This is a genomic window from Williamsia sp. Y712 (genome assembly GCF_059445525.1).
In genome coordinates this window covers 57,333-170,918 of the sequence record NZ_JCAIUN010000003.1, presented here as the reverse complement: position 1 = coordinate 170,918, position 113,586 = coordinate 57,333, and the positions used below count along the sequence as shown (strand labels likewise).

General features: G+C 64.1%; 111 protein-coding genes, 1 pseudogene and 3 riboswitches (2 of these 115 running past the window's edge). Of the genes and pseudogenes, 49 read left to right on the top strand and 63 right to left on the bottom strand.

Translation table 11 applies throughout. The features are described from left to right. From AC1D75_RS20055 to AC1D75_RS20035, 5 genes are all read left to right on the top strand, one after another. Positions 1-162: the 3' end of an NAD(P)-dependent alcohol dehydrogenase gene (locus AC1D75_RS20055; protein ID WP_495517088.1), read on the top strand. 864 nt of this gene lie to the left of the window's left edge; 162 of the gene's 1,026 nt are visible here — the last part of the coding sequence; the start codon falls outside the window, past its left edge; it ends in the stop codon at positions 160-162. Positions 163-216: 54 nt separating this feature from the next. Next, positions 217-1,866, top strand: a complete 1,650-nt coding sequence (gene groL / locus AC1D75_RS20050) for a chaperonin GroEL (RefSeq protein ID WP_495517087.1) — start codon at positions 217-219, stop codon at positions 1,864-1,866. A gap of 10 nt (positions 1,867-1,876) precedes the next feature. After that, the gene (locus tag AC1D75_RS20045; RefSeq protein ID WP_495517086.1) at positions 1,877-2,413 is read left to right on the top strand and encodes a YbhB/YbcL family Raf kinase inhibitor-like protein; all 537 of its coding nucleotides are present in this window, start codon (positions 1,877-1,879) and stop codon (positions 2,411-2,413) included. Positions 2,414-2,498: 85 nt separating this feature from the next. Continuing rightward, positions 2,499-3,308, top strand: coding sequence for an alpha/beta fold hydrolase (locus AC1D75_RS20040; RefSeq protein ID WP_495517658.1), 810 nt, complete (start codon positions 2,499-2,501; stop codon positions 3,306-3,308). Then, complete coding sequence (locus tag AC1D75_RS20035; protein ID WP_495517085.1) at positions 3,305-4,504, top strand: PP2C family protein-serine/threonine phosphatase; 1,200 nt, start codon at positions 3,305-3,307, stop codon at positions 4,502-4,504. Before AC1D75_RS20040 ends, AC1D75_RS20035 begins: the two co-directional genes overlap by 4 nt. Here AC1D75_RS20035 and AC1D75_RS20030 read toward each other — a convergent pair. Continuing rightward, complete coding sequence (locus AC1D75_RS20030) at positions 4,501-5,700, bottom strand: aminotransferase class V-fold PLP-dependent enzyme (RefSeq protein ID WP_495517084.1); 1,200 nt, start codon at positions 5,698-5,700, stop codon at positions 4,501-4,503. The genes AC1D75_RS20035 and AC1D75_RS20030 overlap by 4 nt on opposite strands. 88 nt (positions 5,701-5,788) lie before the next feature. Further along, positions 5,789-5,901, bottom strand: a riboswitch (SAM riboswitch). 191 nt (positions 5,902-6,092) lie between these two features. Further along, positions 6,093-6,210, top strand: a riboswitch (SAM riboswitch). Between the two features lie 246 nt (positions 6,211-6,456). On the opposite strand from AC1D75_RS20030, the gene solA reads away from it, so the two are divergent. From solA to AC1D75_RS20005, 5 genes and pseudogenes are all read left to right on the top strand, one after another. After that, on the top strand, positions 6,457-7,587 hold the full coding sequence (solA, locus tag AC1D75_RS20025) for an N-methyl-L-tryptophan oxidase (RefSeq protein WP_495517083.1): 1,131 nt from the start codon (positions 6,457-6,459) through the stop codon (positions 7,585-7,587). A gap of 2 nt (positions 7,588-7,589) precedes the next feature. Continuing rightward, a complete protein-coding gene (locus AC1D75_RS20020) occupies positions 7,590-8,492 on the top strand; it encodes a glutathione S-transferase C-terminal domain-containing protein (RefSeq protein WP_495517082.1) in 903 nt (300 codons plus the stop codon). Positions 8,493-8,500: 8 nt separating this feature from the next. Next, on the top strand, positions 8,501-9,676 hold the full coding sequence (locus AC1D75_RS20015; protein WP_495517081.1) for an LLM class flavin-dependent oxidoreductase: 1,176 nt from the start codon (positions 8,501-8,503) through the stop codon (positions 9,674-9,676). Continuing rightward, positions 9,661-10,378, top strand: a pseudogene (locus AC1D75_RS20010) (GNAT family N-acetyltransferase). The gene AC1D75_RS20015 and the pseudogene AC1D75_RS20010 overlap by 16 nt, the downstream one beginning before the upstream one ends. A gap of 263 nt (positions 10,379-10,641) precedes the next feature. After that, positions 10,642-11,388: a GAF and ANTAR domain-containing protein gene (locus AC1D75_RS20005; protein WP_495517080.1), complete on the top strand. Its 747-nt coding sequence runs from the start codon at positions 10,642-10,644 to the stop codon at positions 11,386-11,388. Positions 11,389-11,683: 295 nt separating this feature from the next. On the opposite strand, the gene AC1D75_RS20000 is transcribed toward AC1D75_RS20005, so the two are convergent. From AC1D75_RS20000 to groL (AC1D75_RS19980), 5 genes are all read right to left on the bottom strand, one after another. Then, entirely contained in the window at positions 11,684-12,343 is a 660-nt protein-coding gene (locus AC1D75_RS20000; protein WP_495517079.1) for a DsbA family oxidoreductase, read from the bottom strand. Positions 12,344-12,417: 74 nt separating this feature from the next. Beyond that, positions 12,418-13,410, bottom strand: a complete 993-nt coding sequence (locus AC1D75_RS19995) for an alpha/beta hydrolase (protein ID WP_495517078.1) — start codon at positions 13,408-13,410, stop codon at positions 12,418-12,420. A gap of 121 nt (positions 13,411-13,531) precedes the next feature. Continuing rightward, positions 13,532-13,660, bottom strand: a complete 129-nt coding sequence (locus AC1D75_RS19990) for a hypothetical protein (protein ID WP_495517077.1) — start codon at positions 13,658-13,660, stop codon at positions 13,532-13,534. A gap of 502 nt (positions 13,661-14,162) precedes the next feature. Beyond that, the gene (locus tag AC1D75_RS19985) at positions 14,163-15,581 is read right to left on the bottom strand and encodes a wax ester/triacylglycerol synthase domain-containing protein (RefSeq protein ID WP_495517076.1); all 1,419 of its coding nucleotides are present in this window, start codon (positions 15,579-15,581) and stop codon (positions 14,163-14,165) included. Positions 15,582-15,808: 227 nt separating this feature from the next. After that, complete coding sequence (gene groL / locus AC1D75_RS19980) at positions 15,809-17,434, bottom strand: chaperonin GroEL (RefSeq protein ID WP_482141099.1); 1,626 nt, start codon at positions 17,432-17,434, stop codon at positions 15,809-15,811. Positions 17,435-17,737: 303 nt separating this feature from the next. Here groL (AC1D75_RS19980) and AC1D75_RS19975 point away from each other — a divergent pair, with 303 nt between their 5' ends. Then, a complete protein-coding gene (locus tag AC1D75_RS19975; protein ID WP_495517075.1) occupies positions 17,738-19,012 on the top strand; it encodes an MFS transporter in 1,275 nt (424 codons plus the stop codon). Here AC1D75_RS19975 and AC1D75_RS19970 read toward each other — a convergent pair. Then, positions 18,975-19,757 (bottom strand): DNA-formamidopyrimidine glycosylase family protein, encoded by a 783-nt coding sequence (locus tag AC1D75_RS19970; protein ID WP_495517074.1) that lies wholly within the window; start codon positions 19,755-19,757, stop codon positions 18,975-18,977. The two genes, AC1D75_RS19975 and AC1D75_RS19970, sit on opposite strands and share 38 nt — an antisense overlap. 2 nt (positions 19,758-19,759) lie before the next feature. After that, entirely contained in the window at positions 19,760-20,479 is a 720-nt protein-coding gene (locus AC1D75_RS19965) for a GntR family transcriptional regulator (RefSeq protein WP_495517073.1), read from the bottom strand. Positions 20,480-20,489: 10 nt separating this feature from the next. Here AC1D75_RS19965 and AC1D75_RS19960 point away from each other — a divergent pair, with 10 nt between their 5' ends. Then, a complete protein-coding gene (locus tag AC1D75_RS19960; protein ID WP_495517072.1) occupies positions 20,490-21,782 on the top strand; it encodes a benzoate/H(+) symporter BenE family transporter in 1,293 nt (430 codons plus the stop codon). Here the strand turns inward: AC1D75_RS19960 and AC1D75_RS19955 are convergent. Then, the gene (locus AC1D75_RS19955) at positions 21,686-23,287 is read right to left on the bottom strand and encodes an ABC-F family ATP-binding cassette domain-containing protein (protein WP_495517071.1); all 1,602 of its coding nucleotides are present in this window, start codon (positions 23,285-23,287) and stop codon (positions 21,686-21,688) included. The two genes, AC1D75_RS19960 and AC1D75_RS19955, sit on opposite strands and share 97 nt — an antisense overlap. Positions 23,288-23,495: 208 nt before the next feature. Here AC1D75_RS19955 and AC1D75_RS19950 point away from each other — a divergent pair, with 208 nt between their 5' ends. Continuing rightward, positions 23,496-23,942: a GNAT family N-acetyltransferase gene (locus AC1D75_RS19950; protein ID WP_495517070.1), complete on the top strand. Its 447-nt coding sequence runs from the start codon at positions 23,496-23,498 to the stop codon at positions 23,940-23,942. A 54-nt stretch (positions 23,943-23,996) separates the two neighbouring features. Then, entirely contained in the window at positions 23,997-24,326 is a 330-nt protein-coding gene (locus AC1D75_RS19945) for a hypothetical protein (RefSeq protein ID WP_495517069.1), read from the top strand. A gap of 18 nt (positions 24,327-24,344) precedes the next feature. Here AC1D75_RS19945 and AC1D75_RS19940 read toward each other — a convergent pair whose 3' ends face one another. The 17 genes from AC1D75_RS19940 to AC1D75_RS19860 all read right to left on the bottom strand — a co-directional run bounded on the left by AC1D75_RS19940 (position 24,345) and on the right by AC1D75_RS19860 (position 41,338). Next, positions 24,345-25,433 carry an MSMEG_0565 family glycosyltransferase gene (locus tag AC1D75_RS19940; protein WP_495517068.1) on the bottom strand — a complete coding sequence of 363 codons (1,089 nt, stop codon included), beginning with the start codon at positions 25,431-25,433 and terminating at the stop codon, positions 24,345-24,347. After that, positions 25,430-26,266 (bottom strand): carbon-nitrogen hydrolase family protein, encoded by an 837-nt coding sequence (locus tag AC1D75_RS19935; protein WP_495517067.1) that lies wholly within the window; start codon positions 26,264-26,266, stop codon positions 25,430-25,432. Before AC1D75_RS19935 ends, AC1D75_RS19940 begins: the two co-directional genes overlap by 4 nt. Positions 26,267-26,277: 11 nt before the next feature. After that, positions 26,278-27,558, bottom strand: coding sequence for an MSMEG_0569 family flavin-dependent oxidoreductase (locus AC1D75_RS19930; protein WP_495517066.1), 1,281 nt, complete (start codon positions 27,556-27,558; stop codon positions 26,278-26,280). Continuing rightward, on the bottom strand, positions 27,555-27,872 hold the full coding sequence (locus AC1D75_RS19925; protein ID WP_495517065.1) for an MSMEG_0570 family nitrogen starvation response protein: 318 nt from the start codon (positions 27,870-27,872) through the stop codon (positions 27,555-27,557). Before AC1D75_RS19925 ends, AC1D75_RS19930 begins: the two co-directional genes overlap by 4 nt. Continuing rightward, a complete protein-coding gene (locus AC1D75_RS19920) occupies positions 27,865-28,758 on the bottom strand; it encodes a carbon-nitrogen hydrolase family protein (RefSeq protein ID WP_495517064.1) in 894 nt (297 codons plus the stop codon). The genes AC1D75_RS19925 and AC1D75_RS19920 overlap by 8 nt, the downstream gene beginning before the upstream one ends. Then, a complete protein-coding gene (locus tag AC1D75_RS19915) occupies positions 28,755-30,197 on the bottom strand; it encodes an MSMEG_0567/sll0787 family protein (protein ID WP_495517063.1) in 1,443 nt (480 codons plus the stop codon). The genes AC1D75_RS19920 and AC1D75_RS19915 overlap by 4 nt, the downstream gene beginning before the upstream one ends. Then, the gene (locus AC1D75_RS19910) at positions 30,167-31,222 is read right to left on the bottom strand and encodes an MSMEG_0568 family radical SAM protein (protein WP_495517062.1); all 1,056 of its coding nucleotides are present in this window, start codon (positions 31,220-31,222) and stop codon (positions 30,167-30,169) included. The genes AC1D75_RS19915 and AC1D75_RS19910 overlap by 31 nt, the downstream gene beginning before the upstream one ends. Positions 31,223-31,231: 9 nt before the next feature. Further along, a complete protein-coding gene (locus AC1D75_RS19905) occupies positions 31,232-31,756 on the bottom strand; it encodes an MSMEG_0572/Sll0783 family nitrogen starvation response protein (protein ID WP_495517061.1) in 525 nt (174 codons plus the stop codon). Positions 31,757-32,013: 257 nt separating this feature from the next. Further along, the gene (locus AC1D75_RS19900; protein ID WP_495517060.1) at positions 32,014-32,829 is read right to left on the bottom strand and encodes an ABC transporter ATP-binding protein; all 816 of its coding nucleotides are present in this window, start codon (positions 32,827-32,829) and stop codon (positions 32,014-32,016) included. Then, a complete protein-coding gene (locus AC1D75_RS19895; protein WP_495517059.1) occupies positions 32,826-33,869 on the bottom strand; it encodes a FecCD family ABC transporter permease in 1,044 nt (347 codons plus the stop codon). The genes AC1D75_RS19900 and AC1D75_RS19895 overlap by 4 nt, the downstream gene beginning before the upstream one ends. After that, positions 33,866-34,867 (bottom strand): FecCD family ABC transporter permease, encoded by a 1,002-nt coding sequence (locus tag AC1D75_RS19890; protein ID WP_495517657.1) that lies wholly within the window; start codon positions 34,865-34,867, stop codon positions 33,866-33,868. The genes AC1D75_RS19895 and AC1D75_RS19890 overlap by 4 nt, the downstream gene beginning before the upstream one ends. Positions 34,868-34,905: 38 nt before the next feature. After that, the gene (locus AC1D75_RS19885; RefSeq protein ID WP_495517058.1) at positions 34,906-35,922 is read right to left on the bottom strand and encodes an iron-siderophore ABC transporter substrate-binding protein; all 1,017 of its coding nucleotides are present in this window, start codon (positions 35,920-35,922) and stop codon (positions 34,906-34,908) included. A gap of 179 nt (positions 35,923-36,101) precedes the next feature. Next, positions 36,102-36,884, bottom strand: coding sequence for an AraC family transcriptional regulator (locus AC1D75_RS19880; protein WP_495517057.1), 783 nt, complete (start codon positions 36,882-36,884; stop codon positions 36,102-36,104). Positions 36,885-36,898: 14 nt separating this feature from the next. Beyond that, the gene (locus AC1D75_RS19875; RefSeq protein WP_495517056.1) at positions 36,899-37,705 is read right to left on the bottom strand and encodes a N5-glutamine methyltransferase family protein; all 807 of its coding nucleotides are present in this window, start codon (positions 37,703-37,705) and stop codon (positions 36,899-36,901) included. After that, positions 37,702-38,442: a hypothetical protein gene (locus AC1D75_RS19870; RefSeq protein ID WP_495517055.1), complete on the bottom strand. Its 741-nt coding sequence runs from the start codon at positions 38,440-38,442 to the stop codon at positions 37,702-37,704. The genes AC1D75_RS19875 and AC1D75_RS19870 overlap by 4 nt, the downstream gene beginning before the upstream one ends. A 205-nt stretch (positions 38,443-38,647) precedes the next feature. Then, positions 38,648-39,817 carry an iron-containing alcohol dehydrogenase gene (locus tag AC1D75_RS19865; RefSeq protein ID WP_495517054.1) on the bottom strand — a complete coding sequence of 390 codons (1,170 nt, stop codon included), beginning with the start codon at positions 39,815-39,817 and terminating at the stop codon, positions 38,648-38,650. Positions 39,818-39,841: 24 nt separating this feature from the next. Further along, complete coding sequence (locus AC1D75_RS19860; protein WP_495517053.1) at positions 39,842-41,338, bottom strand: CoA-acylating methylmalonate-semialdehyde dehydrogenase; 1,497 nt, start codon at positions 41,336-41,338, stop codon at positions 39,842-39,844. 112 nt (positions 41,339-41,450) lie between these two features. Between AC1D75_RS19860 and AC1D75_RS19855 the strand changes: the two genes are divergently transcribed. From AC1D75_RS19855 to AC1D75_RS19840, 4 genes are all read left to right on the top strand, one after another. Beyond that, positions 41,451-42,335 carry a LysR family transcriptional regulator gene (locus AC1D75_RS19855; protein ID WP_495517052.1) on the top strand — a complete coding sequence of 295 codons (885 nt, stop codon included), beginning with the start codon at positions 41,451-41,453 and terminating at the stop codon, positions 42,333-42,335. A gap of 192 nt (positions 42,336-42,527) precedes the next feature. Then, on the top strand, positions 42,528-43,700 hold the full coding sequence (locus AC1D75_RS19850) for an acyl-CoA dehydrogenase family protein (RefSeq protein ID WP_495517051.1): 1,173 nt from the start codon (positions 42,528-42,530) through the stop codon (positions 43,698-43,700). A gap of 36 nt (positions 43,701-43,736) precedes the next feature. Then, entirely contained in the window at positions 43,737-44,861 is a 1,125-nt protein-coding gene (locus tag AC1D75_RS19845; protein WP_495517050.1) for an acyl-CoA dehydrogenase family protein, read from the top strand. Positions 44,862-44,954: 93 nt separating this feature from the next. After that, positions 44,955-45,410 carry an SRPBCC family protein gene (locus AC1D75_RS19840; RefSeq protein WP_495517049.1) on the top strand — a complete coding sequence of 152 codons (456 nt, stop codon included), beginning with the start codon at positions 44,955-44,957 and terminating at the stop codon, positions 45,408-45,410. Between the two features lie 10 nt (positions 45,411-45,420). On the opposite strand, the gene AC1D75_RS19835 is transcribed toward AC1D75_RS19840, so the two are convergent. Continuing rightward, positions 45,421-46,209 (bottom strand): HAD-IIA family hydrolase, encoded by a 789-nt coding sequence (locus tag AC1D75_RS19835; protein ID WP_495517048.1) that lies wholly within the window; start codon positions 46,207-46,209, stop codon positions 45,421-45,423. A 91-nt stretch (positions 46,210-46,300) separates the two neighbouring features. Here AC1D75_RS19835 and AC1D75_RS19830 point away from each other — a divergent pair, with 91 nt between their 5' ends. The 6 genes from AC1D75_RS19830 (at position 46,301) to AC1D75_RS19805 (ending at position 53,908) form a co-directional block, all read left to right on the top strand. Further along, positions 46,301-47,662 (top strand): dipeptidase, encoded by a 1,362-nt coding sequence (locus AC1D75_RS19830; protein WP_495517047.1) that lies wholly within the window; start codon positions 46,301-46,303, stop codon positions 47,660-47,662. Beyond that, a complete protein-coding gene (gene moeA / locus AC1D75_RS19825) occupies positions 47,662-48,897 on the top strand; it encodes a molybdopterin molybdotransferase MoeA (protein ID WP_495517046.1) in 1,236 nt (411 codons plus the stop codon). The genes AC1D75_RS19830 and moeA overlap by 1 nt, the downstream gene beginning before the upstream one ends. A gap of 93 nt (positions 48,898-48,990) precedes the next feature. Next, on the top strand, positions 48,991-49,704 hold the full coding sequence (locus tag AC1D75_RS19820) for a phosphatidylserine decarboxylase (protein ID WP_495517045.1): 714 nt from the start codon (positions 48,991-48,993) through the stop codon (positions 49,702-49,704). Further along, complete coding sequence (locus AC1D75_RS19815) at positions 49,701-50,630, top strand: CDP-alcohol phosphatidyltransferase family protein (RefSeq protein WP_495517044.1); 930 nt, start codon at positions 49,701-49,703, stop codon at positions 50,628-50,630. The genes AC1D75_RS19820 and AC1D75_RS19815 overlap by 4 nt, the downstream gene beginning before the upstream one ends. A 19-nt stretch (positions 50,631-50,649) precedes the next feature. Next, positions 50,650-52,890: an AAA family ATPase gene (locus AC1D75_RS19810; protein ID WP_495517043.1), complete on the top strand. Its 2,241-nt coding sequence runs from the start codon at positions 50,650-50,652 to the stop codon at positions 52,888-52,890. 175 nt (positions 52,891-53,065) lie between these two features. Continuing rightward, on the top strand, positions 53,066-53,908 hold the full coding sequence (locus AC1D75_RS19805) for a mycofactocin-coupled SDR family oxidoreductase (protein WP_495517042.1): 843 nt from the start codon (positions 53,066-53,068) through the stop codon (positions 53,906-53,908). Here the strand turns inward: AC1D75_RS19805 and AC1D75_RS19800 are convergent. Beyond that, the gene (locus tag AC1D75_RS19800; protein ID WP_495517041.1) at positions 53,901-54,650 is read right to left on the bottom strand and encodes an FAD binding domain-containing protein; all 750 of its coding nucleotides are present in this window, start codon (positions 54,648-54,650) and stop codon (positions 53,901-53,903) included. The genes AC1D75_RS19805 and AC1D75_RS19800 overlap by 8 nt on opposite strands. 11 nt (positions 54,651-54,661) lie before the next feature. Continuing rightward, positions 54,662-56,044 carry an ABC transporter substrate-binding protein gene (locus AC1D75_RS19795; RefSeq protein WP_495517040.1) on the bottom strand — a complete coding sequence of 461 codons (1,383 nt, stop codon included), beginning with the start codon at positions 56,042-56,044 and terminating at the stop codon, positions 54,662-54,664. A gap of 406 nt (positions 56,045-56,450) precedes the next feature. Here AC1D75_RS19795 and AC1D75_RS19790 point away from each other — a divergent pair, with 406 nt between their 5' ends. After that, positions 56,451-57,296, top strand: a complete 846-nt coding sequence (locus AC1D75_RS19790) for a mycofactocin-coupled SDR family oxidoreductase (protein ID WP_495517039.1) — start codon at positions 56,451-56,453, stop codon at positions 57,294-57,296. Between the two features lie 92 nt (positions 57,297-57,388). On the opposite strand, the gene AC1D75_RS19785 is transcribed toward AC1D75_RS19790, so the two are convergent. Further along, positions 57,389-57,991, bottom strand: coding sequence for a TetR/AcrR family transcriptional regulator (locus tag AC1D75_RS19785; protein ID WP_495517038.1), 603 nt, complete (start codon positions 57,989-57,991; stop codon positions 57,389-57,391). 169 nt (positions 57,992-58,160) lie between these two features. Here AC1D75_RS19785 and AC1D75_RS19780 point away from each other — a divergent pair, with 169 nt between their 5' ends. Together AC1D75_RS19780 and AC1D75_RS19775 are read left to right on the top strand one after the other, a co-directional pair. Then, positions 58,161-59,435 carry a cytochrome P450 gene (locus tag AC1D75_RS19780; protein WP_495517037.1) on the top strand — a complete coding sequence of 425 codons (1,275 nt, stop codon included), beginning with the start codon at positions 58,161-58,163 and terminating at the stop codon, positions 59,433-59,435. After that, the gene (locus tag AC1D75_RS19775) at positions 59,435-59,647 is read left to right on the top strand and encodes a ferredoxin (RefSeq protein ID WP_495517036.1); all 213 of its coding nucleotides are present in this window, start codon (positions 59,435-59,437) and stop codon (positions 59,645-59,647) included. The genes AC1D75_RS19780 and AC1D75_RS19775 overlap by 1 nt, the downstream gene beginning before the upstream one ends. A gap of 67 nt (positions 59,648-59,714) precedes the next feature. On the opposite strand, the gene AC1D75_RS19770 is transcribed toward AC1D75_RS19775, so the two are convergent. Genes AC1D75_RS19770 through AC1D75_RS19760 form a run of 3 tightly spaced genes read right to left on the bottom strand, consistent with a single transcriptional unit; the run spans position 59,715 to position 62,834 of the window. Continuing rightward, positions 59,715-61,178 carry an aldehyde dehydrogenase family protein gene (locus AC1D75_RS19770; RefSeq protein ID WP_495517035.1) on the bottom strand — a complete coding sequence of 488 codons (1,464 nt, stop codon included), beginning with the start codon at positions 61,176-61,178 and terminating at the stop codon, positions 59,715-59,717. Between the two features lie 46 nt (positions 61,179-61,224). Beyond that, complete coding sequence (locus AC1D75_RS19765; protein WP_495517034.1) at positions 61,225-62,055, bottom strand: mycofactocin-coupled SDR family oxidoreductase; 831 nt, start codon at positions 62,053-62,055, stop codon at positions 61,225-61,227. A gap of 2 nt (positions 62,056-62,057) precedes the next feature. Beyond that, positions 62,058-62,834, bottom strand: a complete 777-nt coding sequence (locus tag AC1D75_RS19760; RefSeq protein WP_495517033.1) for a carboxymuconolactone decarboxylase family protein — start codon at positions 62,832-62,834, stop codon at positions 62,058-62,060. An 80-nt stretch (positions 62,835-62,914) separates the two neighbouring features. On the opposite strand from AC1D75_RS19760, the gene AC1D75_RS19755 reads away from it, so the two are divergent. Then, complete coding sequence (locus AC1D75_RS19755) at positions 62,915-63,598, top strand: TetR/AcrR family transcriptional regulator (protein ID WP_495517032.1); 684 nt, start codon at positions 62,915-62,917, stop codon at positions 63,596-63,598. Here AC1D75_RS19755 and AC1D75_RS19750 read toward each other — a convergent pair. Continuing rightward, positions 63,573-63,995 carry a hypothetical protein gene (locus AC1D75_RS19750; protein ID WP_495517031.1) on the bottom strand — a complete coding sequence of 141 codons (423 nt, stop codon included), beginning with the start codon at positions 63,993-63,995 and terminating at the stop codon, positions 63,573-63,575. The two genes, AC1D75_RS19755 and AC1D75_RS19750, sit on opposite strands and share 26 nt — an antisense overlap. 255 nt (positions 63,996-64,250) lie before the next feature. Here AC1D75_RS19750 and AC1D75_RS19745 point away from each other — a divergent pair, with 255 nt between their 5' ends. Genes AC1D75_RS19745 through AC1D75_RS19715 form a run of 7 tightly spaced genes read left to right on the top strand, consistent with a single transcriptional unit; the run spans position 64,251 to position 72,080 of the window. Then, on the top strand, positions 64,251-67,139 hold the full coding sequence (locus tag AC1D75_RS19745) for a Na+/H+ antiporter subunit A (RefSeq protein WP_495517030.1): 2,889 nt from the start codon (positions 64,251-64,253) through the stop codon (positions 67,137-67,139). Then, positions 67,136-67,726 carry a Na(+)/H(+) antiporter subunit C gene (locus AC1D75_RS19740; protein WP_495517029.1) on the top strand — a complete coding sequence of 197 codons (591 nt, stop codon included), beginning with the start codon at positions 67,136-67,138 and terminating at the stop codon, positions 67,724-67,726. Before AC1D75_RS19745 ends, AC1D75_RS19740 begins: the two co-directional genes overlap by 4 nt. After that, the gene (locus AC1D75_RS19735; protein ID WP_495517028.1) at positions 67,723-69,336 is read left to right on the top strand and encodes a Na+/H+ antiporter subunit D; all 1,614 of its coding nucleotides are present in this window, start codon (positions 67,723-67,725) and stop codon (positions 69,334-69,336) included. The genes AC1D75_RS19740 and AC1D75_RS19735 overlap by 4 nt, the downstream gene beginning before the upstream one ends. Beyond that, positions 69,333-70,067 carry a Na+/H+ antiporter subunit E gene (locus AC1D75_RS19730; protein ID WP_495517027.1) on the top strand — a complete coding sequence of 245 codons (735 nt, stop codon included), beginning with the start codon at positions 69,333-69,335 and terminating at the stop codon, positions 70,065-70,067. Before AC1D75_RS19735 ends, AC1D75_RS19730 begins: the two co-directional genes overlap by 4 nt. Then, a complete protein-coding gene (locus AC1D75_RS19725; RefSeq protein WP_495517026.1) occupies positions 70,064-70,327 on the top strand; it encodes a monovalent cation/H+ antiporter complex subunit F in 264 nt (87 codons plus the stop codon). The genes AC1D75_RS19730 and AC1D75_RS19725 overlap by 4 nt, the downstream gene beginning before the upstream one ends. 3 nt (positions 70,328-70,330) lie before the next feature. Continuing rightward, positions 70,331-70,663, top strand: coding sequence for a monovalent cation/H(+) antiporter subunit G (mnhG, locus tag AC1D75_RS19720; RefSeq protein ID WP_495517025.1), 333 nt, complete (start codon positions 70,331-70,333; stop codon positions 70,661-70,663). 16 nt (positions 70,664-70,679) lie between these two features. Next, positions 70,680-72,080 carry an ABC1 kinase family protein gene (locus tag AC1D75_RS19715; protein WP_495517024.1) on the top strand — a complete coding sequence of 467 codons (1,401 nt, stop codon included), beginning with the start codon at positions 70,680-70,682 and terminating at the stop codon, positions 72,078-72,080. Here the strand turns inward: AC1D75_RS19715 and AC1D75_RS19710 are convergent. The 4 genes from AC1D75_RS19710 to napA form a co-directional block, all read right to left on the bottom strand. Beyond that, positions 72,070-73,206 carry a glutamate--cysteine ligase gene (locus tag AC1D75_RS19710; protein ID WP_495517656.1) on the bottom strand — a complete coding sequence of 379 codons (1,137 nt, stop codon included), beginning with the start codon at positions 73,204-73,206 and terminating at the stop codon, positions 72,070-72,072. The two genes, AC1D75_RS19715 and AC1D75_RS19710, sit on opposite strands and share 11 nt — an antisense overlap. A 1-nt stretch (position 73,207) precedes the next feature. Continuing rightward, entirely contained in the window at positions 73,208-73,891 is a 684-nt protein-coding gene (gene sodC / locus AC1D75_RS19705) for a superoxide dismutase[Cu-Zn] (protein ID WP_495517023.1), read from the bottom strand. 128 nt (positions 73,892-74,019) lie between these two features. Then, positions 74,020-74,592, bottom strand: coding sequence for a LytR C-terminal domain-containing protein (locus AC1D75_RS19700; RefSeq protein WP_495517022.1), 573 nt, complete (start codon positions 74,590-74,592; stop codon positions 74,020-74,022). Between the two features lie 102 nt (positions 74,593-74,694). After that, positions 74,695-75,045, bottom strand: a complete 351-nt coding sequence (gene napA, locus AC1D75_RS19695) for a nucleoid-associated protein NapA (protein WP_495517021.1) — start codon at positions 75,043-75,045, stop codon at positions 74,695-74,697. Positions 75,046-75,198: 153 nt separating this feature from the next. On the opposite strand from napA, the gene AC1D75_RS19690 reads away from it, so the two are divergent. Continuing rightward, positions 75,199-75,816, top strand: a complete 618-nt coding sequence (locus AC1D75_RS19690) for a peptide deformylase (protein ID WP_495517020.1) — start codon at positions 75,199-75,201, stop codon at positions 75,814-75,816. Next, complete coding sequence (locus tag AC1D75_RS19685) at positions 75,817-76,779, top strand: N-acetylglutamate synthase, CG3035 family (RefSeq protein WP_495517019.1); 963 nt, start codon at positions 75,817-75,819, stop codon at positions 76,777-76,779. 11 nt (positions 76,780-76,790) lie between these two features. Here AC1D75_RS19685 and AC1D75_RS19680 read toward each other — a convergent pair whose 3' ends face one another. From AC1D75_RS19680 to AC1D75_RS19665, 4 genes are read right to left on the bottom strand one after another with little or no spacing between them, the layout of a single operon-like run. Continuing rightward, positions 76,791-77,474, bottom strand: a complete 684-nt coding sequence (locus AC1D75_RS19680; RefSeq protein ID WP_495517018.1) for an SRPBCC family protein — start codon at positions 77,472-77,474, stop codon at positions 76,791-76,793. Next, positions 77,471-77,962, bottom strand: coding sequence for a (2Fe-2S)-binding protein (locus AC1D75_RS19675; RefSeq protein ID WP_495517017.1), 492 nt, complete (start codon positions 77,960-77,962; stop codon positions 77,471-77,473). The genes AC1D75_RS19680 and AC1D75_RS19675 overlap by 4 nt, the downstream gene beginning before the upstream one ends. Further along, the gene (locus AC1D75_RS19670) at positions 77,955-78,830 is read right to left on the bottom strand and encodes an FAD binding domain-containing protein (RefSeq protein WP_495517016.1); all 876 of its coding nucleotides are present in this window, start codon (positions 78,828-78,830) and stop codon (positions 77,955-77,957) included. The genes AC1D75_RS19675 and AC1D75_RS19670 overlap by 8 nt, the downstream gene beginning before the upstream one ends. Beyond that, positions 78,827-81,181 (bottom strand): xanthine dehydrogenase family protein molybdopterin-binding subunit, encoded by a 2,355-nt coding sequence (locus AC1D75_RS19665; RefSeq protein WP_495517015.1) that lies wholly within the window; start codon positions 81,179-81,181, stop codon positions 78,827-78,829. Before AC1D75_RS19665 ends, AC1D75_RS19670 begins: the two co-directional genes overlap by 4 nt. A gap of 148 nt (positions 81,182-81,329) precedes the next feature. Here AC1D75_RS19665 and AC1D75_RS19660 point away from each other — a divergent pair, with 148 nt between their 5' ends. Next, positions 81,330-81,950, top strand: a complete 621-nt coding sequence (locus AC1D75_RS19660) for a TetR/AcrR family transcriptional regulator (protein ID WP_495517014.1) — start codon at positions 81,330-81,332, stop codon at positions 81,948-81,950. 5 nt (positions 81,951-81,955) lie between these two features. On the opposite strand, the gene AC1D75_RS19655 is transcribed toward AC1D75_RS19660, so the two are convergent. Then, on the bottom strand, positions 81,956-82,384 hold the full coding sequence (locus AC1D75_RS19655) for a protein-tyrosine phosphatase family protein (protein ID WP_495517013.1): 429 nt from the start codon (positions 82,382-82,384) through the stop codon (positions 81,956-81,958). 113 nt (positions 82,385-82,497) lie between these two features. On the opposite strand from AC1D75_RS19655, the gene abmR reads away from it, so the two are divergent. Beyond that, positions 82,498-83,082, top strand: a complete 585-nt coding sequence (gene abmR / locus AC1D75_RS19650) for an ATP-binding transcription factor AbmR (RefSeq protein WP_495517012.1) — start codon at positions 82,498-82,500, stop codon at positions 83,080-83,082. A gap of 100 nt (positions 83,083-83,182) precedes the next feature. On the opposite strand, the gene AC1D75_RS19645 is transcribed toward abmR, so the two are convergent. From AC1D75_RS19645 to AC1D75_RS19615, 7 genes are all read right to left on the bottom strand, one after another. After that, complete coding sequence (locus AC1D75_RS19645) at positions 83,183-84,157, bottom strand: alpha/beta hydrolase (protein WP_495517011.1); 975 nt, start codon at positions 84,155-84,157, stop codon at positions 83,183-83,185. A gap of 177 nt (positions 84,158-84,334) precedes the next feature. Further along, the gene (locus AC1D75_RS19640) at positions 84,335-85,576 is read right to left on the bottom strand and encodes a wax ester/triacylglycerol synthase domain-containing protein (protein WP_495517010.1); all 1,242 of its coding nucleotides are present in this window, start codon (positions 85,574-85,576) and stop codon (positions 84,335-84,337) included. A gap of 33 nt (positions 85,577-85,609) precedes the next feature. Further along, positions 85,610-86,338, bottom strand: coding sequence for an ethanolamine ammonia-lyase subunit EutC (gene eutC / locus AC1D75_RS19635; protein WP_495517009.1), 729 nt, complete (start codon positions 86,336-86,338; stop codon positions 85,610-85,612). Further along, positions 86,335-87,759 (bottom strand): ethanolamine ammonia-lyase subunit EutB, encoded by a 1,425-nt coding sequence (locus AC1D75_RS19630; protein WP_495517008.1) that lies wholly within the window; start codon positions 87,757-87,759, stop codon positions 86,335-86,337. The genes eutC and AC1D75_RS19630 overlap by 4 nt, the downstream gene beginning before the upstream one ends. 3 nt (positions 87,760-87,762) lie before the next feature. Next, the gene (eat, locus tag AC1D75_RS19625) at positions 87,763-89,172 is read right to left on the bottom strand and encodes an ethanolamine permease (RefSeq protein WP_495517007.1); all 1,410 of its coding nucleotides are present in this window, start codon (positions 89,170-89,172) and stop codon (positions 87,763-87,765) included. A 68-nt stretch (positions 89,173-89,240) separates the two neighbouring features. Continuing rightward, positions 89,241-90,413, bottom strand: coding sequence for a N(5)-(carboxyethyl)ornithine synthase (locus tag AC1D75_RS19620; RefSeq protein WP_495517006.1), 1,173 nt, complete (start codon positions 90,411-90,413; stop codon positions 89,241-89,243). Between the two features lies 1 nt (position 90,414). Beyond that, a complete protein-coding gene (locus AC1D75_RS19615) occupies positions 90,415-90,549 on the bottom strand; it encodes a hypothetical protein (RefSeq protein ID WP_495517005.1) in 135 nt (44 codons plus the stop codon). 116 nt (positions 90,550-90,665) lie between these two features. Between AC1D75_RS19615 and AC1D75_RS19610 the strand changes: the two genes are divergently transcribed. Then, positions 90,666-91,469 (top strand): exodeoxyribonuclease III, encoded by an 804-nt coding sequence (locus AC1D75_RS19610; RefSeq protein ID WP_495517004.1) that lies wholly within the window; start codon positions 90,666-90,668, stop codon positions 91,467-91,469. A gap of 19 nt (positions 91,470-91,488) precedes the next feature. On the opposite strand, the gene AC1D75_RS19605 is transcribed toward AC1D75_RS19610, so the two are convergent. After that, positions 91,489-91,926 carry a MarR family winged helix-turn-helix transcriptional regulator gene (locus tag AC1D75_RS19605; protein WP_495517003.1) on the bottom strand — a complete coding sequence of 146 codons (438 nt, stop codon included), beginning with the start codon at positions 91,924-91,926 and terminating at the stop codon, positions 91,489-91,491. A 276-nt stretch (positions 91,927-92,202) separates the two neighbouring features. Between AC1D75_RS19605 and thiC the strand changes: the two genes are divergently transcribed. Then, on the top strand, positions 92,203-93,864 hold the full coding sequence (thiC, locus tag AC1D75_RS19600) for a phosphomethylpyrimidine synthase ThiC (RefSeq protein WP_495517002.1): 1,662 nt from the start codon (positions 92,203-92,205) through the stop codon (positions 93,862-93,864). Continuing rightward, entirely contained in the window at positions 93,861-94,712 is an 852-nt protein-coding gene (gene thiD, locus AC1D75_RS19595) for a bifunctional hydroxymethylpyrimidine kinase/phosphomethylpyrimidine kinase (protein ID WP_495517001.1), read from the top strand. Before thiC ends, thiD begins: the two co-directional genes overlap by 4 nt. Before the next feature lie 4 nt (positions 94,713-94,716). Here the strand turns inward: thiD and AC1D75_RS19590 are convergent, their stop codons facing one another. The 5 genes from AC1D75_RS19590 to thiO form a co-directional block, all read right to left on the bottom strand. Further along, the gene (locus AC1D75_RS19590; RefSeq protein ID WP_495517000.1) at positions 94,717-95,466 is read right to left on the bottom strand and encodes an ABC transporter permease; all 750 of its coding nucleotides are present in this window, start codon (positions 95,464-95,466) and stop codon (positions 94,717-94,719) included. Further along, complete coding sequence (locus tag AC1D75_RS19585) at positions 95,466-96,482, bottom strand: ATP-binding cassette domain-containing protein (protein WP_495516999.1); 1,017 nt, start codon at positions 96,480-96,482, stop codon at positions 95,466-95,468. Before AC1D75_RS19585 ends, AC1D75_RS19590 begins: the two co-directional genes overlap by 1 nt. Positions 96,483-96,561: 79 nt before the next feature. After that, positions 96,562-97,323 carry a thiazole synthase gene (locus AC1D75_RS19580; RefSeq protein WP_495516998.1) on the bottom strand — a complete coding sequence of 254 codons (762 nt, stop codon included), beginning with the start codon at positions 97,321-97,323 and terminating at the stop codon, positions 96,562-96,564. Then, positions 97,316-97,519, bottom strand: a complete 204-nt coding sequence (gene thiS / locus AC1D75_RS19575; RefSeq protein WP_495516997.1) for a sulfur carrier protein ThiS — start codon at positions 97,517-97,519, stop codon at positions 97,316-97,318. Before thiS ends, AC1D75_RS19580 begins: the two co-directional genes overlap by 8 nt. Beyond that, positions 97,516-98,556: a glycine oxidase ThiO gene (thiO, locus tag AC1D75_RS19570; RefSeq protein WP_495516996.1), complete on the bottom strand. Its 1,041-nt coding sequence runs from the start codon at positions 98,554-98,556 to the stop codon at positions 97,516-97,518. The genes thiS and thiO overlap by 4 nt, the downstream gene beginning before the upstream one ends. Further along, a riboswitch (TPP riboswitch) is annotated at positions 98,547-98,669 on the bottom strand. (Overlaps the previous gene by 10 nt.) A 32-nt stretch (positions 98,670-98,701) precedes the next feature. Here thiO and thiE point away from each other — a divergent pair. Beyond that, on the top strand, positions 98,702-99,421 hold the full coding sequence (gene thiE / locus AC1D75_RS19565; protein WP_495516995.1) for a thiamine phosphate synthase: 720 nt from the start codon (positions 98,702-98,704) through the stop codon (positions 99,419-99,421). A gap of 135 nt (positions 99,422-99,556) precedes the next feature. After that, complete coding sequence (locus AC1D75_RS19560) at positions 99,557-100,027, top strand: 2-isopropylmalate synthase (protein WP_495516994.1); 471 nt, start codon at positions 99,557-99,559, stop codon at positions 100,025-100,027. On the opposite strand, the gene AC1D75_RS19555 is transcribed toward AC1D75_RS19560, so the two are convergent. Beyond that, the gene (locus AC1D75_RS19555; RefSeq protein ID WP_495516993.1) at positions 100,020-100,520 is read right to left on the bottom strand and encodes an NUDIX hydrolase; all 501 of its coding nucleotides are present in this window, start codon (positions 100,518-100,520) and stop codon (positions 100,020-100,022) included. The two genes, AC1D75_RS19560 and AC1D75_RS19555, sit on opposite strands and share 8 nt — an antisense overlap. A 220-nt stretch (positions 100,521-100,740) precedes the next feature. On the opposite strand from AC1D75_RS19555, the gene AC1D75_RS19550 reads away from it, so the two are divergent. The 4 genes from AC1D75_RS19550 to AC1D75_RS19535 all read left to right on the top strand — a co-directional run bounded on the left by AC1D75_RS19550 (position 100,741) and on the right by AC1D75_RS19535 (position 107,170). Next, a complete protein-coding gene (locus tag AC1D75_RS19550) occupies positions 100,741-102,099 on the top strand; it encodes a GlnX family signal transduction membrane protein (RefSeq protein ID WP_495517655.1) in 1,359 nt (452 codons plus the stop codon). Further along, complete coding sequence (locus tag AC1D75_RS19545) at positions 102,096-103,088, top strand: glutamate ABC transporter substrate-binding protein (RefSeq protein WP_495516992.1); 993 nt, start codon at positions 102,096-102,098, stop codon at positions 103,086-103,088. Before AC1D75_RS19550 ends, AC1D75_RS19545 begins: the two co-directional genes overlap by 4 nt. Positions 103,089-103,100: 12 nt before the next feature. Next, a complete protein-coding gene (locus AC1D75_RS19540; RefSeq protein WP_495516991.1) occupies positions 103,101-105,437 on the top strand; it encodes a serine/threonine-protein kinase in 2,337 nt (778 codons plus the stop codon). Between the two features lie 467 nt (positions 105,438-105,904). Continuing rightward, complete coding sequence (locus AC1D75_RS19535) at positions 105,905-107,170, top strand: HNH endonuclease signature motif containing protein (protein ID WP_495516990.1); 1,266 nt, start codon at positions 105,905-105,907, stop codon at positions 107,168-107,170. Between the two features lie 97 nt (positions 107,171-107,267). Here the strand turns inward: AC1D75_RS19535 and AC1D75_RS19530 are convergent, their stop codons facing one another. Genes AC1D75_RS19530 through AC1D75_RS19505 form a run of 6 tightly spaced genes read right to left on the bottom strand, consistent with a single transcriptional unit; the run spans position 107,268 to position 112,861 of the window. Then, the gene (locus AC1D75_RS19530; protein ID WP_495516989.1) at positions 107,268-107,675 is read right to left on the bottom strand and encodes a MaoC/PaaZ C-terminal domain-containing protein; all 408 of its coding nucleotides are present in this window, start codon (positions 107,673-107,675) and stop codon (positions 107,268-107,270) included. Then, positions 107,672-108,067: an FAS1-like dehydratase domain-containing protein gene (locus tag AC1D75_RS19525; RefSeq protein WP_495516988.1), complete on the bottom strand. Its 396-nt coding sequence runs from the start codon at positions 108,065-108,067 to the stop codon at positions 107,672-107,674. The genes AC1D75_RS19530 and AC1D75_RS19525 overlap by 4 nt, the downstream gene beginning before the upstream one ends. Next, positions 108,064-109,260 (bottom strand): acetate kinase, encoded by a 1,197-nt coding sequence (locus AC1D75_RS19520; RefSeq protein ID WP_495516987.1) that lies wholly within the window; start codon positions 109,258-109,260, stop codon positions 108,064-108,066. The genes AC1D75_RS19525 and AC1D75_RS19520 overlap by 4 nt, the downstream gene beginning before the upstream one ends. After that, positions 109,253-111,340 (bottom strand): phosphate acetyltransferase, encoded by a 2,088-nt coding sequence (gene pta, locus AC1D75_RS19515; RefSeq protein ID WP_495516986.1) that lies wholly within the window; start codon positions 111,338-111,340, stop codon positions 109,253-109,255. The genes AC1D75_RS19520 and pta overlap by 8 nt, the downstream gene beginning before the upstream one ends. A gap of 29 nt (positions 111,341-111,369) precedes the next feature. Beyond that, positions 111,370-111,939 carry a TetR/AcrR family transcriptional regulator gene (locus AC1D75_RS19510; protein WP_495516985.1) on the bottom strand — a complete coding sequence of 190 codons (570 nt, stop codon included), beginning with the start codon at positions 111,937-111,939 and terminating at the stop codon, positions 111,370-111,372. A gap of 10 nt (positions 111,940-111,949) precedes the next feature. Beyond that, complete coding sequence (locus AC1D75_RS19505) at positions 111,950-112,861, bottom strand: DMT family transporter (protein ID WP_495516984.1); 912 nt, start codon at positions 112,859-112,861, stop codon at positions 111,950-111,952. Between the two features lie 99 nt (positions 112,862-112,960). Between AC1D75_RS19505 and AC1D75_RS19500 the strand changes: the two genes are divergently transcribed. Further along, a protein-coding gene (locus AC1D75_RS19500; protein WP_495516983.1) for a LysR family transcriptional regulator crosses the window boundary here: on the top strand, positions 112,961-113,586 show its 5' portion. Its footprint extends 271 nt past the window's final position; the window shows 626 of its 897 coding nt (coding positions 1-626); it begins with the start codon at positions 112,961-112,963; its stop codon lies off the right edge, out of view.

Here is a 113,586-nt window from a genome sequence, read left to right as displayed (position 1 = left end):
AACCTGGTCGGCTCCTACAACGACCTGGTCGAATTGATGGTCCTTGCGGCGCAGGGCAAGGTGTCGCTGCACACCAGCACCTATCCGCTGGCCGACTTCGCCACCGCGCTGTCCGATCTCGACGCCGGGAACGTCCGGGGGCGGGCCATCCTCATTCCTTAGATCTCCTACACCACATAGCTTTTCAATTCGTCTACACATGAAGGTGCGTGCACAATGGCAAAGGATCTGCGCTTCGGTTCGGACGCTCGGGCTCGGTTGGAGATGGGGGTCAATGCGCTTGCCGATGCGGTCAAGGTGACCCTCGGACCCAAGGGCCGCAACGCGGTACTCGAAAAACTCACCGGTCCACCGACCATCACCAATGACGGTGTCACCATCGCCAAGGAGATCCAGCTCCGCGACCCGTACGCCAACATGGGAGCACAGCTGGTCAAAGAGGTTGCCACCAAGACCAACGGGGTGGCAGGCGACGGCACCACCACCGCAACGGTTCTCGCCCAGGCGATGGTGCGCGAAGGTCTCCGGGCCGTCGACAACGGCGCAAACCCGATGCAACTCAAGCGCGGTATCGAAAAGGCGGTGGACGCGGTTGTCGCTCTGCTGCAACAACGTTCCCGTGAGGTGACCGGCGAAGAACAGCTCCGGCATGTGGCGATGCTCTCGGCCAACAACGACCCCGACATCGGCGACGTGATCGCCACGGCCATGACCCACGTGGGTGTGGGCGGTGTGGTCAGCGTCGAGGAATGGCCGCAGTTCGGACTGGGGCTGTCGTTTGTGGACGGTGTCGAGTTCGACCACGGTTACATCTCCCCCTACTTCGTCACCGACAAAGACCGGATGGAGTCACAGCTCGACGACGCCTACGTGTTGCTCACCAATCAGAAGATCACCACGGTGCAGACCCTGATGCCGGTGCTCGAGCAGGTGCAGCGCAGCAAGCGGCCGCTGTTGATCCTCTGCGAGAACATGGACGGCCCCGCGCTGTCGATGCTCATCACCAACAACATGCATGACACGTTCCGTTCGGTGGTGGTGCGGGCTCCCGGCTTCGGTCATCGGCGCGTTGCCGAATTGGAGGACTTCGCAGCAATTTTGGGTGGCCGGGTCGTCAGCGCCGACTCCGGCCTCTCCCTCGCCGACGTACGTCTCGAACACCTCGGCCGGGCAAAGAAGGTCACCGTCACCGAGTTGTCGACAACCATGGTCGACGGCGGTGGTGACGTGGCGGAAGTCCGGGCCCGCATCCATCAACTCGAACAAGAGCTGGCGCGAACCGAGAACGAGCACGACCAGGACAACCTGCAACTGCGCATCGCCAGGCTGTCCGGCCGGGTGGCGATGATCCACGTCGGCGCAGCCACCGGCGTCGAACTCAAAGAGAAGCAGCACCGCGTCGAGGACTCCCTGTCGGCAACCCGGGCCGCAATGGAGGAAGGCATCGTCGCAGGCGGCGGCACCGCGCTGATCCAGGCACAGGCGACGCTCGATCTCCTCGAACTCACCGGCGACGCCGCCGAGGGCCGTGAGATCGTCCGTCGCGCAGTGGAAGAACCGCTGCGCTGGATCTCGATCAACGCCGGTTACGACGGTGACGAGGCCGTGCAACGGGTCGCCGACCTTCCGGAAGGGCACGGGTTCAACGCGGTCACCGACACCTACGGCGACATGTTCACCGCCGGGATCATCGACCCGCTGAAGGTGACCCGCTCGGCGTTGCAGAGTGCCGCCTCGATCGCGGCGCTGCTCCTTACCACCGAGACCCTGGTCGTCGAGGAGGTGATCCAGAATCCCGGCGCCATCATCGCTCCCGGATTCGGTGACCTCGCCGAAGGCATGGTCCGACCGTCGAACATCTACTGAACACCGCACCATGACCACCGACTTTGTCGCACCGTCGCCGACGATGCGAGCCCGGCCACGCCTGGTGTTGCGCTCGCCCGAGGTCACCGACGGCGGACGGTTGCGGACCGCACAACGCAGTGGACTACTCGGCGGCGGCGGGCTCGATGTGTCACCGTCGTTGCAGTGGTCGGGCGCACCGATCGGAACGCTCTCCTACGCGGTGACAGCCACCGACTCGCGCGGCCGGTGCCATTGGGCGGTCGCCGATGTCAGTGGTGGGGTGACCGCACTGGTGGTCGACGCCGGCAATGGAACCGGCGAGCGATTACCCAGTCTGGCAAAGCAATTGCGTAACGATTTCGGGATCGTACGGTATGTCGGTCCGTCGCCGGCCCCGCCCGGCCTGCCGGGACGGTTCACATTCACCGTCCATGCGGTGGACATCGGCCGGCTGCCACTCGGCGTCCTCGCCGGATCTGTTCAGCTGCACGAGGCGCTCCACATTCACAGCCTCGGCCGCGCGACATTGACCGCAGCCCACGGATGGACGCCGCCCGCCCACTGACTGCGACGAACCCTACTGACCGGCCCGAACATGCTTCGGCACGGCCCGCCCGCAGGAACACACATCAGGTGCGAAGATGAAGCACGTGAATGTGCGCGCGAAGAACAACGTCAAGATCCTCGGGCGCGAAGACGGGCCGACGATCATGTTGGCCCACGGATTCGGATGCGACCAGAACCTCTGGCATCGGGTGACCAAGCGGTTGGTCGACGACCATCGGGTGGTGCTGTTCGATCACGTCGGCGCAGGCGCCTCCGATCCGGCCGCGTGGGACGCCGAGCGGTATTCGAACCTCGAGACCTATGCGCAGGATGTGCTCGACATCGTCGTCGAACTCGATCTGCACGACGTGGTGTTCGTTGGTCACTCGGTCGCCTCGATGATCGGCGCCGTCGCCGTGGCCAAAGAACCCGACCGGTTCGCCAAGCTGGTATTGCTGACCCCGTCGCCGCGCTATGTCGACGACGAATCCGATGGATATCGGGGTGGCTTCACGCGTGGTGACATCGACGAACTGCTCGAGTCTCTCGAGAGCAACTACCTCGGTTGGTCGGCGTCGATGGCGCCGAACATCGCGGGTAACCCGGAGCGACCGGCGCTCGGCGACGAGTTGACCGAATCCTTCTGTCGAACCGACCCCGAGAAGGCGCTGGTGTTCGCCCGCGCCACCTTCCTGTCCGACAACCGCACCGATCTCGCGCGTGTCACCGTGCCAACCCTCGTGATCGAGTGTGCGCGAGACTCACTGGCACCCCGCCACGTGGGCGCATATGTGCACAGCCAGATCGGGGGCAGCGAACTCGTCACCCTCGACGCGAGCGGACACTGCCCCCAGCTCAGCGACCCCGTGCCCACCACAGAGGCCATCGTGGCCTTCGTGGGTGGCCGTCGATGAGCAAGGACCACGGCGATATCAGGTCACCGGACGTACTCGATGAGAGTCTGGAAGACCTGTACGAGAACGCACCGTGCGGGTATCTGTCGACGTGGCCGGACGGGCGCATCGCAAAGGTCAACACCACTCTGGCGGTGTGGCTCGGATACGACCGAACGTCATTGCTGGACAGGCCTTTCAGCGATCTGCTCACCGCAGGCGGGCGCATACACTACGAAACCCACTTCGCACCGCTACTGCAGCTGGTAGGGGTGCTGAGCGGAATCACCGTCGACCTCGTCGCGGCCGACGGCCGACGACTGCCCGTATTCGTCACCGCGAACGTCAAGATCGGTACCGATGGCACCGCCGTGCTCATCCGCATCACCGTGCAGGACGCACGTGATCGACGCGCGTACGAGAAACAGTTGCTCGCCGCACGGCGCCATGCCGAAGAAGAACGTGCGCGCGTACAACTGCTCGCCTCGACCCTTCAGCGCTCACTGCTTCCACCGTCGTTGCGACCTCCCGACGGCATGGAGGCAGCAGCCCACTACAACGCTGCATCGATCAACGATGTCGGCGGCGACTTCTACGACCTGTTCGCCCTGTCAGAGCACAAGTGGGGGTTCTTCCTCGGCGACGTGTGCGGAAAAGGGGCCACCGCAGCGGCGGTGACGTCGCTGACCCGTTACACGCTGCGCGCTGCAGCGGTGTACGACGACGATCCGATTGCGGTGTTGCACAACCTCGATGCCGTGCTGCATTCGAACTATCACGGCGACGAACCTCGTTTCTGCACAGTGATCTTCGGCGTCCTCACCCGCGCCGACAACGGATTCGACGTACACCTCGCGAGCGGGGGCCATCCGCCCGCGCTGTTGCTCACCGCCGCAGGCCGAGCGCAGTACGTGAGTACCGAGGGCGGCCAACTCGTCGGCATCCTGCGCGCTCCCAGATTTGTCTCTACCCGGATTCACCTCGACGCCGGCGACACCCTCGTGCTCTACACCGACGGGCTCACCGAGGCGCGGATCGGGCCGGGTCCCGAGCGGTACGACGACAACGGTGCGCTGCTCGAGTTCGCGGCGGCACACACCCCGACGTCCGCAGGCCAGATCATCGAGGACTTGCGAGAGTTGCTCGACGGTTTCGGTGCCGGCCTCGAAGACGACACCGCGCTCATGGCACTGAGCGTCCCCCACCCCGGGGTTTAGAGCGTGCGGAGGGCGGCGAGGAGCAGGTCGACGTCCTCGGAGCTCGAACCGAGGCCGAGGCTGGCGCGCACAGCCCCTGAGCCGTGGCCCAGACGGTCCAGAAGCGGATGGGCGCAGAATCGTCCGTCGCGCACCCCGATGCCGTGTTCGGCCGACAGATGGGCTGCCACCTCGGCGGCCCGATGCCCGTCGACGACAAAGCTGACCACACCAACGGCATCGGTGCTGTCGGTGAAGATCTTCAGGGCATGCACGCCCGGGATCTCGGCCAGACCATCGCGCAACCGGTCGGTCAGTGATGTTTCATGGGAAACAACGGCCTCCCCAAGGGATTCGATTTCGACGCAGGCCGCCGCGAGCGCAGCCGCACCCAAGACGTTGGGCGAACCACCTTCATGACGGGCGGGCGCGGGCGCCCACTTCACGTCCTGCTCGGTGACGTTGAGCACCGCACCACCACCGGCGAGATACGGGTCGGCGGCATCAAGCCAATCCCTCAGTCCAACAAGCACTCCGGCCCCGAAGGGCGCGTAGGTCTTGTGTCCCGAGAATGCCAGGTAGTCGATGCCGCAGGCAGTGATGTCCACCCTGCGGTGCGGAACCAACTGCGCGCCGTCGACAGCGATCCGAGCACCGTTGCGGTGCGCAAGATCTGCCAGTTCACTGACCGGCAAGATCTCACCGGTGACGTTCGACGCACCGGTGACCGCCAGCAACACCGCACCGGTCTCTTTGAGTGCGGTCTCCACACGGACGATCGTCGCGGCCAGCGTATTCGCAGCACGGACGACGTGAACATCACTCCACGGCAACAGATTTGAATGATGTTCCAGATCGAGGACGACGACTTTTCCCGGCACGCAGCGAGCCAGGAGGTTCAGCGAATCGGTGGTGTTCCGCGTGAAGATCAGGCAGTGCTGCTCGCCGGCACCGACAAAGTCAGCGACCTGCGCTCGGGCGGTCTCGTACGCCCGCGTCGTCACCTGCGATGCGTAGCCCGCGCCCCGGTGCACACTCGAGTAGGTCGGTAGTAGTCGCGTTATCGCATCGACCACGCTGCACAATGCCGGCGCACTCGCCGCGTAGTCGAAGTTGACGTACCGCGTGGTCGAGCCATCCCTCAGTGGGGCCTGGGTGTCCGAACCCTCTATCGCTGCAAGAGCATTCAGGTTTCGGTTCAGTGTTGCAGTGCTCATATCTCACACCAGCTTCCGGTGTCAGGGATCCCGCACGCACCAAGTTTCGAACCTGCCGATGGAGCAGTTCGGAACTCGGACGGTGGGAGGTCCGCGCTTGCCTGTTCGGGTTCGAACAGGCCAGGTCTTCACCCGGAGCACCCCGCCGCGATGGAGGGTTGCTGACCAGCAAGCCGGGGCTATGCGCTGGTACTCGTGACCGACGACGACGCTAACAGACTTCTTCGGCGTCGTCCATACCCATGTGCTTTAACTTCTCGGCGATCGAAACTCCGCGCATCCATCGGATTTGGGCAGCAGCGTGCGTATGGTTCTGTCCAACAGTTGAAATCCCCTGGCCCGGACACGCACATACGGTGCCCGGATTCGCCTGGTGGACAACAACTGCCCTGTGTCAACGAGTATCAGCGCCAAGTTCCAGCTTGCTGGTCGGCAACCCTCCACCGCGGCGGGGTGCCCTGGATGAAAGACACGGTCCCAGCCTTCACCGGCATGGGACAAGCGCGGGTTTCACGCAAGCGAGCCCGAAGAGATTCCCGGGAGCTTGATGACCTTGTTCAACGCACCACGCGGTCGAATCCTGAGCATCTGCCGGGCCCATTGCATGTGCAGCAGTTTCAGATGTTTCAGGTCGTCGAAACCGGCACTGCGGAAGTGTTTTTCACCAATCCTCGAAGCGAGGACACCAGGGCCCCTGTTGGCGTCGATACCAACAATCGAGGGGCTCACCGAACACAACAGAATCGAGGTCACGATATGAGTTCCGTCAAGGTCGACACCGTGGTTGTCGGTGGTGGCGCGATAGGTTCGGCCGCCGCCTGGCAACTGGCGCGCCGGGGTGTCGAGACCGTGCTGCTCGAACGATTCACCCCCGGCCACACCAACGGCGCCTCACATGGCGCCTCCCGCATCTTCCGCACCTCCTACGCCGAGCGCACCTACGTCGCGCTCGCGAGGGAAGCGGAAGGACTCTGGGCCGACCTCGAAGCCGAGTCCGGGACGCAACTGCTCACCGTCACCGGCGGCGTCGATCAGGGATGGACTCCGTACCTGTCCCAGATCGCAGATACCCTCGCCGACCTCGGACTCGTCCATCATTGGCTCGAGCCCGACGAGGCCTCGCAGCGCTGGCCCGGAATCAGATTCGACGGCCGCGCGTTGTACTACCCCAACAGCGGGCGACTACATGCAGACAACGCTGTCAGCGCACTACAACGCGGCGCAGCAGCTCTCGGTGCAGAGGTTCGACACGAATCGCAGGTGATCTCGATCGACGTCACAGACGAGAACTCGGTCACCGTGCGCACCGATGACCAGGAGTACGTGGCCCGACGTGTGGTGGTGGCGGCAGGCGCCTGGGCGACGAAGCTGTTGTCGGGCATCGCAGCGCTGCCACAGATCACCGTCACCCAAGAGCAACCCGCACACTTCGTACCGCGTGACCAGGACGCCGAATGGCCCAGCTTCGGGATCTTGCATGACCCGGACGGACCGAACGCGCCCGAATTCGGTGGTGTGTACGGCTTGTCTTCGGGTGCCGAAGGCATCAAGGTCGGCTTCCATGGAACCGGACCCGTCGTCGACCCCGACCACCGCGATTTCACGGCGGAACCACGGCAGCTCAAGGCCCTGCAGGAGTACGTCCGTCATTGGGTGCCCGGCGTCGATGCCGACGAACTGACCCCGATCAGCTGCACGTACGCGACCACGCCCGACTCCAACTTCGTCATCGACCGCCGCGGTCCGGTTGCGGTCGCCGCCGGATTCTCCGGACACGGCTTCAAGTTCGTGCCCGCCATCGGCCGCCTCCTCGCCGACCTCACCGCCGACAAAGATGCCCCCGAGTTGTTCTCATTCCGTTCCCACTCCGCAGAAAAGGTTGTCTAGCCATGTCGAACTTCGCCAGCCCAGCCGATACCGAGACTTACGGCGAGTACACGATCACTCGCGAACCGGACGACACCCGACCGGTGTATCGATTCGCCGGACGTATCAGCGGCGACGGATCCACGCCGTACCCGGCTGTCTCTGATCGCTATCACGTCTATTCCGGCTGGTTCTGCCCGTGGGCTCAGCGGGTCACGCTGGTCATCGAGCTGGCCCGCCTCACCGATGCGATCAGTGTCAGCTACGTCGACGGTGCCCGCGATGCCCGCGGGTGGGCATTCCGCGAAACCCACGGCCCCGACCCGGTGAACGGCTTCACCCTGTTACGCGATGCCTACGACGCCACCGAACCTGGCTTCGATGGCCACGTGTCGGTCCCCACCCTGTGGGATCGCGAGACGAAGCAGGTGGTGAGCAACACGTTCGACACGCTCGACGCCGATCTCGCGACGCAGTATCGCCGTCAGGTCACCGGCGAGTTCGACCTCTACCCAGAGGACCTGCGCCCGCAGATCGACGAGTTGGAAGCCTGGTTGCGAGCTACGGTCAACAGCACCGCACACGTGGCGACCGGAACCGGTTCGGCCGCGCAGGAAGCCGCGACCACTGTGTATCAGGCATATTCAGAACTCGACAGCCGCCTCGCGGGGAGTCGATACCTCTTGGGCGACAACGTGACTCTGGCCGACGTCCGGCTCTGGGTGACGCTTGTTCGGCACGATGCTGCGGCGGCCAGGGCCGGTACCCGGCGTCTTGCCGACTTCCCGAATCTGTGGCGCTATGCCCGAGACCTGTACTCATTGGACGCATTTCGCGCCACCACCGATTTCGCGTCGTTCGGGGGTTCGGACGCCGTAGCCGGTGAATGGCAGTCGCCGATCACGTCGTCCGCAGCAGCTCACTAGGAGTTCCCATGGCCCCGCCCATCCCCCTGTCGGTTCTCGACCTTCTGCCCCGTTCCAGCGGGTCGGACAACACCACCGCAATACGCAACGCCATCGACCTGGTCCAGCGCGCCGAACAATTCGGATACGCCCGCTACTGGTTTGCCGAACACCACACGAATCCGGGGGTCATCGGTTCGTCGCCCGCTATCGAGATCGCACTGATCGCAGGGTCCACCTCGACCATCCGGTTGGGTTCGGCCGGAGTGCAATTCGGCCATCGGACGCCGCTGGCGACGGTCGAGGAGTTCGGTCTGATCAACACCCTGTACCCGGGTCGCCTCGACCTCGGTATCGGACGATCCATATCTCGCCCCGCCCCGGAAACGACAACGGGATCGGAATCGGTGACCGAAGTCGCGGCAAAGAATTATCTGTCGGCTCGCGGCGGCGGCGCCCACACCGAAGACACGTACACACCCAATGGTCTACTCCTGCCGAAGATCTACAACATCGCCGGCGCGTTTGCGAGTAAGTCCATCACCCACCTACTCGATCTGCTCCAGCAACCCGGCGCGTACGCCCCGACCTATGACGAGCAGATCTCTGCTGTCCTCGCCCTTCTCGACGACACATATGTCAGCCCACAAGGTCTTCCCGCGCATGCCACCCCGGGAGATGGTGCTGACGTGCAGGTCTGGATCCTCGGCGCCTCTGGTGGATCCAGCGCCGCCGTCGCAGGGTCGAAGGGCCTGCGCTTTGTTGCCAGTTACCACCACAGCCCGAGTACGGTCATCGACGCCGTCGACGCCTACCTGGCAGCATTCCAACCGTCGGCGGATGTCCCGGAACCGTATATTGCAGTATCGGTGGATGCGGTGATCGCCGAAACCGACGACGAAGCAGCCGAACTGGCCAGTGGATACGCACCTTGGGTCCGCAGCATCCGGCGCGGCGAAGGTGCGATCCCGTTCCCGAGTCCGGCGCAGGCAGCTGCGATGGAATGGACCGACGACGACCGCGAACTGGTCCGCGACCGGGTGCTGACGCAATTTGTCGGATCACCGTCCACCGTTGCCGACAAACTCGAGGTCCTGCGGGACGCCACCGGCGCCGCCGAGCTCTCGATCACTACCATCACACACGACCACGCGGCGCGGGTGCGCTCGTACGAACTCATCGCAAAGGAATGGTTCAGCCGGTGACAGCTCAGACCACACCGGACACCGGCGTACTCGATAATGCCATGTGGGAGAGCCTGATCGGCGCCCATCTGCACCTGAGCGAGGGCACCACCCGCGCTCGCCGCTACCTCCCGACGATCTCCCCGTTTGTCGGGGTCGGCGATCTGAGCGATCCGCAGACGTGGACTGATCTCGCCGAGCTGATCGGCCCCGGACAAGAAGTCGCGCTGCCGGTCGAGGTGACCGACCTACCCGATGGCTGGGAGGTTGCCATGAGCGGCCCGGGCGTCCAGATGGTTGCCACCGACACGCTGAAGCCGAGGCCCGAACCCGAGGCAATCCAGCTCGGCGCCGACGATGTCCCCGACATGCTCGCATTGATCGACCGCACCAAGCCCGGGCCCTTCAGCCCCGAAAACATACCGACTCGGAACATATCTCGGGATCCGGCGCGAGGGCCGGCTCATCGCGATGGCCGGCGAGCGCCTCCATCCACCGGGATGGACAGGGATCAGCGCCGTCTGTACCGACGCCGAGTTCCGCGGCGAAGGTCTGGCCACCCGCTTGGTACTCGCTGTCGCCCACGGCATCTACGCCCGCGGTGAGACTCCGTTCCTCCACGCTGCGGCCGACAACACCAACGCCATCGAGCTCTACAAACACCTGGGCTTCCGCCTGCGAACCAACATCACCTTCACGGTCGTGCGCTCCCCCGGCAACTGATCAAGGCATCGAACACCCGCCGACACAAGCGTCTGGGCTGTCGACGGGGGCCGGCTGTACGATCCTTGTCGGGGTACTGTCCAGCTCCAAGCGGTCACCCTGTGACCGCTGACAAATGATGACGTGGAGGTTCCTCTGGAACGGGGGCTCCCACGTCGTCGGGCTTCACGGTATCCGGCGCCTTGTGGCGGCGGATTTGTTTGGGGCAGGGGCCTACCGACCTGAACTTCACCACCCTGCAAGAGGCGTAATGGAGTGAGCAGATGGACAGTCCACAAGATCATGTCGAGTCCGGCATTCATGACCAGATCGCGCAAATGGCACGCGATCTGCATGGGTCGCGGGATCACCCGATAACCGCAGATCAGGTACTCCAGGAGGTTACCGAGGCATCGGTGGCGCTGCTACCGAGTGTTTCTCATGCCGGGATCACCTTGATCAGGAAGTCCGACCCCGGCAGCGAAGCCGTACTCGAATCAGTTCTGGCCAGTGGTCCGGTTCCCGCGCAGGCCGACGCGTTGCAGCACGAGCATGGTGAAGGCCCCGCGCTCGACGCGATTTGGGAGCAGTACACAGTTCGGATCAACAATGTCGAGACGGAACAGCGATGGCCGAAACTGATGCCGGCTCTGTACCACCAAACTCCGATTCGATCGGTCCTATCACTTCAGCTCTATACCAAGGGACACGAACTCGGAGCTCTCACCCTCTATGCCGAGGTTGCGGATGCGTTCGACGCCGACACCGAAGACCTCGCAGTCGACCTCGCCACGCACGCTGCCATCGCTTTGGCCGCTGCCCGCAAGGGCAAGCAGTTTCGCAGCGCACTCGCCTCGCGGGACATCATCGGCCAGGCCAAGGGCCTGATCATGGAACGCTATGACCTCCATGCGGTGCAGGCCTTCGCGCTCTTACGCAAGCTCTCGCAAGATTCCAACATCCGCGTCGTCGACGTAGCTGCCCGGCTGGTGGAGCAAGACCATCCATTGCCGTTCGGGGTGACCGAGTAGGTCTGCCGTCCTGGTATCTGCCGGGAGAAGCTGCACCATCACTGTCACGGGTTTTGTGCGCGGGGCTAAAGGTTTGCGATTCGGCGCGCTGGGTAGTCAATCGGCAGGTCGGGGTTTTAGCCCCAGGTTCCGATTTAGATATCCTGGTTAAGCAGGAGCCGGGGTGTCGCTTGGGGGCCGAGTGAGCCGAGTTTCAACGACTGCTGAATCAACTTCCGTCGAAACGACGCATACTCCGTCCACACATGCTCCGGCTTCGGGGTCACCCACGAGTTCGAACGGGCTGAGTGAGGGTTCAGACATTGCTGGACTCCTCGGCCTGAACCTTGTCGAGAACACCGGTGAACGTCTCCGCCGACTGCGCGCCGGACACGCCGTACTTGCCGTTGATGACAAAGAACGGGACACCGGTAATGCCGTAGGCCCGGGCCTGATTGATGTCGGCGTCCACAGCCTCGGCGTATTCACCTGATTCCAGGATCGCCAGCACGGCGTCCCGGTCGAGTCCCACGTCGGCGGCGAGGTCGGCGAGTTCCTCACTGCGGCCCACGTGGCGGCCCTGCTCGAAGTACGCCCTGAACAACCTCTCCGCGTACTCCAGTTGCTTGCCCTGAGCCTTGGCGTAGTGCAGCACCTGATGCGCCTTGAGAGTTTTGGTCTGCAGGACGGAGTCGAAGTCGAAGTCCAGGCCCACCTCGGCGGCGATCCCGGTCACATTGCCGAGCATCTGCTTCACCTGATCAGCGGGCATCCCCTTCTTCTCGACCAGGTAATCGACCGAGGACCCGGCAAAGTCTTCCGGGGTATCCGGCGACAACTCATAGCTGTGGTAAGTCACCTCGACGTCGTCGCGACCCGCGAACCCGGCCAGACCGGCCTCGAACTTCCGTTTACCGATGTAGCACCAGGGGCAAGCGATGTCGGACCAGATGTCGACGGTGATAGGGGTAGGCATTCACGTTTCAACAACCGCTGTGTGCAAGCCATTCCCCGCGCACGTGCCGACCAGCCCACCATCCGAGGTGCGCGTCACGCACCCAGCGCCGCTCGCAAAGTCGGCATCGAGTGGATCAATTCGCTTCGCCAGAAGGGCCACAGGTGCATGCCGACCGGTTGCGCACTGCGGGTCACCGGCACGCCCTTGGCGCGCAGCGCATCAGTGAGCTGGTCGGTGCACAGATTCGAGCCGAACTCGAGGGCCATTGCTGTCGGTGGCATCGGAATACCTTCACCCTGACCGGGAAGACCGCTCCCCGAAGACAGATAGACCGATGTGCCTTGCAGTCGAGCCGCATTGGCGAAGATGTCGTGGGCCTTCCATTCCGGGCTGCCCACCGGTCCCCACATGAGCTGCGACGACCCTCCCGAACCGATCACCGTGAGATCGGTGAGCGTTGTACCGGCCAAGCCCTCTGTGAAGTAGCACCCGCTGTAGCCCGCAACCGCTCGATAGAAGCCGGGATTTCGCTGCGCGAGCATCACCGCACCCTGTGCCCCACTGGATATCCCACCGATCGCCCGGTCACCACTCGCGCCCAGGTACGGTTCCAACGCCGCAGGAAGCTCCTTGGTCAGGAACGTTTCCCATTTGACCACACCGAACTCGGGATGGTCTTCGATCCAGTCGGTGTACAGCGTTCCTGTACCCCCGACTGGCAGAACCACATTGACGTTCTCGTTCGCGAAGATCGGCGCGATGTTGCCTTTATCGGCGGCGAGCCAGCTGTTCGATTCCGTCTGTCCCGAGTTGCCATCGAGGAGGTACAGGGTTCCACGGGGCCGACTACGGTCCGCCGCCAACAACACGGTCACCGGGATGTCGCGACCCATCGCCGGACTGTACACAGTTAATTGAAGCGTGCGATCGTTCACCGTACCCCGCTGCACCACAACAGCTTCGGATACGTCAGACGCTCCGACGTTCGCCGGATCAGCGGCCGCCTGCACCGGCAAAGTCATCAAAACCGTTGCAACGGCGATCAACAGCGTCGTCACACCACGACGAAACAACAACCGGCTCACCGCCACCATCCACCCACTTTTCAACGCCCGACCCAGTCTGTCGGTTGAATACTTGAAGAATTGCAAAAACACACGCAGCCGTGGCCCACACCAGTCGGTGCGGGCCACGGCGGGCGTCAATCTACTTGGGAACCTTGACTGTTCCGCCGCTCAGCGCAGCGAGAGCCTCGAGTCCGCGAACCGCCAAATCGGTTACCGGCACAGCGATCGTTCCAACAATTGTTCCGACAACATCACCAACACTGCCCATTTCAATCTCCTTATTCTAGTTTCTGTTGCCATAGAGGGGGATGATCAACTGACGGTCACCGTCAGCCGGCAACCGATCCGACGAAGTTCCCGAGCAGGTTGTCCAACCCCAACATGATGGTGATGATGTTCGGCAGAAGGGTGTCACCGCCGGCCAGGAAAAATGCTTCGATAGATCCCATGTGTTGCGCCTACTTTCTTGCTAGTAACCGAGAAGTCGGCATGGCTCTACACAAGAGGCCAACGACCACTCGACTGGGGAGGTACACCACATTCAGGCTTTGATGTGATGTGTAGAACACGTTATCGTTATATTCCTGTCATGGGACCGAAATGTGAATTCTTCTCGAAAAGTTTTCCGCAGGACCGTTGTCGCACACCAGCTTTGAGATCATGAAGTCGCACAAGAATTCGATGTAACAAAAATTCGGGACAGGGTCGCCTTACCTGGGCGTCAGGCGGAAGAAACGCTTCATCTCAAGCAACGAATGCGATCAATGACGTCAATTCACCCCTACTGTGGCCGCTTGCGACAGGTCCGCAAGACTTGTTCGCAGAAAACGCACATAACTATCGGGATCCGGCAGAGCAGCTGATGAGCTGAAGAAATTGAGGATTAATTTCCCGTCGGCAGCGGCCAGCAGATAGTGCCGAAGGGCGTCACCATCCACTGGTGGCTGCCCGCCGAGAATCGCCACGGCCGGGGCACCGGCGAATGTACAGCCATCCACCGTCACCGGGATATTACTGACCGTCGAGTGCGACTGACGCCCGCGATCGGAATCGTGTGGATAGTGCCGAACGGCAACGCCGGTGAGCCGCAGCAACCATGCCGGTGCTGTCTCGACCCGCTTACCCTTGGCCCGCAACGCGGGATGGTCACTGCGCCGCTTCGCGGCCGAGGCAGCAGACGTGATTTTCGCCAGACGAACCAGTGGGTCCCGTTCGTCGACGTTCAGGTCGACCGTCAGGATCGCCAACTGGTTCGCAGACTCCCACTGCTCGATACGACGCATCGACCGGGGAACCATGGCGCACAGAGGACCCTTGGGCCCTTCCCCACAGCTGTCGAGGTATGCGGCCAGCGCGCCGGCGACGATGGTGAGGTAGACATCGTTCAAACTCGCCCCCGGGACCGCAGCTTGAATCGCCTTGGCCTCATCGATCGTCAAAGTCATGAAATCGACGGAGACCTCGCCCTGCAGAGAGCGATTGAACCGAGTCGCCGCCAGATCGTCTCGGATTGAGACGATCTCGCCGGATTGCTCGGCTTCCTTGACCTCCAGGCCCGCCCGACGGGTCGTCGAGAGTCCCTGAAAGAACCGAAACGACTTGCCGGGAAACGCGACCAGAGCCCGGGATAGCTGTGCGGTCCGGGTCATCGGTGGCATGGACACCCCGCCTGCGGGCGCAATGGTTGTCGAGAACAACGCCTGGGTCAGCTCCCTGGTGGCGAGTCCGTCTGCCGCACTGTGATGGATCTTGAGCGTGACCACGGTGTATCGGCCGGTCAGATCATCGAGGCCGTGTACTCCGCACAACACATGCATTTCCCACGGTGGCCTGGTCATATCCAACTTCCGCGCCAGCAGCACACCCAGATATGAACGCACCGCAGGCCAGCCCCCGGCACTCACGCGCTGCACGGTCACGTGATGATCCATGTCGGGCATGCCTGCCGGTACCCACCGCGGATAGTCCAGGTCGAATGGAGTCCGCTGCAACCGCGTGGTGAACAAGGCGGCATAGCCGAGCCGAGCAGTTATCCATGCGACAGCCTGCTCTTTGGTGACTTCCGCGCAGGATCCTTGATCAGCATCGAAGAAATAGCTGACCATGAGATGCCCACCGTGCGTATCACTTTCGTTGTATACGAACTCGGCATCGCGTGGTGCCAGCTGGGAGATTGGTGTCGGGGGCACCCTGCTGAACATCACGCTCCCTTGGAGAGACTGACTACCGGTGTTGGGCACCATATCTCGCCGAGATGAGGTTCGTTGCCGATTTCACCCAACTCGTAGTGATGTACGAACTCGCAGCCGGCCCTGCGACATCGACTTGTGTGCAAGGCGCGCTGCACAAAGAAACCGGCCCACCCCCGAAGGAGTGGGCCGGTCTCGGTAGAGAACGTAGAGCTGAAAAGCGTGGACTAGAAGCCCATGCCGCCCATCTCGTCGCCGCCCGGCATGGCCGGTGCGTTGTTCTTCTCGGGCTTGTCAGCAACGACGGCCTCGGTGGTGAGGAACAGAGCCGCGATCGAGGCTGCGTTCTGCAGCGCCGAGCGGGTGACCTTCACCGGGTCGTTGATGCCGCGGGCCAGCAGGTCCTCGTACACGCCGGTGGCGGCGTTGAGGCCGGTTCCCAGCGGGCTGTGACGGATCTTGTCGGCAACAACACCGGGCTCGAGGCCGGCGTTGATGGCGATCTGCTTGGCCGGAGCCTCCAGAGCGACACGGACGATGTTGGCGCCAGTGGCCTCATCGCCTTCCAGGGTCAGCGCGTCGATTGCGGACTCCGACTGCAGCAGAGCCACGCCGCCGCCGGCGACGATGCCCTCTTCGACAGCAGCCTTGGCGTTACGCACAGCATCTTCGATGCGGTGCTTGCGCTCCTTGAGCTCGACCTCGGTGGCAGCGCCGGCCTTGATGACTGCAACGCCACCGGCCAGCTTGGCCAGACGTTCCTGCAGCTTCTCACGGTCGTAATCGGAGTCGCTGTTCTCGATCTCGGAACGGATCTGAGACACGCGACCGGCGATGGCCTCGGAATCTCCGGCGCCCTCGACGATGGTGGTCTCGTCCTTGGTGACGACAACCTTGCGTGCGGTGCCCAGCAGCTCGACGCCGGCGCCCTCGAGGGACAGTCCGACCTCTTCGCTGATGACCTCTCCACCGGTGAGGATGGCGATGTCGGCCAGCATGGCCTTGCGACGGTCACCGAAGCCCGGAGCCTTGACGGCAACAGACTTGAAGGTGCCACGGATCTTGTTGACGACCAGGGTCGAGAGGGCTTCGCCTTCGACGTCCTCGGCGATGATCAGCAGCGGCTTGCCGGCCTGGATGACCTTCTCCAGCAGCGGCAGCAGGTCCTTGACCGTCGACACCTTGCCGGAGACCAGCAGGATGTACGGATCTTCGAGGACGGCTTCCTGGCGGTCTGCGTCGGTGACGAAGTAGCCCGAGATGTAGCCCTTGTCGAAGCGCATACCCTCGGTCAGTTCGAGCTGCAGGCCGAAGGTGTTCGACTCCTCGACGGTGATGACGCCTTCTTTGCCGACCTTGTCCATGGCCTCGGCGATGAGGTCACCGATGGCCGGGTCGCCTGCGGAGATACCGGCGGTGGCAGCGATCTGCTCCTTGGTATCGATCTCCTTGGCGGACTTCAGCAGCGACTCGGTGACGGCTTCGACAGCCTTCTCGATGCCGCGCTTCAGGCCGAGCGGGTTCGCGCCGGCAGCGACGTTGCGCAGGCCTTCGCGGACGAGGGCCTGAGCCAGGACGGTGGCGGTGGTGGTGCCGTCGCCAGCGACGTCGTCGGTCTTCTTGGCGACCTCTTTGACCAGCTCAGCGCCGATCTTCTCGTAGGGATCCTCGAGCTCGATCTCCTTGGCGATGGAAACACCATCGTTGGTGATCGTGGGGGCGCCCCACTTCTTTTCGAGCACGACGTTGCGACCCTTGGGTCCCAACGTCACCTTTACGGTGTCAGCGAGGGCATTGAGGCCCCGCTCGAGGCCGCGACGGGCCTCTTCGTCAAACGCGATGATTTTGGCCATTACGAAGTGATCCTCCGATAGGGGGTGACACTGAAGTTCGTGGTTGGTTTCGGTGCCCGCGACGGACGAACGGTCGTGTCATTAGGACCGATCTCACCGTTCCAACCTGGCACTCACGGTTGGCGAGTGCCAGATCCCATTTTTAGCACTCACCGGGGTCGAGTGCAAGGTATGCCGGTCAGAAGGCTCGGCAAACTCGGGCAACTTCCACTCTCGGCGCTTAGACCGCCCACCGACTGCCCCCCAGCCGGCTCTTCGCGGGGCTAAGGAATATTCGTACTCCGCGGTTGATTGACTACGAGAATGCCACGACTACAGCTCGGCCAGGTCTCGGCGTTCACGGTGATCGCGGCTACCACTGTTGCGATGATGTTCTCCTCGTCGGCGCCGTCTCCCCTGTACCCGATCTATCAGGATCTCTGGGGCTTCTCCTCGTTCACCTTGACCGTCATCTTCGCGGCGTACGTGATCGCGTTGCTCGGCGGTCTGCTCACCGTGGGGGCGCTCTCCGACCACGTGGGACGGCGCCCGGTCCTGTTCGGCGGTCTGGCCCTGATCGTCGTCTCCATGGTGATGTTCGCCGTCGCCGACGGAGTTCCGATGCTGCTTGCGGCCCGCGTACTGCAAGGCCTGGCGGCCGGCGCCCTGACCGGCACGCTGAGCGCCGCGCTGGTCGATCTGCAGCCCAGCGCGCGCGTCGGCTCCATCACGAACTCGGCCGCGATGCTGGGCGGGTTGGCATTCGGCGCAATCGCGGCGGGCGGTCTCATCGAATACGCGCCGTTGCCCCGCGAGCTGGTGTTCCTGCTCTTGATCGCCGCGTTTGCCCTGTCCGCGGTGTGCATCGCGTTCATACCCGAGACCTCGGCGCGTATCGGTTTCACCTCACGCAGCCACCTGTGGGAGGTGGTGCGTCCCAGCGCCGGCCTGCCGCGGTCGGTCCGTGGGGTTTTCGTGATGGCCGCCCTCGGGTGCCTGGCCACCTGGTCGCTCGGCGGATTGACGCTCTCACTGGGATCGTCGATCGTGCTGCGCATCTTCGGGGTCGACAACCACATGATCACCGGACTCATCCTCGGAACGTTCTTCACCTTCGGCGCAGTCGGTTCCATGGCCACCTCCGGGTGGACGGCGAATCGGAAGTTCGGGATCGGCCTGACCGCGCTGGGTATCGGGCTGGTCATCAACCTGACCGGAACGATCTCGGCGGTGCTACCGCTCTATCTCGTCGGCTCGGCGATTGCCGGCTTCGGGTTCGGCTCGACGTTCGCCGGCGTGATGGCCACCGTCATCGCCGCCACCGCACCCGAACAGCGGGGTCAGGTCTTCTCCACCCTGTACCTGGTGAGTTACACCGGCTTCAGCATCCCGGCGGTGATCGGCGGAATCTCGGTCGGACACTTCGGATTGCGCCCCACCGCGATCGGCTACAGCCTGTACGTCTTGTGCTTGGTGGCGATCGCTGGAGGTGTGGCCATCCTGCGTGCTCGCACCGAACGTCGGGCGCAGCCCGCGCCGATCGAGACCACGCAAACCCTGATCACGGCGACGGCTGACAGGACGGGCACCAATAGATGACCCGTTCGAGGTCTGGGCCTCCGCCGAGATCCCCTGATCTGATGATGGTCCCGCATCGCCTGCACGGACGTCCGGCCCGGCCGTAGACCCAGGTGCGCTCACCGGCGCGGTCGACGTTGGTGACCCGGATCGTGCGGTTTCGGTTGAACTCCAACACCTTCTTCGCCAGATCCACCCATTCCCGCAGATCACAGGAATCGGCAACCGGCACTGCCGGGTGGGTCCGCCGCAGAAAGCACATCTCACAACGGAAAACGTTGCCGATCCCGGCCAGTACCCGCTGGTCGAGCAGGGCCAGACCGATCGGCCGCGCCGGATCCGACGCGAGGTTGTCGACCGCGACATCGGCGTCCCAGTCGGCTCCGAGTAGGTCGGGACCGAGATGACCGACGGCTGTGTCTTCGTCCGCGCGCCGAAGGATCTCGAGTTTTCCGAGCTCGAATCCCACCGCCTGCACCGGACCGGCTTCCAGGATGATCCGGGCCTTGAACGCCGGCCGCCGCCAGCGGGCGCCCTTTGTGTATATCTCCCAGCGACCCTCCATCTTCAGGTGCGAGTGCACAGTGTGCTCACCGACGCGGATCAGGAGATGCTTACCCCGGGCGACGACCTCATCGACCCGCTCGCCGGACAGATCCACCGTTGCGTACCGCGGTACCCGAACATCGCAGCGGGTCAGTGTTTTTCCGGCCAACGCGCGATGCAGACGCGCCGCGGCCTGGAAAACGGTGTCACCTTCGGGCATGTCTACTTGATACCCGTCTTCCGGCTCGCCGATTGCGATCGGCCGCGAAAGTAGGCCTCGATGGTGTCCGCGGCGGAACCGATGTGTTGCCGCAACACCACCACCGCTTCATCGATCTCACCTCGGGCGGCACGATCGACCAGTTGCCGATGTTCGGTCTGGGCCAACTGGTCCGACCCCAACTCGGCCAGATGAAAACGCAGGTAGCGGTCCTCGTCGGCGAGTTCGGCAGCAATCAGCCTCAGCAACTTGGCATTTGGATGCCGCCGGTAGAGCGCAAGGTGGAAGTCGGAATTGAGTCTGCCGAGGTCTACCAGGTCAGGATCGTTCTCCATGGCCGCGAGGATGCGACGGGCCTCGTCGATGTCAGCGGGCTCGAGCCGCGGAATCGAACCGGCGAGCGCTTCCGGTTCCAGCAGCAGCCTGATCCGGTAGGTGTTGACCACGTCGTCCTGGTCGACGCCCACCACCACCGCACCCTTGTGTGGCACGTGATCGACCAGGCCGCGGGCCTGTAGCGAGAGAAGGGCTTCGCGAACCGGCATTCGGCTGACCCCGAACACGTGCGCGAGTTCGGCCTGACGAAGTGCGGTGCCGCTGGCCAGTGAGCCGTCGAGGATCGCGTCGGCGAGCGTCGATTCGATGACCGTACGGGCGTGCTGCACCGCGGTCGGACGAAGTCCGAGGGTGTCGAGGACCTGCGTGGAACGTGTCGGCGGCATACTTCTTCCTATGATTGGATCCAAGATCCAATCTACTTTACGATGGTCCCTACTACCCCGACCCGCGGAGGTTCGTGTGTCGCTCACCCAGCCGATCACCGCCGGTGTCGTTGCCTCGCTGGTGGGATTCACCAGTTCTTTCGCCGTGGTCCTGACCGGCCTGAGAGCTGTCGGCGCATCGCCAGAACAAGCCGCTTCCGGCCTGTTCGCCCTCTGCGTGGCCATCGCCGTCGGCGTCGGATTCCTGGCGACCAGGTACCGGATGCCGATCACGTTGGCCTGGTCGACGCCGGGCGCGGCACTGCTGGCAGGCACGGCAACACCGGACGGCGGCTTCCCGGTAGCCGTCGGAGCATTCGTCCTCGTCGGCGTGATGGTCGTCGCCACCGGGCTGTGGCCACGCCTGGGCTCACTGGTGCAGGCCATACCGACGCCGATCGCCCAGGCGATGCTGGCCGGAATCGTCCTGCCCCTGTGTCTGGAACCGGTACGTGCGGTCGCCGCCGAACCGCTCGCCATCGCTCCGGTCATCGTCGTCTGGCTGATCCTGATCCGATTCGCCAAGCGGTGGGCGGTGCCCGCCGCATTTGGTACCGCGGCCATTGTCATTGCGGTGGTCCTGTTGACGTCCGATAAGGGCGTGACCGCCGATTCACTGATTCCCCGAATGGATGTGGTTGTCCCGCAATGGTCTTTGCAGGCCTGCGTGGGCATCGCGTTACCCCTCTACATCGTCACCATGGCGTCGCAGAACCTGCCGGGTACCGCAGTCATGGCCAGCTTCGGCTATCGGATCCCTTGGCGCCCCTCGATGTTGGTGACCGGCGCCCTGACCTCGATGGCCGCGCCGGCCGGCGGGCACGCGGTGAACCTGGCCGCGATCAGCGCGGCACTCACCGCCGCCCCCGCCGCCGAACCCGACCCGCGTCGGCGATGGATCGCGGCCGCCACCGTGAGCCCGGTCTATCTCGTCATCGGCATCAGTTCAGCAGCCGTCGCCGCACTGGTGACGATCGCACCGGCCGGACTGGTGGAAACAGTGGCCGGCCTAGCCCTGCTCGATACGCTGGCCGGCGCACTCGCTGCGAGCTTGCGTGATGAAAAGTCCAGAACTGCAGCAGTTCTGACCTTTGTGGTGGCTGCAGCCGGGATCTCCGTGGCCGGGATCGGATCGGCATTCTGGGCGCTGGTCGCCGGACTCGTCGTCTACGCGGTACTGAAGAGTTCGCCGGACTCCACAACACCGTCGACGAGTACCAGCGACCGCGAGATACCCAGCCGGGCCAAGAATCCGTCATCGTGACTGACCACCAGCATCCCACCCCGATACTCCGACAGCGCCTCCACCAACTGGTCGACGCTGTCGAGGTCGAGGTTGTTGGTCGGCTCGTCGAGGACGAGTAACTGCACCGGCGGGGTCGCCAGTAACAATCGGGCAAGTGCCACCCGGAACCGTTCGCCGCCAGAGAGTTCACCAACCAGTCGGTCCACTGCGTCACCGCGTAGCAAGAACTGAGCCAGCCGGGCCCGCACCAGGTTCGGCGCAACATCGGGTACCGCGGACCGAACGTTGTCGAGAACGCTGGCGGCGTCGTCGAGATCATCGAGACGTTGTGCCAGGTAACCGATGCGGTCGGTGTGCGCGACCGCGTACGGACCCTCCTCCGGGGGCTCCGGATCCCACAACGTTCGCAACAGAGTTGTTTTGCCCGATCCGTTTGCACCCGTGAGCGCAACCCGTTCCGGTCCGGCGATCACGATCGTCGAATCGCCGCTGCGTATCTCGGCCAAACGCCGGCCTGCCGGGACCTCCGGGTCGGGCAACTCGATCCGGATGTGTTTGTCGTCGCGGATCAATTCGGCGGCACCCTCGACTGCCCGGCGTGCGTCGTTGATCTTGTTGTCGCCTTCCGTTCGCAGTCGGCCCGCGGTTTCCTGGGCGCTGCGCTTACGCGCGCCAAGCAGAATCTTCGGCAGATTGGTGTTGGCCTTCCCGTAGCGACCGCGCCGGGCAACCTTCGTTTCGGTCTCCACGCGTTGCCGCTGTTGAACTTTCAGATCCTGCTGTGCCGACCGCAGATCCTGTTGCGCGGACTCCTGTTGGGACCGTACATATTCGCGATACTCGCCAAGCGGACCACCGAACACGGTCACGGTGTTGTCGCGCAGCTCGGCTGTCGTGTCCATCGATTCGAGCAGCGCGGTGTCATGGGACACGACCAGCAGGGTGCCCGGCCAGTTCCGGATCAGCGCGGACAGCCGGGACCGGGCGTCCCGGTCGAGGTTGTTGGTCGGTTCGTCGAGCAACGTGATCGGAGCACCACGCAGACGCAGGCCCGCGATCGCCGTCAGGATCACCTCGCCGCCGGAGAGGGTGCCAACGTTGCGGTCCAGGCCCAATTTCTCGATACCGGCCTCGGCGAGAACCTTCCGCGCCCGGGCTTCGACATCCCAGTCGTCGCCGAGGGTTTCGTAGTCCCCCGAGTCCGTTGATCCGGCCTCGATCGCCAGCAACGCATCAACCCGAGCGCGGACACCCAGGAGGTCGGCGACCGTGGTATCGCTGCGCAGGATGAGATCCTGTGGCAGGTAGGAGGTTTCGCCGGCGACCGTCACCGATCCCGAGGTGGGGGCGATGTCCCCGGCAATGACCTTGAGCAGTGTCGATTTTCCCGACCCGTTGGCGCCGATGACACCGATGTGTCCGATGCCGAAGGACACCGTCAGGTGTGAGAGGGCCGAGGATCCGTCCGGCCGAACAAGGCTGACGTCTCGGAGAGAAATTGCAGATTCAGAATGCGCAGGCATACGGACTCCCAGGAAGAATGAAGACGGAAGTACGCCAACAACTCATCCCGCCGCGGCATGCGGCAATCGAACGGTGTCAGCGCGTCAGGACGCGGAGCCGTCGATGATCTTCACTGGAGAAACCTGACTGTCGGGAGCAGAACGTCGTCCAGTGTGCAGAACAATTCGGAGCTTCGCAAGTATTTTGTTCTGCGAGCAGAATGTTGCGATGGTGCTCATCCGATCCGCAGTGTCCGGCGACGTCGCGGCCGTATCAGACCTGATCTCTGCGGCGTTTTCGCACTACACCGAACGTATCGGCACCGAACCCGCGCCCATGCACACCGACTACGTCAGCCTGATCGACACCCGAACCGTGTGGATCGCGGAGGACGACGGCGCGATCGTCGGGACCATCGTGCTCACGCCAGGGGCCGATCACCTGCAACTCGACAACCTCGCGGTGTCGCCTGACGCCCAGGGGCTCGGCATCGGGGCGCAACTTCTTGACTTCGCGGCAGAACAGGCCCGCGCGCTGGGCCTGGGCCGTCTGGAGCTCTACACCAACGAACTCATGACCGAGAACCTCCGCTACTACCCACGGCATGGGTTCACAGAGACGCACCGCGCCGCAGAACACGGGTTCTGCCGGGTCTTCTTCACAAAGTCCTTGTGAGGATCGGACCCGAGACTACAATCGAAGAGCGCTGACACCACCCGGAGAAGGCCGATGTACCTGCAAGAGTTCACTGCCAACGGTTCGTTGAATCACGATGCCGCAGAGCGGATATCGTGGAAGACCGCCGATTACGCGCCGCGGATCCACCTCGTGGTCAACGGGCGTCGGCTGTACGCCCATTGCCTGCCGCTCTGTTGGGACGAATTGGACATTCGCGCCGGAACACCCATTTCGATCACCGTCGACGGTGGTATCGGCGGGGCCGACGAGCGGCGCGCGCTGGTCGAGATCGTCGACTATATCCAGCTCATGACTGCACCCGCCCCTCCGGATCGGAGATCTGGGTCCACTCGACGGCGGTTCTGGCACGCTCGACGGTGATGTCGGCACATCGACGGGTCAGAGGAGCGAACGATAGAACTCGAGATGACGTTCCGCAGCGAGTTCCCAGGTCAAGCTGGTCGCCAAGTCCCGGCCACGTGATTGCATCGCAGGATCGACAGTCATTGCGGCGGTCAGTTGTCCGGCCAGGTCCTCGGGTGTCCGGGCGTAACGCACGGTATCGCCGAAAACCTCCCGCAGCACCGGTAGGTCGCGGGCCACCACCGGTGTGCCTGCGGCCAATGCCTCCATCGCGGCCAGACCGAAGCCCTCTTTGGTCGATGGGAACGCGAGTACCGCAGCTTCGGCCACCAACGCAGGCAAGGTGTTGTCGGAGACCGACCCGAGGACTATCGGCGCGATGCCGAGATCATCGGCCCGGCTGTTGAATTCGGTGCGGTAGTCGCGGTAGTCGAACAGCGTTTCGCCACCGGCGAATACGAGTTGGAGTTCAGGGTCGCCGCGGCGCATATATGCGTAGGCCTGCAGCAGATCGATACTCCCCTTCCGGGGTTCGATCCCTCCCACCGCAAGTATGTACCTCCCGAGTCGACTACCCCACTGTTGCCGCGCCGCCACAGCTTCCGGATCACTGCCCGACGCCGCCGCAAAACGCCGCGCCTGGACACCGTTGGGAATCACGGTCGGCTCGAACCCCCAACCCTGTCGAACCTCCTGCGCCACCGCGGACGACACACAGATCCGGGCGAAGGGCTCAACGATGGCCTTCTCGTGGCACGCGGCGAGCACCGGCGTGGTGAACTGGTCGAGGTGATGAATGGTCCGGATGCACCTGCCAACCGCATTGGCGCTGATGCAGTCCTGGGCATGCACGATATCGGCTGCTGCCGCGTCGAACTCAGCACCCAGCACCTCGATGGACCGGACGATCCGGTCGGTCACCGTATCGCCTTCGCGATCCTTGAATCGGACCAGCCGCACCGTCACGGCAGGATCCACCGGACGGAAGAACCCTGGGTCACCGCCGCGCGCCAAGGACCAGATGGTGACCTCGGCGCCTGCCTTCGCCAAGGCCTCGGCGAGATTGAGCGTATGTACCACGCCGCCACGCGGTTTGGTGGAGTAGGTCAGTAGTGAAACTCTCACAGAGCGTCCTGCCAATACGTGTCGGTGCGCCGCTCCGCGAGGTGGTGCAGCACCGTGCGGGCCCGGTTGATCTCGGCATCGATGTCGATGTCGCACACCGCCATACCACCCTTCGCCCACGTCTTCGCCAGCACTTCTCCGCCGGGCCCGACCACCTTGGCCTGTCCGAGGAATCGCAGTTTGCCCATCACCCCGGTCTGATTGGACGACACCAGCACCACCTGATTCTCCGCGGCGCGGGCCGCGTCGTAGAGATCGAACAGCCGGGACTGCCGATCGTTGGGCAGCCGGGAGGCACGGTCGGTGACGCTCGCCGGCCAGGCCGAGAGTGCGGCAATGATCCTCGCCCCGTCGAGCGCAAGAGTGCGGGCCGATTCCGGGAACGTCTTGTCGTAGTCGATGAGCATTCCGATCCGGCCGACCGGCGTGTCGAAGGCCGCGAAGTCGTCACCGGCCGCATAGGCGAGCGATTCACCGGCCGGCTGATGGACTTTGCGGTGCAGACCCAAGATCCCGTCACCGGACAGGCAGACCGCGGTGTTGTACCGCTTGCCCTGTGCGGCTTCGGTGAATCCCACACACACCGTCATCGAGCCCGCTGCTTCGGCAATCTTCGCCAGTTCGGGTCCGTCGGTGTCCACCGTCGGTGGAAGTTGATCGATGTCCGGCGATCGCAGGTCACCGATGTATCCGCCCAGCGACGCGTCGGGCAATACCAACAGATTGATGCCGTCGCGCGAAGCCGCCTCGATGATCCCGACGATCTTGCTCACCGCACGTTCGACATCCCTGCCGAAATGGGCTGCGAGTGCGGCAACACGAATGGGTGCCATAGCGGATCAGCCTAGTGACTCGATGTGGCCTGCGCGGTCGAAACACGCCCTGCGGTCAATTGATCGGCCAGATACTCGGCGTCACGCGCGATGGCGGCGAATCGTCCGGAGCCCCAGGTGTGCTGCCATGGAAGGCCGAGGAAATAGACGCCGGGTGTCGAGGTGACACCACGATTGTGGGTCGGCATCCCTTCTCCGTCAAAGACTCCGACCTTGAGGAAACGGTAGTCGGTACGGAAGCCGATCGACCACACGATCGCCGACACATCTGAAGTGTCCAGATCCAGTTCGGTCACTTCGGTTTCCGGCGTCCAGACCGGGACGTACCGCGGTTCCGTCGGCGCATCGATGCCGGCTCGCTGGATGTAGGAATCGATGTCGTCCTTGATCGCGTCGCTGACGGCGTCGGCGGCGTCGAGGTTCTTCGCCAGGTTCGGCGCAAAGGTCAGGGTCGTCCCGACCAGCCCGGTGGACCGGCCGTGCAGTTGCATACCGTCGCGGGCGAATGCGCGCAAGTCGATGTCACGTCCACCGTCTCGGCCGGTCACGTAGTGATTTGTCTTCTCGCGCTTGGACAGACCACCGGGATGCTCGTCGATCGAGACGTCGTAGACACCCATGTCGTGCAGCCAGGCGACGCAGTCACGACCCCGGTAGAAACGGGCCACACGTGGGGCACTTCCCGTGGCCAGGTGCACCTTTCGACCGGACAGGTGCAGATCCTCGGCGATCTGCGCCCCGGATTGCCCGGAACCGATCACCAGCACGGCTCCCTCGGGGAGCTGATCGGCGCCGCGGTACTGCGACGAATGTATCTGCGCGATCCGATCCGGCAGCTTCTCTGCGAAACGCGGGATCACCGGAGTGTGATAGCCGCCAACCGCAACCACCACCTGCTGCGCGTGCAAAGGCCCGGCTGTGGTGGCGATGTCGAATCCACCGCCAGCGCGTTGGCTCACGGATACCACCGAAACATGCTCGCGTACCGGAGGATCGAAGGTCTTTGCGTAGTCGCAGACCCAGGCATACACCTCGTCGCGGGTCATGAAGCCGTCCGGATCGTCACCGGAATACTCGTAGCCTGGCAGATTGCACTGCCAGTTGGGCGTGACGAGGGTGAAGTTGTCCCAGCGTCCATCCCGCCATTCATGGGCGATGGTGTCTCGTTCGAGCACCACATGGGCGACACCGCGTCGGGTGAGATGCCAACTGACAGAGAGCCCGGCCTGACCGGCGCCGATGACCACCACCGGCACCTCCTCGATCGAGGTACTCACGGGAGATTCGTTCATGATTTATGTCCTGCCTGTGTCGGCGTGATCAGTTCGGCACCGCTCATCGTCAATATCTGGACCTGCCCGTCGGGCATCTGGCGCGCCGCTGCCTCGATGTTCTCGAGCTGAGCGGCCGCCGACGTGCAGGCGAAGCCGAACTTCGCGCGGACACGGTCACTGGCGATGGTCAGGGCTTCGGTGCTGCGCGATACGAACTCCCCCACCGGGTACTCCGCACCCGGCTCGAAGAAGTCGTGCATGATCAATGAGGGTGAATAACATTGCTGCTCTGTGCCGTCCGGCCAGCGGACGGTGAACGTCATCTCAGGCATAGGTGAGCTCCTCGACGCGGTTGGGTTCGGTGACACTGCCGTAGATCTCGGGTCGACGATCACGCAGGTTGTACATCCCGCCACCGCGGGCAGCGGCCATCGCAGACTTGACGTCGAGCGTCGCGGTCGCCAGGCCTTCCTGGGTTCCGGTGTCGGCGAGGATCTCCCCACCCGGTCCGACAACCTTTGCGCTGCAGACAAATCGCAGGGAGCCGAAGGTACCGGCCTGATTCGACGCCACCCAGATCAGCTGGTTCTCCAATGCCCGGGCCCGGTCGTAGATGTCGAAACGCTGCTTCCAGCGGTCGTCTTCCATGTTGGGTGTGGTGTTGGTCCGCGACGTCGGCCACGCCGACAGAGACGCGACGATCTCCGCCCCGCCGAGCGACAGCGCCCGGGCGGCCTCGGGAAATGCCTTGTCGTAGCAGATCTGCATCCCCATCCGCCCGACCGGGGTGTCGAAGGTCGGATACTCCGAACCTGCTGAATAACAGAGGTTTTCACCCAGGGGTTGATGGACCTTTCGATAGGAACCGAGTATCCCGTCGCCGCTGAGGGTGACAGCCGCGTTATAGCGGGTCTCACCATCGGCCTCGCAGAAGCCCAGCGTCACGGTCATGTCGCCGGCCATCTTGATGACCCGCTCCAATTCCGGACCACCGAGTTCGAGAGCGGGAGGCAGACTTTCGAGTCGTCGCTGCTTCGCCTCCGGACTCTCGTCGCCGCCGCCCAGGCTGGGCAGATAGCCGCCCAATGCAGCTTCCGGGAGGACCAGCAGGTCGCTGCCCCGTTGCCGCGCCAGTTCGATGAGCGCACCGATCGTCTGGTACGCCTCCTCCATGTCGCGGCCGAACTGCGCCGACGCGACAGAAATTGTGGTGCTCATGCTTTCCCCAATCCTGTGACGGTGCCTTGCACCGCTTGTGTGATCGTGCCGTCGGGCCAGCGCAAGCTGACGCCGTGGCCTTTGATGAGTCGTCCGCAGACCGCACTGGTCGCCGGTCCCGCATCGGGAACCTCTCGGCCCGGCGCGTCTGCCGTGATCATGGCGAATCCCGGGAAGGCTGTGACCCACTCGCCCATCGCCACGCCAGAAGGGAGTGGGATGGTGGACATGTCGAGCAGCGCGCCGGTTCCGCTGGCCTCGGCCAGCATGCCGGTGGTTCCGACAAGCCCGGCCATGCTGACGTCTTTTGCCGCAGCCGGAGCTGCCCGCTGCACGAACGTTCCCATCCGTACCAGATCTCGAGAACTGCGGGTGGATGTGGAATCCCACTGTTGCCCTGCATATCCCGGACGCCAGTTGCCTCCGAGATCGGCGGTGAGCCGAAGGTCGTGGCCTACCTGCCCACCCCCGGCCGGGACCGGTGTCGCGGTCCGTCCCAGCGCGGTCACCGACAATGACGACGGAACACCGGCCTGCGTGTGGCCACCGAGGACCGGAACACCCCATGCGGCAGCGGCTCTGGCCATTCCTCGAACGATCCGGGTCAGTTGCGATCGGGTGGGCGCGCCCACCGCATCGAGCAATCCGACCGGGGTGGCTCCCATCGCCGACAAGTCGTTGAGATTGACCAGCACGCCACACCACCCGGCCCATTCCGGATCGCGTTCGACCATCGAAGGGATGATCGCGTCGCAGGCCGCGATCAGATCGCTGCCGGGAACCGGCGTGCCGTCGTCGCCGCGGAAACCACTCGGCCCCAATCCCATCGACTGCTCTGCCAGTGGCGCCAGCACGTCGGCGAGCATCGCCTTGGTGGCCGTGACGAGGCGCTCGATCTTGTTGATCGGCCAGCGCATCGCCGCATGTGTGACCCCGGCGACGTCGACGTCGCCGGTGTACTGCCACCCCAACGAGGTGAACATCGGCTGGTACCGCTGTTGTACGGCGGCGTCGAATCGCAGGACCCCGGAACTCTCGGCGTGCGCGCTCGCTGCGCGCACCAGTGCCGGACCGACTCCTCGAGCCTGTTCGGTCGGTGCCACCACCAACCGGCTGCCTGCCCACCACCCGATGTCATCGGTTGTCGCCGGCGCGAGCCGCACCCCACCGAGCACCGTGCCATCGGGAGCCATCGCACAGAGCACAATCGTACGAGAGTCATCGTCGAGATCATCGTGGTCGGATCTCGCGAAGAGCTCTTGCTGCACCACGAACGCTTCGTGACGAAGGGCCCGATACTGATTGAGTTCCCTTGCATCCCGGGCTGGTTGGATGATGAACGCGGCCGGTGAGGACGCGCGGCGTGGCCCGGTGAGGATCGCCAGATCAGGGATACCGGTGTGCACGCTCAACCTCCGACATTCTGCAAGACACTGCATGCACCGCAGGCGGCACATCCGGCTTTCTGGTCGGCGCCGAGCATCCCCGCGGCGGACAACTCTTTGGCGACCCGGCGGGTGACGTCCTCGACGACGTCGCTGCGTGGGGCGACGGCACGGTCCACGTCAACGGCGAGCGATCCCTCATGTGGACGGAACGGCACCACAAAGGGATACACGCCCATGTCGATGAGTTCGCGCGCACCGGCAACCAGTTCGTCGGGGTCCTCTCCCAATCCGACCAGCAGGTACGTCGACACCTGATTTCGACCGAACACCCGGACCGCCTCGGCCCACGCCGCCCGGTACTCGTCGGTGGACACCGTCGCCTTGCCCGGCATCCAGCGCTTGCGGACGGCATCGTCGAGCGACTCGATGTGGATGCCGATCGATTCGGCACCGGCGTCCTTCAACTCGGTGAGTGTGGCCAGATCACCGGGCGGTTCGCACTGGACCTGGATGGGCAGATCGGGCACCACCGCTTTGACCGCGCGGACGCAGCGCGCCAGATGTTTGGCGCCCCGGTCCTTCGCCGCGGACGTACCGGTGGTCATGACCATCTGCTTCACGCCGTCGAGACGAACGGCCGCCTCGGCGACCTCGGCAAGATCGGCCGGCTTCTTCACGGCCACCGTCGCGCCGGACCGCAGCGACTCCTCGATGGTGCAGAACCTGCAGCGCTGCGACTCGTCGTAGCGGATACAGGTCTGCATCACCGTGGTGGCCAACACGTCCCGGCCGTGGAGCTTGGCGATCTTCTCGTACTCGATGCCCGCATCGGTGCGCAGGTCGTAGAAGGCGGGCCGTTCGATGGCCATCACCTCCAGGCCGGTTTCGGCTCCGTCGAGCAACACCTGACCGCCGTCGAGAACATAAGGACTCAGAGGATTGCGCGGAATCGCGGCACTGAGACCGTCGATGATCAGGTGGCCGTCGTCGCTGGGGCCTGCGCCTGCGGATCGGCGCAGCGGGGGTGAGCCGCGAACCCCGAGCAGCGCAAGATCTACGCGTGCCGATACGGACATATCCTCACCTCAGACCATGTAGGTGGAATTGATGATGGCGCCCTTGCGTGCGTAGTGGATCAGCGCATCCTGCACGTCGAGCGGATGCGCCGGGATCACACCTTCGATGAGGTCTTCCTCGCGTCCGCCGTGCAACGCCAGACCGAATCGGCAACAGAACACCGTGCCGCCCTCGGCGATGAACGTGGCGAGCGAATCGTTGATGTTCTGCTCGCCCGGGAAGCCCGAGTCACCGGTGGTCGGGAAGCCGCGGGTGGCCAGGCAGTTGATGGCTCCGGGTCCGTAGAAGTACATCGCCGATTCGAATCCCTTGCGCAGTGCGCGCGTCGCCTGCAAGACCGCCACAAAACTCACCGACGATTCGTGGGCGATTCCGTGGACCAAGGTGAAGTACGACTCGCCGTCGTTGGCCTTGTAGTCGGGGAAGATCTTGGTGCCGCCGTAGATGTTGGTGCCCTTCGGCAACGACGGATGTGGGATCTCGGCGATGGACTTCTTGATATTCTCGGCGATGGACTGGTCGATCTCGGACATGGAGTCCTCCTGTTGAGACGGGATGCGTCAGGCCGCCGCGGCTGCTTTGCCGCTAGGGCCAGGAGCCGGAACCGGCTGCGAGTACCAGTACAAGAGTTTCCGGTTTCAGGCTGGTTATCGCGGGACTAACAGTGCAGTGCCAAGAGCTCACAGCTGTAACACGGAGGAAATAGTGGATCCGAGACAAACAAACGCACCTGTTCCAGTCATTTGCACACGTTGCAACGTGTGTAAATGACTGGAACGGGTGCGTTTGTCTAATGACTCGGTTCGGTGACTACGTGATGACGGCCGAGCGGTAGCATCAGCGGCTTGCCCGATGTCGGGTCGATGATGACCTGACTGTCGAGGCCGAACACCGCCCGGACGTTGTCCTCGGTCAATACCTCGGCGGGTTCGCCTGCGGCATGGACGTTTCCACCGGCAAGGGCGATGAGGTGATCGGAGTACCGGGCGGCGAGATTGAGGTCGTGCAACACCATCACGATAGTGGTGCCACGGTCACGATTGAGATCTGTCAACAGGTCGAGAACCTCTATCTGGTGACTGACATCGAGAAATGTCGTCGGTTCATCGAGCAGCAACACGTCGGTCTGTTGGGCCAGAGCCATTGCTATCCATACCCGTTGGCGTTGCCCACCGGAGAGTTCGTCCACCGGCCGATCGGCCAGCGCCGAGGTCTCGGTGGCCTCTAGCGCAGCGGCCACGGCTTCGTCGTCTTCGCGGGTCCATCGAGAGAACAGTCCCTGATGCGGGTGCCGTCCGCGTCCCACGAGATCGGCGACCGTGATTCCTTCAGGGGTGATCGGCGACTGCGGCAGCAGACCGAGGGTGCGCGCCAGCTGTTTGGCCGGCGTCTTGTGGACCTCGGTGCCGTCCAGCAGAACCCGACCCGATCGCGGGGTCAGCAGGCGTGACATCGACCGCAGCAGAGTCGATTTGCCACAGGCGTTCGCGCCGACGATGGCCGTCACCTTGCCAGGGGGTACCAATAGGTCCAGTTTCTCGATGACGGTGTGATCGCCATAGCCGAGAGTCAGGTTCTCGACAAGGAGTTGGTGTGTGGTTGTCACAGCGAGCCTCCGGCGCGGTTGGTACGAACGATCAGGTAGATGAGGTACGGGGCACCGAGCACACCGGTCACGACACCCACCGGATAGCGGGTGCCGAACGCGAACTGTCCGACGAAGTCGGCCACCAGCACCAGTAGGGCTCCGACGAGCGCGGCCGGGACCAACAGGGAGCCATTGGGTCCGACCAGACGCGCGGCGATGGGACCGGCCAAGAACGCCACAAATGCGATCGGTCCCGAGGCTGCGGTGGCGAACGCGAGAAGTCCCACGGCAGCGACGATCACGATCAGTCGAGTTCGGTTGACCCGCACCCCGAGCGCCGATGCGGCGTCATCACCGAGCTGCGACATCTCGAGATTGCGCGACTGTCCGAGTAGCACCGGTGCCAGCACGACGAGTGCGAACAGAACCGGGACCGCCTGGGTCCACGAAGCGCCGTTGAGGCTGCCCGTCAGCCACCGCATCGCTTCCTGCTGGTCCCATTCCGCGGCCTGGTCCAGAAGGTAGTCCGTGATGCTGTGGAGCATCGCCGCGATACCGATACCGATGAGGATCAGCCGGGTTCCGACGACGCCGCCGCGGAACGAGAGCGCGTAGATCAGAACCGAAACAGCAAGCGCGGAAACGATGGCGAAGATCGACACCTGGGTCGCGCCGAGTGACAGCGTGACGATTGCAAAGGTGGCCGCAGCGCTGGCACCCGCGCTGATCCCGATGATGTCGGGGCTGGCCAACGGGTTTCGCAGCATGGTTTGAAAAGTGATGCCGGCGAGACCGAAACACAAACCTGCGGCAACGGCCAGGACTGCTCGTGGGATCCGCAGGCGACCGACGGTGAAGGTCGCGCCCTGGACCTTCTCCCCCAGAATCACTTTGAGGACATCCCCGGGCGGGTAGAAAGTCTTGCCGAACATCAGGGTGATGGCAAAGACGATGACGATGAGTACCACCAGGATCGCGATCACCCAGCGACGGCGGCCACCTCGGATCTTGCGGTTCCGGGCGATGGTCTGCGCCGTCACGATGGTTTCCGAACTCACAGGGCTCCGACCTTCTGCCGACGGACGATGTAGATGAAGAAGGGTGCGCCGATCAGCGCGGTCAGGATGCCCACGTCGATTTCGGCGGGGCGCGCGACGATCCGCCCGATCACGTCGGCCACGGTGAGCAAGACCGCGCCGGTGACAGCCGAATACGGCAGCAACCACCGATAGTCCACGCCGACGATCAGTCGGCAGGCATGCGGGACAACCAGTCCGACAAAGGCAATGGGGCCTGCGACCGCGGTCGCTGCGCCACACAGGATGATTGCCCCCAGGGAGGCGCCACCACGGACGAGGGCTACCCGCTCACCGAGTCCGGCGGCAAGATCGTCACCCAACGCGAGTGAGTTGAGGCCACGCGCCGACAACATCGAGACGATGAACCCGACCACCAAGAAGGGCAGGACCTGCTCGATGCTGGAATAGGTCGCTCCACCTACGCCGCCAACGCGCCACGATTGGACGGTATCGGCGACATCATTGCGCCCCAGAATGATTGCGGTGACGAAAGAGATCAGTGCCGCCGAGGTGGCAGCGCCGGCGAGCGCGAGTTTGAGCGGCGTGGCACCACCACGCCCGAGCGAGCCGACGAAATAGACGAATACAGCAGCGGCGGCGGCACCGATGATGGCAACCCAGATGTAGGTGGACGCCGCGGACAGGCCGAAGTAGCTGATCCCGATGACCACGGCGAGCGATGCACCCATGTTCACCCCGAGGATGCCCGGATCGGCAAGCGGGTTTCTGGTCACGCCCTGCATGACCGCACCGGATACGCCAAGAGCGGCTCCGACGATGATCGCCAGAAGCGTCCGGGGGATCCGCTTTTCGACCGCGGCCTGGTTCATTCCCTCGGAGTCACCGCCGAGCACGGCCAAGACGTCCGACCAATCGACACCGCGAGAGCCGACCTTGATCGACAAGATCGCCACCACGACCAAGACCGCGACGACGACCAGGAAGCCAAGTGCCCGCACCCGTCTCGGGCGTCGCACGATGGCGACGCCCGAGGCGGACTGCGAAGTACCTTGTGTCACTTGGACTTGTCTGCTGCTTCCGCGAGCAGCGCGACGTAGTCGTCGAGTACCCAGGAGATCGACAACGGAGTCGGGTTCGCGGCGGTTCCCAGCGGCGTGCTGGGCAGGGCCACGATGGCGCCGTTTGCCACTGCCGGCATCTGGGACAGCAGCGGGTCGGCCTTGAGAGTCGCAATCAGCGCTTCGTCGCCGTAGGTCACGATGATGTCGACGTCACTGAGACCGTCGATCTGCTCGGCACTGCGTGTCGCCGAGAACTTTTCCGTTTCAGCCGACGCCGCTGCGATGCTGCCGGGAGTCTGCAACCCGAGGTCCTCGAAGAACAGGGCCCGCGTGTCGTGGGTGGTGTAGAAGCTGACCTCGCTGAGATCAGCGGCGTCGACGTGCGTCAGGAACATGATCGACTTGTCCTGCAGCTGCGGGTATTTCGTCCCGGCAGCAGCAACCTCTGCCTCGAGGCCGGCGATGAGCTCGGCGCCCTCGGCCTCCATGCCCATACCCTTGCTGTTCAGCTCGATCATCTGCTGCCAGGGGGTGCCCCACGCGGTTTCGGGGTAAGCCACCACCGGCGCGATCTCGCTGAGAGTGTCGTAGTCCTCCTGGGTCAGGCCGGAGTAGGAAGCCAGGATCACGTCGGGATCGGTGTTGGCGACAGCTTCGAAATCGACGCCGTCGGTTTCGTCGAACAGCACCGGGGCTTCGCCGCCGAGCTCATCGAGCCGCTCGCTGACCCACGGCAACATGCCGTCGCCGTCGTCGTCGCCGAAGTTTGCGGCCGCCATGCCCACGGGAACAATGCCCAGTGCCAACGGCACTTCGTGGTTTGCCCAGTTCACGGTGGCCACCCGCTCAGGCTTTTCGGTGATGGTCGTGGTTCCGAGCGCGTGCTCAATGGTGATCGGGGTGAAGTCACCGTCGCCGCCATTGTCGTCCGAGGACGACGAGCAGGCCGCGAGCCCGACCGCGAGCAGCGCTGCCGCCGCGAATGCCACCAACTTGGGTGCGCGAGACATTGTTCCCTTTCGGTTCGTGAAGCAAAAAGACGCATGCACCGGCGGGCCCACCGGCGACCGATCAACATCGGTAAGGATTACCTAACAGAGGCTAGATCGCGATGCTTGCGATTGCAATCAAGCAAAAGTGACATAGTTTGTCGCGAAACGGACAAGTAGTGGGCCGCCGCCCATACCCCTCACAGCTCGCGGAACCGGCCCGGGCTCATTCCGGTGACCCGGCGAAATGCCGTTCCGAACGCGCTCACCGAGCGATAGCCGACCCGCCCGGCAACGTGTTCGATCGCGTGTCCCTGGGCCAGCAACGTGATCGCATGCTGGACGCGCGCGGTGGCCACCCACCGGGTGAAACCGATACCGGTCTCGGAATCGAATGCCCGCGTGATCGTGCGGGCGCTGACGCCGAGGCGGCTCGCCCACTCCCCCAACTGCGTCTCGTCGGAGGGGTCGGCCTGCACGGTGGCGACAATCGGCGCCAGCAGCGCCGATTCCGGAACCCGCAGCAACAACTGATGTGGCGCCGGGGTCAACACGTCGAGAACCATGGCCTCCGTGGTCGACCGCGATACATCGTCGAGATCATCGGCACCGAGCCGGTCGAGCAACAACCGCAACAGCGCAGAGACCTCGACAGCCACCGGCTCATCCGAGATGGACGGAACCTCACGAATACTGAAATGCACTGAGCTGAGCGCGGTCCCGGCCGGTGTCCAGCCCGAATGCAGGACGCCCGCGGGGATCCACAACCCGATCGTCGGCGTGATCGTCCACACCCGAGGGCCGACGGTGGTCGACGACGACCCCTTGGCACTCCACAGCAATTCATGCGTCGGATGGGAATGCTCTTCCCAATGGGTGTCGCGTGAGATGACCTCGTACACACCCGCGATGACAAACGGGACCTCGATGGCGCCCGCCTCATAGACGGGCAAGCTCCGCTTGTCGGCCACCTCGATACTCACCCGACCACCATAGGTCAGCGAACGCGGCGCAACCCCACCACAGTCGTCTGTCGGTCACCGCTGCCCGGCCACTCCAGGCCGAAGCCGACCCGCTCGGCGCAGGACGTCGCATGCCCCACTTGGTCGACATTCATCTCGATCAGAACGCAACCGTTGTCCGACAACCATTCCGGAGCGTCCTCGATCAGACGCCCGATGTGGTCCAGCCCGTCCGGACCACCGAACAGGGCGTGGTGCGGCTCGTGGTCCAACGCCTCCCGTGGCAAGAATTCCGAGGCGGTGGTCGGGACATACGGCGGCACGGCGGCCATCACGCCGATCCGCCCCCGCAACATGTCGGGCAGGGCATCAAATCCAGCACCCTGATGCAGCGTCGCAGTGCCACCCACATTGACCGCGGCATGCTCCAGTGCGCCGGCATCGATATCGGCGGCATGGATTTCGAGCCCGGGCAAAGCCTGTTTCACCGCGGACGCGATCGGCGCAACACCACAAAACACTTCCACCACAATCGGATCCCGGCCGGCGCGCGCCGCTGCGATCGTCGCCCGCGCCAAGAATCGTGAACGCTGCCGTGGCACAAAGACACCCGGACCGACAGACAGTCGGAGATTGTCGAAGGACACATGCCCGACGATGTGCTCGAGCGGCTCACCGGTCACGCGGCGCGCACACAACCTGTCGAGTTCGGCCGGGCTGCAGGCGAATTCCTTGAGGATCGCCGCTTCCTCGGTCGCAAAAACACAACCCGCTCGACCGAGCCGATCGGCGACCGGATCCGGCATCGCGCACGCCTGCCGAATCATCTCGGCATCGGTCATACCGGATACTCGACGATCACGAATCCGTCATCGATGGCCGACAATCGGCCCCCCACGTCGTGCATAGCCGTCGCCGCGGCCGCAAGTCGGCGATACGCCTGCGCCGCCGCAGGCAAGGTGGTCGCACGGTCGGCCGCGTGCCGATGGCCCAGGGTCTCGACGGTCCGCACCACAACGCCGCTGACCACCGCATGCTGCCGAAGCCGACTGTGTTCGGCAATCAGATCCATTGACGGACCGATCCGGGCCGAGACCAGCGCCCACCTGCGATCGGCGGTCTCTCCCGGCCCGAACTGAGCTCGCACCTGCGCCATGGTGGCGCCATCGACCTCCGGACCGCTGAACTGCGACAACTCACCACCGCGTGCCGACAGCCACGGAGTAGCGCCGGACGCCTCGGCGGTGAGGTAGGCGCCGGGTTCGTCCACGACCTCGTCGATGATCCGAAGCCGCCACCGAAGGCTCGGGGCCAGGACACCCACGGGAACATCGACACCGCCGGCAGGTTCGAGACCGCGCCTGCGACGGGATGGCCGACGCGCGTGCAGCCGCCCATCCCGCATCGGCGATACCAATGTCCAGCCCGCCACGTGCGCGGCCATCAGTTGCTCACCCACTGCGGCAAGTTTGTCCGCCACCTCCGGCAAGGACTCGGCATCGTCGAGTTCCCAGTCGAGGAGCGCCGAATACTCAGACCCCGGCCACGGTGAAGGTGCTCGGTTCGTTTGTACAGTCATCTGTGCCACCTGGTTCTCAGTCGGCAACGGAAGGCTCGACCCGCGGGGACTCGGCGGTCGATTCCACCAACCCATCACGTTCGACAGCGCACCGCGCCAATTCAGTTGAAGAGAACGGGGTCCCTCACAAACGAGGTCCGGCGTCAGCCACAAAGTATAGCCACGGAACATGCACAGAGCACACGATGTCCGTTACGCCGAGACCTCACGATCCGGCGTAGATCGTCCGGTAGATGTCACAGATCTGATCGGCGTCGGGCACCAGCGGGTTGTTGGCCGGCGATCCCGATGCCAACGCCTGCTCGGCCATCACCGGCAACAGGCAGTCCCATGCCGCGCGTTCGATGCCGTACGCCGCCGGTGTCGGGACCTCGACGTCGGCGCACAACTGTTTGAGTTCGTCCACCAAGCCGCTCGCCGCGACCGGATCCGGGGTCGCGTCGGTGGCAACCCCGAGAGCCCGCGCGCACTCTGCATAACGCAGCGGAGCACCGGCGATCGAGAACTCCGTCACCGCCGAGAAGAGCATCGCGTTCGACAACCCATGGGCCACCTGAAAATGCGCACCGATCGGCCGGCTCATGCCGTGCACCAGCGCCACGCTCGAATTGGAGAATGCCATCCCCGCCTGCATCGACGCCAGCATCATGGCTTCCCGCGCCTGCCGATCCTGGCCGTCGCGATACGCGGTACGCAGGTGCTTGCCCACCGTGTTGATCGCGGTCAGGCACAGGCTGTCGGAGTAGGGGTTCGCCCTTCGGCTCACATATGCCTCGATCGCGTGGGTCAATGCATCCACCCCGGTGTCGGCCGTCAGCCGCGGCGGCATCGACAGGCTGAGCTCGTAGTCCACGATCGCGGCGGCGGGCAGAAACGAGGTCCCCGGACACAGCATCTTCTCGTCAGTGGCATTGTCGGTGATGACTGTGAACTTCGTTGCCTCCGAGCCACTCCCCGCGGTTGTGGGGATGGCGATGATCGGAAGCGCATCACCCGAATACTGGCGCGGTGCCTTGAAATCTCGCATCTCACCTCCCGCCACCGAAAGCACGGCCAGCGCTTTCGCGGTGTCCATCGGACTGCCGCCACCGAATCCGATCACCGAGTCGGCCCGATGCCCCCGCACGGCGTCGAGGCCGGCCTGTAGCGACTCCGTGGTGGGATCCGGCACGGTCTCGGCAAAGACCGCAACGTCCACGCCGGCGGCGGTGAGGATCTCCGTCGCCCTCGCCACCGCCCCCGATCCGACGAGGTAGGCGTCGGTGACGATCAGCGGACGAGTAACGCCCAGGGCGGCAACAACTTCACCAACTGCTGCGAGTGAGCCTCCTCCGAGTCGCAGCAAACGCGGCAGTGCGATGTTCGTTGTTGTCATGGAATCTCCTGGTACCGGAAGGGTTCAGCTGTTTTCGGGGAACCCGAGGTTGATGCCGCCGTGACTCGGATCAAGCCATCGGCTGGTGATGGCCTTGGTACGCGTGAAGAAGTGCACGCCTTCCATTCCGTGTGCGTGGCTGTCCCCGAACAGCGAGGCCTTCCAGCCACCAAAGCTGTAGTACGCCATCGGGACCGGGATGGGCACGTTGATACCGACCATGCCCACCTCGACCTCATTCTGGAAACGTCTGGCCGCACCGCCGTCGTTGGTGAAGATCGCGGTCCCGTTGCCGTAGGGGTTGGCGTTGATCAATTCCAGTGCCTCGTCATAGGTTTCAACGCGCACAACCGACAGAACCGGCCCGAAGATCTCATCGGTGTACACACTCATCTCGGGCGTGACGTGATCGAGCAGGGTCGGCCCGAGCCAAAATCCGTCAGACGGCCGATCAGGATTCTCGGTGATCGCGCGTCCGTCCACCACGACAGTGGCGCCCTCCGCTTCACCGGCGTCGACATAACCACGGACCTTGTCACGGTGCGCCGCGGTCACCAACGGCCCCATGTCCGAATCCTTCGTGCCATCACCGGTTTTCAACGGCCGGGTGCGCTCGACGATCTTTCCGACGAGTTCGTCGGCGATGTCGCCAACAGCGACCAGCACCGATATCGCCATACAGCGTTCACCGGCTGATCCGAATCCGGCATTGACCATGGCGTCGGCTGCCAGATCCAGGTCGGCATCGGGCAACACGATGGCGTGATTCTTGGCGCCGCCGAGAGCCTGCACCCGCTTACCCGCGGCAGTCCCGGTGGCGTAGACGTACTGCGCGATCGGCGTGGAGCCGACGAATGAGACCGACTTGATCGACCGGTTGGTCAGCAGCTCATCCACCGCCACCTTGTCACCCTGCAAGACGTTGAACACACCTTCGGGCAGCCCCGCCTGCGCCCACAATTGCGCCATCCACAAGGCCGCCGATGGATCCTTCTCACTCGGCTTGAGCACCACTGTGTTGCCTGCGGCGATCGCGATGGGGAAGAACCACATCGGGACCATCGCCGGAAAGTTGAACGGCGAGATGATCGCGACCGGCCCCAACGGCTGGCTCACCGAGTACACGTCGACGTTCGTCGACGCGTTCTCCGTGTACCCACCCTTGAGCAGGTGCGGTATGCCACAGGCGAATTCGACGACCTCCTGTCCCCGGCCGACCTCACCGAGCGCATCGGAGACGACCTTGCCGTGCTCGGCCGTGATGATCTGCGCCAACTCGCCTTTGCGCTCGTTGAGCAATTCCCGGAACTTGAACATGATCGAGGTGCGCTTGGACAACGAGGTATCGCGCCAGGCCGGGAACGCGGCAGCGGCCGCTGCGATCACCGTTCTCGCGTCCTCGACCGACGCCAGCCGCACCCGGCCACTCACCACACCGGTCGCCGGATTCGTCACGGGCGCAAGCACATCGGATGAGCCGGCAAACGGCTTCCCCTCCGACCAGTGGGCGATCTCGAACATTGCACTCTCCTTGAACGTTGGCGGTTGCCTCAAGGCTGCCTTTGCGTCAACGCACAGTCAACGGCCAATGCTGCATTTGCATCTGCAGAAATGCACACACCAGAATGAGGGCATGCCGAGTGCCGACCACCTGAGATACCTGCTGGAACTGTCCCGAACGGGGCGACTCATCGAAGCCGGTCGCCGCCTGGGGGTCGACCACACCACCGTGAGCCGGCGGATCGCGGCCCTCGAACGCGAGACCGGTGAACGTCTTTTCGACCGGCACACCTCCGGATGGCAGCTCACGGCCGCCGGCCAACGCATGCTCCCTCACGCCCTCGCCGTGGAGGCGGCGGTGGCTGCCGCTTATGCCACCACCACCCCAACCGACGAGCTCACCGGATCTGTCCGGATCGTCGCACCGGACGGATTCGGCGTGTACGTGCTGGCACCGGCCCTGTTGCACCTCCGTGCGCGGCATCCCCAGCTGACCGTCGAAGTGGTGACCGCAACCAGCCACGACCTGCTCACCGTTCGCGATTTCGACGTGGCGATCACATTGGAGCGCCCGAATCGCCGTTCCAGCCTGATCACCAGATTGGGCACCTACACCCTCGGCCTGTACGCAGCGCACGACTACCTCGAGTCACACGGTCCGGTCACCGAACTCAGCACACTGAACGAGCACACCATCATCTGGTACGTCGACGCGCTACTCGATGTCGAGCCGTTGCAGATCCTCGACCATCTCGGTCCCGGGATCACCGCCCGGGTGCAGATGAACAACATAGCCGGACATCACCAGGGGGCCCGGACAGGTCTCGGTATCGCACCGCTGCCGACCTATGTCGGCGAGGCCGATCCTGCGCTGACTCGGATACTGCCGCAACACTTCTCGGTCGAACGCGTCTACTGGCAGGTGGTTGCCCGAGATACCTCGCGTTCACAACGGGTCCGAGCGGTCACCGACCTCCTCAGCGAAACCGTCAGCGGGCATCGGCACCTGTCTGTGTGAACTGCGCGACGTCAACAACTCTTCGAGGTTGGCCCCCGACCACACGCACATCCGGTATACGGTGGCCAACAGATCCGACCTCGAAAAATATCGAGGCGCTGTCGGCCCGCTGGGCGCGAGAACATAGCCGTGGATCAGGCGATGTGCGTAGATCGCGACGCGACCCCACGCGAACGGGAGTATCAAGGAACCATGCACCTCAAACTCAGCGACGAAGACGTTGCCTTCCGCGAGGAACTGCGCACCTTCTTCACGACCGAAATTCCCAAAGAGCTCCGCGAGCGTGCCGCTGCAGGCACCTCGATATTTCCCGACGACATGATCGCCGTGCAGCGCAAACTCAATGAACACGGCCTGGCTGTACCGAAGTGGCCGGTCGAGTGGGGTGGCAAAGATTGGACGCCGGTACAAAAGCACATCTGGCAGAACGAGATGAACCTCGCCTCCGTCCTGGAACCGTTGGCTTTCAACGCCGACATGGTCGGGCCGGTGATCGCCAACTTCGGCTCACAGGAACTCAAGGAGCGGTTTCTGCCTGCGACGGCCAACCTCGACATCTGGTGGTGCCAGGGCTTCTCCGAACCCGAAGCCGGTTCCGATCTGGCATCCCTCAAGACCAGGGCGGTGCGCGACGGTGACCACTATGTGGTCAACGGTCAGAAGACCTGGACCACCCTGGCGCAGTACGCCGACTGGATCTTCGCACTCGTCCGGACCAATCCCGATGCCCCAAAACGTCAGGCGGGCATCAGTTTTCTGCTCATCGACTTGAAGACCCCGGGCATCACCGTCCGCCCGATCCAGCTGATCGACGGCGGGTATGAGGTCAACGAGGTCTTCTTCGAAGACGTGGTGGTCCCGGTCGAAAATCTCGTCGGTGAAGAGAACGCCGGATGGAGCTATGCCAAGTTCCTGCTCGGCAACGAACGTGCCGGCGTCACCCGGGTCGGCATCACCAAGAACCGGCTGGCCCGCGCCAAGGAACTCGCCTCGACGATCCCCTCCGGCAACGGAACCCTGCTCGCAGATCCCCTGTTCGCAGCGCGCCTCGCCGAACTCGAAAATGAGCTGCTGGCATTGGAACTCACGCAGATGCGAGTGGTCGCCTCGTCGGCGAACGGAAAGCCCGACCCGGTCTCGTCAGTCCTCAAACTTCGTGGCAGTGAGTTGCAGCAGGCCTCCACCGAGCTTCTCGCCGACATCGCAGGCGTCGATTCGCTCGCCGTCGATGCCGCCGACATCGGCTCTCCCCATTGGGCGCAGGAGACGGTCCCGACGTACCTCAACTTCCGGAAGGTGTCGATCTACAGCGGCTCGTCCGAGGTTCAGCGCACCATCATCGCGTCCTCCATCCTCGGGCTGTGAAGTCGCCCCCGCACCTGTAAAGGACCACAGAACACCATGGATTTCGAATACAGCGAAGAGCAGACGATGCTGCGTGACACCACGCGCGATGTGCTGTCCAAGTTCTACGATCTCGAAAAGCTCCGCGCGGTCACCGATACCGACCTCGGCTGGAGTCGCGACCTCTGGAAGTCATTGGCCGAGATCGGGATTCTCGGTCTGCAGTTCAGCGAGGACGACGGCGGCATGGGCGCGGGCCCCGAGGAGATCAGCGCCGTCCTCGGCGAGTTCGGACGCGCACTGGCCCCCGAACCGCTCCTCGATGCGGTGATCATCCCCGGCGGGATCATCGCCGACACCGGCAGCGCCGAGCAGAAGTCGAAGTACCTGCCTGCGCTGGCGGCCGGTGAAGTGCTGGCCGCCTTCGCCCATACCGAGCCCGGCGACCGCTGGCCGAACGCGGCGGTCGCGACAACGGCGACCCCCTCCGGCGACGGCTACACGCTGACCGGCGTCAAGAATCCGGTGCTGCACGGCGACTGCGCCGACGTCCTCGTCGTCACCGCCCGCCTCGACGACGCCGTCCGCCTGTTCCTGGTCGATTCTGCTGACGGTGGTGTCACGCGCACGCCGTTCCGGACGCATGACTCCCGGCGGGGCGCCCAGATCGACCTGCAGGACGCCCCGGCGGCCCTGCTCGATTCCGGCGACACCGCTGCCGCACTGATCCGCAGTGAGGTGCTCGCGCAGGTCGGGTTGTGCGCCGAGGCTGTGGGCGCGATGGATGAAACCCTGCGCCTGACGGCCGAGTACCTCAAGCAGCGCAAGCAGTTCGGAGTGCCGCTGGCCAAGTTCCAGACACTGACGCAGCGGGCCGCGGATCTGTACGTCCTTGTCGAGCTGGCCCGCAGCATGAGCCTCTATGCGACGGTGTCGCTCGCAGACGGCGACATCGATCCGGTCATCGCCTCGCGCGCCAAACTGCAGATCTGCCGGTCGGCCCGCAAGGTCGGCCAGGAAGCCATTCAGATGCACGGCGGCATCGGAATCACCGCGGAATATCCGGTCGGTCACTACGCCAGTCGCCTACTTGCCATCGAACACACTCTCGGCGGTAGCGCGGAACATCTGCGGACCCTCTCCGATCGCATCGCAGACTATGACAAGATCCTGATCGGATAGTGACAACGTACATTGACGAAGTCGGACCGGCGGTTCATCGACGAAGCCGTACCGACGAGTTCGTTCATGACGTAGAACCGCGACAGGAGAAACATGGCTGCCCCATTGCTCGAAGCGTCCACCGAGATCAAAGCCACCCCGGAGCAGGTCTGGAAGGTGGTGTCCGACCTGCAACGGATGGGCGAATGGAGCCCGCAGTGCCGCAAGACCATCGTGCGCGGCGGCGGACCGGTCACCCTCGGAACCAAAACGATCAACATCAACAAGCGCGGGCTGCTGGTGTGGCCGACCAGGTCGAAGGTGGTGCGATACGAGCCGAACAAGGAGATCGCCTACCGGATCGCCGAGAACAACAGCGTGTGGAGTTTCACCATCACGCCCACCGCCGACGGTGTGAAGCTCACGGAACGCCGCGAGGCACCCAAAGGGACCAGCAAGGTCTCCCAGGTCCTCATCAATGCCGCGATGGGCGGCGAGAAGCCGTTTGACGCCGAGTTGGTCGACGGGATGAATCAGACGCTGACGAAGATCAAACTCGCCATCGCCTGATCAGGGTCGATCAGAGTTTTTCCAGTAGTGCGGGCAGGTCCGCGACCGAGTCGATGACGTGGTCGGGGACCTGCCCGAACTCGTCTGCTTCCAAGACCTGGAGTTGTTCGGGCCGGAACTTTCCGGTGCGGACCAGGACCCCGACCATGGCAGCCTTTTGCGCACCGAGAACATCGCTGTATATGTCGTCGCCGACCATGACCACCTCGGCCGGGTCAGCGACTCCGAGCATCTCGATCGCAGACCGAAATCCAAGTGGAGACGGCTTCCCGATCGCGGGGATCTTCTTGCCGGTCGCCTTCTGCAGGCCTTCCAAATAAATACCCGTGTCGATCTTCGGCCCCGACGCGGTCGACCAGGACAGCGACCGGTGCATCGAGATGGCGGGCACCCCGTCGATCATCCAGCCCAGTGCTTTCGAGAGCACCTCGTGGGTGAACGAGGGCCCGGCACCGCCGAACACCACCACGTCCGGGTTGTCCTCGACGAGATCGATCCCGTCCATGTCGTCGGAGACCTCTCCTTCGTTGAGGACCACCACCCGCTTGCCCGGGTGCTTGGCACGCAGGTATTCGGCCGTGAGCACCGCCGCGGTCAGCACCTCGTTGTCATCCACTTCGAATCCGACTCGGGTCAGCGTTTGCGCGATCTGACTTCTCGACTTGGATGTCGTGTTGGTCAAGAACATCCGGGGCATCCCCGATGCGGAGATCGCCTCCAACGCTTCGACGGCACCGGGCAGAGGTTCCCACGAGGTGACGATCACCCCGTCGATGTCGAGTAGCAACCCTTCAGCCATGACTCAAAAGCTAGTCCTGCCCCTGCGCGGCCGCACGACGGGATGGCCGCCTTGCTGACAGGTGCCCTTCCGTTCCGGCATGCTTGGCGTCATGGCCGATCAACGCGCACCCCAGTTTTCCGCACTGTCCAAACGAGTCGCCGGCCTCATGACACGCGCACATTCCGACCTGGCCGATGTGGTGGCACTGCCGTCGGTGCATCTCGATCCGGCCAAACGCGACGACTGCCGGGCCAGCGCAGCCTGGGTCCGCGGAGCGTTTTCCGACGCCGGCGTCGACTCGCTGGTGATGGACACCATCGACGGGAGCCAGACGATCCTGGGGTTCGTGCCCGGCCCGGCTGGTGCGCCGACGGTCCTGCTCTACTCGCATCACGATGTGCAGCCGTCCGGCCCGGCGGAACTGTGGGACAGCGCCCCGTTTTCGCTGACCGAACGCGACGGTCGTTGGTATGGACGTGGTTCATCGGACTGCAAGGGCAATCTGGTTGCCATCCTCACCGCATTGCGGGCGCTCGATCCGCTTCCGCCGGTCGGGATCCGGATCGTCATCGAGGGCTCCGAAGAAGCAGGCGGCGAAGGACTCGACCACCTGGCGCGTACGCGACCCGAACTCTTTCAGGCCGACATGATCCTCATCTGCGACACCGGCAACGTCGCGCCCGGCATCCCGACACTCACCACCAGCCTGCGTGGCATGGCTGCGGTGAAAGTGTCCGTGGAAACCCTTGCCTCCGAGGTTCATTCCGGCCAGTTCGGCGGCGGCGCACCCGACGCACTGGCCGCGCTGATAGCGGGTCTGGCAACACTGCGCGACGCCGACGGCAACACCACCATCGACGGCCTCACCAATGATCAGTCGTGGCCCGGCGCCTCCTACGACGCCAAGCAGTTCCGAGCGGACTCGACCACCCTCGACGGTGTCGACCTCATCGGGTCGGGCTCCCCCGCCGAAATGGTGTGGGCGCGACCTGCCGTGACCGTGATCGGTATCGACGCACCACCGACGGCAGGCGCCCCGGCCGCGATCAACCCGCGGGCAGCCGCGCAATTGAACCTGCGGGTACCACCCGGCATGGATCCCGACGAGGCCGCGACCGCGTTGGAAAAGCATCTACGTGAACACATTCCGTGGCATGCCCGGGTGGACGTCGAGACCCAGGCGACCGGCGCGCCGTTCTCGGCCGTCACCACCGGACCCGGCTACACCGCGCTGACGGCGGCGATGGCCAAGGCCTACGGCAAACCCGTCGTCCATTCGGGTCAGGGTGGATCGATACCGCTGTGCACGGTACTGGCGGAAATCTGCCCACAAGCCGAGATCGCGCTGCTCGGTGTCGAGGAGCCCGCGTGCCGGATCCATGCACCGAACGAGAGCGTCGATCCCGACGAGATCTCCAAAACAGCACTGTCCCTTGCCCTTTTCCTCTCGAAGTACGGAGCCCAGAACTGATGCGCAGCGTTTCCGAACATCAGGATGCGGTGACCGCACTGTTCCGGTCACCACGCGTTGTCACCGTGCCCGCCGCGGACGCGCTGGGCCGGGCACTCGCCGAAGACATCGATGCCCCGATCACGTTGCCCGGCTTCGACAATTCGGCCATGGACGGCTATGCCGTCCGCGCCGAGGACATCGCTGCCGCCACAGAGGACGCCCCGGTGGCCCTGCCGGTCGCCGCCGACATCCCGGCCGGGCGTACCGACGAGCTCACTCTTGCGCCCGGAACCGCGCACCGGATCATGACCGGGGCACCGATGCCGGCCGGGGCCGACGCGGTGATCCAGGTCGAGCGCACCGACGGCGGCACCGAAACGGTTCAGATCTTCGCTGCCGTCGCCGTCGGGACAGCGGTCCGCCGGGCCGGCTCCGACATCGGCATCGGCGCCCGTGCGTTGCCCGTCGGCCGAGTCCTGCGGGCCCCGCAGCTCGGCCTCGCCGCCGCACTGGGTCTGGCCGAACTGCCGGTCTACGCGCCACTGCGGGTACTGGTGCTCTCCACCGGCAGCGAACTGGTCCCGGCAGGCATCCCGTTGGAGTTCGGGCAGATCTATGAGTCGAACGGCGCGATGCTGACCGCTGCGGCCATCGAGGCAGGCGCGCATGCCGAACAGGTCCACTTCGTGCCCGATGACGTCACCGAGTTCCGAGCCAGTCTCGACAGTTACATCGACGGGGAAGAAGGCCCGGATGTCGATCTGATCATCACTTCCGGCGGAGTCAGCGCCGGCGCGTACGAGGTCGTCAAGGACGCCCTCACCGGTGAAGGGGTCGATTTCGTGAAGGTTGCGATGCAACCCGGGATGCCGCAGGGCTGCGGCACCTACACCAGCGCAGGCGGCCACCCGGTTCCGATCATCACGCTGCCGGGTAATCCCGTGAGCGCGCAGGTGTCGTTCGAGGTGTTCGTCCGCCCGCCACTGCGATCAGCGATGGGACTACCGGCCCAGCGCCGAACCATCGCGGCGACGGTCACCGAGGCCTTCACCTCACCCAAGGGGAAACGGCAATTCCGGCGTGGGGAACTCACGATCACCGATGGTGTCGCACAGGTCCGGCCCATCGGACCACCGGCGTCACATCACCTCGCGTACATGGCTTCGGCCAACGTCCTGCTGGACATCTCTGCCGACACCGACAAGGTCGATGCCGGCAGCACAGTCGAGGTACTGATACTCGAAGAGTTATGACACACCATCACCGGCATCGCCCCGGACCTGCGAAAACAGTCGCCTCGTCGGCACCGGCCGCAGCTCCGGCCGTTCGCCTGGAACAATAACGCCATGGCCAGACGCCCCACTCCGACAGACGCCGAGCCGACTACCGGTCTGGCTCACATCGCAGACCTCATCCGCGAGACCGTGCCGCCTCTGCACCGCGCCGGGATCCCGTTTGTTGCGGTCCCGGCTGCCATCGCGGTGGCCGGGCGCAAGCATGGGTGGATCCGCACCCCGGCAACCGTTGCCGCGCTCGCCACCGCGGCGTTCTTCCGCCACCCGTCCCGGGTACCACCCAACGCGCCCGGTGTTGTTGTCGCTCCGGCCGACGGACAGGTCGCCCTGGTCGATCACGCGGCCCCGCCCGTCGAACTGGGACTCGGCGACACCCCGCGCCCGCGGGTCTCGATCTTTCTCTCGGTCTTCGACGTCCACGTGCAGCGGATTCCTGTTGCAGGCAAGGTCGAGGCGATCGAATACCGCTCCGGTTCGTTCCTCAGTGCCGACCTCCCGGCGGCCAGCGAGGCCAACGAACGCAACTCGATGCTGATCCGTACCGACGACGGCGCCGAACTCGCCGTGGTCCAGATCGCCGGACTCCTGGCCCGCCGAATCGTCTGCGACGCCAAACCCGGAGATCAGGTCACACTCGGCGACACGTACGGCCTCATCAGGTTCGGATCCAGGGTCGACCTCTACCTCCCCGAGGGCACCCGCCCGCTGGTTGCCGTCGGGCAACGTGCGGTGGGCGCGGAAACCGTTTTGGCGCAATTGAAATGATTGCCTACGGACGGGGCGAAACCCAGCGCACAGCCTCCCGCCGCGTCAACCCGACAACCGGCCGTCGGCGGCCGAGTCGAGCCGGAACGCTGAACACCGGCAAGTTGCTGGTGCCATCGGCGTTCACCGTGCTCGCGATCTGCGCCGGCTTGTCGGCAACGAAGTTCGCACTCGACGGCCGGGTCGACCTGTGCGTGGCGATGATCGCCGCGGCGGCGCTGCTCGACGGCATCGACGGACGGATCGCGCGACTGCTCGGCGCCACAACCAAGATCGGCGCCGAGCTCGATTCGCTCGCCGATGCCATCAACTTCGGTGTGGCACCCGCACTCACGCTGTACGTGCTCATGCTGCAGGGCAATGACGCCGGCTGGCTGCTGTCGCTGATCTACTGCTGTGCAATCGTTTTGAGACTGGCCCGGTTCAACACCCTGATCGACGACGATGACCGGCCGCAGTACACCAAGGACTATTTCGTCGGCGTACCCGCACCGGCGGCTGCCCTGATCGCGATCCTGCCGATCGCGCTCGACCAGCAGTTCGGCTCCGGCTGGTGGACATCGGACGTATTCGTCGGCGGCTGGATGACATTCACCGCACTACTGGCGGTGAGCCGACTACCCACGGCGTCGTTGAAATCGTTTGCCGTACCCCCCAATGCACTGGTGCTGGTGCTGATCGGGGTGGCATTGGTCGCCGCGGCCCTACTGACCTACCCGTACGCGCTGATGTTCGCCGCCATCGGCCTCTACCTGGTCCACATCCCTTTCGCCTGGCGCACCAAACGCTGGGTCGCCAGCCGCCCGGAGACCTGGGATTACCATCCGCGGGAACGGCGTGCCGAGCGCCGCGCGATCCGCCAGGTGCGTCGCGGACGTCCAACCCAATCCGTGGCCCGTCTCGGATTGCGGCGTCCCGGCTCCTGATACCGGTAGTTTTGCTTCTGTGACATCCGAATCCGCGGCCGCTGATCCCACACAATCCGGATCACCGCAGCTGACACTGACCGCACGACTCAACCTGTCGGCCGCCGAAGCCCGGCGGGGCATCGTCCGGGTGCACCCTGAAGTGCTCACCGGCCTGGCATTGCGCGAATGGGATGGCGTTGCGGTCATCGGATCCCGGACCACCACCGCGGTCATCGCCTCGACCTCGGCGTCCGAACCGACAGGTATCGCCCTGCTCGACGAACTGACACTGTCGAATGCCGGGATCAAACCCGATGCACCCGTGGTGCTCGCACCGGCCGTGGTCCATGGCGCCACCCGCATCGTGGTCAGGGGTTCGTCCCTGACCTCTGAATCAGTCGACGAACGAACACTGCGTCGGGCGCTGCTCGGCAAAGTGGTGTCGGTGGGTGACGTGGTCTCGCTGCTCCCCCGCGACCTCGGCCCCGAGTTCGCCACCTCCGAGGCCACCCGCTCCCTGGCACGTTCGGTCGGCATCACGTGGACCAACGAACTGCTGACCGTCGTCGCCGCCGAACCGGCGGGCCCGGTGAGTGTGCAACCCGACACCGCTGTGCTGTGGGCCGACCGCACGAACACACCCCCGATACCGACGCCGACCCCGAGCGCGCCGATGCGGATTCAAACTCCGAGTACACCGGCGCCACCGGTACGCCGGGTCGATGAACTGGTCGGCGTGGAAGCCCAGGTCGGCAAGCTCACCGAGTGGATCGGGCTGGCACTGGACAACCCCGAATTGCTCACCGCACTCGGCGCGCAGGCACGGCTCGGCGCGATCGTCACCGGCCCACCCGGCGCGGGCAAGGCCACCGTGGTCCGGGCGGTGTGTGCCGACCGCAACCTGATCTATCTGGACGGTCCGGTGACCGGCGCCCTGGAGTCGTCCTCGCGGCTGACCGCGGTCAGAGATGCGGCCAACCAACTGGTTTCATCAACCGACGAGCGCGGATCGGTCCTGTTGATCAGCGACGTCGAAGCACTGCTGCCCGCCGAGTCAGATCCGGTGTCGGCCTTGATCCTCGACGCCCTGCGGACCGCCATCACCGCGCCCCGAGTCGCCTTGATCTGCACCAGTTCCAGGCCGGAGAACCTCGACACCCGGCTGCGCGATCCCGAACTCTGCGATCGAGAGCTGTCGATCGGACTGCCGGACAACAAGATCCGCCGAGGGCTGCTCACCGCCTTGCTGACCGACGTTCCCACCGAGACCATCGATCTCAGCGATATCGCCTCCCGAACACCGGGCTTCGTTGCCGCCGACCTCGCCGCCCTGACCCGCGAAGGTGCGCTGCGCGCCGCCGCTCGTAGCGCGCGAGATGGCAAGCCCCCCAAACTGACCGAGGTCGACCTCAGCGGTGCATTGGAAGTGATCCGGCCGGTGTCACGGTCGGCCTCACCGGAGGTTGCCGTCGGCGGCATCACCCTCGAAGACGTCGGCGACATGGTCGAGACCAAGCAGGCCCTGACCGAAGCCGTCCTGTGGCCACTGCATCATCCCGACACCTTCACCCGTCTGGGCGTCGACCCACCGCGCGGTGTGCTGCTCTACGGCCCGCCCGGCTGCGGCAAGACGTTTGTGGTGCGCGCACTCGCCGCATCCGGGCAGCTCAGTGTCCACAGCGTCAAAGGTGCTGAACTCATGGACAAGTGGGTCGGCAGTTCGGAAAAGGCGGTCCGCGACCTGTTCGACCGGGCCCGGGAATCCGCACCATCGCTCATCTTCCTCGACGAGATCGACGCGCTCGCGCCACGGCGAGGGCAGTCCTCCGATTCCGGCGTCGGCGATCGGGTGGTCGCGGCCCTGCTCACCGAACTCGACGGCGTCGAACCGCTACGTGATGTGGTGGTCCTCGGCGCGACCAACCGGCCCGACCTGATCGACCCCGCACTGTTGCGGCCCGGCCGTCTCGAACGACTGGTGTTCGTACCGCCACCAGACGCCGAGGCCCGCGGCGACATCCTGCGGACCTCGAGCCGGTCGGTCCCGCTCGCCGAAGGCATCGATCTCGACGAGCTCGCCGCCGATCTGGACGGATACTCCGCCGCCGACTGTTCGGCGCTCCTGCGTGAGGCGGCACTGGCCGCCATGCGCCGCAACATCGACGCCGCCACCGTGACGGCCGAAGATGTGGCCGCGGCCCGGGCCAAGGTCCGGCCCTCACTCGACCCCGATCAGGTGGAGAACCTGCGGCAATACGCCGACAAACGCGGCGCCTGAACGCCGCAGAATACGTCAACCAGGCGTGCCTGGGTTCGATTTCGCGTGCTTCGCCAAAACGTTGACATGCTGACCCGTTTGGTGGAAATGTGCTGAGCGAGTGTTCAGCATTTACGTAACCGTCGGCTCTGAGCGAGAACCGGCGATGAGTCGATCTCGAAAGGGTTGGTGCACGATGGCGGGACGCATGGAGGGCAAGGTTGCCTTCATCACGGGAGCAGCGCGCGGGCAAGGACGAAGCCACGCAGTACGTTTGGCGCAGGAGGGTGCCGACATCATCGCCGTCGACATCTGCGGCCCGATCTCCGAAGAGGAGGCCGTGATCGCGGTGTCCACACCGGAAGACCTTGCCGAAACCGTCAAGCTCGTCGAGGATCTCGACCGCCGGATCGTTGCGGTACAGGCGGATGTCCGCGACTACGACGCCCTGAAAGCTGCCGTCGACAGTGGCGTCGAGCAACTCGGGAGACTTGACGTCATCGTTGCCAACGCAGGCATCGGTAACGGCGGTGACACCCTGGACAAGACGAGTGAGCGCGACTGGCAGGAGATGATCGACGTCAACCTGTCGGGCGTCTGGAAGTCGGTGAAAGCCGGTGTTCCACACCTGATTTCAGGCGGCAATGGCGGATCTATCATCTTGACCAGCTCGGTTGGCGGACTCAAGGCCTACCCGAACACCGGCCATTACATCGCCGCCAAGCACGGTGTTGTCGGGCTGATGCGCAGCTTCGCCGTCGAACTCGGAGAGCATTCGATTCGCGTCAATTCTGTGCACCCGACCAATGTGAACACACCGATGTTCATGAACGAGGGCACGATGAAGCTGTTCCGTCCCGACCTGGAAAATCCGGGGCCCGACGACATGGAGCTCGTCGCGAAGTTCATGCATGTGCTCCCGATCGGTTGGGTCGAACCCGAGGACATCAGCAATGCGGTGCTCTTCCTCGCCTCCGACGAAGCCCGCTTCGTCACCGGTGTGACACTGTCCGTCGACGCCGGCAGCTGCCTCAAGTAGGCCCGCACCGCTGACCGCGGGTATCCACGAGGGGCAGGCAACGAGCCCCTCGTGGATACAGCGCGTCCCGCACGGCCCGCCGCCACGCACGTGCCACCACCACAGCACCGGCCCGGCCGCGCTGGTCACCGAAACCGGATGCCGCCCAAATCGACTCGGCAGCAACATCTCCGGGACAGATGTCCCCCACATGTCGCCCCACCACCGCCAGCTCGGCAGCAATGGCCCGCACCACCGATTCAGCCAGGCCGTACAGCGCGATCGCGCAGTGATCGACGCGGCCGTAGGCATCGAGCCAGACGACCACGGCCGCACCCACCGCCGCGGAGTCATCACCGCACCGCCGGAACCCTTCGATGGCGTAGCCGCCCCGGTCGTAGCGGCGCGGAACCACGATCCCAGTCAGGACCTCGTCGCCGGCCAACACCGTTTTCCATGGCCCGGTGAAGAAGTCCGTCGCCTCGACGGTCCGGCTGCCACGGGGTGAGAGCGTCTCGAACTCGGCATCGAGCGCCAATGCCACTGCGGCGTACTCATCGGCGGCATCGGCGTGAGCGATCGATCCACCGATCGTCTCGCGGTCGCCGGGAGGCCCGTTCACCGGAGTCGCCGGCCAGAGCAAGGGGACGTGTTCTCGAATCAGCCCCGAGTGCCTGATCGCGGCATGCGTTGTACCCGCGCCGATCCAGACCGAATCCGGACCGAGTTCGAAGCCCTGCAATTCGACTGCCGGCAGTTTCATCGGCACCACACTCATTCGACGTCGCTCATGCTCTTACCGACGTCGGCCAAGGTGAGCGGAGTGCCGTAGGTATTGGTGTATTTGTACGGGGGAACGTCACATCGATACGGACCGTTGTCAGGCTGAAAGTCCGCAGGCTCCCATCCCGCACCGGTCAATCGTTCGACGTTGAAGCAGGCCGACGGAGGCGTCGGCTGCGCCAGATTCACCGGCGCGTGCAGACCCCCACCGGTCCAGGCGGTTTCCTTTTTCGCGGTGTCATGAAGGCAGGTACGCGTGAGGTCGTCCCCGCACTTGGCGGCCGAAGTGGCGAAGAGCAGCCAGGACGACATCGCGCGCATCGCCGGATGTGTCAGCTCCGCACCGGGGGCATATTTCGCCCAGAGTTCCTTGAGCTGCTTCATCGCCGGCGCGTCACTGCCGAGTGGCAGATTTCCGCCGAGGTCCACGTAGTTGTTCTGATAATCCGCCGAGTTGCCCACCAGGTCGGCGAACTGTTGCCCGTAGGCGTTGTTGTTCGCATCAATCCAATCGAGCTTGTACTCCATAGACGTCAGCACGCTCTCCAGTTTGGCCAACTGCGAAAACTCACCATAGAAGATCAGGCCTTTGACACCCTTGCTCTTCAAGGCCTGTGCGTATGGTGTCCAATCCGAAACGCCCATTGCCGGATACAGATCGTTGTAAACAAACACCCCGCCGGCCGCTTCGGTGGACTCGACGGCTTGCTCCCCCATGAGCTTGGTGACCGGCGAATCTCCGTTGATGATTCCGACCGCATCGGCCGAATCGGGATGGGCATCGTTGATCAACCACTGGCGGAACCCGAAGAACGGGTCGTAGCCGGGCACCTGAGTCGGATCCGCACTGATCTCGAGATCAGAACCCACCGACGACAATTGAGCGACCTGCGCCGGGAAGCTCGGCAACAGACAAGAGACCCGTTCCTTCACTCCGAGGCCGTCGAGTGCACTACCACCGCCGACAAGAGCAAAATCCTCGCGACACGCCTCCAACATCTGCTTCCGTACATCCATCAGCTTCGAGTCGCGGGTGGTGGCCGTGATCTTGCGGCCGCCGATGCCGCCCAACTCGTTGCACCACGACGTGAAAACCTTCGCCGCATTGACGAATTCGGCATTCTTGTTGAACCCCACGTCAGAGAAGACACCGACCTGGATCGCATCGGCCGTTACACCCTGAGTCGGTGCCGAGGACATCGAGCCCTGCTGACAGACGTCCGACAGATCACCGAAGTCGGCCGACAGGCCCGCCGCGGACGAGTCCGCTGTATCGGCACCCTCATTCCCAGCAGTCCCCCCGCCCCGGTCGCCACAGGCGGACACCAGCAGAACACTCGCCACCACGGCGACAAACATGCGACGTGCAGTCATTGTTTTTCCTCTCGGAGAACATCCGGGGTCGTCAGGCTTGGGAGGAGGCAGCGACGGCCCGCCGGCTGCACGCGGCTGCCGAAAACACCGGCGCGAGGGTTCCGTCGACTACCCGGCAAAGCTAACTCCTCCCCCTCGTTGGATACAAGCGTTTCGCCGATTTACCCCTGATCGACCGATCATATTTCTTCGTCCGTCAGGAATATTCGACGTGGAGATCGCTGCCGCGGAGACTCGATTACACACTGCTGCAGCGATTCCCCGGATATTCACTCTTCACGATGGTCCAGGCGTCGCCGTTGACAGAACACCATCGTGATGGGAGAGTCTTGATCAAGTGATCAGTTTCGTGTCGGTGACCAATCAACCCCGACACGTAATCAATTTCGAAAGGATCGGTGGGACAATGGCGGGACGTATGGAGGGCAAAGTCGCCTTCGTCACCGGAGCAGCGCGGGGGCAGGGACGAAGCCATGCGGTGCGCCTGGCACAAGAAGGCGCCGACATCATCGCGGTCGACATCTGCGGACCCATCTCCGACGAGGTCGAGCCACTCATCGCGGCGTCGACACCGGAGGACCTCGCCGAAACCGTCAAGCTGGTCGAAGATCTGGACCGCCGGATCATCGCCACACAGGCCGACGTACGCGACTTCGACGCAATCGTCTCCGCGGTGGACTGCGGCGTCGAAGAGCTCGGCCGACTCGATGTCATCGTTGCCAACGCGGGCATCGGCAACGGCGGCGAGACCCTCGACAAAACCAGCGAGCGGGACTGGCAGGAGATGATCGACGTCAACCTGTCGGGCGTCTGGAAGACAGTCAAAGCCGCTGTGCCCCATCTGCTGTCGGCCGGAAACGGCGGATCAATCGTGTTGACCAGCTCGGTCGGCGGCATGAAGGCCTACCCGAACACCGGGCACTACATCGCCGCCAAACACGGCGTCATCGGGCTCATGCGAAGCTTCGCCGTCGAACTCGGAGCGCACTCGATCCGGGTCAACTCGGTTCTGCCGACCAATGTGAACTCCCCGATGTTCATGAATGAGGGCACGATGAAGATGTTCCGGCCCGACCTGGAGAACCCGGGCCCCGACGACCTCGAGGTGGTCGCGAAGATGATGCACGTCCTGCCGATCGGCTGGGTCGAACCCGAGGACATCAGCAACGCGGTGCTCTTCCTGGCCTCCGACGAATCCCGCTATGTCACCGGCATCTCACTGGCCGTCGACGGGGGAAGCCTGCTGAAGTAGCACCTCGACGGCTCCTCAGGGCTGCGTGGCATGTTCCCGTCCCATGTCACACAGCCCTGATCAGTCGACTGATCCAGACCAGGTCCGGCGACTCACCCGTCGCGCTCCGGCGACACGGAGGAGTACTCGTCGATGAACCGCTCGATGAACGCCACGAGTTCGGCATGGCCGGCAGTCACACCGACGGCTTCCTCGTTGCGGAGATTGCGAGCCATACCGGTCAGGATCATCGACATCACCACCGGCGGATACTTTTCCAAGTCGACGCCACGAGCCCGAAGAACCATGGTCACCGCCGCGGTTTCGATGTCGCGAATGCGCTCGGACGACTTCTTCAATTCAGCACTGATCACCTTCCGGTGATTGGCCAATGCCATGAATTCGGTGTTCAGCTTGGTGGCCCGGGCATCGCCACTGACCAGCCACAACGCCCGCAGTGGATCGTTCTGTTCCAGCGCGCGACGTTGACGCTCGTACGTGACCTCGGCGCCTCCACGGACCACGGCGAGAAACAGGTCGTCCATCGTCGGGAAGTAGTAATACACCAGCGCCTGCTTGACACCGGCCCTGGCGGCGACCTTCCTGGATGTCGCTGCGGCGTAACCCTCTTCGAGAATGACCTCGATCGTCGCTTCCATCAAACGGGTGCGGGCATTGACCGCATCCGGATCACGCTTCGTGCGTGGCGTTGCCATTCAGCGTCCCCCGCCGACAAAGACGCGCACGGACTTCAAGCATCGCGAGCCCGAACACGATCTTGACTTCAAATTCACTCCCGCACTATGCATGACTCACTGTAACATTCTGATCGATCGATCAGTTTTGGCTTCGGCAGTCACACAGCCCACCACCGAAAGGCCTCCGATGGTTGACATCACCAAGGCAGACTTCTTCAGCGAACCCGCACTGGCGGACGACCCGTATCCGTATTTCGACGAGCTGCGGTCGCGGTGCCCGGTACATCCCATCGCCATGCCCCGGGTCATGGCCGTCACCGGCTATGAGGAAGCCATCGAGGTCTACCGGGACCCCGAGGTGTTCTCTGCCTGCAATTCCGTTGCCGGTCCGTTCCCACCGCTCGAAGGCCAGCCCGACGGCGACGACATCAGCGACTATGTCGAACAGAACCGCGAGCACTGGTTCTTCCACGAATACCTGATCACGATGGATGGCGCGCCACATGAGCGCGAACGGGGACTGCTCCGTCGCATCATGACCCCGCGTCGTCTACGGGAGAACGCCGAAGCGATGTCCGCCATCGCCGACCAGTGCCTCATCGAGGATGTTGCGACTGGTGCCAGCGAGGTGATCGCCGACTATTCCCGGCCCTTCACCACTTTGGTGATCGCAGACCTGCTCGGTATGCCGGACGAAGATCGCGAGAATCTCCGCATGAGCAACTTCAAGGCCAAAGTTGTTGGTGCGCTGGGTGGATCAGAAACCGTCGAGACCAACCTGCTCGAGTATTGCGAAGAGCGATTCATGGAATACGTCATCGATCGCCGCCAGAACCCACAAGAGGACGTACTCACCCAACTCGCAACCGCCACCTATCCCGACGGCACCGTTCCGGAGCCCGACGTGGTCGTACGATTGGCATCTTTCCTCTTCGGTGCCGGCCAAGACACCACCGCACGCCTGATCGGATCCGCGCTTCGCATCATCGCCGAAGACCAAGAGCTGCAGGCGAAGTTGCGTGAAGACAAGAAGGTCATAGCACCGTTCATCGAAGAGGTCCTGCGACTGGAAAGCCCCACCAAGAGCGACTTCCGGTTCACGAAGATGGCCGTCAACCTCGGGGGCGTCGACGTGCCGCCCGGTACGACACTCATGGTCCATCCCGGTGCCTGCAACCGCGACGACCGCAAGTTCGAGAATCCGGATGTGTTCGACCTCGCTCGCGAAAACAACAGGGAACACATCGCATTCGGCCGCGGGGCACACACCTGTCCCGGAGCGCCCCTGGCGCGCGCGGAAGCCACCGCCACGGTCGAACGCTACCTTGCGAACACCGGAAACATCGCCATCAACGAGGACAAGCACGGGCCGGCAGGCAACCGTCAGTACAGCTACGAAAAGACATTCCTGCTGCGTGGTCTGTCAGAACTCCATCTGCTCTTCACCCAACCCGGGGAGTGATGAACATGACCACATCGCGTCCGAGACTCACCGTCGACAAGGAACGTTGCGAAGGCCACGCGCTCTGTGTCCAGACCGCTCCTGACATATTCGACATCGGCGACGACGACATGGCCATCTGGGTTGAGTTTCCTCCAGAAGGATCCGAGAAGTCGATCCGCGCTGCGATTGCCGCCTGTCCCCGCCAGGCGATCAGCATCGAGGAACGCTGATCAAGGCAGGAACAACCAGAAACCGGCGACGAGCTGGCTCGTCGCCGGTTTCTGGTTGAACGACAGTTCACATACCGATTCGAATGTTCTTGACCTGCAAGAACTCGTGGAGCCCCTCCAGTCCGCCTGCGCGACCGGTGCCACTTTGTTTGTAGCCGCCATACGGCCCCTGAGGCGAGATGTCGCTGTTCCTGTTGATCCACACCGAGCCCGACTCGAGCTGGCGCGCAACACGATGCGCGCGTGCCAGGTCGGTCGTCTGAACATAAGCATTGAGACCGAAAGTGGTGTCATTCGCCAGGGCGACGGCTTCTGCCTCATCGGTGAAACGCATAACCGACACCACCGGTCCGAAGGTTTCGACAGTCGCCAATGGCGATGTGTTGTCGACATCGACGAACACTGTCGGCTCGATGTAGAACCCGGAGCCGAGGTCACCACCGATCCGATGACCTCCGGTGATCAGTTCGCCCATCTCTTCTTCAACAGCACGGTCGATCACACCGAGGATCCGGTCGGCCGCGGCCTGGCTGACCACGGGCCCGACCATGGTGGCCGCGTCGAAAGGGTCCCCGATCGGTGCAGCCGAGATCACATTCAGAAATCGCTCGAGGAAGTCATCGTAGACGCTGTCCTGCACCAGGATCCGACTCGCGCATGCACAACTCTGCCCTGATTGGCCCAAAGGGCCCTGCCAAGCTGCAAGGATCGCCGCCTGGTCGAGGTCGGCATCCCCGAAGACGATGTCCGCGGATTTGCCACCCAACTCCGTGGCCACCGGAGTGAGATTGGGTGCGGCGGCGGCGATGATCTTGCGGGCCGTGTCGCCGCCACCGGTGAAGTGGATTTTCCCGATCCCGGGGTGACGGACAAGCGCGTCGCCACCCTCGGGTCCCGACGGCAGCACGTTGACAAGCCCTGGCGGCATTCCGACGTCGAGACACAACTCGCCGAACCGCAGGGGGCTGAACGGCGACAACTCCGATGGTTTGAGAATCACCGCATTCCCAGCGGCCAAGGCTGGAGCGACGTTCAGTCCGACGACCACCATCGGGCCGTTCCATGGCGCGATGATGCCGACCACGCCATAGGGCTCACGCTCGATGAGATTGATGTCGAACCTGCTCGATACCGGGGTGCTCGACCCATGAGCCTTGTCGACGTACCCGGCGTAGTACCGAATGAAGCTCTCGGCAAGCATCACGTGGCCGGGGCTGGTTCGCACCGGCACGGCAAAATCGTGAACATTCAGGCGCGCCAGTCGATCAACGTCCTGCTTGACGGCGTCGGCAAGGTCGAACATGAGGTCACGCCTTTGCGCCGGGGGCATGGAGATCCACTCACGCTGGGCCTCTCGCCCCGCTGACACTGCACGATCGATCTCGTCATATCCGGCGAGTTCGACAGTCGCATTACACAACCCATTCGCCGGATAGATGTGATCGTACGTCCCGCCCGACGACCCGGTGACCCGATCACCTCCGATCAACAATGCCGAAGGTAACGCTTCAGAGACCGGTATTGCGCTCATGCTTCCATCCAATCCATTCTGCGGTCAGAGTTGCCGATACGCATGTTCAGCGGATCATGAAGCCCGCGTCCAGGGCCCATTCGGTTCCGGTGATGAACTTGGCTTCGTCGGAGACCAGGAAAGCCACCGCGTTGGCAACATCTTCGGGCTCGAGCATCTGAATCGGGAGTGCGTTCTGCATTCCGGAGATGGAGTTGGAGCCACCGGCCGATGCTTCCTCGAACAGCTTCGCCATGGCCTCGTTCATCGTCATACCACTGGCCACACCTGTCGGATGAATGGTGTTGACCCGAATCCATTCGGGTGCAAGATAACTGGCCAGCCCCTGCATGAGCCCGACAAGTCCGCGCTTGGCCGATGCGTAGGCCATGCCGCTGGCATTGAGTGATGCCGACGCCTTCAATCCGGCAGTGGAGCTGGTGATGACGATCGAACCGCCACGTCCACCTTCGCGTAGCGCCGGCAGTGAGGCACGGACGGTATGGAACACCCCGGACAGGTTCGTGTCGATGACGTCTTTCCAATCGGCGAGGAAGTCCTCCGATTCCGGACCCATCCTGATGATCCCGGCGTTGGCGATCACGATGTCCAACCGCCCGAACTCGGCCAGCCCCTCACCAAATGCTTCCGAAAGCTCCTCATAATTCCGCACATCCGCCTTGCGGGCGACGATCCGACGATCCTGCTGCTCCACAAGCCGCACGGTTTCGGCCAAATCCGCCTCGCTTGCATTGGGATACGTCATCGAATCGACGTTCTCGCAGATGTCCACAGCGATGATGTCGACACCTTCGCGCGCCAACCGCACGGCGTGAGCGCGGCCCTGCCCACGGCCTGCACCGGTGATGAACGCAACGCGACCTTCAAGTCCTGACATTTTCACGCTTCCTTTTCCTGTGACCGGGCGATCCTTGCCCAGGCTTGTTCCGCAACTGCATGGAGAGCTTCACCTTTGGCGAAACCCGAGTACGCCGACAGTTGGAGCACGACCTCGTCCATCTCGGCCTTGGTGATGTCGCCCGATTCGAGGGCCGATCCGGTATGCGACGTCAGTGGCAACGCCGAATCACACACGGCCACAGAGGCAACGGTGATGAATCGTCGATCGCGCCGACTGAGTCCGGGGCGCTGCCAGACGTGTCCGAATACAAAGTTCAGGATGCCGGCGTGCATGTACGGCGTGTCGGGACCGGGAGCCTCGATCAGATTGACGTCACGGAACTCCTGCACGCCACGCTCGATCCGCTCGTCCCAGTCGGACAATCCCAATTGCGTGTTCTCTTGCGGGGCCACCACACCCGAGCGGCCCCGGCCCTGCTCCAATATCGCCCACTGCCGTCGCACAACGCCCTCGAGGTGTGACGCCTTGGGCCAGCCGTTGTAGACCGCGAAATGCAGGACGAACTCCAGCATCTCGTCGATGGTGATGTCACCGCTGCTCAGCGCGGCGATGACCTGATCCTCGATCGGCTGCTGCGCGTCGGCGGCGCCGACACAGGTCAATGTGACCCAGCGGCGGTTGCGGCGGCTCAGTCCGGGCCGCGCCCACACCTCGCCGAAGACAAACCGCTGCTGCGCATCAACAAACGGGGTCGAGCCGATCGGGGGGTCCGACATCATCACGTCGCGATAGCCGGAAGGCGCCAAGTTTTCCATTTTGGGTACTCACTTTCAGGTCAAGTGCCTGAACTTTAAGTCCCTAGCCCTAATTTTGTCCATCATGGTTTCATGGTGAAATGTCGATGCCCCCGGTCGGTCGGTCCGCCAAACAGCAACTGGTGCTCGCCGCCGAGCGCCTTTTTGCGGTCCACGGAATCGACGGGGTACCGCTGCGCCAGATCGGGACCGAAGCGGGCATGGCGAACAAATCGGCAGTGCAATATCACTTCGGATCAAAAGAAGGCCTGGTCGAGGCCATCCTGGTCAACCGCCTCGACGATCTGGACCGCAGGCGGGCACTGCTCCAGGCCCGAACACCCGCTGACGACTTGCGCGGGGTGATCGAGGCACACCATCTACCGTTGATCGAACTCGCCGAAGACGAAGACTGTTACTACTTGCAGTTCCTCGAACAACTCGGACACAAGGTCCACCCCTTGGACCGGCTTCCCTCGTCCAATCGGACAGTCGAGGACGCGTACACCGCACGGGTCGACTCACTGATCAGTGACATACCGAAACGTTTGCGGGAAATCCGGATTCGCCAGGCATCGGCTACAAGCCTGCACGTATGCGCGGATCGGCATCGCACCCGCATGCTGGGGCTACCCATTCCGCCGTACGCGGTACATGTGAGTCAGCTACTGGACAGCTTGATGGCGTACCTCGTGACCCCGCCGTCAGCGGAGACTCTCGCGGCCCTGGCCGCCTGGCCACAATCAAAGAGCAGACGGGCTACGACTGCGACACCTGATAGGTGATGGCCGTCGGACCGCTGACGGATGCCTCGGTCGTGCCGATCACCACGGTGTAGCGCTTGCCGTCCGCCTCGGCCACAAAACCCTTCACGGACTCGGGGCCCTCCTGGCGCTGGAATTGCTCGGTGAACCCACCGTCGAGAAGTTGCGTCGATGCGTTGTCGAACGGGTCACCCGCGTCGGCCCGGCCGGCCACGGTCAGGTTCCAGCCGTCCTTGGCCGTGCCTCCGACAGCCAGCACCGCACCCTCGATCACCGGCACCTGGGAAGGGAAGTCACCGGGCAGCGCCAGCGATCCTGCCGACGTCGAATCGGCCTCTTTGTCGTCGCTGCCGCACGCTCCGACAAGCAACATCAAACCCGCCAGGATCAGCATCACAACCACGCGCACCCGAATCATGGAGACAGACTAGGTGGTGAGGTCGTCAACTGTCCTACCGACCGGCGGACAGCTTTACGGTGACCTGGGCGATTACTTGCATCCGGAAACGAATCGAAGCCCGAATACGGCACCTAGCAGCAGCAACGGTAGACTGGACCGCAGAGAACGAGGCCGAACACCCCACAGCAGGTAGCGCGACAGCAGGTATTGCGCAGTTTGTTCCCTGAGGCCTCGTGCGCCGACACACCGCCCACCTGATCGACGGAGTGCCCCTTGATTGCAGTCCTGGCCGCCTTGGCCATCACGGCTGTGCTGGCGCCTGCGATCATCACCTGGCTGGGCAGGCGCGGCTTCTACATTCTGGCCCTGGCACCCTTCGGCGGGCTCATCTGGGTCTTCGCGAACTGGCCCGACGAATCCAGTGGCATCCGCACCGAGTCGATCACCTGGGTGCCCGCACTGCAGATGAACATCGACCTGCGGTTCGACACCCTGGCCGCGATCATGTCGGTCCTGGTCCTCGGGGTCGGAGCCCTGGTGCTCTGTTATTGCGCCGAGTACTTCACCGAGACCCGGCGCCGGGTCGCCGGCTTCGGTGGCGAGATGGTCGCGTTCGCCGGCGCCATGTTCGGCCTGGTCTGCAGTGACAACATGCTGGTCCTCTACATCTTCTGGGAACTGACCACGGTCCTGTCGTTCCTGCTCGTCGGCTTCTACGCGGTGCGCGCCACCAGCCGTCGCGCCGCGACCCAGGCACTGCTGGTCACCACGGCAGGCGGCCTGGCCATGCTGGTCGGCATCGTCATCCTCGGTGAGATCGCCGGCACGTATTCATTGTCGGAGATCGTGGCCGACCCGCCCGCCGGAACGTCGGTCACCATCGCGATCGTGCTGATCCTGATCGGTGCCCTGAGCAAGTCCGCCATCTTCCCGTTCCACTTCTGGCTTCCTGGCGCGATGGCCGCACCCACCCCGGTCAGTGCTTACCTGCACGCCGCGGCGATGGTGAAGGCCGGCATCTTCCTGGTCGCCCGACTGGCACCGGGGTTCTCCGACCTCGTGTCCTGGCAGGTCCTGGTCCTGGGTCTGGGCACGCTGACGATGCTGCTCGGCGGGTTCCGTTCACTGCGCGAATACGACCTCAAGTTGGTACTCGCCTTCGGCACCGTCTCCCAGCTCGGCTTCCTGATGGTGCTGGTGGGTATCGGCGATGCGAACGTGGCGATGGCCGGACTCACGATGCTCGTCGCGCATGCCATGTTCAAGGCCGCGCTGTTCATGGTCGTCGGCATCATCGACCACTCGACCGGTACCCGCGACCTGCGCAAGCTCGCGTGGCTGGGCTCCAGGTCACCGTGGCTCGCCGCGATCGCGACACTGGCCGCAGCCAGCATGGCCGGGCTGCCGATCACCCTCGGATTCGTCGGCAAAGAGACCGCCTTCTCGGAGATCTGGGACACCGGCGCGCTGAACTCCTGGCAGGGCCCGGTCGAGGTGATCTTGCTGGTGATCGGCTCCATCCTCACCGTTGCGTACTCGCTGCGTTTCCTGTGGGGCGCATTCGGCCGTAAGCGCAAGTCGTCGCCGAGTCCGGCCGTCGCCCGACTGCACAAGCCGACCGCCGCATTCCTCATCCCGGCCGGGATCCTGGCTTTGGCAGGCGTTGCCTCCGGCCCACTCGCCGGTCTGATCGGCGAAGGCTTCGAGCCCTACGCCGAGACCGTCCCCAACTACGGCGAACCGATCGTCCACCTGGCGCTCTGGCACGGATTCAACCTGGCGTTGGCACTGTCCGGAGTCGCTGTGGTCGGTGGAATCGCTCTGTTCGTGCTGGTTCGCGAGCTGGGCCGGCTCGGATTCGTGAAGCCGGCGCTGGGCAACGCCGACCGGATCTACGACGCGGTCCTGCGCGGCGCAGATACCCTCTCGGTCAACCTGACCCGCAACACCCAGCGTGGCTCGCTGCCACGAACACAGGGCATCATCGTCGTCACCCTGGTGCTGCTGCCGACCATCGTGCTGTTCGTCGGTTCGCGAAACCGGCTGGAACTGAACGGTTTCGAGTCACCCGTTCAGCTGGTCATCGGCGGCATCATGGTCGCGTCCGCGATTGCGGCCACCGTACTGCGCAACCGCCTCGCCGCCGTGCTGGTCGTCGGTGTCACCGGCTACAGCTGCGGCGTGTTGTTCGCCCTCCACGGCGCACCCGACCTGGCACTGACACAGTTCCTGGTCGAAACGTTGACGCTGGTCATCTTTGTCCTGGTGCTGCGCAAACTGCCCGCCGAAGCCGAGACGCGGCACGCAACCGGCTTCAAGCCCCTGCGCGCTCTCCTCGGCCTGGCATTCGGCGCACTCCTCGTCATGGTCGGCCTGTTCGCCGCGGCAGCCCGCAACACGATCCCGATGTCGTCCGAGTTGCCCTACGCCGCATACAAGTACGGCAACGGCTCGAACACGGTCAACGTTCTACTTGTCGACATCCGCGCCTGGGACACACTCGGCGAGATCTCGGTCCTCCTGGTGGCCGCGACCGGTGTCGCGTCCATGGTCTTCCGGCACCGCCGGTTCGGAGCAGCGCCCAGCGTCGCCGACGCCACCCGCAGCAATGCGCCACGACCCGCCGGATACAACAGCGCCCAGCAGTTCGGTGAGCGGACGACATGGCTGCGCGGCAGCAACTTCCGTGATCCCCGGCACCGGTCGATGGTGCTCGAGGCCACCACGCGGCTGATCTTCCCGACCATGATCGTGCTGTCGCTCTACTTCTTCTACGCCGGACACAATGCGCCCGGCGGCGGATTCGCCGGCGGTCTCACCATGGGTCTGGCCCTGGTACTCCGGTACCTCGCAGGCGGCCGCTACGAGCTCGGCGAAGCCATCCCGATCGATGCCGGCCGAATCCTCGGTATCGGACTGGGCCTTTCGGTTGGCACCGCGGTGGCCTCGGTCTTCCTCGGCGCACCGGCACTGTCCTCGGCGACGATCGAGTTCACACTCCCGATCTTCGGTGACGTGAAACTGGTCACGGCGCTGTTCTTCGACCTCGGCGTCTACTTCATCGTTGTCGGCCTGGTCCTCGATGTACTGCGCAGCCTCGGCGCCCGCCTCGACGAAGACGCACCAAGGGTCCGTCGCGAAACACAGGAGGTCGGCGCATGAGTGTCAACCTCGGACTACTCATCGTTGTCGGCCTGATGGCGGCCTGCGGCGTGTACCTGCTCCTCGAACGCAGCCTCGTCAAGATGCTGCTCGGGCTGTTGTTGGTCGGCAACTCGATCAACCTGCTGATCATCACCATCTCCGGCGGAATGGGTAACCCGCCGATCATCGGACGTAGTTCGGGAGACCGAACTCAAGACGCCGATCCGCTTGCGCAGGGCATGATCCTGACCGCGATCGTCATCACGATGGGGATGGCAGCGTTCATTCTGTCGCTCGCCTACCGCAGCTTCATGATCAACACCGACGACGAGGTCGACGACGATCCCGAGGATCTGAAGGTCCAGCACCAGCGCAGCGCGGACGCACCCGACCGCGACCGCAGCGACGACCCGATCACCGGCTTCGACACCAAGCGCGGCGACATGTTCGACGACGCAGGCAATCCGTTGACCGAAGAGCAGATCAAGGCCCGCCGCGCCGAGATCTACGAAACCGACATCCTTCCCGACCCCGACGACCTCGCCGACGAACTGGCGGATCTCGAAGAAACCGTGCCGGACACCAGAGGGGGCTCAGACACATGACGTTGTCGAATGCCTGGTTCCCCACGCTGATCGTGGCGCCGGTCCTGGTTCCGATGATCGGCACCGTGCTCACGCTGATCATGGGTCGCTATCCCCGTTTTCAGCGTGTGGTGACCATCGTGGCGATCTCGATCGCCTTTGTCTCCGCCTGCCTGCTGCTGTATCTGACCAACCGCGACGGTACCTACGCCCTGCACATCGGTGGCTGGGATTCAAAGGGCGGCGATCTCGGTCCCCTGGGCATCACCCTTGTCGCCGACCAGCTCTCGGCCCTGATGCTCGTGGTCTCGACCGCGGTCCTGCTCTGCGTCATGCTCTACGCGGTCGGCCAGGGTATCCGCGACGGCACCGTCGACCAGCCGGTCTCGATCTTCCTACCGACCTATCTACTGCTGTGCACCGGAGTCTGCAACGCCTTCCTCGCCGGTGACCTGTTCAACCTGTACGTCTCGTTCGAGGTCCTGCTGGCGGCCAGCTACGTGCTGCTGACGCTCGGCGCCAGCGCCGACCGGGTGCGCGCAGGCGTGTCGTACGTGATGGTCTCGATGGTCTCGTCACTGGTGTTCCTCGCGGGCATCGCGTTCGCCTACGCCGCCACCGGCACCCTGAACCTGGCCGAGATGGCGATCCGCCTGCAGGACATACCCGACGGCACCAAGGGCGCGCTGTACGCGGTGCTGCTGGTCGCCTTCGGCATCAAGGCGGCCGTCTTCCCGCTGTCGACCTGGTTGCCCGACTCCTATCCGACGGCGCCGGCTCCGGTCACCGCAGTGTTCGCCGGCTTGCTGACCAAAGTCGGTGTGTACGCGATCATCCGGGCCCACACCCTGCTGTTCCCTGGTGGCTCCATGGACAAGGTCCTGATGGTGGCCGGATTGCTGACGATGTTGGTTGGCATCTTCGGTGCGATAGCCCAGTCCGACATCAAACGACTGTTGTCGTTCACGCTGGTCAGCCACATCGGTTACATGATTTTCGGCCTCGCACTGTCCACAGAGTTCGGATTGTCCGGCGCAATTTACTATGTGGCCCACCACATTCTGGTGCAGACAACGCTGTTCCTGGTGGTCGGACTCATCGAGCGACAGGCCGGCTCTGCCTCACTGCGCCGCCTGGGTGGTCTGGCGGCCAGTCCCCTACTGGCAGCTCTGTTCTTGATCCCGGCGCTGAATCTCGGTGGCATCCCGCCGTTCTCCGGGTTCATCGGCAAGGTCGCGCTGATCGAAGCCGGCGTCCAGGACGGCAGCGTGCTCGCCTGGTTCCTGGTCGGCGGCTCGGTCGTGACCAGCCTGCTCACCCTCTACGTGGTGGCCCGTGTGTGGACCAAGGCCTTCTGGCGCCCGCGCGCCGACGCCCCCGAAGGTGAAATGGCCGATGCCGGTCCCTCACCGCTGCTCGACGGATCCGACGCCGATGACGTCGCCTTCGACGACCGTGTCGATGTCGGCCGGATGCCCATCGGCATGGTGGTCCCCACCATCGCGATGGTTGTCGCAGGCATCATCCTCACTTTGTGGGCCGGCCCCATCTTCGAGTTCACAGATCAGGCCGCCGCCGATCTCACCGACTCGAGCATCTACCTCGACGCCGTGCTGGGAGGTGGCCGGTGACCGAGCCAACCGCATCGTCGCGACCACAACCGCCGTCCCCGCGCGGTCCGATACGTGCGCACCTGGTGAACGCCTGGCGGTTCACCGTCATCTTCATCGCCTGGCATCTGACCAGGATCGGGATCCTGATCAGGAACCGCATCCAGATCAAGCGATGGTTCGGTTCGGACCGCCGCGAAGTCGCAGTCCGGGTGTGGACGATCTCCTGGCTCACCTTCGTCTGGGTTCTGCTCTGGGGTACGTTCGACCTCGCCAACGTCATCGCCGGCATCGGCGTCGCGATCGTGGTACTCATCCTGCTGCCGCTGCCGCGGGTCCCGGTTGAAGGCCGCATCCACCCGTTGACGGTGGTGGAGTTGATCTTCCGCCTGCTGACCGACCTCTTCAAGTCGAGTTTGCAGGTCGGCTGGCTGGCGATCCGGCCCGCCAAACCACCCCTGAGCGCGGTCTTGCGGGTCCGGCTTGCCATCAAGTCGGACCTGGTACTGACGCTTGCCGTGGACTATCTGAATCTGGTGCCCGGAACCATGGTGGTCGAGATCGACCACAGCCGCCGACTGCTGTACGTCCATATCATCGACGCCAGCTCACCGGAAAAGGTGAAGGCCTTCCACAAGCAGGTCGAAACCGTCGAACGGTTGTTCATCAAGGCCTTCGAGCGCGATAGTGAATGGCATGCCAGCCCGTACCACGGAATCGACGACGACTACACGAGCGGAGTCATGAAGTGAACGTTGTCTGGGTCATTGCTGCCTGTCTCCTCCTCTCCGCGTCGGTGCTCACCACCGCTCGCATGCTGATCGGCCCCGACACCCTCGACCGGCTCGTTGCGCTCGACACCGCGGTGGCGGTGGCGACGTGTTCACTGGCGGTGTGGGCGGCCTACTCCATGGACTCGACGGTGGTGTCCGGGATCGTCGCGCTGTCGCTGCTCGGCTTTGTCGGAACCGTTGCGGTCGCCCGCTTCCGCGTCCGGGACAACGAGGTGTAGCGAATGATCTCCGACATCATCGTCTCCATCCTGGTCCTGAGCGGATCATTGATGGCATTCACGGCCTCCATCGGAATCCTGCGCTTCCCGGACACGCTGACCCGCATGCACGCGGCCACCAAACCTCAGACACTCGGACTGCTCCTGGTCCTGATCGCCGCCATGATCCGCCTCTGGGACACCGTCGATTTCGGCATGCTGGTGCTATCGGCGATGTTTGCCCTGGTCACCGCGCCGGTCATCGCACATCGGGTCGGCAAACTGGCGTACCAGGAGCAACGGATGCGCGACGACCTCATCCGCGAGGACGAGATCGAAACGCATCGCACCGACTGATGGCGTTGCCGAACTGATGGATCCCGAACCGTCCCCCTCCACACCCGCGCCATCAGCCTCGGCACTGCGGCGCGGTGGCGAGCTCGGAAAAGTGGCCGCACACACCGCGATCCGGAGAGTCCGTTCGCGCGCGGCCACCCTGGGCGGTTCCCCCGACGAACGCCGCCGACGCGCAGAGCGTGATGCCCTCGCCGCTGCCGATGAGCTGATCACCGTCCTCGGGTCCATGAAAGGCGCGGCGATGAAGGTCGGACAGTTCCTCTCACTGCTCGACCTGAACATGGTGCCGCACTCGGCACGACCCGCGTTCAACCAGAAACTCGCGATACTCCGCGACAACGCTCCCCGGGTGTCGAACGAAACCATGCTCGCCGTGGTCCGTGCCGAACTCGGTGACCGGATGTCTGCGATCGCAGAGATCGATCCCGTCCCGATCGCCGCCGCCTCCATCGGACAGGTGTACCGGGCGCGGCTCACCGATGGCCGCGACGTCGCCATCAAGGTGCAGTACCCCGGGATCGACCGGGTGGTGCGGGCCGATCTGAAGAATCTCGCCATTGCGCTGCGCCTGTACAAAGGCCTTCTGCCCACGGCGGATCCGCACTCGTTCGTTCGTGAGATCACCGGCAACATCGTCGCCGAGCTCGACTATGCGGCCGAGGCCGACAACCAGCGCAGGCTTGCGGTGCGCTATCAGGGACACCCGTTCATCCAGATCCCGGATGTGATCGAAAGTCTGTGCAGTTCAAAGGTCCTGACCACGGAGCTTGTCAGTGGCATCACCTTTGACGAGGTGGCGAAACTCGATTCGGAGACCCGCGACCAGGTCGGGGAAGTGATCTACCGGTTCTACTGCGGCAGCATTCACACCGACGCCACGTTCTGCGGCGACCCACACCCGGGCAACATCATGCTCGCCGACGACGGCCGGGTCGCCTTCCTCGACTTCGGATCCAGCAAGACGATGTCCAAACACGCCTTGCAACTGGAGCGAGCAGCACTGATCGCCGCCCGCGCCGGCGACTCCGCACAGGTCGCCCGGATACTGCGACGCGGCGACATCCTCATCGACGAGGACAACATCACCGACGCCGACGTCCTCGCCTACGTCCAGGACTCCACGTGGTGGCATATGGACGACGTGAGCCTGACCATCACACCCGAGATCGCCAACAGCGCCATGGTTGCGGCCGTCCATCCCGCCCATGAGTACGCCGAACCCGCACGTAGACAGCGATTCCCGGAGGAGCATCTGATGGCCCGGCGAGTCGAGTTCTACACCTGCGCCATGCTCGGCCAACTCGGCGCGAGCGCCAACTGGTTCCGGATCGAATCAGAGTGGCTCACCGGCGCCGAACCGGAAACCGAACTGGGACAAATCGATCAGTGGTGGCGAAAGCGCACCTTCAGCGACTGAGTTCGCCGACCACCGCGTCCACGACCGAAACCATGTCACCGGTCTCCGCGTGGATCTTCCGCTGCCGCTGATAGGAGCCGCCCCGGCGCGGTATGTCTGCCACCGAAGCCAATTCGGCAACGCAGTCGAGTTCGACCGCAATCGGGGCCAACCGGGTCAATATGTCGTCGAGGTCGTCGGTGACAAGACGCTCGTTGCACTGTGCGTCGGTGATGATGATGGCGTCGAGTCCGTAACGTGCGGCCCGCCACTTGTTTTCCTGCACCAGCCAGGGGGCCATCACCGGCAGCGTTTCACCGGCGTCGAGCCGATGATCGAGATCGACGACCAGACAGTGGATGAGCGCCACCAGTCCGGCCAGTTCGGCCACGGTGGACACTCCGTCGCAGACCCGGATCTCCACCGTCCCCAACACCGGTGACGGCCGGATGTCCCAGCGGATCTCATTGAGGTGCTCAATGATTCCGGTGGTCATCTGATCGCCGACAAAATGCTCGAACTCGGACCACTTCTGGAATTGGAACGGCAGGCCCGCGGTGGGAAGTTGCTGGAACATCATCGCGCGGTTACTGGCATATCCGGTGTCCTGGCCCGACCACATCGGCGATGACGCCGACAACGCAAGCAGGTGCGGGTACTGGTTCAGCAACGACGACACGATCGGTAAGACCTTGTCGCGGTGGTTGATCCCGACGTGCACGTGCACACCCCAGATGAGCATCTGACGACCCCACCACTGGGTGCGTTCGATCATCTCGGCGTACCGGGGTGAGGGCGTCAGCTGTTGTGTCGACCACTGCGCGAACGGGTGCGTACCGGCGCCGTACAGGTCGACGCCGATATCGTCGGCGATCCGGCGGACCACCGCCATCGACTCGGAGAGGTCGGCTATCGCCTCCCCGGTGTTGTCGCAGATTCCGGTGACGAGTTCAACGGTGTTGCGCAGCAACTCTTTGTGGATACGGTCACCGGAACTCGGGTTGTCGAGTCGGCTCACCTCTTCGAACAGTCGCGCCGCGGAGTTCGACAGATCCCTCGTCTGCTTGTCGACGAGTGCGAACTCCCATTCCACGCCGAGCGTGGGCCTCGGCGAAGCGTTGAAGTCGATCGACCGAGAGTTGTTTATCTCAGGCCTCTTCGATGACGCCGCAGGCGATCCGCTTGCCGGCGTCACCTGTCATCAGCGTTTCCTCGTCAGCCGCCGGTGCGTACTTGGTCGGAATGTTGCCGAAGTTGTCCGGCTTCTCGTGGATCACGATCGCGGTCTGCAGGATCTGCTCGATGTCGAAGGTGTCGGTGACGGTGACGGTTTCGCCGGTGCCCTCGTCGTTGATGTAAATCGATACGAGGTCACCGCTGGCCGGATGCGAGGTGTTGCCATCGACCTGCAGGTGTCCGCCTGCGGAGAGGAAGTCTCCGGCGGCGCCACCGGTCGGAGAGGTCGAGCCGGGCTCGCACTTGCCAACCGCGTGGACGTGCATGCCATGGAAACCGGGTGCGAGGTTCTCCGCCTTCACGGTGACGACAACCGAACCCTCTTCGTTCGTGTCGAAGCTGGCCGTGCCTGCCGACTGGCCATCGGGTGTGCGCAGTTCCGCGGTGGCCTCGCCACCTTCACTCGGATCACCGATCGCGCCGACGTCGACCGGTGCCGGATCACCCGTCACGACGCTCGGCGTCGTCCCCTTTTCCTTGGTCGGGTTCTCATCCGCGCTGCAACCGGCCACAAAAAGCACAGCCATTGCTGCCGGTGCCACCAGCGCGGCGGCCCGCCACACAGTGCTGAGGTTCTTGAGCGAGCGCTGCGCCATGATTGAGCTCCCTTTGGGGTTGGGGTAAGAATCCACCGGTTCTACCGTCGGTAGTAGGTCAGAAAATCATATCCGTGTTGATGCCGAGCTCCGCCTCCGGCTTCGTCTTTCCGTTCCGGTCGGGATCATCACCGGGTCACGACGATGAGTGGCAACCCACCCGGACACTGGCTGAACGCCGACGGCCGCGGATCAACCGAGACGTCGCCCCCGAGATCTTCGGCGAGTTGCTCGGCGGCAGCGCGCTGCCGGGCGGTGTAGAAAATGGTGTTCTCGGTGATGCTCGCCGACTGCAGATTCGTCGGTTCCGCGGTCTCCCAGCCCAGGTCTTCGACCTTTTTGGTGTACGTCTGGCCCAGGCCGCTGACCGTGCCCGCATTGAAGATGCAGACCTCCGGACGGGTGGGGTCAGCCGAGATGGAGGTCGATGGCCGCGGTGTGGTCGTGGCCGTTGGCATGGACTCCGTCGCCGGGGCCTGCGGCGCAGCCGATGAGGGCGCAGCCGAAGTCGACTGCCGACTCTGCGCAGCTTGGAGGCCGGCTTCGGGGTCGGAGTCGCCCGTGGCAGCGGAATGCCAACCGAGTCCGATGAACACCACGGCAACGGACAGCAACAGCATTGCCCCGGCACGTAGTGGCAGGTGAGGGTTTTCCCGACGCGTCGGAGATTCCGGCGGGTCGGATTGGTCGGGCTTGGTCATTGGGTCAACCTTACGAAACTTCCCCGGCCGTCCGCACGCGGCGGGTCCGACAAGTCATCGAAACGGCAGAACCGAGCCATCAGGAACGGCAAAGCCGAGCCATCAGGTGACGTCGAAACCGAGGCGGCGGGCCGCACGGGCCTTCTGCCGACTGGCCCGCAGACGACGCAGTCGCTTGACCAACATCGGGTCGGCAGCCAGCGCCTCAGGACGGTCGACGAGTGCATTGAGCACCTGGTAATAGCGGGTTGCGGACAAGCCGAACAACTCTTTGATGGCCTCTTCTTTGGCGCCGGCGTACTTCCACCATTGACGTTCGAAAGCCAAAACCTCATGCTCGCGCCGAGTCAGTCCATCGGCTCCAACCTCGCCGGGCCCCAACTCTGCATGGTGCTGGCTGATGTTGTCCGCAAGTCCGGAATTCTTCTGGTCTCGCGCGGTTGCGCCGTCCATCTCGCTCCCTTGAGAATCGGTCCTACTCCACCCCGTCGCCACACATCAACTTGACGATAGTTATGGCGCGAATTACATCAGTGTGGTTCGTGGTACATCTAACCACGCCGCCAGTGGATTTCGCGCGATGGCATGCCGAGTAATCTGACCCTCATGGCAATTCTTCCGATCTGCATCGTCGGTGATCCGGTGCTGCACAAACCCACTGAGATCGTCACCCTCGACGCCGAGGGCAAACCACCCGCTGACGTGGTGGCATTGCTCGACGACATGTACGAAACCATGGACGCGGCCAACGGTGTTGGACTCGCCGCAAATCAGGTCGGCGTGGGTCGGCGTTTCTTCGTCTATGACTGCCCCGAGGGTGATGGCCGGACAGGGCCGCGGCGTCGCGGCGAAGTGATCAACCCCGTCCTCGAGACGTCAGAGATTCCCGAGACCATGCCCGACCCGGACGACAACGACGAGGGCTGCCTGTCGGTCCCGGGATTGCAGTTCCCCACCGGCCGCGCCGACTGGGCAAAGGTGACCGGCGTCGACCGAAATGGCGATTCCGTAGAGATAGAGGGCAAAGGCTTCTTCGCCCGGATGCTTCAGCACGAAGTCGGACACCTCGACGGCTTCCTCTACACCGACGTTCTGGTCGGACGGAACGCCCGGGCCGCCAAAAAGACCATCAAACGCAGTGGATGGGGTGTGCCCGGTCTGTCCTGGCTGCCGGGCTCGGAGTCCGATCCGTTCGGCCACGACGACGAAGATGACGACGACTAGGTGACCCCGGCTGCAGGCGACCGCGTGGTGGTGCGCTTCCGGAAAGGACCCGGCGCGCCCGCCGACTGGCGCGCCGACGAGACCGCGACCCTGAGCGACGTCACCGGCATCCTCGAATCCACGAAACCGGAACTCCGGGTCCGGCGCGGGGTCGAATCGCTGCACATCCCAGCCGAACTGGTCGTCGCGGTGAAAGTGCTCTCCGACAAGCCGGTGCGGAACTCGGAGATCCGGTCCTTGGAGGTCGCGGCCACCCGGGCCTGGCCCGGGCTGGAGTCGGAGATGATCGACGGCTGGTTCGCCCGGGCGGGTGGTGGATTCACCCGGCGGGCCAACTCCGCGGTGCCGCTGGAGATGGGCGCCCGCCTCGACTCGCAGACCCTGCAGCGGTTGGGCCAGTGGTACGCCGCGCGGGATCTGCCGTTGATGCTTTCCGTGGTATCCCGGCTGATCCCTCGGTCCCACGTCTCCGAAGACGACTACACGAGCCCGGTGGACGTACTGACCGCACCGATCGGCACGACGGCGACAACTCGGGCCGATCACCTCGTGACGATCACCGATCAACCGACCGACAAGTGGCTGGCGAACCATGCCGCAGGGCGGACGATCTCCGACCTGTCCACGGCACGGGCTGTTGTGTCCGCATCGCAGGACGGACGTCTCGGCTTTGCCGAGGTACGCGATTGCGTCGGCGATGTGGTTGCCATCGGTCGCGGCGCGATCACCACCGGTCTCAAAGGCGAAGTATGGCTGGGTGTTTCAGCACTCCATAGCGACCCCGAACACCGAGGTCACGGCTACGGACGCTCGATCATGGCCGCGATCGAGACCTGGGGCGCCGCCGGTGGCGCGACATCGACCTACCTGCAGGTCGAAACCACCAACCAGCTCGCCCGGGAGTGGTACCGCCGCTTGGGCTTTGGTCTGCACCACTCTTACGGCTACGTCGAGTACCGCTAGCGTCGAGCGGGCTACTCGGCGCGGCGGCGCCGGACGAACAGGACAACCAGCGCGGTCACGACCAGAGAAATCGCCACCGACACGGCGGTCCGCGTGACGACGCCGCCGAATCCCGCCGCCTCGATCAGGTCGATCGGCTCGGCGGGCTTCCTCGGCGCCACCGGCTTGTCGACCGCAGGCGCGACAACCGAGGTCGGTGTTTCAGCGGTCTCGGCAGCTGGTGTCTCGTCGACTGGCACGGCGGCCTGGTCGCCCTCGATCTCTGCCGCAAGGTTCTCGGAGAATTGTCCGATCAGTTTGCCCGCCACCTCGGCCATCGCACCCCGCCCGAACTGTGCGGGTTTCCCGGTGATGTCGAGTTCGGTCTCGACGAAGACATCGGTTGAGGTGGGACCGGCTTCGACGAGGCGGCAGGTCACCACCGCGCTGGCGGTGCCGTTGCCTCGGGCTTCACGTCCGCTACCTTCGAGGATGGCGATCTTGGCCTCTTCGTCGCGGGAGCGAAACTTGATGGTGCCCGCGTAGCTCAACGCGATCGGACCCAGCTTCACCTTGACCTTGCCCTTGAACTGGTCGCCCTCGTTCGAGGTGAGCGTTGCTCCGGGAACGCATGGGGCAACTCGTTCGATGTCGAGCAACACCTGCCACGCCTCCTCGACCGGAACGGCGATGCTGAACTGGTTCTCGAGCTTCATGCGGGCCTTTCACTTCCGTTGATCGAATCGGCCGCCGCACGAACGGCTTCCACGATTCCCTGGTAACCCGTGCACCGGCAGATGTTACCGGAGAGCGCTTCCCTGATCTCGGTATCGCTCGGATCGGGCGTCTCCCGCAGGAATGCGGTCGCGGACACCACAAAACCCGGTGTGCAGAAACCACATTGGAGACCGTGGTGGTCACGGAACGCGCACTGCACTGTGGAGAGTTCACCGTCAGAGGACGCCATACCCTCGATCGTCGTGATCTCGGCGCCGTCCACCTGGACCGCGAAGAGCAGGCAGGCACGCACCGCCTCCCCGTCGACGAGCACGGTACAGGCGCCACACACGCCGTGTTCACAGCCGAGATGCGTTCCGGTCAAACCACAGTCGACCCGCAGGAAATCGGCCAGCGTGAGCCGGGGTTCAATCGATGCGTGATACAGCGCGCCGTTCACCCAGACCTTGATCTCTACATCAGCCATTCTTCGCCTCCAAAAGCGCGCGATCGAGCGCACGGTTGACTCGTGTTGCCCCGACCCGGGTTCGATACTCGGTGGAACCATGCAGATCCGCCGGAACCGAGGTGAGTCCCGACACTGCGAGTTCCCCGATTTCTTTGGTGTCGATCTCGTCGACGAAAACGCCGATCAGCGCCTGTTCGGCCGCGGTGGCGCGGGTGACCGCGGGACCGAGACCGAACAGACCTATGGCGCATCTGTCGATCCGCGAATTGTCGTCGATCCGTACCGCCACGGTTGCTCCCGCTATTGCGAAATCACCCTGGCGGCGGGCGAACTCATCAACAGCGAACCCGCATCTGCCTTCCCATACCGGGAAAGTGATGCCGGTCAGCAATTCGTCTTCGGCCATGTCGGTGCTCCACATGCCGGTGAAGAACTCCGCAGCCGGCACCGTCCTCGCACCACGAGGCGACAGCAATTCGATCTGCGCGTCGAGGGTGATGGCCACCGCCGGATACTCGGCTGCGGCATCGGCGTGAGCGATCGAGCCGCCGATGGTTCCGCGATTCCGAATCTGAAAGTGCCCGATCAGCGGGGTCGCCCGCGCCAGCAACGGCACCGATGCCGCCACGGTCTCCGACCGGCCGATGACACTCTGCCTGGTGCCCGCACCGATCCAGACGGATTCACCGCGCACCTCGATGCCTTCCAGCCCGGACAACCGGCTGATGTCGATCAGATGCTCGAATGCCGCGAGGCGCAGCGCCAGCATCGGCATCAGGCTCTGGCCGCCCGCAATGAATTTGGCCTCATCGCCGAGTTCGGCGAGCAGACTGACCGCTTCCTGCGCGGTGGCCGGCCGGTGGTAGTCGAACGCTGCGGGCTTCATCGGATCACCGATCCCGCGCGGGCCGCATCCACCATCGCGACGATCCTCGCCGGGCTCAGTGGTAACTCACTGACCTCGACACCGAACGGTGCCAGTGCATCGGCAACGGCGTTGACCACAGCCGGTGCCGACCCGATCGCCCCACCCTCGCCCACGCCCTTGAACCCGCCCGGACCGGGGCCCATCGTCTCGACGTGCACTATCTCGATGTTGTCGGGAACTTCGGTTGCGGTGGGCATCAGGTAGTCCATGAATGTTGTGGTCACCGGGTTTCCGGATTCGTCGTAGGCCAGGTGCTCGTAGAGTGCGCCGCCGATGCCCTGCACCGTTCCGCCCCGGATCTGCCCCTCCACCACGTTCGGATTGATCATCGGGCCGATGTCCTCACCGACGATGAACCTCAGAAGGGTGACTTCACCGGTCTCGATGTCGACCTCACAGGTGCACACGTGGGTGGCATTGGCCCAGATCATCGGAGCCTGCGCCTTGTACCGGCCACTGGACTCGAGGCCCGGAGATACACCCGGCGGGAGCGAATCGGGTTGGTAGTACGCGATATCGGCGATCTCGGCGAGAGAAACACCCGGTCCGTCCCCACCTCGTACCGAGGCATGACCGCGGATGAAGTCGACGTCGGCGACATCGGCACCCAACTTGTGGGCGGCGATCGCCAGGATCTTCTCCCGTAGACCGGTCGCGGTCACGGCCACCGCACCGGCCGTCATCGACCCCGTACGGCTGCCCTGGGTTCCGGCACCGAATGGGGTCAGTGCGGTGTCGCCCTGGATGGTGTGGACGTCTTCGATCGCCACACCGAGTGCGTCCGCGGTCAACTGCACGACAGTCGTCTCGACGCTGTTGCCCGCCGAACCACCGTTCACGAAAACATCAACGGTCCCAGACGGATTGACCCGGATCGTGGCACCCTCGGTTGCCATGAACGGCGTGGAGGCCGAGGTGGGTTCGATGTAGGTACAGGTACCAACACCCAGATAGCGCCCCTCGGCCCGCGCAGTCACCTGCTCACGACGGAAGGCCGGGTAGTCGAGCGCCTCGATCGCTTTCTCAAAGGTCTCGAGCGGGGTCGCATCCGAATACGGCATCCCCAACGCGTTGCTCACCGGCATCTCGTCGGCGCGGAGCAGGTTGCGACGGCGCAACTCGATGGGGTCGATGTCCATCTGACGGGCGGCGGCGTCGAGCAACACTTCCCTGGCCATCGACTCGTACTGCCATGGGCCGCGGTACGCGACGCGCCCAACAGTGTTGGTGTACACCAACTTCAGGCTGAACGTTGCGTCCGGAACCCGGTACGGGCCGGGGAACAACATTCCCACCGCTCCCGCACCGGTCAGCGGCGACGGAATCGGGTAGGCCCCGATGTTCTGTACATGATCGAGTTCGGCGGCGACGATCTTGCCGTCGGAGTCGAAGGCCATCCGGGCATCACCGTGATCCTGGCGCGCCATACCCGCCGACATCAGGTGCTCCTGCCGGTCCTCGATCCACTTGACCGGAACACCGATCTTCTTCGCGGCGATCATCACGCAGATCTCTTCGCGCTGCGGCACGACCTTCTGGCCGAATCCGCCTCCGGTGTCGCGGGACACCACCCGGACCCGATGCTCGGGGACACCGAGTATCCGGGAAGCAAATCCGCGGGCTTCGTGCGGCGATTGGGTGGAGATCCAGATCGTCATCTCGCCACTGGGCGAAGACCATTCGGCGATGATGCCGCGCGTTTCCATCGGCATGGGCGAGTGGGCCTGCTGGTACACGGTTCGGCGGACGACGTGCGCGGCACCGTCGAAGATCGGATCCATCTCCGATGCCGGACGTCCGGGGAGTTCGATCGCCACATTCCGCGCGAACGCCTCGTGGACCAATTCGGTGGAATCCTGCGCGGTCCGGTAGTCGACCACCGGTGCCTGTACGTCGTAGTCGACGATCACCATGTCGACGGCGTCTTCGGCGATGTAGCGACTGGTGGCGATCACCATGGCGATCGGGTCGCCGACAAATCGGACCTCACCGTCGGCCAGTGCGGGCCACTGCGACGATCCGCCGACCATCCCGTCGAGGGAGTAGCGGAGTTCGTGGATGCCGGGATTGATATCGGCGGCAAGGTAAATGGCCTTGACCCCATCGATCGCCAGCGCCTCCGAGGTGTCGATACCCAGGATCCGGCCGCGCGCCACGGTGCTGCGCACAAACGCGATGTGCAGCATGCCCGGCCGGGTGATGTCGTCGACGTAGCACCCCGCGCCGGCCACGAGCCGGGCGTCCTCGACCCGTGGCACCCGGGCCCCGACGTACCGGGCGGTTGAAATTTCAGTTGTGCTCACCGGCACCCCTCTGTCCGTTCACATTGCGCATGATCGACATACTTTTGTGCACTCGCTCAGCTTTGTAGGATTGCGGTATGTATAGCAGTTTTCGGAGAAGTCGGTCAAGGTTTTGCTTTCCTTCGCAGTCCCGCAAAACACCAGGTCTTTTGGCGTGACCGAGGGTGTACGACGCCGTAGGGTCGACGCCGCCGGAGAGTCCGAAACCCGCGACGCGCTGGTACGGGCGACCGCTCAGATCATGCTCGAGGAGGGCTACGCCGCGGCCACCTCACGACGGGTCGCCGCGCGCGCCGGGATCAGGCCGCCCCTGGTGCACTACTACTTCCCGACCATGGACGATCTGTATCTGGCCGTTTTCCGGGACGGCGCCGAGGCCAACCTGGAACGCCTCAAGAGGGCACTGCTCGATGAGCGGCCCATGGACGCCATCCTCCAACTGCACAGCGATCCGAAGGGCACAGCGCTCCAGATGGAGTTCATGGCGCTGTCGAATCACCGAAAGGCGATCCGTTCTGAGATCGCGGCATACGGACTGCGTTTCCGCGAGATCGAGACGGCCGCGTTCGCGATGCTGATGGGCGCGCGTGGCATCGATCCGCGCGACCTCCCCCCGGTCGCGGTGTCGGTTGCGCTGACCTGCGTGACCCGCACCCTGGTCATGGAGAACGAACTGGGTATCACCGGTGGGCACGATCAGACGCAGCGAGTGCTGGACGATCTGGTGCGACAGCTCGAACTACGGCCACCCCGGATCGAGCACGGCTCCGAATAGTCGACCTATCTGAAGCGGGCAACATACCGTCGCTGCCAAGGCATTTCGACGGCGCCCTCGCGATAGTTTGCCCGGACGTAGTCGACGGCCTGCGCTGCGGGTACACCGTCGATCACGGCCAGAGCGGCCAGCGCCGTACCGGTCCGTCCGCGACCTCCGAGGCAGGCCACCTCCACCCGTTCGGTTTCGGCGCGCTCCCACACCTCCCGAAGTGCGTCGGCAGCTGCCGCCCGATCGGACGGTAGCCAGAAATCCCGCCACCGCAGCCATCGATGTGGCCACGCCACAGCCGGCGGCTGGTGACCGAGCAGGTACAGCCCGTAGTGGGGTTGCGGACCGGATGGCATCGGGTCGCGTAATCCTCGTCCTCGCACCCGCCTGCCAGAGGGCAGTTCGAGCACCCCGTCAATCGAGTCGCCCCAGGTGAGAGCCATAGCGCAAGGGTAAACCGACAACTCTCCCTGAACTCCGGTATCCGCCCACAGCGAACCCGTGTGACGAATCCCTGTAACGGTGTAATCATGTAATCACCTACCAAGGAGGCATCATGAAAGGCACACATCCAGGATCCAGAGGGCCCGGTGGACGTCGCGGTGGCTGGCAACAGGCGCAACTCCCGGACGCAGGCGATGCCGGTGCATGGTTCACCGGACGACTGCCCGACGACTGGTTCGACGGACCGGTCGAGGTGACCGTCGACCGCGACGAGATCACCGTCATCGGCACCCTGACACCCCCGGACACCGGCACCGACGACAGCGGCACCGAAAACACCGCGACCGCTGCGGCCCAAGGACGCGCATCACGCTTCCGTGAGGACACCCGCGGCGAACGGATGTCCATCGCCGACGAGGCCCAGGCCCGATATGCAAGAAAAGTTTCATGGGGCGTCAAGGTCGGCGACGAGCGGATCTTGTTCACCCACATCGCCGTTCCCGTGATGACGCGCCTGCGTCAGCCGGAACGACAGGTCCTCGACACCCTGGTCGACGCCGGGGTCGCACGATCACGTGCCGACGCACTGGCGTGGTCGGTCAAACTCGTCGGGGCCCACACCGACGAATGGCTGGGCAAACTACGATCCGCGATGGATGAGGTGGACAGCCTTCGCGCCGAAGGCCCAGGCCTGTAGAGCGCCAGTCCCCGGAAATTCGCGCCACGTCCCTGCACACGCGCCGGTTGCAACTGGCGCGAACAGCGGTAGGTGGCGCGAATTTCGCAGGTGAGCCGTACTAGCGGAACCAGCCGGAGTTCTTCGCCCGCCACAGCATCTCCGACCAGTACCCCCAGTCGTGTGTGCCGGTGATCGGGTAATCGGTGGTGATGGGCAGCCGATTGATCGCCGCCTGAACCTCAAATGCGCGGGTTTGCGAAAGGGCCAGCACCTCGAGGGGCGAACCCTTGAGGGAGTTGATGGGATCGGTGTTGTACTGGCCCCACAGTCCGGTGGACGCGGCGACCCGCACGTTGAGCCCGTGCATCTTCGGCACCTGGATGAGCGGGTCGTTGTCTGCCCAGCGCGGGCTCCATGGCGGGCCGAACATGCTGTCCGAGTTGAACGGACCAACGCCGGCTTCGATGCCCGCATCGATGAGCATCAACCGCACCGCACTGCGGGTGCCGGGGATCGACAATGCCAGGACGCCGGACATGGAGAAAGCGTGCGAGAAGTTGTGTCGGTTGTTCGCGGCGATCACCAGCGCGGGGCCGCCGCCCATCGAAATCCCGGCGATGGCGTATCTGCCACTGGGTCCCCGAAGTCCCTGCCCGTCCATTGCCCGGACCAAACTCCAGCTGATCACGCAGTTCCACTGGTACCGGAACTGTTGGTTGTTGAAGTTGCTGGGGGCGTCCCAATCGGCATACCAGCTGGCCAGCCCGCCAACGGGCTGGACCACGTTGACGCCGGAATCGGCCATGTCCTGGACCCGGGTGTTGTGCTCCCACCCGCTGACATCGTTGGTCGCCCGCAATCCGTCGAGGAGTACCACCGTCTTGTAATTTCCCGGCTGCGCCCAGTAGTTCACTTTGATCTGGCCGGGCATGCCGCAGGCATCGATCCACATCGTCTGACGGGAAGGTGCTGCGCTCGCGACGCCGGAACCGATGGTCACACCGCCGATGACCAGCATTACCGCACTGATGAACGCAGCTAACAAACGTGATCTGGTTCGTGCTCCCGAGCGCTTGGCTGCAACAATTTTCATCGACGGTCTCCCTCGGCTTGCAGGCCATGTGATAACCATGTCGTCAAAAGTCCAACAAATGTAACGCGAGGGATCGCTCACTGCAGTCGAAAGACGAAACTGCGGAGAGCAGTGCACCGGGGATCGGGCAGCCTGATCGACGCGAAATCCGCTTCGCAGGTGGCGAAAACCCGACCTCTAAGTTGCGGCGAAAGCGGTCAATGTCGCTTCGACCACCGCCGCAACCTCCGCCACGTCGGGTATGTGCTCGGAGTCGGTTTCGATGCCGATCCACAGCCGGCCCGCGTAGGACGCCGCGGTGAATCCGATGCGCACGTTGCCGGCGAGTGGGCCCAACGGCCACAGCTCGACAAGTGGTGCCCCATCGAGAGCCAGTGGGCGGCTCGGACCCCGCACATTGGACGCAACGGTGGCGATCATGCGCTGGTGCTGAGCCAACACATTGAACCCGCGCGCCAGCAGAGCCGACCGGATGACGGTCCCGGAGGCCCTCGCCAGAGTCTTCGACGCCGCGGTCCGCTGCGCGACCACCGCAAGTGCCGACAACGGATCGACAAGTGGCACATCGACGATCATCACACCGACGGCATTGTGAGCGGCGCCGTGCGCGGCGATTCGCACCGGAACCGAAATCGCGAGGGACCCCGGAATCGGTTCTCCCGCATGCTCGAGCACAGCGGCAAGACCCTGCCCCACCGCGATCAGGTAGGCGTCGTTGACCGTTGCGCCGCTACGTTGGGCCGCCGCCTCGAGCGCCGCGAGATCAACACTGGCTGACGACACTGCCCGGCCTGCACTCACGGGACCGAGCAGTGTCCGAGACCTGATGCGCGACCGCATGATCGAACGCATCCGAAAGGCCATCCTCGACCCGGACGACGTTGCGGAACCCAGCTCGTGCTCAACGACTCTCACCGGCCGGACATCGGGTTCCACCGAATCCTCCCGGAAAAGGCGCTCCATCAATGCACTCGCACGAGCGCCATCGACCAGCGCGTGGTGTAGCCGCACCACCAATCCGCAGCGACCGGATCGCGCGGCCGGGACGAGCGCGATGTGCCAGGGCGGGTGATTCACGCGCAATGGTGTCATCACCAGACGGCCGCATACATCTTCGAAATCCTCACTGGAGCGCGCCTCTTCGACGGTGATATGCACCGCCAGATCGGCCTGCGCATACGTCCACCACCATCGCCCGTCCCGACGATCGGGACGCTGGTGCAGGTCGGCCTCCGCCTCGATCCGAGGGCCGAGCGCGCGGCGGAGACGACCGATATCGGGGCGACCGTTGTGGTCGACGAACCCGCCGCTGCCGAGCACGCCGGCCAGCGTCACAACGTATGGCTGACCACCGGCGCTGATGCCGAGCGTCGCGACATCGACCGCAGCGATCGGGACATCCGGAATTGCCCCGCTCATCGACACCCCCCTGCGTTGAACCTCATCCGAACCTCAGTCAGCGTTCAGCGCGCGGCTGTTGTCCTTGAGTTCAAAGCCGCTGCGTCCCAGTGTGCGGGCACCTTCCACCAGTGCAGCGCACACTCGGGCGGCGTCGGCGTAGCCCAGGCCCCCCGGCGGGTGGATATTGCTGATGCAGTTGCGCATCGAATCGGCCCGCCCCGGGGTCGGTAGATGTGTCAGGTAGATCCCGACGCTGTCGGCGACCGACAGTCCCGGCCGCTCACCGATGATGACGATCAGTGTTCCCACCTTTTGGGCCGCCCCGATGTGATCACCCAACGCCACCCGGGCCTGGGTGGCGATCACCGGAGTGGCGAGCGAATAACGCGGCGCCAAAACCTCTTTCAAAGCCGAGAGCAGGCCCGCACCGTGTTCGGTGAGCGCAATCGGAGACAACCCGTCGGCCAGCACAACGCCGATATCGGCACCGACTTCATCCACCGAATCCAGGTCTGCCGGCATCCGACCCAGATCCGGCCGTCGCAGGTACTCACCACGATTGGCGGCCCGGCTTGTCACCACCAGCGGATCTCCCAGACCGACCGCCGCGACCTCGGTCACCAGCGCGTCGACGTCGAGGGGTTGATGGACCGCATCCCTGGCCGCCGCGTGAGCAGTGGCGAACTCGAGCACCCGTGTCGTAGGAAGCGAATCCCCGGTGCGCCCCAGCCCGATTCGCGCTGCCGTGCGCAGACGCAGCGCGTCCCACAGTTCACTCATCGGGCCACCGGACCGGCGAGAGAACGCAGCGGCGACGCTTCGGGCGCCAGATCGAGCACCCGGCCGTCGGGACCGAGCATGCCCACCCGGTCGAGCCAGGCGGCGAACTCGGGTGCGGGCGCCAAACCCAGTGTGCGGCGGGCGTACAACGCGTCATGGAACGACAGGCTCTGGTAACCGAGCATCACGTCGTCGGCGCCGGGCACGGTGATGACAAAGGGCACACCGGCAACCCCGAGCAGCGTCAGCAGGTTGTCCATGTCGTCCTGATCGGCCTCGGCATGGTTGGTGTAACAGACATCCACCCCCATCGGCAGACCCAGCAACTTCCCACAGAAGTGGTCTTCGAGACCGGCCCGCAGGATCTGCTTGCCGTCGTACAGGTATTCGGGGCCGATGAACCCGACCACCGTGTTGATCAGCAGCGGATCGAGTTCGCGCGCAACAGCATACGAGCGCGTCTCCAATGTCTGTTGATCAACGGGCTTTCCACCGGTCCCGATGTGGGCACCAGCCGACAACGCCGACCCCTGCCCGGTCTCCAGGTACATGACATTGTTGCCGACGGTCCCGCGCTGCAACGATTTCCCTGCCTCGTTCCCCTCGCGCAGCACCGCGAGGTCGACACCGAAACCCTTGTTGGCACCTTCGGTTCCGGCTATCGACTGGAACACCAGATCCACCGGCGCTCCGGCCTCGATCAATCCGATCGTGGTGGTGACATGCGAGAGCACACACGATTGCACCGGAATCTCGTACCGCTGCCGGATGTCGTCGAGTAGATGCAGCAACTCTGATGTCGCGTGCGGTGAATCGGTGGCCGGATTGATCCCGATCACCGCATCCCCACAGCCGAGCAACAATCCGTCGAGAGTTGCCGCGGCAATCCCCGTCGGATCGTCGGTGGGATGGTTCGGCTGTAGTCGGGTGGCCAGCGTTCCCGGTAGACCGATGGTGGTCCGGAACGCCGACACCACCGAGACCGCGCGCGACACCGCGATCAGATCCTGGTTACGCATCAGCTTGCTCACCGCCGCCACCATTTCCGGTGTCACCCCTCGAGACACCGACGTGAACGTCGCAGCGGCGAGGGCCGCCGGTCCGGCCGCCACGTCCAGCAACCAGTCCCGGAACTCCCCGACCGTGAGCGATCCAACGGCCGAAAATGCCTGCGCATCATGGCTATCCATGATCAGGCGGGTGACCTCATCGGTCTCGTACGGAACCACGTCCTCGGACAAGAACACCGTCAACGGCACGTCGGCCAGTGCCCACTGCGCGGCCGCCCGTTCGGTATCCGACTCGGCGGCACACCCGGCCAACTCGTCCCCGCTGCGAGCCGGCGTCGCTTTCGCCAGCAGCTCCACCAACCCGTCGAAGATGTAGGTGGTGCCGGCGAGCGTATGTCGATAGAGCGTCACGCCTTATTCCGTTTCCTCGTCTGCCGCTGCGAGCAACGCGAACTCTTCGTCAGGCGAGTTCGCCACCAGGTGTTTGCGGCTGTACAAACCAAAGTAGGCCATGAAGACAACAAACGCGCCCAGGCACCAGAGCGCGGCCGTGGTGTCGACAAGGAAGGTGGCGATCACCGAGGCGATGGCGATCACCAGGGCGAAACCGGTGGTGTAGACCCCACCCGGGGTCTTGTACGGACGCGGCATGTCGGGTTCGCGGACCCGGAGCACGATGTGACTGATCATCATCAGCACGTAGCTGAGCGCGGCTCCGAAGACGGCCATGTTCAACAAGATTGCGCCCTCACCGGTGAAGGTGAGCGCGAATCCGATGATGCCCGGGATGATCAGCGCCCAGGTCGGCGCCTTCCGGCTGTTGGTGACCGACAGCGCAGTCGGCAGATAACCGGCCCGCGACAGAGCGAACAGCTGCCGCGAGTAGGCATACATGATCGAGAAGAAGCTCGCGACCAGACCGGCCAGCCCGATGTAGTTGACGACCGTTGCCGCACTGCCGTCGATCGCGTCGACCAGTGGGTTCGCCGATTCCCCGACACCCTGCGCGCCGAGCGCGCCGGTGGCCATGAACAGCACCAGTGCACCGGTCAGGAGCAGGACGCCCATGGCGGCGATGATGCCGCGTGGCACGTTCTTCTCGGGGTTCTCGGCTTCCTCTGCGGCCAGCGGCACGCCTTCGATGGCCAGGAAGAACCAGATCGCAAACGGAATCGCGGACCAGATGCCCAAATAGCCGAAGGGCAGGAAATCTGACGAACCGGCTGCATCCGGATCGGCGGCAATGTCCGTGAGCAACCCCGTGTCGAAGCTCCCGATGGCGGCGATGCCGAAGATGACCAGCCCGACCAGTGCGATCGCGGTGATGACGAACATCGCCTTGAGTGCCTCACCCGCACCGACGAGATGGATGCCGATGAAAACCACGTACACAGCGAGGTAGACCCACCAACCATCGGAGATCCCGAGCAGATCCAAGGATTCGACGTACCCACCGATGAACGTGGCGATGGCCGCCGGGGCGATCGCGTACTCGATCAGGATCGCCGTGCCGGTGGCAAAACCACCCCACGGCCCCAACGCTCGCCGCGCAAAGGTGTAACCACCACCGGCGGCAGGCAGCGCCGAGGACATCTCTGCCATCCCGAGCACCATGGCGAAATACATCGCGGCAATGATCACCGACGCGATGAGAAGACCACCGAATCCGCCTTCGAGCAGACCGGCATTCCATCCGGCGTAATCGCCGGAGATCACATAGCTGACACCAAGCCCGGCGAGGAGAACCCACCCGGCTGTGCCCTTACGCAGTTGACGCTTTTGAAGATATTCGGAGGACTCCGAAATCTCGGTTGCATGGCTCATGCCGAACGGTATCGAGCCTTTGCAGCGACGAGGTTAGCGCCAGCTTGCGACCTTGTTTCGTCCGGTGATCACCCGACGGCGGCGATGGCGCGATCCGACCGGAACACGTGGGGGTACGCCTCTTCGCGGCCCTGGAACGACAGGATGGACGGATTCGAGATCACACCTTCGCGGATCTCGATCGCCCGCGAGATGACAGGTGCGCCGTCCCAGGCCGCCGGACCATCCATGATCACACCCAGATGCGGGAGCAACGCGGAACTGATCTCCCAGGTCGCCGAGTCCCACAAGTAGGAAGGGCTGTGGTCGACCGCGTAGTAGAGGACATTGTTGCCGACGGTGAACGACGGCTCGATGAACGTGGTCGGGCGGGCCCAGCTGAAACCCATGCCTTCGTCGCAGGAGACGTCGATGATGATGCTGCCCGCCTCGAACGCGTCCAGGTCGGATTCGTCGAGAAAGGTCAGCGGCATGTCGGTGTTCTGCAGGACACAGTTGACGATGATGTCGCTACCTGAGAGGAACTCCGCCACCGACACCATGCCATCCGGCGTCTGCGCCGACATACTGGCCGGATCACCGCCGTCGCCGTACTCGAGCTGCACGATCTGGGTTCCGTGGATCGGTGAACCGACCGCCGCGACGTCACGGTTGGTCAACACGTGCACCTCTCCGATGCCGTGCGCGTTGAGTGCGGTCACCGCACCGCGAGCGGTGGCTCCGAAACCGATGACGGTGGCCTTGAGCCGGCGGCCGTAGTCGCCGGTTTTGCCTGCCAGTTCCAGCGCATGCAGCACCGAGCAGTAGCCGGCCAGTTCATTGTTCTTGTGGAACACGTGGAGGGCAAAGCGACCGTCGGCTCCCCAATGGTTCATCGCCTCGAAGGCGATGAGCGTCAATCGCCGGTCGATGGCGATCTGGGTCAGGGCGGTGTCCTGCACGCAGTGCGGCCAGCCCCAGATCGTTTGTCCGACGCGCATTTCCAAGAGATCAGCAGCCTGCACCTTGGGCAGCAGGATGACGTCGCAGTCGGCGATCAATTCCGCGCGGGACGCGATTCGTCCGACATGCGGCAGCAGATCGGCGTCCGTGACACCGAAATGCTCGCCGTATCCGTGTTCGAGCTGGATGTATGGGCGCAGGTCCTCATCCAGGTCCACAAAATGCCGTGGATGGATGGGGAGCCGACGTTCGTTCTCTTTGCCCGAGTGAGCAAGTATGCCGATTGAAAGAGTCGGCACCTCAGCGCTTCTTGTTGCCGGTGAACACGGTCTCGCCCGGCGAGGCGTCGGCCTTGCCTTTTTTGATGGCGCGCTTTTCTTTGAGGGACTTGCCGGATTTCTTGGTCAAACCTTGACGAGGCGACTTGTCGGCCATGTGGCGATCCCTTGATTGAGAACCTGATAGGTCCCGATGGGCTGACACTACGCCTACGGACATGGCGACCACCGGGCGCGAGACCTGGGTCCGGCGGGGTGTGGAAAACTCGAGCCATGCGTATCGCGACCTGGAACGTCAACTCCATTCGAGCCCGCAGTGAGCGGGTTGTCAGCTGGCTGGAACGGTCGAACATCGATGTCCTGGCCATGCAGGAGACCAAGTGCAAGGACGAGCAGTTCCCGGCGATGGGTTTCGAGGCCGCCGGGTACGAGGTCGCGACCTTCGGCTTCAGCCAGTGGAACGGTGTGGCGATCGCCTCGCGCGTCGGCCTCGAGGACGTCGCGCGCCAGTTCGACAACCAGCCCGGATTCACCAAGGACCCTGAAGTGGCTCCGGTCCTGGAGGCCAGGGCGCTCGGCGCCACCTGTGGCGGTGTGCGGGTATGGAGCCTGTATGTACCCAACGGTCGCACCCTCACCGATCCGCACTACGCGTACAAGCTCGAATGGCTGGCCGCGCTACGTGACAACGCCGACAAATGGCTGGCCGACGACCCGCAGGCACAGATCGCGCTGACCGGAGACTGGAATGTGGCACCCACCGACGACGACGTGTGGGATCCGACGCTCTTCGAAGGCAAGACCCACACCTCCGAACCCGAGCGCAATGCGTTCGAGGCGATGATCAAGACCGGATACACGGATGTGGTGCGGCCCCATACACCCGGACCCGGCGTCTACACCTATTGGGATTACACCCAACTGCGATTCCCCAAGCGGCAGGGAATGCGCATTGATTTCAGTCTGTGTTCACCGGCGCTGGCAGCCCGGGTCACCCATGCCGAGATCGATCGTGAAGAACGAAAAGGCAAGGGCGCCAGCGATCATGCTCCGGTGATCATGGAACTCGGCGACTGAGCACTCCTTCTCGGGGCACTCACTTCTCGGGACGTTCGGCCAACTCCTCGGCGATCTTGTGCAGGGACCGTGCCAGGACATCCCGTTCGGTCTCGTCCAGCCCGGCCAGAGCCTTCTCCAGCGCCTGAACCCGTCGAGACCGGTTGCCGTTGCCCAGTTCGATTCCGGTCTCACTCGGCGCCAGCAGGCTCGCCCGACCGTCCGCTGGATCTGCGGTGCGCACCACCAGACCGTCTTTTTCGAGACCGGTGACGATCCGCGACATCGTCGGCACCGTGAGATTCTCGCGTTCGGCCAGCGTCGACAGTCGAATCGGCACCCCGGTGTCGAGCAGTACCCACAGCGCCGACAACGAACTCAACGGCAGTGCACTCTTGTTCGCTCCCGCGCGCAGCGCCCTGGCAATCCTCGCGAGGTCACGCGAAACCGAGGCGGCGGCGTTGTTGGGCGCTGTCATAAACAGGTAGTTTACGTGCGAAGAATTCACACCTACCGGGCTATTCGACAAGTGCACCAAATAGGGCGCAATGCTCGTCGCTCGGTACGCGATCAAATTCCTCGAAATCGACCACCCGCGGGGATCCTGCCCACCAAAACTCCGAACGGTGACGTAAGCTACGCCGAGAACAACTTCACAAGCACGGGGGCTCTTCGATCCGAGGGCTGAGAGGACGGCAGGCGGCCGTCGACCGTATGAACCTGACCGGATAATGCCGGCGTAGGGAGAAATACCATGGCGACAGCCGTCCATTCCGTCACGACCGGACCCATTCGTGGCAGCTCGAAGACCTATCAACAGATCGACCATCTGCGCGTTCCGGGTCGGCGCGTGCACCTGTCCAACGGTGAGCATCACGACCTGTACGACACCTCCGGCCCCTACACCGAGACCGACCCACAATTCGACCTCGAAATCGGCCTCCCCAAGACCCGCGACAGCTGGCAACGCCCCGCACCCGTCAACGGCGCGAGCACCCAACTCGCTTGGGCCAGAGCAGGTTTGATCACCGATGAGGTGCGGTACGTGGCGGCACGGGAACAACTCCCCGCCGAACTCGTCCGCGCCGAGGTGGCCGCCGGTCGTGCCGTCATCCCGGCCAATCACCGGCATCCGGAATCGGAGCCGATGATCATCGGCAAAGCGTTCACCGTGAAGGTCAACGCCAATATCGGGAACTCCGCGGTCACGTCGTCCATCGCCGAGGAGGTCGAGAAGATGGTGTGGGCAACCCGCTGGGGAGCCGACACCATCATGGACCTGTCCACCGGCAAGGACATTCACGCCACCCGCGAATGGATCATGCGCAATTCACCGGTGCCGGTGGGTACCGTACCCATCTACCAGGCCCTGGAGAAGGTGAACGGTGATCCCACGAAACTGACCTGGGAGATGTACCGCGACACCGTGATCGAGCAGGCCGAGCAGGGTGTGGACTACATGACGGTGCACGCGGGCGTCCTTCTGCGGTATGTACCCCTGGCCGCGAACCGGGTCACCGGCATCGTCTCGCGCGGTGGCTCGATCATGGCCGCGTGGTGCCTGGCCCACCACGAGGAATCGTTCCTCTACACACACTTCGACGAACTCTGCCGCATCTTTGCGCAATACGACATCACCTTCTCACTCGGCGACGGCCTTCGTCCGGGCTCGATCGCCGACGCGAACGATGCCGCACAGTTCGCCGAGTTGCGCACCCTCGGCGAGCTGACCAAGATCGCCAAATCCTTTGGTGTGCAGGTGATGATCGAAGGTCCGGGCCACGTCCCGATGCACAAGATCGTGGAGAACGTCCGGCTCGAAGAGGAGCTCTGCGAAGAAGCCCCCTTCTACACCCTGGGCCCCCTTGCCACCGACATCGCACCGGCATACGACCACATCACCTCTGCCATCGGCGCCGCGATGATCGCCCAGGCCGGCACCGCGATGCTCTGTTATGTGACACCCAAAGAGCATCTGGGCCTACCCAACCGGGATGACGTGAAGGTCGGGGTGATCACCTACAAGATCGCCGCGCATGCTGCCGACCTCGCCAAAGAACATCCGCGGGCGCAGGAACGGGACAACGCACTGTCGAAGGCGCGCTTCGAGTTTCGCTGGAACGACCAGTTCAACCTCTCGCTCGATCCCGACACCGCCGTGGAGTATCACGATGAGACGATGCCTGCGGAGCCCGCCAAGACCGCTCATTTCTGCTCGATGTGCGGCCCCAAGTTCTGTTCGATGCGCATTTCCGCCGATGTCCGTGAATACGCGCAGAAACACAACCTGGTGACCCAGGACGACATCGACCGCAAGTTGGCGGCCGACATGGCGGCCAAGTCCCAGGAGTTCCGCGACAAGGGAAGCGCCGTGTATCTGCCGCTGACCGAGGTGGATTCGGTTGCGACGCCATGATTGAGACACCGCTGCTCCCCCTCGCCGGACCGGGCCAGAGCCCGGTCCGCGTCATGACCATCGCCGGGACGGATTCCGGTGGCGGCGCGGGCATCAACGCCGACCTGCGCACCATGGCGTTGCTGGGCGTACACGCCACCACCGCGGTGGCGGCGGTCACCGTTCAGAACAGTCTCGGGGTCAGCGGATTTCATCCGATACCCCCCGAGGTGGTGGCCGCCCAGATCCACTCGGTTGTCACCGACATCGGGATCAGCGCCGCGAAGACCGGCATGCTCGCCTCCGGCGACATCATCAATGCGATCGTCGACGTCGCAGGCGACCTCGACATCGGACGCGGCCGGTCCATCCCACTCGTTGTCGACCCGGTGTGTGCGTCCATGCACGGCGATCAACTGCTGGCCGATGAGGCGATGCATTCGTTACGCAGCAAGCTCATTCCGATTGCCACCGTGATCACGCCGAACCTCGACGAGGTCAAGTTGATCACCGGGATCGAGGTGACAGATCGGGCCAGTCAAGAAGCTGCCGCCCGGGAATTGCACGCACTCGGCGCGCAGTGGGCGCTGGTCAAGGGTGGCCACCTGCGGTCTGATCCGAACAGTCCGGACCTGCTGTTCGACGGATCTGACTTCATCGAACTGACCGCCAAGCGCATCGACACCACCCACGACCACGGAGCCGGTGACACGCTGGCCGCGGCCGTCACATGTGCACTGGCCCACGGCTATTCGGTGCCCGATGCCATCCGTTTCGCCAAGGCCTGGGTGACCCGTTCACTGTCCGCGGCCTACCCGCTGGGGGCAGGCCACGGACCGGTGAATCCTCTGTGGCGCCTCGAGAAGTGAGGACTCAGGCGTCGCGGCGGTCGGTGACCAGAACCCCGGCACCGAAGATCACGGCGGCGAATACGAGGAAGTAGATCAGCGAGCCGTACGCATTCCAGTGCCAGTCGATCCCCAGATCGCTGTCGTCGATGAAGTGGCTGCCGTTGAGGAACGGAAGGAACGGTCCGACCGCGTCGCCCACCTTCGGGATCACCGACAACAGGCCTTCGAGCACCAGACTCCAGACCAGCAGGATCACGATGGCGCCTGCCGTCTGCCGGATCAATGCGCCGAGCCCCAGCCCGATCAACACCGACAGGAACGTGTACAGCGGTACACCCCAATACATTCGGACCGCCGTCGATCCGAAGAGTTCGATGTCGCTGCCGGAGACAGCTTTCGCCAATGGCAGTGAGATCACGGTGAGCACGAAGGTCAACAGCGCCGACAGCCCGCCGTAGACAACAGCTTTGGCGACCAGCACGTTGGACCGCTGCGGTACTGCCTGGAACGACGTCCGGATGGTCCCGAACCGGAATTCACTGGTGACCGCCAACACCGCCATGATCATCAGCACCGTCACACCGAAGGCGGTGATGCCCACCAGGGAGTCGCTGACCGACATACTGCTGCCATCGCCGCTGTCGACGTTGGTTGCCCAGCCGAGCAGCAACGCGAGCCCGACACCCAGCAGCACCACGATGCCGCTGCACCAGTACGCAGACTTGGTGGTGAGCAGTTTGATCCGTTCGGCTTCAATTGCATGTGCCAACATCAGTTGCCACCTCCCTGCTGGTTCCAGCTCTGCTGATCCCCACCCTCTTGGGGCGGTGGTCCAGGTGCCCAACCCGGTGGTGGTTGGCTGGCGACGCCCGCCATGGATTCGTTGCCGTGATAGTCGACGGCGCCCGACGTCATCGACATGAAGACCTCTTCCAGCGACGCGGTCTTCCCGGACAGTTCGTGCAACCCGATCCCGTTGGAGGCGGCGATGTCACCCACCTGTTCGGTGGTCACGTTCTCCAGGCTCAATGCCGGACCGGAACCGTCATCCACCGGAATGGACCGCAGCCCCGCTGCGGCCAGCGCCGACTGCAGCTCACCGAGCCGCGGACTACGGACGCGAACGGTGATCTGCGCGCCGCCGGTGAAGTCCTTGACCGAGGAGTCGGCGATCAATTGACCTCGCCCGATGACGATCAAATGCTCTGCGGTCATTGCCATCTCGGTCAGCAGATGACTCGAGACCAGGACCGTACGGCCCTGTTCGGCCAAGGCGCGCATGAACTTTCGAATCCAGACGATGCCCTCCGGATCGAGTCCGTTCACCGGTTCGTCGAAGAGCAGGACCCCGGGGTCGCCGAGCAGCGCGGCGGCAAGGCCGAGGCGCTGCGACATACCCAGTGAGAAACCGCCCGCTTTCTTGCCCGCCACCTCGGTCAGGCCGACATCGGCGAGGACCTGGTCGACGCGGTGAAGAGGTATGCCGTTGGATGCCGCCATCCACCGCAGGTGGTTGCGGGCCGACCGGTTGGGGTGCACCCACTTTGCGTCGAGAAGCGCCCCCACCTGGGTCAACGGATTCTTCAGGTCGCGGTACAGCTGCCCGTTGATGGTTGCCGTGCCCGCGGTGGGCCGGTCCAGACCGAGAATCATCCGCATCGTCGTCGACTTACCTGCACCGTTCGGTCCGAGGAATCCGGTCACCAGACCGGGCTTCACATCGAAGGTGAGGTTACTGACCACCTGATTCTGGCCGTAGACCTTTGTCAATCCCTGAACACTGATCATGGCTCACAGTGTGCCATCGAGGTGTCACCGACCGCATCATCCTTCAGTCTGACAAACCAGAGGTGGGATCAGGGTGTGATCAGCGATCGATCTGAGGCGACGACGCCTGCGCCCAGAATCTCTTCGGGATACGTCCCGCACCGTGGGCGAGCCGGCCGGCGCCGACCGCGGCCCGCATCGCCGCGGCCATGCGCGGCGGGTCTGCCGCTCGGGTGACCGCCGAGGCCAGCAGCACTCCGGAACATCCCAGCTCCATCGCCAAGGCCGCATCACTGGCGGTGCCGATACCCGCGTCGAGGATCACCGGCACCCGCGCCGCGGCCACGATCATCTCGATGTTGTGCCGGTTGATGATCCCGAGTCCGGTGCCGATCGGCGACCCCAACGGCATGACGGCCGCGGCGCCGGCATCTTCGAGCCGACGGGCCAGGATCGGATCGTCGTTGCTGTACGGCAACACCACGAACCCGTCGTCGACCAGTGCGGTGGTCGCCGCGAGGAGTTCCGGTCCGTCGGGCAACAGCGTGCGCTCGTCGCCGACAACCTCGACTTTGACCCAATTGGTCCCGAGGGCCTCACGGGCGAGCTGGGCGGTCAGCACCGCCTCGGCGGCCGACCGGCAGCCTGCCGTATTGGGCAAGACATCGATGTCCAAGCGGCGCAACAGGTCCAGCACACCGGTCCGGCCTGCGGAGTCGACACGCCGCATCGCCACGGTCGTGAGTTCGGTTCCAGAGGCGATCAGGGCCTCTTCGAGCACAGCCAGATTCGCGGCGCCACCGGTGCCGGTGATCAGTCGGGAATGGAATGTGCGATCACCGATGATCAACGGATCATCCACCTTGCACCGCCGTGAGGATCTCGACACTGCTGCAGGTTCCGAGTGCGGTGTGCCAGGTGGACTTCGGACGCACCACCCCGTCGATCGCGATGGCCACACCGGTGCGCGGCAGATCGAGATGATCGAGCAGTTCGGCCACGGTCATCCCTTCCGGAAGCGCGGTGGCAACGCCGTTGACGACCACGTCGGTTGTCATGAGAATCTCCCTGGATCGATGGCCGGTTCGTCAATACTGTTGCCCGCAAGCATGTCCGCCACCAGATCGGCGGTGATCGCGCTCATCAGGATGCCGTTGCGGCCGTGTCCGGTGGCCGCACAGACGCGTTCGTCGAGTCTGCCGATGATCGGGAGTCCGTCCGGGGTCAGCGGACGCAGCCCGGCATCGGCTGAGAGCAGGCGATATTCGCGCAAAGACGGCATCAGCTCGATGGCATCTGCCAGCAGATCGGCCACACCGCCGACCACCGGTTGCAGATCCGCATCGCCGTCGTACTGGGTCGCACCCACGACCACCCCGTCGGACCGGGGCACGACGTAGACGGCGCGACCGTTGATCAGCCCGCGGACAACATGTTTGGGCGGCGGCAACGCCCCGTTCGCCCAGCCGAGCCGGAGCACCTCTCCCTTCGACGGGTATACCGGCAACCCGGGCCACAGCTTCGTCGATCCCACGCCCGCGGTCAGCAACAGCTGATCATCCGGCGGGCTGTTCAGATCCGTGACCTCATCAGATACGAAACGCACGCCGAGGGCGGACGCACCCGCGGTGAGCACCGACAACAACCGGCGGTTGTCCACGGCCATCTCACCACTCGCCAGAAAGCCACTGCGTACCCGCGGCGACACCGCCGGCTCGAGGCCGCGAATCTCGTTACCGGTCAACGGTTGCACCTGATGACCGCGTTGCCCGAGCCAGCCGGCGGCCATGGTGAGTTCGCCGACGTCCGCACTGTCCACCCCGGCCATCACGCTGGAGCGCGCCGCGACCACCCGGGGATCCCCGAGTCTGTCCAAGAACGCCGGCCATCGGGCCATGGCGCGTTCGGCAAAGGTGAGGTAGGTGTCTTCGCCGATGCGGCTCTCGCCGGCGATGCCGAGCATCCCGGCCGCCACCGCAGATGCCGCATCACCCCGGCCGGGGTCATAAATGGTTACTTGCCAGCCACTTTCGGCGGCCCGAAGCGCGCACGACAGTCCGATGACGCCGCCACCGACAATTCCGAGGGTCTTCATCCCACGTCCTTCCTTCGCCGGCATTATCCGGATCAGGTGTAACGGTTTCGCGGACGGTTCGTGTCCTGCGGTCTCAGCCCGAGCGGTTCCCTCGAGCACCCGTGTGTGTACTGCCGAACAGAGTACGCCGGTACATTCGGGGACTGTGACTGACCACAACCGTTCGGCCCCTGCCGGTACTCGTTCGAGTGCTGCCCGTACTCGTTTGAGCGCTGCCCGGCTCTATCTCTGTACCGACGCCCGCCGCGAGCATGGCGACCTCGCCCGGTTTGCCGACCGCGCACTGGCAGGCGGTGTCGACATCATCCAGCTCCGCGACAAGGGTTCACCCGGTGAGCGCGAGTTCGGACCGCTCGAAGCCGCCCAGGAGCTGGATCTCCTCGCTGAGCTGGCCGAGGTCACCGCCCGCCATGGCGCACTGCTCTCGGTCAACGACCGCGCCGACATCGCCGCACTCTCGGGTGCCGACATCTTGCACCTCGGCCAGGACGACCTCCCGGTGGCAGCGGCCCGCCGAATCGTCGGCGACGACGTCATCATCGGACGCAGCACCCATTCGGCAGTCGAGGCACGCAGCGCCGCAACAGAACCCGGGGTCGACTATTTCTGCACGGGTCCCTGCTGGCCGACACCCACCAAACCCGGCCGCACTGCGCCGGGGCTCGACCTCGTCCGTGACACCGCGGGCCACGCCCCGCCCCGTCCCTGGTTCGCAATCGGGGGCATCGATGAGCAACGACTGTCCGAGGTCATCGCCGCAGGCGCGCAGCGCATCGTGGTCGTCCGGGCGATCACGGCCGCGGCCGACCCGGAGGCCGCTGCCCGTCGTTTGAAGGACAATCTGCTTGCATCGGCCAAAAACTGAGAGCTATGGTGGGCAGATCATGATGAAGCAGCTTCTCGTAGTTCACCGCCGTAGCGGGGTCTGATTCGACCGGCCCCCCGCTGCGGGCCGTTGCGCTATCCGCTGGTCATCCTCTTTCCCGGAAGACCCGCTCTAATGAACATCCTGATCTCCACTGATTCACAACATCGCCACCGCGACCACTTCACCGCCCGGTTCGGACGCCCGCTGCCCTCAGCCCTGTGTGCCGAGGCCGCAGGTATGAGCTGGTCCGCCTTCACCAGCACCTACGCCCCCACCTCGGGTCCGATCCGCCTCGGAAACTGGACTGCTGACCGGGGCGCCGACGACCTGCTGTTCTGTCAGGCGACCATCGCAGACGGCGACTCGATCTCAGCGCTGTCCGCCACCGCATCCGGACCGATCGGCGCACTCACCGACATGCTGTATCAGCTCGGCGCCGGGCTCGAGATCGCCGACCTCCACCAGTACGACCACGCGGGAGGCACCACCACGTTCCTGCGCTGCGAACGTGACGGCAAACGGACCTGGTCAATGGGGTCGGGTACCAACGGTGAGAGCTCGGCGCTCGCCGCACTGATCGCCGCGGCCAATCGGCTCAGCTGACGGTACCGGTGTCGGCCGCAGCGACGATCGAGCCGAGTTGGGTCCTCAGGTCGGGCCAGCTCGCCCCGAACGCCGGGTGCAGCGGCAATTCGTTCACCCGGTCAGAGCTGACCCAGCGCAGCTCCACCGACTCACCGTTGGCCGTGGTGACCAGCGGGCAGGCGACCTCGGCGATCACGGTGGTGTAAGTCCAGCCGCTGGGTGCTCGATGTGTCACCAACTCGGTGTGCACGGTCAGTGCCGCATCGGCGATCCCGGCCTCTTCATCGGCCTCACGCACCGCGGTGTCCACCGCGCTCTCGTGGGAGTCGCGGGCGCCGCCCGGCAGTGCCCACGTTCCGCCCTGATGGCTCCAGACCGCGCGATGCTGTAACAGAATCAGCGCTTCACTCGCTTCACTAAGTGTGAAGAGTAATAGCCCGGCGGCACCGTGACGACCCCAATAACGCGATCCATCCGCGTCGAAAACCCATCCGTCGCCGTCGCCTCGCACCAGAGACCTCCTCGCCAGCCCGCGTTCGTTGGTAGTCACGCTACTTGCAGTCGGCGAGTGACACGGGGTCGCACTGCAACAAGTCCATGATCAATCGAAGTAATGTCGCTGTCAGTTCGAAAAAATCTCCGATCAGGACACGACCTGTTGGACCCGGCGAGCTCCAGGAAGAAGGGACAGCGTGACCGGCGGTAACGCAACATCTTTGCGTACCCGGTTCATGCGTGCGGATAAGCCCTACTCCGACCGGCCGGCTCCGCTGACCCGGCGCGAACTGATGACTCTCACGCGCGAGCGGCCATCGCACCCCTTCACCAACATGCGCGAGATCGCCAAGACCAGCCCCGGCAAACTGATGATCATCATGGCGGTCCTGATCATTTCCTGCGTCACGGTCGGCTGGTATGCCTCCGACACCCTCGACCAGCGCACCAGCACACTCGAAGTGATGATCGACGAGACCGAACCGCTGGCCGAGGCGTCGCAGGTGCTCTACAGCTCCCTGTCGATCGCCGATGCCGCCGCCAACACCGCGTTCATCTCCGGCGGCCTGGAACCGGCTGCGCTTCGGGCCAGCTACAACGACGCGGTGGCGACCGCCGCGAACGCCATGATCGAGTCCGTCAGCGGTACCGCCATGGACAACGCCCAGGTCCGGCAAGACCTGACCACCCTCTCGACGCAACTGCCCGTCTACACGGGCCTCATCGAGTCGGCTCGGATCAACAATCGCCTGGGCAATCCGGTCGGATCGGCGTACCTGGGCGAGGCGTCGAACATGATGCAGGAGACCATCCTGCCCGCCGCCGAACGTCTGTACACCGAACGCTTCGAAGCGATCGGCGACGCACGGACCAACTTCACAAGCCCACCCTGGGGTGTCTATTTCGCCCTGACTCTCGTCTTGGCCGCGCTGATCGCCACCCACCTCTACATCGCGCGTCGCAGCCGACGGCGTTTCAACATCGGACTGCTCGTGGCCATCGGATGCCTGGTGATCGGGTTGATGTGGTTGCTGATCGGCGGGCTTCTGTCGGTGAAGGCGACCAGCGATGCCGAAAAACTCGGTGCGGCTCCCCTCGGCGAGCTCACCTCGGCCCGGATCCTCACCCAGCAGGCCCGATCGGACGAAACGCTCTCGCTCGTCCGACGCGGCGATCAGCAAGACATCGAGGCGAGCTGGACCGAGGCCGCCAACCAGATCGACGTGGTGCTCGGCGAATACCTCGACGACGAGAGCAAGGACGTCGCGGAGGACTCCGTCGCCGACGCCCTCGATGCCCTGGCCCTGTGGCGCGACGCCCATGCAGCGATGCTCGAACGCACCAATGCCGGTGACTTCAACGGCGCCACCGCCATCGCCGTTGGCGACAACCCGGACGGTTCGGCGGCCGCATACAGCGCGCTCGACGACGCACTCGTCGACGGCATCACCCGCACCCGAGAAACCTTCCGCGACGACATCAACACCGCCCGGGTCGTGATCGGATACGCCGGACTGGGAATCCTGTTGCTGGGGATCGCCGCAGCCGTCGCGTCGGCGGTCGGCATCGCACCACGGATTCGGGAGTATCGATGACCACGCGACGCACGTTCCGTCCGGCGGCGGCCGCCGCCGTCATCGCGGTGAGCGCAGGCCTGCTCACGGGCTGCGTGCACGCCGCGGCACCACCGAATGATCCACCCTCGGCCACCGCAGCCTGGCCCAGCCCGGCCGGTGTCAGTACCGATGTCCCGGTGGAAGCACCACCGGCCACCGAATCCTGTGACTCCACCGCAAGCCTGGCTCCCGGACCCCTTCCGACGCCCGGACAGATGCCGGCAGGCAGCAGCATGGAAGCCATCTACAAACGCGGCTGGCTCAAAGTCGGCCTCGACATCGGTTCGAACCTGATCTCGTTCCGCGATCCGGTCAGCGGGACCATCGAGGGATTCGACGTCGACATCGCCAAGGAGATCGCACGCGGCATCTTCGGCGATCCCGAACGTATCGAGTTCCGGATCCTCAATTCCGACGACCGGATCAGCGCACTCAAAGACGGATCGGTCGACATCGTGGTCAAGACCATGAGCATCACCTGCGACCGGCTCGAAGAAATCGCCTTCTCCACGGTGTATTACGAAGCGTCTCAGCGCATACTGACAATGCGGAGCTCAGGCATCAACGGTGTTGCCGACCTGGCGGGCAAGAGGGTCTGTGCCGCGCGCGGCACCACCTCGATCGCCCGCATCCAGCAACGGGTTCCCGATGCCATCGTCGACACCGTGTCCACCTGGGCGGACTGCCTGGTGATGCTGCAGCAAGGTCAGGTGGATGCGGTCTCGACCGATGACGCGATCCTCGCCGGCATGGCAGCCCAAGATCCGTACGTCCACGTCGTCGGCCAGAGCCTCGGCGAGGAGCCGTACGGGATCGGCATCAACAAGGACGACGACGACATGGTGCGGTTCACCAACGGGATCCTCGAGCAGATCCGCAACGACGGGACCTGGTTCGAGATCTACAACAAGTGGCTCTCGATTCTGGGACCGAAATACTATCCGCCGCAACCCGAGTACCGGGATTAGGACACAAATCCGTTGACTGATCATCCTTCCTCCGACAAGACCCCTGAGGTCGGCACCCAAGCTGCCACCCTCCGGGATCTCGAGGTGGGTACGGAACCCTCCGGTGTCCGTCACGCCGAAGTCCCGACGCAGGCCGTCGGGGCTGACCCGGACTTCACCGAGCCGACCCTGCGCGCGCAGGTCGGCAGCCCGAGCCAGCCGAACCTCCTGATCCCCACCAGCCGGAGTTCTCGTAGTCGTCGGCGGATGGGCGGCGGCCTGGTGGACGTGCCGCGGATCCACGACATCGAACCGTTTGACGCCGTGATGGACGACGCCGTCATCCCCGAGGCAAACCGGTTGTGTTGGAAGTGTGGTCGCCCGGTGGGCAGGTCGTCGGGTCAGGGCCGTGGTCCGCTCACCGGCACCTGCAACAACTGCGGGGCCCGGTATTCGTTCGTCCCGGGGTTGAGCAAGGGGACGATGGTCGCAGATCAGTACGAGATCGTCGGAGCCATCGCCTATGGCGGCCTCGGCTGGATCTATCTGGCCATCGACCACAACGTCTCCGACCGGCCAGTGGTCCTCAAGGGACTGCTGAACTCGAAAGACTCTCAGGCACAGGCCGTTGCGCTGGCAGAGCGCCAGTTCCTGGCTTCGGTCTCACACCCCGGGATCGTCAAGATCTACAACTTCGTCGAGCATCCCGATGTCGGCGACAACACCTTCGGCTACATCGTGATGGAGTACATCGGCGGTAGCACGCTCAAGGACATCACGTCCGCCGAGGACGAATCCGGTTCACACCGAAAGCAACTACCGCCGGAACAGGCGATCGCGTACCTGCTCGAGGTCCTGCCCGCCGTCACCTATCTCCATTCGGTCGGACTGGTGTACAACGACATCAAACCCGAGAACATCATGATCGGCAGCGAAGACGTCAAACTCATCGACCTCGGAGCTGTCTCCCGGATCAACGGTTACGGTCACCTCTACGGGACCCCCGGATTCCAGGCACCCGAGATCGTCAAAACCGGCCCGCAGGTCGCGACAGACATCTACAGCCTCGGACGCACGCTGGCTGTCCTCACCGTCGACATGCCGATGGACAAGGGCCGTTACCTCGATGGGCTTCCGGACCCCGCGGATGTGCCGCTGTTCCAAGAGAATCCGTCATTCCATCGACTGTTGCAGCGCGCCACGAACCCCGATCCCACCCAGCGATTCGCTTCCGCGGACGAGATGGCAGGCCAGCTCCTCAACGTGTTGCGTGAGACCGTTGCGGCCCACACCGGCATTCCCCGGCCCGGGTTGTCGACGGTCTTCAGTCCCCAGCGAACAACTTTCGGCACCGAGATGATGCTCGCACCGGTGGACGGCATCCTCGAACCGGTCCGCACCAGAAGGAGTCTGGACACGATCGACATCGTCGCGGCCCTTCCGGTCCCGCTTGTCGACCAGTCGGATCCGGCTGCCGGGCTACTCAACTCGACGGTGTTGTCGGAGCCGACCCAGACACTCGACTCGATCCGCAGCGCGCGTGAAGGTGGCCTGTCGTCGGTCATCGGCACCGACCCGTCCGATGATCATCCATCCCGAGAGATCGACCTCATCGAGGCCCGCGCGTACCTCGAGCTCGGCGAAGCGCAAACCGCCCTCAATCTCCTGCACGACGCGACCGAACACCACGGAAAGTCCTGGCGCACAGACTGGTTCATCGGGCTGGGAACCTTGTTGACCGGCGATGTCCCCACTGCGCACGATCGCTTCAACGGCGTCCTTTCCGCAATGCCCGGTGAGGCTGCGCCCAAACTCGCCGTCGCCGCCACCGCCGAACTGATGGGCAACCACGACGTTGCACTGCACCACTACCGGACGTTGTGGCAGACCGACCGCGCCATCATCACCGCCGCGTTCGGCCTCGCGCGGATGCGGTTTGCGAAGGGCGACATCCCCGGTGCCGTCAAGGCGCTCGACGATGTGCCACCCACCAGCCGCCACTACAACGCCGCCAACTGCACCTCGGTACTGACCCTGGTCCACGGCCGCGACCCCGCCGAGGTCTCCGAAGACCAATTGCGGGAGGCTGCACGGCGACTCGAGATGATGTCGGACGCCGAGCCCCGCAAGCAACGACTGGTGATCCTGGTCCTGGGCATCGCACTCGGCTGGATCCATCGCCGTCCGGACCAATCCCCCACCGACGCATCCGCGCGGGGTGACATCCTCGGCTATCCGTTCAACGACCACGGACTGCGGGTCGGCTGCGAACAGTCACTGCGCCGACTCGCCCGCAGCACGGTCAACCGCACCCAACGCTTCCGGCTGGTCGACCTGGCCAACTTCGTTCGGCCACATACGTTGTTCTGAGCGCGGCTCCGGGCCCAACGCCACTCCGGCGAGTCAACAGGTCAGCACGGCAAGACAACCCGCGGCGAGGTGAGCGTCCACCCCGAGGAGCACCGTCAGAGGTCGAGCCAGCATCGGCTTGGTCAGCGCATCCCAGTGATGGCTGAGACACCGTCCGCTTGGACGAGGCCGGGAACGGAACGATGGCTTCGTTGGAGGTCAGGAACTCGAGCGCTTACGGGGTTCTGCTATTGAGCAGTGTCGACCAAGTCGGCGACGGCATGGACGACAGATCCATGCACTTGGGAAAGTACCGACGCAGAGAGATAGGTGCGGCGCCGCGTCCCCATGGTGAGGGACCCTTCAAAGAGATGAAGGTTTCCATAGTTCTGATCACTAACAGTGTTGTGTAACAATAGAATTCGCTACTCGAACACTTGTGCGATGAGGTTTCGGCGGGTATTCTTGAGCCATGGACCTCGGGGGAGATGTTCGCCAGAATCTCAGATCTGGCAGGGGGTGCGGCTGTGGTCGCTGGTGATGACATCGCGTTGTCGTCGCGGGTTGTGACGGTGATTCGTCTCAACCACGTTGTGGAGCAGGTTCTTTTCCGTTTGGTCGGTGAGGTCGATCGGCGTCGGATCGCGCAGAAGAAGGGCGTGGGGTCCACAACCAAGCTATTACGGGACGCCGGTATGGCGCCGACGGTCGCGCACCGGTACGTGCGAGTAGGTAAGGCGCTCAGTGAGATTCCGTCGATTGCCGGTTACGGAATCGACGGACGACTATCCGGTGAGCATGTGGATGCAATCGTGAAGGGCCTCCATCACATTGAGCGCCGCAACCCACACCTTCCCGATGCTGACCGGTCCGACTGTGAACGCGGACTGCTGACCGAAGCGTTGATGGGCACACCGGCGGCAGTGTCGGCGCGGGCACGATCTATGGCTATCGCGTTGTCGCCGCCGGACAAAGAGATCCCGGATGCGGAAAACCACGATCTGAATGAGTTGTCATTCGGGACCGGTGATGACGGCCGCACCCACGGCACCCTGGATCTGGACAGTCTGCTCGGCGAAAAACTGGCGGTGGCGCTCGATCCACTGTGCAGACCGGTACCCGAACCCGACGGCTCACCGGATCCGCGGAGCACGGGCCAAATCCGGGCTGATGCACTGGAACGACTGCTCGATTCGTATTTCGATCAGGAAGACCGACCTACCCGCGGCGGGGCGAAACCGCATGTGACGGTGACAGTCTCACCCGAATATCTGCAACAGTTGCAGCTGCGGGGTATCCCGGGTGCCAAACCGTCGGCTTCAACTCCCTCATTCGAGTGGACTGGTCCAGCGTCAGCGCCCACCGCGCAAATGGTGGCCTGCGATTCGGTCATCACCAAAATCCTGCTCGACAGCGACGCCGTACCGCTCGATGTCGGACGCGACCAACGCACCGTCACACCGGCGATCCGCAAAGCGTTGATCGCCCGGGATCAGGGCTGCGCTTTCCCGGGTTGTGGCTGCGCTGCGGGCTACACCGACGCCCACCACATCGACTTCTGGCGCAACGGCGGTACCACCAGCCTGACCAACATGGTGCTGCTCTGCCGGCGCCACCACCGCTACATCCACCACCAGGGCTGGACCGTGTTCCCAGGTCGAGACGGACATCCCTGGTTCATCGCACCGGGCAGCACAATCGAGCTGCGATCCCACGCCCGCCGCACCCTGACCACCGAACTCACCGCCGCTTAGGCAGCGAGACACCGAACCGCAACACCGAGCAACACAGGTTGAAACCTGTGTGTACTGCATGCTCTTTGAAAACTACATAGTGGTCCGGGGGTTGCCCTCAACCCGCGAACACCCGGAACGGCCGCAGAACCAGCTGGCCGCTTTCTTTGAGTCTCATCTGGATGTCGATCCGGATCTCCTCGTCCGAAACGGCACCGATCACGCCTGATACGGAGAGTTCCGCGGGGACGCCGTCCAACACCACAACGGGTTTGACGAACCTGGTCTCGTACCGGAGGAATCGCTGCGGCTGGTCTTCGAGCCATCGCATCACGTGCCCGACCCCAATCCCGACCGTCAGCATGCCATGCGCCACCGGGCCGGCCAAACCGACTGCAACAGCGACCTTTTCGTCGACATGGATCGGGTTGTCGTCCTTCGAAGCCCGCGCGTAGGCACGGATTCTCTGCTGGTCGATTGTCTCGGACACATTGAACAGCTCGGTTCCGACCGTGAGATCGCTCATACGGCAGCCTCGGTTTCGCAGATCAATGCCGAGTTGACCCGGACGATCTCCTGCCCATCCAGGTCGGTGACCAGCGACAGGATCTCGAATTGTGTGACCGATGCCCGCGCGCGCACGCTGGTCACCGTCACACTGGTTTTCACAACGTCTCCGGCCTTCAAAGGCCTTGTATAGATCGTTGTTTCGGCGGTATGGACCACTCCGGCGACGGGCATGTCGCCACTACCCAGGAACGACTTGATCGCGGGCTCCAAGACCACGTTGACGAAACTCGGCGGTGCTTCGCCGGAGACGGCAGGCGGTCCCCCGATCACCGCCACCACCGCGTCGATCCCCGACTGTGTCACCTCGTATGGTGACTCCGGCGAGACCTGCGCGCCTTGAACGATCATGAAAGTGCCTCCACTGATTGCCGCGCGATCGCGAGCTCTTCGTTGGTCGGAACCACAAGCACGGTCACCGCGGAATCATCGGTTGAAATGATCCTCGGCTCACGGCTTCTGGCAGCATTGCGTTCGGCATCGATCACGATGCCAAAGTTTTCGAGCCCGGCCATGGAGTCCGCACGAACCCTGACCGAGTTCTCCCCCACGCCCGCGGTGAACACTATCGTGTCGGTTCGGCCCAACGTCACCATGTAGGCGCCGATGTATTTGCGCAACCGGTGAATATAGACGTTGTAGGCAAGTGTCGCGTCCGGGTCGCCCTCTTCAACCGATTGGGTGATCGCACGGAAGTCGTTCTCCCCACACAAACCCTTCAACCCCGACCGCCGATTGAGCACCGAGTCGATGTCACCGACATCCAGTCCCGCCGCGCGCTTGAGGTACATGAGCACGCCCGGGTCGATGTCACCGCTTCGCGTCCCCATCACCAGACCTTCGAGCGGGGTCAATCCCATCGACGTCTCGACCGGCTTGCCGCCCGCGATGGCAGATGCCGATGCACCGTTACCCAGATGCAGCACAATCTGATTGAGACTCTCCAGCTCGACACCCAAGAACTCGGCGGTCCGCGACGACACATACTCGTGTGATGTGCCGTGGAATCCATACCTGCGGATGTTGTGCTCGAGCGCCAACTTCCGGTCGATCGCATATGTGGCCACATGCTCGGGGAGTCCGTGGAAGAACGCCGTGTCGAACACGACCACGGAGGGCACCTCGGGCAACAGCCTCCGGATCGCTTCGATCCCCAGGAGATTCACCGGGTTGTGCAGCGGGGCCATGTCTTCGAGCCCCTTGATGGCTTCGATCAGATCTTCGTCGACCACGGTCGGCCGATAGAAGTCCGGCCCACCATGAACCACCCGGTGTCCCACCGCGGTGATGCCCTCGGATACCAGGTCATGCCCGGAGTCCTTGAACAGTGCGAACGCCTTGGACAGCCCGTCCTGATGGTCGACGACTTCACCGACGTATTCGTTGCGAACATCGCCGCGGACAAGCAGCACCCGTCCCTGTGACTCCCCGATGCGTTCCACCACACCCTGGGCCACCACAAACCCCGAATCCGGCTGCACGAGCTGATACTTCAGAGAAGAGGAACCAGCATTGAGCACCAGGACGGTTTCGTTCTCACTCACCGGCGATCCCCTGTGCCTGGATCGCAGTGATCGCAACCGTGTTGACGATGTCTGACACCAAGGCTCCTCGCGACAAATCATTGATCGGCTTACGCAACCCTTGTAAGACCGGACCGACAGCCACGGCATTGGCGCTGCGCTGAACGGCCTTATAGGTGTTGTTGCCCGTGTTGAGATCCGGGAACACCAGCACGGTGGCCCGCCCCGCGACCGCGGAATCGGGCATCTTCGCACTCGCAACGGCCAGGTCGACCGCGGCGTCGTATTGAATCGGCCCTTCCATCAACAGTTCCGGCGCCCGCTGCCGGGCCAGGCGGGCGGCCTCGCGCACCTTTTCCACATCGGCGCCACTGCCGGATTCGCCAGTGGAATACGACAACAGGGCAACCCGTGGTTCGATCCCGAACTGGGCCGCCGTAGCCGCAGACGAGATCGCGATGTCGGCCAACTGTTCGGCGGTCGGGTCCGGGATCACCGCACAATCACCATATGCCAGAACATGATCGGCGAGGCACATGAAGAACACACTCGACACCGTCGAAATACCCGGAGCCGTCTTGATGATCTCGAACGCGGGCCGGATGGTGTGGGCGGTGGTGTGCACCGCACCCGACACCATGCCGTCCGCGTAACCGAGATGCACCATCAGGGTGCCGAAATACGATACGTCCTTGACAATGGTGCGGGCCCGCTGCGGGTCCATCCCCTTGTGTTTGCGCAGCTCGGTATAGACCGCACTGAACTCGTCGAGCAGGTCGGACGTCGTCGGATCGATCACAACCACGTCGGACAGGTCGACCCCGAGCTCCGCCGCCCGATCACGCACCGCCCGTTCGTCACCCAGGATCGTCAGGTCTGCCACTTGCCTGCGCAGCAGGCGCCCGGCGGCGCGCAGGATCCGATCGTCACCGCCTTCGGGCAGGACGATCCGTTTGCGGAACTTACGAGCGCGCGAAATCAGCTGATACTCGAACATCTGCGGTGTGACGACCTCGGGAATCGGTAGCTGGAGCTTCTCCAGCATCGCAACCGCGTCCACGTGCGCTTCCATGAGGTTCAAGGCGATGTCGATCTTTCGAGCCGAATCGACGTTCATCCGGGCGCGGGCATGTACTGCAGCCCTTGCTGTTTCGTAGGTTCCCTGTTCGCAGCAGAAGATGGGTAACGCAGAGTTGAGGCCTTCGACCAGAGCGGCGATCTTGGGGTGGGGTTTGAGACCGCCGTTGAGGATGATGCCGGAGAGCTTCGGGAAACCATCGGCCGCGTTGGCCGCCACCAGAGCGAGCAGCACGTCGGAGCGGTCGGCAGGCGTGATCACGGCCATCCCTTCCGTGAGACGTTCGAGGATGTGCTCGACGGTCATCCCGCCGACCATCACCTTCACGGCCTCCCGGCCGAGCAATTCCGGATCGCCACTGTACATTTCGCCGTCGAGTTCGGACATCAACTCGGCAACCGTCGGCGCGACGAGTAGGGGGTCCTCCGGCAACGCCCAGGAGGGCAGCCCGGTGGCCAGCTCGAGTGCGGCCCTCACCTCCTCCAACCGGTTCGGCGCGCAGCGGTTGGCGATCAGTGCGACGGCCTGCGCGTGGTTGGCCGACAACTCCGCCAGACACAGCTCGGCCAGGGACACCACCTCGTCTTCGGTGCGGTAAGCCGCCTTGAGCGCCAACAGCATCGGCGTCTGCAGGTTCGCTGCGATGCGCGCGTTGAAACTCAGTTCCGAGGGGCTCGCGACATCGGTGTAGTCGGAACCGACGACCAGGACCGAATCGCAACGTTCTGCCACCGCGTGAAACCTGTTCACGATCTCGCTGAGGGCGGCATCAGGATCGGTGTGTACCTCCTCATAGGTCACGCCGATACAGTCTTCGTAGCTCAGATCACTGGAATCGTGTTCGATCAGCAGTTCCAGGATGTAATCGCGCTGACCGGAGTTCGTCCGGGAAATGGGACGGAACACCCCGACCCGCCCACCCGAGGCCGCCAGCAGATGCAGCACCCCCAGCGCCACTGTCGACTTGCCCGTGTCGCCTTCAGGCGATGCCAGGTAGATACTGTTCGACGTTGAAGCGCCCATGAGGTCAGCCTAGACCCGGCCGGCCTGCGCTATTCGACCGCTCGGACCGTGGAGCGCACAACCATCTCCGCGACATCCCGATCTGACATCGCACTTCCGGGAATCAGCATGTAGGAGTACACAACCCGGACCATGAACTCCGTGGCCCGGCGCGCGTCGGGGATGAGCGCGGCCTCCAACTCGGGTTCGGCGGTGAAATTACCGACACTGTTCGCAACGATGATGTCGACGATGGTGGTGGCCGCGTCACGGTCAGGCCCACGGGCGACGATCGTGGCAATGATCTCTTCGGGCTCATTGCGCAGAATGTATTGCAGCGCTTCGTGTTCCCTGATGTACGCGAGGACGTTGACCACCATCGTCGACACCTTGGCCGGCGGGTCGGTCTCCGAGGCGATCCAGCCCGCGATCAGATCACCGAGGCTCTTGACCTCGCGTTCGACGATCGCCTGCACCAACTCGTCGCGGCCCCCGAACATCCGGTATGCGGTTGCCCGGCCGACACCGGCGTGCCGCGCCACCGATGTCAGGCTCAGCGCCCTGGCGCCGAAACGCTCCACGACGGCGATGGCGACGTCGACCATCCGATCTCGTTCCATACCCCTGAGATTAGGAGGTCACGGCGGGTTCTGGCGATTGCGCACCGGCTCGACCGCGGCGGCGGCTGATCGCCACACCGGCCAGCGCCATCGCGCCTCCGACCAATCCGAGCAGGGTCGGGACCTCGCCGAGGAAGATCCAGGACAGGACGATCGCGATCGCCGGCACCGCCAGCGTGGTGGCCGCCATCTTCCCCGCATCGGTCCGCGAGAGCGCATATGCCCAGGTGAGAAAAGCAATGGCGGTGGGTCCAACGCCCAGGAAGACAACTCCCGCGATCGCTCCGGCCGATGCCTCGGACAACTCCGAGACGGCCTGCGGAGCAAACGAGATGGTGGCGAGGAGTCCGGCAAGACAGCCCACCCAGGTCGCGGTGATGGCATCGACTGTGCGGAGCGCCACCTTCTGCATGAGCACACCGATCGCGTAGAGCACAGCCGTGATCAGCCCCAGGATGATCCCCAACCTGTCGTTGTTACTGCCCCCGGACCCACCGAGCGCGATGAGGAGGACCCCGGAAAATGCCACCAGGATGCCGATCACCAGTTGGCGCGGAAAACCTTCGCCGAAGAACAGACCGGCGAACACCGCCACCAGGATCGGCGCGAAGTTCACCAGCAACGCCGCGGTCCCGGCATCGAGATGCTGCTCGGCCCAGTTGAGCAGCACCGTGTAACCCGCGAACCACACCAGTCCGTAGCCGACGACCAGCAACAATCCCTTGCCGCGGGGAAGCGGGCGGCGGTAGCGCAGCGCGATGATCACCAGGACCGCCGAGCCGACACCCAGCCTTGTCACGGTCATCGGTCCCGGGGAAAGCGTCTCCCCCACAAACCGGATGACAACGAACGCCGACGCCCAGAGCAGGACAGTCACCGCGGCCGCCACCACGGCCAGGTTGTTCGCCAGTGCTGCCTTCACGATGTGCCTGCTTTCATGGCTTCTACCTTCACCCACGAAACCCGTAAGCACAAGTAAATTCTCCTTGTTGTCACTTCAGTGCAGCTGTACATTGAGGAGATGTTGGATGTCCATCGCCTGCGAATCTTCCGTGCCGTGGTGGCTGCCGGTTCGATCAACGAAGCGGCCACAGCACTCGGCTACACCCCGTCCGCGATCAGTCAGCACCTGACGGCGCTGCAGAAAGAGACCGGCCTGACCCTGATGGAGAAGGACGGCCGCGGCATCAAACCCACCGCGGTCGGGCTGACGGTCGCCGACGAGGCCGCACAGGTTCTCGAGCGCCTTGCCGAACTCGAATCCCTGATCGCGGATTTGCGCTCGGGCCGGGTCGGCGGTCTGTCGGTGAGCTACTTCTCTTCGGCAGGCGCCGCCTGGATCCCCCCGATCATCGCGGCCCTTACTCGCGAATACCCCGACCTGCGAGTCGATCTGCGGCTGGTCGAGCTGGCGCACGACAGCTCGGGTGACCCTGACGTCGAGATCTATGTCGAGGGCGCCGCGTCCACGTCGCTGCGCGGTTACGACGTCCAACAACTACTCGCCGAGCCCTACGTGGTGGTGCTGCCGGACGATCACCCACTCGCCCGACGCGAACACGTCGACCTCGGTGCCCTGCGTGACGAGCGGTGGGTCGACAACGACGTCTCCCGCGGGCCGTGCAGACAGGCGATCCTCGATGCCTG

Excerpts from the sequence above, each read along its gene's own strand:
- AC1D75_RS19845 (WP_495517050.1), top strand. The coding sequence starts at position 43,737 with ATGGATTTCGAATACAGCGAAGAGCAGACGATGCTGCGTGACACCACG.
- sodC (WP_495517023.1), bottom strand. The coding sequence starts at position 73,891 with ATGGCGCAGCGCTCGCTCAAGAACCTCAGCACTGTGTGGCGGGCCGCC.
- pta (WP_495516986.1), bottom strand. The coding sequence starts at position 111,340 with ATGGGCGCTTCAACGTCGAACAGTATCTACCTGGCATCGCCTGAAGGC.
- AC1D75_RS19560 (WP_495516994.1), top strand. The coding sequence starts at position 99,557 with ATGAACATCCTGATCTCCACTGATTCACAACATCGCCACCGCGACCAC.
- AC1D75_RS19870 (WP_495517055.1), bottom strand. The coding sequence starts at position 38,442 with ATGACTGTACAAACGAACCGAGCACCTTCACCGTGGCCGGGGTCTGAG.
- thiO (WP_495516996.1), bottom strand. The coding sequence starts at position 98,556 with ATGAAGACCCTCGGAATTGTCGGTGGCGGCGTCATCGGACTGTCGTGC.
- AC1D75_RS19750 (WP_495517031.1), bottom strand. The coding sequence starts at position 63,995 with ATGATTCGGGTGCGCGTGGTTGTGATGCTGATCCTGGCGGGTTTGATG.
- AC1D75_RS19790 (WP_495517039.1), top strand. The coding sequence starts at position 56,451 with ATGGCGGGACGTATGGAGGGCAAAGTCGCCTTCGTCACCGGAGCAGCG.
- abmR (WP_495517012.1), top strand. The coding sequence starts at position 82,498 with ATGAAAGGCACACATCCAGGATCCAGAGGGCCCGGTGGACGTCGCGGT.
- AC1D75_RS19850 (WP_495517051.1), top strand. The coding sequence starts at position 42,528 with ATGCACCTCAAACTCAGCGACGAAGACGTTGCCTTCCGCGAGGAACTG.
- AC1D75_RS19615 (WP_495517005.1), bottom strand. The coding sequence starts at position 90,549 with ATGGCCGACAAGTCGCCTCGTCAAGGTTTGACCAAGAAATCCGGCAAG.
- AC1D75_RS19840 (WP_495517049.1), top strand. The coding sequence starts at position 44,955 with ATGGCTGCCCCATTGCTCGAAGCGTCCACCGAGATCAAAGCCACCCCG.
- AC1D75_RS19835 (WP_495517048.1), bottom strand. The coding sequence starts at position 46,209 with ATGGCTGAAGGGTTGCTACTCGACATCGACGGGGTGATCGTCACCTCG.
- AC1D75_RS19610 (WP_495517004.1), top strand. The coding sequence starts at position 90,666 with ATGCGTATCGCGACCTGGAACGTCAACTCCATTCGAGCCCGCAGTGAG.
- AC1D75_RS19955 (WP_495517071.1), bottom strand. The coding sequence starts at position 23,287 with ATGCCTGCGCATTCTGAATCTGCAATTTCTCTCCGAGACGTCAGCCTT.
- solA (WP_495517083.1), top strand. The coding sequence starts at position 6,457 with ATGAGTTCCGTCAAGGTCGACACCGTGGTTGTCGGTGGTGGCGCGATA.
- AC1D75_RS19945 (WP_495517069.1), top strand. The coding sequence starts at position 23,997 with ATGTACCTGCAAGAGTTCACTGCCAACGGTTCGTTGAATCACGATGCC.
- AC1D75_RS19795 (WP_495517040.1), bottom strand. The coding sequence starts at position 56,044 with ATGACTGCACGTCGCATGTTTGTCGCCGTGGTGGCGAGTGTTCTGCTG.
- AC1D75_RS20030 (WP_495517084.1), bottom strand. The coding sequence starts at position 5,700 with ATGAGCACTGCAACACTGAACCGAAACCTGAATGCTCTTGCAGCGATA.
- AC1D75_RS19910 (WP_495517062.1), bottom strand. The coding sequence starts at position 31,222 with ATGTCCGTATCGGCACGCGTAGATCTTGCGCTGCTCGGGGTTCGCGGC.
- AC1D75_RS19590 (WP_495517000.1), bottom strand. The coding sequence starts at position 95,466 with ATGTTGGCACATGCAATTGAAGCCGAACGGATCAAACTGCTCACCACC.
- eutC (WP_495517009.1), bottom strand. The coding sequence starts at position 86,338 with ATGAGTGAACTGTGGGACGCGCTGCGTCTGCGCACGGCAGCGCGAATC.
- AC1D75_RS19975 (WP_495517075.1), top strand. The coding sequence starts at position 17,738 with ATGCCACGACTACAGCTCGGCCAGGTCTCGGCGTTCACGGTGATCGCG.
- AC1D75_RS19885 (WP_495517058.1), bottom strand. The coding sequence starts at position 35,922 with ATGTCTCGCGCACCCAAGTTGGTGGCATTCGCGGCGGCAGCGCTGCTC.
- AC1D75_RS19715 (WP_495517024.1), top strand. The coding sequence starts at position 70,680 with ATGGATCCCGAACCGTCCCCCTCCACACCCGCGCCATCAGCCTCGGCA.
- AC1D75_RS19525 (WP_495516988.1), bottom strand. The coding sequence starts at position 108,067 with ATGATCGTTCAAGGCGCGCAGGTCTCGCCGGAGTCACCATACGAGGTG.
- AC1D75_RS19680 (WP_495517018.1), bottom strand. The coding sequence starts at position 77,474 with ATGAAGCTCGAGAACCAGTTCAGCATCGCCGTTCCGGTCGAGGAGGCG.
- AC1D75_RS19740 (WP_495517029.1), top strand. The coding sequence starts at position 67,136 with ATGAGTGTCAACCTCGGACTACTCATCGTTGTCGGCCTGATGGCGGCC.
- moeA (WP_495517046.1), top strand. The coding sequence starts at position 47,662 with ATGCGCAGCGTTTCCGAACATCAGGATGCGGTGACCGCACTGTTCCGG.
- AC1D75_RS19905 (WP_495517061.1), bottom strand. The coding sequence starts at position 31,756 with ATGTCCGAGATCGACCAGTCCATCGCCGAGAATATCAAGAAGTCCATC.
- AC1D75_RS19935 (WP_495517067.1), bottom strand. The coding sequence starts at position 26,266 with ATGGCACCCATTCGTGTTGCCGCACTCGCAGCCCATTTCGGCAGGGAT.
- AC1D75_RS19805 (WP_495517042.1), top strand. The coding sequence starts at position 53,066 with ATGGCGGGACGCATGGAGGGCAAGGTTGCCTTCATCACGGGAGCAGCG.
- mnhG (WP_495517025.1), top strand. The coding sequence starts at position 70,331 with ATGATCTCCGACATCATCGTCTCCATCCTGGTCCTGAGCGGATCATTG.
- AC1D75_RS20035 (WP_495517085.1), top strand. The coding sequence starts at position 3,305 with ATGAGCAAGGACCACGGCGATATCAGGTCACCGGACGTACTCGATGAG.
- thiS (WP_495516997.1), bottom strand. The coding sequence starts at position 97,519 with ATGACAACCGACGTGGTCGTCAACGGCGTTGCCACCGCGCTTCCGGAA.
- AC1D75_RS19605 (WP_495517003.1), bottom strand. The coding sequence starts at position 91,926 with ATGACAGCGCCCAACAACGCCGCCGCCTCGGTTTCGCGTGACCTCGCG.
- AC1D75_RS19800 (WP_495517041.1), bottom strand. The coding sequence starts at position 54,650 with ATGAAACTGCCGGCAGTCGAATTGCAGGGCTTCGAACTCGGTCCGGAT.
- AC1D75_RS19965 (WP_495517073.1), bottom strand. The coding sequence starts at position 20,479 with ATGCCGCCGACACGTTCCACGCAGGTCCTCGACACCCTCGGACTTCGT.
- AC1D75_RS19535 (WP_495516990.1), top strand. The coding sequence starts at position 105,905 with ATGTTCGCCAGAATCTCAGATCTGGCAGGGGGTGCGGCTGTGGTCGCT.
- AC1D75_RS19545 (WP_495516992.1), top strand. The coding sequence starts at position 102,096 with ATGACCACGCGACGCACGTTCCGTCCGGCGGCGGCCGCCGCCGTCATC.
- AC1D75_RS19675 (WP_495517017.1), bottom strand. The coding sequence starts at position 77,962 with ATGGCTGATGTAGAGATCAAGGTCTGGGTGAACGGCGCGCTGTATCAC.
- groL (WP_482141099.1), bottom strand. The coding sequence starts at position 17,434 with ATGGCCAAAATCATCGCGTTTGACGAAGAGGCCCGTCGCGGCCTCGAG.
- AC1D75_RS19785 (WP_495517038.1), bottom strand. The coding sequence starts at position 57,991 with ATGGCAACGCCACGCACGAAGCGTGATCCGGATGCGGTCAATGCCCGC.
- AC1D75_RS19950 (WP_495517070.1), top strand. The coding sequence starts at position 23,496 with ATGGTGCTCATCCGATCCGCAGTGTCCGGCGACGTCGCGGCCGTATCA.
- AC1D75_RS19770 (WP_495517035.1), bottom strand. The coding sequence starts at position 61,178 with ATGAGCGCAATACCGGTCTCTGAAGCGTTACCTTCGGCATTGTTGATC.
- AC1D75_RS19815 (WP_495517044.1), top strand. The coding sequence starts at position 49,701 with ATGATTGCCTACGGACGGGGCGAAACCCAGCGCACAGCCTCCCGCCGC.
- AC1D75_RS20015 (WP_495517081.1), top strand. The coding sequence starts at position 8,501 with ATGGCCCCGCCCATCCCCCTGTCGGTTCTCGACCTTCTGCCCCGTTCC.
- AC1D75_RS19970 (WP_495517074.1), bottom strand. The coding sequence starts at position 19,757 with ATGCCCGAAGGTGACACCGTTTTCCAGGCCGCGGCGCGTCTGCATCGC.
- AC1D75_RS19550 (WP_495517655.1), top strand. The coding sequence starts at position 100,741 with ATGCGTGCGGATAAGCCCTACTCCGACCGGCCGGCTCCGCTGACCCGG.
- AC1D75_RS19930 (WP_495517066.1), bottom strand. The coding sequence starts at position 27,558 with ATGAACGAATCTCCCGTGAGTACCTCGATCGAGGAGGTGCCGGTGGTG.
- AC1D75_RS20005 (WP_495517080.1), top strand. The coding sequence starts at position 10,642 with ATGGACAGTCCACAAGATCATGTCGAGTCCGGCATTCATGACCAGATC.
- thiC (WP_495517002.1), top strand. The coding sequence starts at position 92,203 with ATGGCGACAGCCGTCCATTCCGTCACGACCGGACCCATTCGTGGCAGC.
- AC1D75_RS19925 (WP_495517065.1), bottom strand. The coding sequence starts at position 27,872 with ATGCCTGAGATGACGTTCACCGTCCGCTGGCCGGACGGCACAGAGCAG.
- AC1D75_RS19640 (WP_495517010.1), bottom strand. The coding sequence starts at position 85,576 with ATGAGCGGGGCAATTCCGGATGTCCCGATCGCTGCGGTCGATGTCGCG.
- AC1D75_RS19765 (WP_495517034.1), bottom strand. The coding sequence starts at position 62,055 with ATGTCAGGACTTGAAGGTCGCGTTGCGTTCATCACCGGTGCAGGCCGT.
- AC1D75_RS19780 (WP_495517037.1), top strand. The coding sequence starts at position 58,161 with ATGGTTGACATCACCAAGGCAGACTTCTTCAGCGAACCCGCACTGGCG.
- AC1D75_RS19735 (WP_495517028.1), top strand. The coding sequence starts at position 67,723 with ATGACGTTGTCGAATGCCTGGTTCCCCACGCTGATCGTGGCGCCGGTC.
- AC1D75_RS19875 (WP_495517056.1), bottom strand. The coding sequence starts at position 37,705 with ATGACCGATGCCGAGATGATTCGGCAGGCGTGCGCGATGCCGGATCCG.
- AC1D75_RS20045 (WP_495517086.1), top strand. The coding sequence starts at position 1,877 with ATGACCACCGACTTTGTCGCACCGTCGCCGACGATGCGAGCCCGGCCA.
- AC1D75_RS19915 (WP_495517063.1), bottom strand. The coding sequence starts at position 30,197 with ATGCAGTGTCTTGCAGAATGTCGGAGGTTGAGCGTGCACACCGGTATC.
- AC1D75_RS19865 (WP_495517054.1), bottom strand. The coding sequence starts at position 39,817 with ATGACAACAACGAACATCGCACTGCCGCGTTTGCTGCGACTCGGAGGA.
- AC1D75_RS19775 (WP_495517036.1), top strand. The coding sequence starts at position 59,435 with ATGAACATGACCACATCGCGTCCGAGACTCACCGTCGACAAGGAACGT.
- AC1D75_RS19700 (WP_495517022.1), bottom strand. The coding sequence starts at position 74,592 with ATGACCAAGCCCGACCAATCCGACCCGCCGGAATCTCCGACGCGTCGG.
- AC1D75_RS19655 (WP_495517013.1), bottom strand. The coding sequence starts at position 82,384 with ATGGCTCTCACCTGGGGCGACTCGATTGACGGGGTGCTCGAACTGCCC.
- AC1D75_RS19855 (WP_495517052.1), top strand. The coding sequence starts at position 41,451 with ATGCCGAGTGCCGACCACCTGAGATACCTGCTGGAACTGTCCCGAACG.
- napA (WP_495517021.1), bottom strand. The coding sequence starts at position 75,045 with ATGGACGGCGCAACCGCGCGAGACCAGAAGAATTCCGGACTTGCGGAC.
- AC1D75_RS19510 (WP_495516985.1), bottom strand. The coding sequence starts at position 111,939 with ATGGAACGAGATCGGATGGTCGACGTCGCCATCGCCGTCGTGGAGCGT.
- groL (WP_495517087.1), top strand. The coding sequence starts at position 217 with ATGGCAAAGGATCTGCGCTTCGGTTCGGACGCTCGGGCTCGGTTGGAG.
- AC1D75_RS19960 (WP_495517072.1), top strand. The coding sequence starts at position 20,490 with ATGATTGGATCCAAGATCCAATCTACTTTACGATGGTCCCTACTACCC.
- AC1D75_RS20000 (WP_495517079.1), bottom strand. The coding sequence starts at position 12,343 with ATGCCTACCCCTATCACCGTCGACATCTGGTCCGACATCGCTTGCCCC.
- AC1D75_RS19755 (WP_495517032.1), top strand. The coding sequence starts at position 62,915 with ATGTCGATGCCCCCGGTCGGTCGGTCCGCCAAACAGCAACTGGTGCTC.
- thiD (WP_495517001.1), top strand. The coding sequence starts at position 93,861 with ATGATTGAGACACCGCTGCTCCCCCTCGCCGGACCGGGCCAGAGCCCG.
- AC1D75_RS19860 (WP_495517053.1), bottom strand. The coding sequence starts at position 41,338 with ATGTTCGAGATCGCCCACTGGTCGGAGGGGAAGCCGTTTGCCGGCTCA.
- AC1D75_RS19585 (WP_495516999.1), bottom strand. The coding sequence starts at position 96,482 with ATGATCAGTGTTCAGGGATTGACAAAGGTCTACGGCCAGAATCAGGTG.
- AC1D75_RS19760 (WP_495517033.1), bottom strand. The coding sequence starts at position 62,834 with ATGGAAAACTTGGCGCCTTCCGGCTATCGCGACGTGATGATGTCGGAC.
- AC1D75_RS19830 (WP_495517047.1), top strand. The coding sequence starts at position 46,301 with ATGGCCGATCAACGCGCACCCCAGTTTTCCGCACTGTCCAAACGAGTC.
- AC1D75_RS19670 (WP_495517016.1), bottom strand. The coding sequence starts at position 78,830 with ATGAAGCCCGCAGCGTTCGACTACCACCGGCCGGCCACCGCGCAGGAA.
- AC1D75_RS19820 (WP_495517045.1), top strand. The coding sequence starts at position 48,991 with ATGGCCAGACGCCCCACTCCGACAGACGCCGAGCCGACTACCGGTCTG.
- AC1D75_RS19530 (WP_495516989.1), bottom strand. The coding sequence starts at position 107,675 with ATGAGCGATCTCACGGTCGGAACCGAGCTGTTCAATGTGTCCGAGACA.
- AC1D75_RS19690 (WP_495517020.1), top strand. The coding sequence starts at position 75,199 with ATGGCAATTCTTCCGATCTGCATCGTCGGTGATCCGGTGCTGCACAAA.
- AC1D75_RS19990 (WP_495517077.1), bottom strand. The coding sequence starts at position 13,660 with ATGGGCAGTGTTGGTGATGTTGTCGGAACAATTGTTGGAACGATCGCT.
- AC1D75_RS19645 (WP_495517011.1), bottom strand. The coding sequence starts at position 84,157 with ATGAAAATTGTTGCAGCCAAGCGCTCGGGAGCACGAACCAGATCACGT.
- eat (WP_495517007.1), bottom strand. The coding sequence starts at position 89,172 with ATGAGCCATGCAACCGAGATTTCGGAGTCCTCCGAATATCTTCAAAAG.
- AC1D75_RS20020 (WP_495517082.1), top strand. The coding sequence starts at position 7,590 with ATGTCGAACTTCGCCAGCCCAGCCGATACCGAGACTTACGGCGAGTAC.
- AC1D75_RS19920 (WP_495517064.1), bottom strand. The coding sequence starts at position 28,758 with ATGAGCACCACAATTTCTGTCGCGTCGGCGCAGTTCGGCCGCGACATG.